Annotated in this window: 85 protein-coding genes and 2 pseudogenes; 41 read left to right on the forward strand and 46 right to left on the reverse strand. The window is 38.5% G+C overall.

Translation table 11 applies throughout. From position 1 onward, the window contains the following. Positions 1-203: 203 nt before the first annotated feature. Positions 204-1,103, forward strand: coding sequence for a LysR family transcriptional regulator (locus tag PVK63_RS05880; RefSeq protein ID WP_130087914.1), 900 nt, complete (start codon positions 204-206; stop codon positions 1,101-1,103). Between the two features lie 11 nt (positions 1,104-1,114). Then, positions 1,115-1,288, forward strand: a complete 174-nt coding sequence (locus PVK63_RS05885) for a hypothetical protein (protein WP_165371227.1) — start codon at positions 1,115-1,117, stop codon at positions 1,286-1,288. A gap of 25 nt (positions 1,289-1,313) precedes the next feature. Here PVK63_RS05885 and PVK63_RS05890 read toward each other — a convergent pair whose 3' ends face one another. After that, entirely contained in the window at positions 1,314-2,201 is an 888-nt protein-coding gene (locus PVK63_RS05890; RefSeq protein WP_130087913.1) for a helix-turn-helix transcriptional regulator, read from the reverse strand. Between the two features lie 205 nt (positions 2,202-2,406). Between PVK63_RS05890 and PVK63_RS05895 the strand changes: the two genes are divergently transcribed. The 6 genes from PVK63_RS05895 to PVK63_RS05920 all read left to right on the forward strand — a co-directional run bounded on the left by PVK63_RS05895 (position 2,407) and on the right by PVK63_RS05920 (position 12,456). Further along, positions 2,407-3,612, forward strand: coding sequence for a sugar efflux transporter (locus tag PVK63_RS05895; RefSeq protein ID WP_130087912.1), 1,206 nt, complete (start codon positions 2,407-2,409; stop codon positions 3,610-3,612). A 741-nt stretch (positions 3,613-4,353) separates the two neighbouring features. Beyond that, positions 4,354-5,415, forward strand: a complete 1,062-nt coding sequence (locus PVK63_RS05900; RefSeq protein WP_130087911.1) for a hypothetical protein — start codon at positions 4,354-4,356, stop codon at positions 5,413-5,415. A 15-nt stretch (positions 5,416-5,430) separates the two neighbouring features. Next, a complete protein-coding gene (locus PVK63_RS05905) occupies positions 5,431-6,228 on the forward strand; it encodes a hypothetical protein (protein WP_130087910.1) in 798 nt (265 codons plus the stop codon). Between the two features lie 667 nt (positions 6,229-6,895). Continuing rightward, positions 6,896-10,669: a hypothetical protein gene (locus tag PVK63_RS05910; RefSeq protein ID WP_130087909.1), complete on the forward strand. Its 3,774-nt coding sequence runs from the start codon at positions 6,896-6,898 to the stop codon at positions 10,667-10,669. A 51-nt stretch (positions 10,670-10,720) separates the two neighbouring features. Beyond that, a complete protein-coding gene (locus PVK63_RS05915; protein ID WP_242511089.1) occupies positions 10,721-11,266 on the forward strand; it encodes a hypothetical protein in 546 nt (181 codons plus the stop codon). Positions 11,267-11,418: 152 nt separating this feature from the next. Then, positions 11,419-12,456: a hypothetical protein gene (locus PVK63_RS05920; RefSeq protein ID WP_130087908.1), complete on the forward strand. Its 1,038-nt coding sequence runs from the start codon at positions 11,419-11,421 to the stop codon at positions 12,454-12,456. A gap of 195 nt (positions 12,457-12,651) precedes the next feature. Here PVK63_RS05920 and PVK63_RS05925 read toward each other — a convergent pair whose 3' ends face one another. Further along, positions 12,652-14,673, reverse strand: coding sequence for an alkyl/aryl-sulfatase (locus PVK63_RS05925; RefSeq protein WP_130087907.1), 2,022 nt, complete (start codon positions 14,671-14,673; stop codon positions 12,652-12,654). 116 nt (positions 14,674-14,789) lie between these two features. Between PVK63_RS05925 and PVK63_RS05930 the strand changes: the two genes are divergently transcribed. Beyond that, positions 14,790-15,683: a LysR family transcriptional regulator gene (locus tag PVK63_RS05930; RefSeq protein WP_130087906.1), complete on the forward strand. Its 894-nt coding sequence runs from the start codon at positions 14,790-14,792 to the stop codon at positions 15,681-15,683. Between the two features lie 46 nt (positions 15,684-15,729). On the opposite strand, the gene ugpC is transcribed toward PVK63_RS05930, so the two are convergent. The 4 genes from ugpC to PVK63_RS05950 form a co-directional block, all read right to left on the reverse strand. Next, on the reverse strand, positions 15,730-16,812 hold the full coding sequence (gene ugpC / locus PVK63_RS05935; RefSeq protein WP_130087905.1) for a sn-glycerol-3-phosphate ABC transporter ATP-binding protein UgpC: 1,083 nt from the start codon (positions 16,810-16,812) through the stop codon (positions 15,730-15,732). 60 nt (positions 16,813-16,872) lie between these two features. After that, a complete protein-coding gene (ugpE, locus tag PVK63_RS05940; protein ID WP_130087904.1) occupies positions 16,873-17,715 on the reverse strand; it encodes a sn-glycerol-3-phosphate ABC transporter permease UgpE in 843 nt (280 codons plus the stop codon). Between the two features lie 44 nt (positions 17,716-17,759). Continuing rightward, positions 17,760-18,641: an ABC transporter permease subunit gene (locus PVK63_RS05945; protein WP_130087903.1), complete on the reverse strand. Its 882-nt coding sequence runs from the start codon at positions 18,639-18,641 to the stop codon at positions 17,760-17,762. Positions 18,642-18,712: 71 nt separating this feature from the next. Further along, positions 18,713-20,005, reverse strand: coding sequence for an extracellular solute-binding protein (locus PVK63_RS05950; RefSeq protein WP_130045982.1), 1,293 nt, complete (start codon positions 20,003-20,005; stop codon positions 18,713-18,715). Between the two features lie 152 nt (positions 20,006-20,157). On the opposite strand from PVK63_RS05950, the gene PVK63_RS05955 reads away from it, so the two are divergent. Further along, complete coding sequence (locus PVK63_RS05955; RefSeq protein WP_130087902.1) at positions 20,158-20,721, forward strand: hypothetical protein; 564 nt, start codon at positions 20,158-20,160, stop codon at positions 20,719-20,721. Between the two features lie 192 nt (positions 20,722-20,913). Continuing rightward, the gene (locus PVK63_RS05960) at positions 20,914-21,009 is read left to right on the forward strand and encodes a DNA cytosine methyltransferase (protein ID WP_274440047.1); all 96 of its coding nucleotides are present in this window, start codon (positions 20,914-20,916) and stop codon (positions 21,007-21,009) included. Positions 21,010-21,065: 56 nt separating this feature from the next. Here PVK63_RS05960 and PVK63_RS05965 read toward each other — a convergent pair whose 3' ends face one another. The 3 genes from PVK63_RS05965 to PVK63_RS05975 all read right to left on the reverse strand — a co-directional run bounded on the left by PVK63_RS05965 (position 21,066) and on the right by PVK63_RS05975 (position 23,023). After that, positions 21,066-21,953, reverse strand: a complete 888-nt coding sequence (locus tag PVK63_RS05965) for a bacteriophage abortive infection AbiH family protein (protein ID WP_130087901.1) — start codon at positions 21,951-21,953, stop codon at positions 21,066-21,068. 88 nt (positions 21,954-22,041) lie between these two features. Then, on the reverse strand, positions 22,042-22,464 hold the full coding sequence (locus PVK63_RS05970) for a PD-(D/E)XK nuclease superfamily protein (RefSeq protein ID WP_130087900.1): 423 nt from the start codon (positions 22,462-22,464) through the stop codon (positions 22,042-22,044). 388 nt (positions 22,465-22,852) lie between these two features. Beyond that, positions 22,853-23,023: a hypothetical protein gene (locus PVK63_RS05975; protein WP_165371226.1), complete on the reverse strand. Its 171-nt coding sequence runs from the start codon at positions 23,021-23,023 to the stop codon at positions 22,853-22,855. 190 nt (positions 23,024-23,213) lie between these two features. Here PVK63_RS05975 and PVK63_RS05980 point away from each other — a divergent pair, with 190 nt between their 5' ends. Continuing rightward, on the forward strand, positions 23,214-24,143 hold the full coding sequence (locus PVK63_RS05980; RefSeq protein WP_130087899.1) for a WYL domain-containing protein: 930 nt from the start codon (positions 23,214-23,216) through the stop codon (positions 24,141-24,143). A 480-nt stretch (positions 24,144-24,623) separates the two neighbouring features. Here the strand turns inward: PVK63_RS05980 and PVK63_RS05985 are convergent, their stop codons facing one another. Next, on the reverse strand, positions 24,624-25,979 hold the full coding sequence (locus PVK63_RS05985; protein WP_130087898.1) for a Fic family protein: 1,356 nt from the start codon (positions 25,977-25,979) through the stop codon (positions 24,624-24,626). A 248-nt stretch (positions 25,980-26,227) separates the two neighbouring features. On the opposite strand from PVK63_RS05985, the gene PVK63_RS05990 reads away from it, so the two are divergent. After that, entirely contained in the window at positions 26,228-26,602 is a 375-nt protein-coding gene (locus PVK63_RS05990) for a hypothetical protein (RefSeq protein WP_130087897.1), read from the forward strand. A gap of 109 nt (positions 26,603-26,711) precedes the next feature. On the opposite strand, the gene PVK63_RS05995 is transcribed toward PVK63_RS05990, so the two are convergent. Together PVK63_RS05995 and PVK63_RS06000 are read right to left on the reverse strand one after the other, a co-directional pair. Next, positions 26,712-27,281, reverse strand: a complete 570-nt coding sequence (locus PVK63_RS05995; RefSeq protein ID WP_130087896.1) for a PIN domain-containing protein — start codon at positions 27,279-27,281, stop codon at positions 26,712-26,714. Continuing rightward, positions 27,281-27,733 carry a helix-turn-helix domain-containing protein gene (locus PVK63_RS06000; RefSeq protein ID WP_130087895.1) on the reverse strand — a complete coding sequence of 151 codons (453 nt, stop codon included), beginning with the start codon at positions 27,731-27,733 and terminating at the stop codon, positions 27,281-27,283. The genes PVK63_RS05995 and PVK63_RS06000 overlap by 1 nt, the downstream gene beginning before the upstream one ends. A gap of 248 nt (positions 27,734-27,981) precedes the next feature. On the opposite strand from PVK63_RS06000, the gene PVK63_RS06005 reads away from it, so the two are divergent. Continuing rightward, on the forward strand, positions 27,982-28,617 hold the full coding sequence (locus tag PVK63_RS06005) for a CatB-related O-acetyltransferase (RefSeq protein ID WP_005421783.1): 636 nt from the start codon (positions 27,982-27,984) through the stop codon (positions 28,615-28,617). Positions 28,618-28,742: 125 nt separating this feature from the next. On the opposite strand, the gene PVK63_RS06010 is transcribed toward PVK63_RS06005, so the two are convergent. Continuing rightward, entirely contained in the window at positions 28,743-29,276 is a 534-nt protein-coding gene (locus PVK63_RS06010; protein ID WP_130087894.1) for a peroxiredoxin-like family protein, read from the reverse strand. Positions 29,277-29,439: 163 nt separating this feature from the next. Here PVK63_RS06010 and PVK63_RS06015 point away from each other — a divergent pair, with 163 nt between their 5' ends. After that, positions 29,440-30,324 carry a LysR family transcriptional regulator gene (locus PVK63_RS06015; RefSeq protein ID WP_130087893.1) on the forward strand — a complete coding sequence of 295 codons (885 nt, stop codon included), beginning with the start codon at positions 29,440-29,442 and terminating at the stop codon, positions 30,322-30,324. Here the strand turns inward: PVK63_RS06015 and PVK63_RS06020 are convergent. Continuing rightward, positions 30,301-30,669: a DoxX family protein gene (locus tag PVK63_RS06020; protein ID WP_130087892.1), complete on the reverse strand. Its 369-nt coding sequence runs from the start codon at positions 30,667-30,669 to the stop codon at positions 30,301-30,303. The genes PVK63_RS06015 and PVK63_RS06020 overlap by 24 nt on opposite strands. A gap of 99 nt (positions 30,670-30,768) precedes the next feature. Here PVK63_RS06020 and PVK63_RS06025 point away from each other — a divergent pair, with 99 nt between their 5' ends. Beyond that, the gene (locus PVK63_RS06025) at positions 30,769-31,647 is read left to right on the forward strand and encodes a LysR family transcriptional regulator (RefSeq protein WP_130087891.1); all 879 of its coding nucleotides are present in this window, start codon (positions 30,769-30,771) and stop codon (positions 31,645-31,647) included. A gap of 155 nt (positions 31,648-31,802) precedes the next feature. On the opposite strand, the gene dsdA is transcribed toward PVK63_RS06025, so the two are convergent. Then, a complete protein-coding gene (gene dsdA / locus PVK63_RS06030) occupies positions 31,803-33,137 on the reverse strand; it encodes a D-serine ammonia-lyase (protein ID WP_130087890.1) in 1,335 nt (444 codons plus the stop codon). Between the two features lie 15 nt (positions 33,138-33,152). Further along, positions 33,153-34,490 (reverse strand): D-serine transporter DsdX, encoded by a 1,338-nt coding sequence (gene dsdX / locus PVK63_RS06035; protein ID WP_130087889.1) that lies wholly within the window; start codon positions 34,488-34,490, stop codon positions 33,153-33,155. Between the two features lie 222 nt (positions 34,491-34,712). On the opposite strand from dsdX, the gene dsdC reads away from it, so the two are divergent. Beyond that, positions 34,713-35,693 (forward strand): DNA-binding transcriptional regulator DsdC, encoded by a 981-nt coding sequence (gene dsdC / locus PVK63_RS06040; RefSeq protein ID WP_130087888.1) that lies wholly within the window; start codon positions 34,713-34,715, stop codon positions 35,691-35,693. A 110-nt stretch (positions 35,694-35,803) separates the two neighbouring features. Here dsdC and PVK63_RS06045 read toward each other — a convergent pair whose 3' ends face one another. After that, positions 35,804-36,715 carry a DMT family transporter gene (locus tag PVK63_RS06045; protein WP_165371225.1) on the reverse strand — a complete coding sequence of 304 codons (912 nt, stop codon included), beginning with the start codon at positions 36,713-36,715 and terminating at the stop codon, positions 35,804-35,806. 238 nt (positions 36,716-36,953) lie between these two features. On the opposite strand from PVK63_RS06045, the gene gloA reads away from it, so the two are divergent. The 4 genes from gloA (at position 36,954) to PVK63_RS06065 (ending at position 41,717) form a co-directional block, all read left to right on the forward strand. Further along, entirely contained in the window at positions 36,954-37,337 is a 384-nt protein-coding gene (gene gloA, locus PVK63_RS06050) for a lactoylglutathione lyase (RefSeq protein ID WP_130087886.1), read from the forward strand. Between the two features lie 29 nt (positions 37,338-37,366). Beyond that, positions 37,367-38,464 (forward strand): alkene reductase, encoded by a 1,098-nt coding sequence (locus PVK63_RS06055; protein WP_130087885.1) that lies wholly within the window; start codon positions 37,367-37,369, stop codon positions 38,462-38,464. A gap of 116 nt (positions 38,465-38,580) precedes the next feature. Continuing rightward, positions 38,581-39,432: a DMT family transporter gene (locus tag PVK63_RS06060; RefSeq protein ID WP_130087884.1), complete on the forward strand. Its 852-nt coding sequence runs from the start codon at positions 38,581-38,583 to the stop codon at positions 39,430-39,432. Positions 39,433-39,857: 425 nt separating this feature from the next. After that, complete coding sequence (locus tag PVK63_RS06065; RefSeq protein ID WP_274440037.1) at positions 39,858-41,717, forward strand: methyl-accepting chemotaxis protein; 1,860 nt, start codon at positions 39,858-39,860, stop codon at positions 41,715-41,717. Positions 41,718-41,878: 161 nt separating this feature from the next. On the opposite strand, the gene PVK63_RS06070 is transcribed toward PVK63_RS06065, so the two are convergent. Continuing rightward, entirely contained in the window at positions 41,879-42,829 is a 951-nt protein-coding gene (locus PVK63_RS06070; RefSeq protein WP_130087882.1) for a LysR family transcriptional regulator, read from the reverse strand. Positions 42,830-43,007: 178 nt separating this feature from the next. Here PVK63_RS06070 and PVK63_RS06075 point away from each other — a divergent pair, with 178 nt between their 5' ends. Then, the gene (locus PVK63_RS06075; protein WP_130087881.1) at positions 43,008-43,820 is read left to right on the forward strand and encodes an enoyl-CoA hydratase/isomerase family protein; all 813 of its coding nucleotides are present in this window, start codon (positions 43,008-43,010) and stop codon (positions 43,818-43,820) included. Positions 43,821-43,900: 80 nt separating this feature from the next. Continuing rightward, complete coding sequence (locus PVK63_RS06080; RefSeq protein ID WP_130047090.1) at positions 43,901-44,782, forward strand: radical SAM protein; 882 nt, start codon at positions 43,901-43,903, stop codon at positions 44,780-44,782. Positions 44,783-44,866: 84 nt separating this feature from the next. Here the strand turns inward: PVK63_RS06080 and PVK63_RS06085 are convergent, their stop codons facing one another. Further along, positions 44,867-45,169, reverse strand: coding sequence for a DUF3861 domain-containing protein (locus PVK63_RS06085; protein ID WP_130087880.1), 303 nt, complete (start codon positions 45,167-45,169; stop codon positions 44,867-44,869). A gap of 147 nt (positions 45,170-45,316) precedes the next feature. Here PVK63_RS06085 and PVK63_RS06090 point away from each other — a divergent pair, with 147 nt between their 5' ends. After that, positions 45,317-45,742 carry a MarR family winged helix-turn-helix transcriptional regulator gene (locus PVK63_RS06090; RefSeq protein WP_165371224.1) on the forward strand — a complete coding sequence of 142 codons (426 nt, stop codon included), beginning with the start codon at positions 45,317-45,319 and terminating at the stop codon, positions 45,740-45,742. A 91-nt stretch (positions 45,743-45,833) separates the two neighbouring features. Next, positions 45,834-47,000 (forward strand): alpha/beta hydrolase, encoded by a 1,167-nt coding sequence (locus PVK63_RS06095; protein ID WP_130087879.1) that lies wholly within the window; start codon positions 45,834-45,836, stop codon positions 46,998-47,000. A gap of 62 nt (positions 47,001-47,062) precedes the next feature. Here PVK63_RS06095 and PVK63_RS06100 read toward each other — a convergent pair whose 3' ends face one another. The 3 genes from PVK63_RS06100 to PVK63_RS06110 all read right to left on the reverse strand — a co-directional run bounded on the left by PVK63_RS06100 (position 47,063) and on the right by PVK63_RS06110 (position 50,189). After that, a complete protein-coding gene (locus PVK63_RS06100; RefSeq protein ID WP_130087878.1) occupies positions 47,063-48,580 on the reverse strand; it encodes a peptide MFS transporter in 1,518 nt (505 codons plus the stop codon). 343 nt (positions 48,581-48,923) lie between these two features. Then, positions 48,924-49,109 (reverse strand): hypothetical protein, encoded by a 186-nt coding sequence (locus PVK63_RS06105; protein ID WP_045103419.1) that lies wholly within the window; start codon positions 49,107-49,109, stop codon positions 48,924-48,926. Positions 49,110-49,292: 183 nt separating this feature from the next. Further along, the gene (locus PVK63_RS06110) at positions 49,293-50,189 is read right to left on the reverse strand and encodes a LysR family transcriptional regulator (protein ID WP_072055429.1); all 897 of its coding nucleotides are present in this window, start codon (positions 50,187-50,189) and stop codon (positions 49,293-49,295) included. A 194-nt stretch (positions 50,190-50,383) separates the two neighbouring features. Here PVK63_RS06110 and PVK63_RS06115 point away from each other — a divergent pair, with 194 nt between their 5' ends. Beyond that, a complete protein-coding gene (locus PVK63_RS06115) occupies positions 50,384-51,268 on the forward strand; it encodes an SMP-30/gluconolactonase/LRE family protein (RefSeq protein ID WP_072055430.1) in 885 nt (294 codons plus the stop codon). Positions 51,269-51,356: 88 nt separating this feature from the next. Here PVK63_RS06115 and PVK63_RS06120 read toward each other — a convergent pair whose 3' ends face one another. Continuing rightward, a complete protein-coding gene (locus PVK63_RS06120; RefSeq protein ID WP_130087877.1) occupies positions 51,357-52,355 on the reverse strand; it encodes an NADP-dependent oxidoreductase in 999 nt (332 codons plus the stop codon). A gap of 117 nt (positions 52,356-52,472) precedes the next feature. Between PVK63_RS06120 and PVK63_RS06125 the strand changes: the two genes are divergently transcribed. Together PVK63_RS06125 and PVK63_RS06130 are read left to right on the forward strand one after the other, a co-directional pair. Further along, positions 52,473-53,372, forward strand: coding sequence for a LysR family transcriptional regulator (locus tag PVK63_RS06125; RefSeq protein WP_130087876.1), 900 nt, complete (start codon positions 52,473-52,475; stop codon positions 53,370-53,372). Between the two features lie 173 nt (positions 53,373-53,545). Next, positions 53,546-53,758: a D-fructose-6-phosphate amidotransferase gene (locus PVK63_RS06130; protein ID WP_130087875.1), complete on the forward strand. Its 213-nt coding sequence runs from the start codon at positions 53,546-53,548 to the stop codon at positions 53,756-53,758. A gap of 101 nt (positions 53,759-53,859) precedes the next feature. Here the strand turns inward: PVK63_RS06130 and PVK63_RS06135 are convergent, their stop codons facing one another. The 14 genes and pseudogenes from PVK63_RS06135 to PVK63_RS06195 all read right to left on the reverse strand — a co-directional run bounded on the left by PVK63_RS06135 (position 53,860) and on the right by PVK63_RS06195 (position 68,070). Further along, positions 53,860-54,111: a hypothetical protein gene (locus tag PVK63_RS06135; protein ID WP_072055435.1), complete on the reverse strand. Its 252-nt coding sequence runs from the start codon at positions 54,109-54,111 to the stop codon at positions 53,860-53,862. A gap of 119 nt (positions 54,112-54,230) precedes the next feature. Further along, on the reverse strand, positions 54,231-54,677 hold the full coding sequence (gene soxR / locus PVK63_RS06140) for a redox-sensitive transcriptional activator SoxR (protein ID WP_130087874.1): 447 nt from the start codon (positions 54,675-54,677) through the stop codon (positions 54,231-54,233). A 131-nt stretch (positions 54,678-54,808) separates the two neighbouring features. Further along, positions 54,809-55,351: a porin family protein gene (locus tag PVK63_RS06145; RefSeq protein ID WP_130087873.1), complete on the reverse strand. Its 543-nt coding sequence runs from the start codon at positions 55,349-55,351 to the stop codon at positions 54,809-54,811. A gap of 82 nt (positions 55,352-55,433) precedes the next feature. Beyond that, the gene (locus tag PVK63_RS06150; RefSeq protein ID WP_130087872.1) at positions 55,434-55,850 is read right to left on the reverse strand and encodes a glycine zipper domain-containing protein; all 417 of its coding nucleotides are present in this window, start codon (positions 55,848-55,850) and stop codon (positions 55,434-55,436) included. A gap of 193 nt (positions 55,851-56,043) precedes the next feature. Beyond that, positions 56,044-57,105, reverse strand: a complete 1,062-nt coding sequence (gene rsgA, locus PVK63_RS06155; RefSeq protein ID WP_130047086.1) for a ribosome small subunit-dependent GTPase A — start codon at positions 57,103-57,105, stop codon at positions 56,044-56,046. A gap of 409 nt (positions 57,106-57,514) precedes the next feature. After that, positions 57,515-59,482, reverse strand: coding sequence for an alkyl/aryl-sulfatase (locus PVK63_RS06160; RefSeq protein ID WP_130087871.1), 1,968 nt, complete (start codon positions 59,480-59,482; stop codon positions 57,515-57,517). Between the two features lie 141 nt (positions 59,483-59,623). After that, positions 59,624-60,535, reverse strand: coding sequence for a LysR family transcriptional regulator (locus PVK63_RS06165; protein ID WP_130087870.1), 912 nt, complete (start codon positions 60,533-60,535; stop codon positions 59,624-59,626). Positions 60,536-60,616: 81 nt separating this feature from the next. Next, the gene (locus PVK63_RS06170) at positions 60,617-61,249 is read right to left on the reverse strand and encodes a 3'-5' exonuclease (RefSeq protein ID WP_423734713.1); all 633 of its coding nucleotides are present in this window, start codon (positions 61,247-61,249) and stop codon (positions 60,617-60,619) included. Between the two features lie 153 nt (positions 61,250-61,402). After that, entirely contained in the window at positions 61,403-63,016 is a 1,614-nt protein-coding gene (locus tag PVK63_RS06175; RefSeq protein ID WP_130045999.1) for an ABC-F family ATPase, read from the reverse strand. A 227-nt stretch (positions 63,017-63,243) separates the two neighbouring features. Continuing rightward, positions 63,244-63,783 carry a porin family protein gene (locus PVK63_RS06180; protein WP_130087868.1) on the reverse strand — a complete coding sequence of 180 codons (540 nt, stop codon included), beginning with the start codon at positions 63,781-63,783 and terminating at the stop codon, positions 63,244-63,246. A gap of 212 nt (positions 63,784-63,995) precedes the next feature. After that, positions 63,996-65,183, reverse strand: a complete 1,188-nt coding sequence (locus PVK63_RS06185) for a lytic polysaccharide monooxygenase (protein ID WP_274440040.1) — start codon at positions 65,181-65,183, stop codon at positions 63,996-63,998. Between the two features lie 217 nt (positions 65,184-65,400). After that, a pseudogene (locus tag PVK63_RS20025) lies at positions 65,401-65,532 on the reverse strand (rhodanese-related sulfurtransferase); the annotation flags it as partial. Between the two features lie 151 nt (positions 65,533-65,683). Continuing rightward, on the reverse strand, positions 65,684-67,135 hold the full coding sequence (locus tag PVK63_RS06190) for a catalase (protein WP_130047082.1): 1,452 nt from the start codon (positions 67,133-67,135) through the stop codon (positions 65,684-65,686). Positions 67,136-67,197: 62 nt separating this feature from the next. Next, on the reverse strand, positions 67,198-68,070 hold the full coding sequence (locus PVK63_RS06195) for a patatin-like phospholipase family protein (RefSeq protein WP_130087866.1): 873 nt from the start codon (positions 68,068-68,070) through the stop codon (positions 67,198-67,200). A 602-nt stretch (positions 68,071-68,672) separates the two neighbouring features. Here PVK63_RS06195 and gfa point away from each other — a divergent pair. Continuing rightward, entirely contained in the window at positions 68,673-69,236 is a 564-nt protein-coding gene (gfa, locus tag PVK63_RS06200; protein WP_130087865.1) for an S-(hydroxymethyl)glutathione synthase, read from the forward strand. An 85-nt stretch (positions 69,237-69,321) separates the two neighbouring features. Here gfa and msrB read toward each other — a convergent pair whose 3' ends face one another. After that, positions 69,322-70,461: a peptide-methionine (R)-S-oxide reductase MsrB gene (gene msrB / locus PVK63_RS06205; RefSeq protein ID WP_130087864.1), complete on the reverse strand. Its 1,140-nt coding sequence runs from the start codon at positions 70,459-70,461 to the stop codon at positions 69,322-69,324. A gap of 229 nt (positions 70,462-70,690) precedes the next feature. Between msrB and PVK63_RS06210 the strand changes: the two genes are divergently transcribed. Next, positions 70,691-71,797, forward strand: coding sequence for a M20/M25/M40 family metallo-hydrolase (locus PVK63_RS06210; RefSeq protein WP_130087863.1), 1,107 nt, complete (start codon positions 70,691-70,693; stop codon positions 71,795-71,797). 73 nt (positions 71,798-71,870) lie between these two features. Here the strand turns inward: PVK63_RS06210 and PVK63_RS06215 are convergent, their stop codons facing one another. Beyond that, positions 71,871-73,781, reverse strand: a complete 1,911-nt coding sequence (locus tag PVK63_RS06215) for an amidohydrolase (protein WP_130087862.1) — start codon at positions 73,779-73,781, stop codon at positions 71,871-71,873. Between the two features lie 141 nt (positions 73,782-73,922). On the opposite strand from PVK63_RS06215, the gene PVK63_RS06220 reads away from it, so the two are divergent. After that, a complete protein-coding gene (locus PVK63_RS06220) occupies positions 73,923-74,813 on the forward strand; it encodes a LysR family transcriptional regulator (RefSeq protein ID WP_130087861.1) in 891 nt (296 codons plus the stop codon). Between the two features lie 57 nt (positions 74,814-74,870). On the opposite strand, the gene PVK63_RS06225 is transcribed toward PVK63_RS06220, so the two are convergent. Continuing rightward, positions 74,871-75,662, reverse strand: coding sequence for a hypothetical protein (locus PVK63_RS06225; protein WP_130087860.1), 792 nt, complete (start codon positions 75,660-75,662; stop codon positions 74,871-74,873). Positions 75,663-75,884: 222 nt separating this feature from the next. On the opposite strand from PVK63_RS06225, the gene PVK63_RS06230 reads away from it, so the two are divergent. Both PVK63_RS06230 and gltS read left to right on the forward strand, forming a co-directional pair. Further along, entirely contained in the window at positions 75,885-76,055 is a 171-nt protein-coding gene (locus PVK63_RS06230; protein ID WP_165371223.1) for a hypothetical protein, read from the forward strand. A 146-nt stretch (positions 76,056-76,201) separates the two neighbouring features. Next, positions 76,202-77,428 (forward strand): sodium/glutamate symporter, encoded by a 1,227-nt coding sequence (gene gltS / locus PVK63_RS06235; protein WP_130087859.1) that lies wholly within the window; start codon positions 76,202-76,204, stop codon positions 77,426-77,428. 104 nt (positions 77,429-77,532) lie between these two features. On the opposite strand, the gene PVK63_RS06240 is transcribed toward gltS, so the two are convergent. From PVK63_RS06240 to PVK63_RS06250, 3 genes are all read right to left on the reverse strand, one after another. Beyond that, positions 77,533-78,840, reverse strand: coding sequence for an alpha/beta fold hydrolase (locus PVK63_RS06240; RefSeq protein WP_130087858.1), 1,308 nt, complete (start codon positions 78,838-78,840; stop codon positions 77,533-77,535). Between the two features lie 81 nt (positions 78,841-78,921). Beyond that, positions 78,922-79,269, reverse strand: a complete 348-nt coding sequence (locus tag PVK63_RS06245; RefSeq protein ID WP_130047075.1) for a RidA family protein — start codon at positions 79,267-79,269, stop codon at positions 78,922-78,924. Between the two features lie 354 nt (positions 79,270-79,623). Further along, complete coding sequence (locus PVK63_RS06250) at positions 79,624-81,609, reverse strand: replication initiator protein RctB domain-containing protein (protein ID WP_130047074.1); 1,986 nt, start codon at positions 81,607-81,609, stop codon at positions 79,624-79,626. A 1,081-nt stretch (positions 81,610-82,690) separates the two neighbouring features. Between PVK63_RS06250 and PVK63_RS06255 the strand changes: the two genes are divergently transcribed. Then, positions 82,691-83,914, forward strand: a complete 1,224-nt coding sequence (locus PVK63_RS06255; protein WP_130046015.1) for a ParA family protein — start codon at positions 82,691-82,693, stop codon at positions 83,912-83,914. Positions 83,915-83,917: 3 nt separating this feature from the next. Then, positions 83,918-84,892 (forward strand): ParB/RepB/Spo0J family partition protein, encoded by a 975-nt coding sequence (locus tag PVK63_RS06260; RefSeq protein ID WP_130087857.1) that lies wholly within the window; start codon positions 83,918-83,920, stop codon positions 84,890-84,892. Positions 84,893-84,997: 105 nt separating this feature from the next. Here PVK63_RS06260 and PVK63_RS06265 read toward each other — a convergent pair whose 3' ends face one another. Beyond that, positions 84,998-85,570: a nucleoside triphosphate pyrophosphohydrolase family protein gene (locus PVK63_RS06265; RefSeq protein ID WP_130047072.1), complete on the reverse strand. Its 573-nt coding sequence runs from the start codon at positions 85,568-85,570 to the stop codon at positions 84,998-85,000. Between the two features lie 133 nt (positions 85,571-85,703). On the opposite strand from PVK63_RS06265, the gene PVK63_RS06270 reads away from it, so the two are divergent. The 5 genes from PVK63_RS06270 to PVK63_RS06290 all read left to right on the forward strand — a co-directional run bounded on the left by PVK63_RS06270 (position 85,704) and on the right by PVK63_RS06290 (position 94,172). Further along, positions 85,704-87,830 carry a GNAT family N-acetyltransferase gene (locus PVK63_RS06270; RefSeq protein WP_242511088.1) on the forward strand — a complete coding sequence of 709 codons (2,127 nt, stop codon included), beginning with the start codon at positions 85,704-85,706 and terminating at the stop codon, positions 87,828-87,830. A 208-nt stretch (positions 87,831-88,038) separates the two neighbouring features. Next, positions 88,039-89,430, forward strand: coding sequence for an HlyD family type I secretion periplasmic adaptor subunit (locus PVK63_RS06275; protein ID WP_274440041.1), 1,392 nt, complete (start codon positions 88,039-88,041; stop codon positions 89,428-89,430). 27 nt (positions 89,431-89,457) lie between these two features. Then, the gene (locus PVK63_RS06280) at positions 89,458-90,126 is read left to right on the forward strand and encodes a transglutaminase-like cysteine peptidase (RefSeq protein WP_130060001.1); all 669 of its coding nucleotides are present in this window, start codon (positions 89,458-89,460) and stop codon (positions 90,124-90,126) included. A gap of 4 nt (positions 90,127-90,130) precedes the next feature. Continuing rightward, on the forward strand, positions 90,131-92,056 hold the full coding sequence (locus PVK63_RS06285; RefSeq protein WP_130087855.1) for a bifunctional diguanylate cyclase/phosphodiesterase: 1,926 nt from the start codon (positions 90,131-90,133) through the stop codon (positions 92,054-92,056). Between the two features lies 1 nt (position 92,057). Further along, the gene (locus PVK63_RS06290; RefSeq protein ID WP_130087854.1) at positions 92,058-94,172 is read left to right on the forward strand and encodes a type I secretion system permease/ATPase; all 2,115 of its coding nucleotides are present in this window, start codon (positions 92,058-92,060) and stop codon (positions 94,170-94,172) included. Between the two features lie 102 nt (positions 94,173-94,274). Here the strand turns inward: PVK63_RS06290 and PVK63_RS06295 are convergent, their stop codons facing one another. Further along, entirely contained in the window at positions 94,275-94,880 is a 606-nt protein-coding gene (locus PVK63_RS06295; RefSeq protein ID WP_130047067.1) for an OmpA family protein, read from the reverse strand. 2 nt (positions 94,881-94,882) lie between these two features. Further along, positions 94,883-96,190 (reverse strand): TolC family outer membrane protein, encoded by a 1,308-nt coding sequence (locus PVK63_RS06300; protein ID WP_274417882.1) that lies wholly within the window; start codon positions 96,188-96,190, stop codon positions 94,883-94,885. Between the two features lie 548 nt (positions 96,191-96,738). Here PVK63_RS06300 and PVK63_RS06305 point away from each other — a divergent pair. Further along, positions 96,739-98,400: pseudogene (locus PVK63_RS06305) on the forward strand (hypothetical protein); the annotation flags it as partial.

Raw genomic sequence — 98,400 nt, forward strand, 5'->3', positions numbered from 1 at the left:
ATGTAATTAGCGGCAAATGAGTTTTTATTTATTCACTAGCTATTTGGCTTGAGATGAATCATAGAATGTATCGAAGGGTGTGAGAACTGAGTAGTCATGACTAGCAAGTATGCGATTTTGGAATAATAGCCTTACGTAATTTGAACTAATCATGTGCTAATATGGCAAATCACTATGCGAATTGAGAATAATTGGAGTGTATTATGGATCAACTCAGCGCCATGCGTGCCTTTGTCCGTGTCGTGCAGATGGGCAGTTTTTCTGCTGCAGGCCGTGATATGAATACGACCCAAACCACGATAAGCAAAAAGGTAGCGGCACTTGAACAGCAAATAGGTGTGAAACTGCTAACCCGCAGCAGTCGAGATCATACTCTCACCCCAACAGGCACAGAATACTTTGAGCAGTGCGTGGCGATTTTAGGAGATCTAGATGAAGCAGAAGCAAGAGCTCGCGCAGAAATTGCTTCACCGCGTGGAACTATCCGAATTGCCGCTCCTGTCGCGTTTGGTCGCTTGGTGATTGCGCCACACATTGCTGAGTTTTTTACTCTATATCCGGAAATTAAAGTAGATTTGGTTCTGGGTGACAAACATGTGGATATGATTAGTGATGGGATCGATGTAGCAATTCGTGCTAGACCGTTGGAGGATTCATCTCTGGTGGCGAGACACTTGTTTAACAACCCAATGATGTTATTGGCCTCACCTCAATACCTAGCTCGATATGGGGAACCCAAAGAACCCGAGGAACTTAAAAAGCATAACTGCCTTGTGTTCTCAAATCTCAAATCCATTAATGTATGGCGTTTTATTAAGGAAGATAAAGAATTATCAGTAGCAGTTAACGGTAACTTTCAGAGTGATAATGGGGATGTATTATTAGAAGTCGCACTGGCCGGAATAGGTATTGTTCAGCTACCGAATTGGATGGTAAACACTCATATCAAGTCAGGGGCGCTAAAAGAAATCATGGGGAACTACTCAGGACAAACATTACCGTTTAATGCAATCTACCCACAAAATCGCTATGTACCACTCAAAGTTCGTTGCTTCGTTGATTTTATGAAAGAGAAGCTGTCCGATAGCAAAATGTATAAGTAACATCGCGACCTATGACGAATGTTCAAGCACAACTGGCTGCAATTATCGAACAGGACACTGTTGCGGCGGAACTTACTGTGGATGCGTCAGTATCAGATAAATGGGTTGATTTGGTTGAAAGATATATCGACATCGCCATTCGAGCCTTTATTGAGTTTATGTCTAACTACTTTTCTAGTGAATAACCGAGGCTCTATTTTTTATTTTATGCTAATTAAATCGACGTCGAAACTCACTCGGCGTCATCATTTTTAGCTCTTTAAACTGGCGATTAAAATTAGATATATTTTTAAATCCCGTTTTTTCTGCCACTAATGCGATAGGAAAGTTAGTACTCGCTAACAGCTCACACGCTTTACCAATACGATATTGCTTTAGATGGTCAGAAAAACTCATTCCATAATGCTTCTCAAACATTCGATAAGCCGAGCTCTCACTCATATGAAGTCGCTTACATAAATCAGAGATCTTAATTGCATCACCATAATACGTTTCTATATAACGAGTTGCTCGCTCAATTCGATGGTTTAATTCAGAATCATCGGAAAGCGGCTTAATTCGATAAGGCGTGGTTGATAGCTTTTTTGCTTTCGTATCATCAGAAAGACTGACTAATATCTCAATCACTTTTATCGCCTGCAAATGACGATCTAGCGTATTAGCGTGTTTTAATAATTCTGACATCTTGTGTGCGGTTTCTGGGCTAAACGATAGGCCATAAGCGGAATTATCTAATAACCGCTTGAGGTTTCTCGCTTCAGGGATCAGTGCCATTAAACGCTCAACCCAATGGTGAGCAAACCAAATAATTAAGGTGTGATGCTTGGACTGCTCTAATTTTACGCTTCGCCCTGCCACCATATGAGGCAAACCTGGACCATAAAGAAGCAGAGAATTATGGTGGATATCACCAATCGCATCTCCTGCAAAATAACTGCCTTGAAATGCCTCATCAGGGTCTAGATACAACACCAATTCATACTCAGAATGATAATGCCAAGAACACGCAAACTCATTATCTTCTACACGACAATGAAATTCTCTTACTATCCAATCAAAACTAGGTACATTTTGCACGTGTTCTTTAAATGGTTTCATTCTTGGCCTTAACGGTTAATACCACTCGAAATAAGTCACTCTCAGGCTAATCGTGTAAGCGTCACCTGTCAAAGAAAGATAACAAAATGACTGAATAGTATTAGAGGTAGCTCGAATAACATCACTCCCCCTCCCTATCATTGAGTAGACTACGCCTAAATAAAACGGTTCAACCACATTCTCTTTCGTACACTGGAGCTTCACTATGCCGCAAAACAAGAAGACATTTTTGTTTATTTTTATCGCCTTTATTACCGGACTTTGTAGTGCGTTTTTTTACCCGCTATCAAGCTTGTTTATTGTAGAGGAGTTGAGCGCATCACCAATGATGTTAAGTCTGTATATGACGCTCGCTGTCAGCAGTTCAGTGATCGTATCTCAATTTATTGCCAAACGCTCAGACACGCATTGGAACCGTAAAACCATTTTGATTGTTTCTTTAGCAAGTTACTTAATTTTGGTCGCCAGTTTTACCGTTATTCGTGATTATTGGTTAGCGATTACGATGGCAGTGGTGTTTGGTAGCGTCAGTGGCGCTTCTTTTGGTCAACTGTTTGCTCTAGGTCGAGAATATGGTGACAGACACGTCGCTAACAGCACCAGTTTTTTAGCCAAGATGCGTGCAGGCCTTGCCATTGCGTGGGTATTTGGTCCACCTGCGGCGTTCATGCTAAAAGCACAATTTGGCTTTAGTGCGGCGTTTGCAGTCTCTGCGATTACGGTCTCTATCGCGATACTCATCATCGCTAAATTCATCCCTGATAATGTCGTAACCAAAGAAGAGCGAACGGCAACCGTTGTTGAGCATAAACCGTTAGGACGTATGGTAATACTTTATTGCTTCATCATTGTGTGTGCGTTTTCTGCCAACAACTTGTACATCACCAGTATGCCTTTGTATCTTTCACAAGAGCTGCAAGTGGATGTGAGTTGGTTAGGCTTAATGTTTGGTATGGCGGCAGCTTGCGAGATCCCTGTGATGCTTGGAGCCGGTAAAATGGCTGATAAACTAGGCACAACCAGAGTAATGACGCTTGGCGTGATATCTGGTGCTATGTTCTTTCTTGTTATGCTATCAACCACCAGTTTTACAGGAATGCTAATTGCTCAAATTCTTAATGGTTTCTTCATTGGTGTATGTGCAACGCTTGGCATGGTCGCACTGCAAGATATGATGAAAGACCGATTAGGTACGGCTTCTACCCTGTTCTCAAACATGTTGAACATCAGTGTGTTGGTATCAAGCGTGATGGTGGGTGTGGTGGGTGAGTTATATAACTACTACAGCGCACTGTATTTATGCTTTGCTGGTGCTGTTATCGCTGCTGTGTTGTTGATTGTGTTTGAGATATTAGAGAAGAAGCAGAAGGTAGTGATTGAAGGCCAATGTGCGGTGGCTGGAGAGGTTTAGGGTTAATATTATTTAAGTGCAGGGGTTATAGCTGATTTGCTATTGCCCCAAACCTTGTTAGTATAATTATTCATCCAAATCCTGTTCATGGTTGTTTGGCATAATTGACGTTATTCGAAAGTGTTGTAGGTTTCGTTTTACGGGGTGCCCGACATTTCTGTTCTTCAATGGTAGGTCGAATGGTTACATTTTACTTTTCTCACCGTTATGCAACGCTGAGAGATCTATCTGATAGAGACAGGTGCTGAAGGCACTTTACCCTTGTTAGCAACAGGCTTGGGAGACCTTATAAATAGATAATGTTTATGGTTCAAAATGCCTTCAAGCTCCGAACGACCAGAGGTCATATAACAACAAACTAAAGAGAAATTTAACGGCGCTCGACGCAATGAAAAACACCTTACATTCCATGCTTTCATAGGTTTTATTGAAAATAATTTTAGTTATGCGTTTACTAGTATAAGAAAATTATAAAAAAGCGTATCAACCTCACTAGAACCATCAGGATTGCGACAATGACTCTCTATAGGGGGAGATGAAAAAGAACAAAATTCATACAGATAGTTACGCATAGTCGTGTTTACTATCAAAAAACCTCAACATTACCACCAGTAAATCTATTAATGCGCAACCTTTTAAGTCTTTATATATCATAAACTAAGCAAGTTTATATTAGATTTTCTTCAAAAGGTAACGCATATGCGTTACTATAGTTTAACTGTATGTGCCAAGGGTTGTGAGATGAAGAATCTAAAATTAAGTTGCGACGACTACTTAGAAGAATACTTCCAAGTAGGTCTCTTTGAGCTATCTAGAGAGATTCCACCAGTTCCTATGCAGTTCAAAAACAAGCTAAAAGTAACACTTGGAAAATTGGGAGGGTTAAGCTTCTATGTCGTATATACTTATGACGACATCATCTTTGCTCAAAGTAATCGTTATATGTTTGACAAACTGTTAAGCAGGCTTAACGAGTACCCAGTACTGTTTGTTGTAGATGAGTTGAAGCGCTCAACAATTCTCCAATTAACTGAGAAAAGAATTGCTCATATCATTCCTTTTGAACGCTCTTACATACCAGAGCTAATGCTTCACCAAGACAAGCCACCAAAAGATAACATCAAGCTATTCCCTTCTGAGAGGCTGGGAATCTTACCTACGAACATAGTAGCTAGATTTCTTGATGGCGTTATACCGCGCACATTTACCACTTCAGACATTCAGGTGGGTGTATCAAAAGCATCCATATCTAGAAGTATCAAGGAACTTCAAGATGTAGGACTCATTAAAGCAGAAAAAATCGGTCGCTCTTATCAGATGAAGTTCTTACATAGTAGGAAAAAAATCTGGGAAGCAAGAGAGTACCTTCTAGCCAAGCTAGCTTCTGACGTATACCAAGTACCAAAAAGCGTCATTGAAGGACCAACTGTACTTGCCGGAGAGTCAGCCCTATCTAGATACACATTGCTAAGCTCTCCCCAAGTCCCTTGCTACGCTGTTGTAATGGATAATGATGCTCGTAAAGACTTTGCGATAACTTCAAGCACAATCAACAAGGTTTCCAAGTACTTTATAAGAGAGCGAAGAACAGGTTGGGAAGAGTTTCAGGAAGAGGTAGAACTACAAGTATTCCCTTACATCCCAATGACGAAAGCAGTTCGAGATTGTGACGTAATCTCACCCATAGTGCTTTATCTAAGTGGCTATAAAGACAGAGAACCACGGATTAGAACTAGTTTTGAGGAGATCGATGAAATGATCTTCGAGAGTTTAGTTCAGCTAGATCAACAAGATTATGAATAAGGAGCATTAATAATAATGGACGCTAAATTAAAGCACTTTAGCGAGACCCTAAGTGTACACCAAGATAAGTACATTCTAATTGGTGGTAACGCTTGTGGACTCGTATTTGAAAGTAAAGGTCAAGAGTTTCGTCAAACACAGGATCTAGATATTGTTCTTGTTATTGAAGAGTTCACTGAAGATTTTGCTAAAGAGCTATGGGCTTACTTGAAAGCAGGAAACTATCAAGGTAAAAAATTCCACCAAAGCGGTACATCTGGAAATGTATATCGATTCGTAATTCCAGACGACTCTGAAACATTGAACACCTACCCTAAACAAATAGAACTCTTCTCTCGAAAGCCTGATGATGTCGATTTGTTTGAGAAAGAGCACCGCACACCAATCGAAACTGCTGAAGGAGTCTCTAACTTTTCAGCGATTCTTGTAGATGATGACTACTACTCATATTTGAGAGAATCGGTTATATCCATTGATACCGTTAATACTGTTCATCATATGTGTCTCATGATACTCAAAGCGAAAGCTTGGATCGGAAACAAAGAGTTGTTCGCCCAAGAAAAAATCAAAGAAGGTGATGTTTATAAACATCCTTTCGATATCTGTCGCTTACTCGCTCTATATGACGATGAAGAAGATGGCACACAAGAAGTACAAGGACGTATCTACGATGACTTAATGACTGTTGTGGAAATGTTCAAATCTCCGGATGAACAAAAATCACTCGAAGCCAACCGTGGTGGACAAGAATTACCAACAGCCTATTCTGATGCCGCAGATATGTTATCTCAAATATTCGCAGTGAAAGAATAGATCTCCCATTCAATAGCGGCTGTAATTTGATAGCCGCTATTCCCTAGTTATTCCAGTGTCGCTTCACTGTCGTAATACCTATCCTGATCTGCACCATCAACATTGGATATTAGGCTAAGCGAGTTTATCATACACAAAGTAATTCATTGATTGCTAAAATCCGACTTTTCAACAATCGATTTTGTCTAGAATCGCCCGTACCGATCACGGCAAACTTACCTTTGCCTCGAAATGATTTTACGCCCGCTTAAACTTATGCCTCCAAGTTATAATGTGGCCTACTTTTTCTATTACTTACCTATGATCTATCAGTTGGTGGTTATTCATAGACTTACTTATGTTGTGATTGGGGTAGGAAACATGCCCGCGTCGAACATAATGTTATTGATTAATTGCTTGATCATACGTATATCATTATGTAGAGAGTACCATATATAATGAGATTGTTTGTCTTACTAGTCTGACTCTTAAATTAAGAACATCATGACACTGCCTGAATCATTCCTACTTCTAGAAGAAAACTATCAGCCCTGTCGAAATTTAGCTTAGAATAGTTACTGATGTTCATGAAATTGGTAAAACGGTTCCTCATGTTGTAGATCAACTTAAGTTAAGTATTGTTCGGTAACAAAAATACTTCGAATAACTAAAATTAAGAATTGTATGTATGAATATAGATGATATGGATCTTTCCCAGTTAGATTTTTTGAATGCAGGTCAACAAATAATGAACCCAACTTTTGGTCAGTTTAGAGCAGAGCATAATATCGGTGAGTTAATTGACGGTTATGATTTTGAAGGTTCGCTTATCAAGTTAGCTGGGCTACTATACGAGCAAGAACTGCATAGTAATTTAATGACTACCGAAGCAATGATTCATCAATTGTTTCTCTCTCATAGTGGGCAGAAAACTTTGGAAGGAAGCGAGTTAAGTCGATTATTTAATGGTATTCATTCTACGTATATTGGATCATGGGAAGATCCTGCTGAAGATACAATGGTCGGGATAGCTAACTCGCTCAAAGGGTCATATATGTTCCTCAATGGACTTTGGGAGAGCTCCTGTTTCTATACTCAAATCTTTACCGACCTAATAGATGAGATGCCAAATTCAGAGCCTTTTTTGAGTATGAAAAACTCGGTAAGAGCGATTCTAACTTTGTCTAATGAGTCTATTAAAACAACAGATTTAAAGCGTTACCAAAAAGGGTGTGACAGCCCCAAATCAGAATGGGATTTTAATTCTTACATATCGACAAAACAACATAATATGGTCTGCTTTTCGTTAGATCTCTTAAGTCGATTGGGAGTCTCTGAGGATGACCTCAAACCATTTATAATTGACGATTCAGATATCATTGCACTCGCTAATGAAACTTTTGGCAACTCCTCACTAGAACGTAAGCCCATTTATAAGACAAAAGACAGTAAATATGTATTAGCTTTACCAACTGCTGTAAGTGTTGCAATTCGTCTGTTTGTAATAGAACAAGCCGATAAGTTTAGCTTTCTGAGGCATTTAGAGCATTCATTGCAATACAAGTACGTTACTTTTTTTTCTGAACACTCACGATTACTTGGAAAAATAAGTAATACGCCATTTTCACCGATAAAAACCTCAAGTGGAAGAATTGTTGGTGCAGAAGCACTAATTGGTATTGATCCCTATAGATATATCCACTTCATACTGTTTTTTGATGACTTTAATGCCTATCAGAACGGTGTTGTTAATAGTGCATCAGTTCCTGATATCGACTTAGAAAGAACTATTGCTGTAAGGATAGAAAAAGCACACAACTATTCTTCCAAAATGGATGGATTCGAGAGCGGTCTTACTATCCTTGTTGGCTGTGGTTGGGGCCGTTCAGTTATGTTATCAATTGAACGTCTTTCGGAACTTAATAATTGGAATTTAGAATTTGTATCAGCACCAGATTTGGATACTTTCAATCGAATTACTAGCATAAATCCACTTACTTTTTGGCGACTTATTGATGCCAAAAATAGAGCCCTTGAAGCAGGGGTCCATACACAAAATGTAAACGGCTTACTTAACTTATATGGATGGGCCAAAGGTAACGATTTTGATATTATCCCTCATTCGGCCTTAGATGAAGACATTGGTACTTCATCGTTGTTTATGATGATCACGCAAAATGCTTTGTTAGATGTTAGGTGGGAAGTACAAAATGAAGAAGATATACATAGAGTTTTAAACCCATATGGTGAAGTAGTTTCTGTAAGAAGGTTGACTGCGGGCAGTTATTTCAGAGAAGATCGCTTCAAGCCAATTTATGCGTCAGTAGATAACCTTGAAAACGGTCAGCTACTCGCCCTAATTGAAGGTAAGTTGTGTTCATGGTGGTGTACTCCTGTACATGCTGAAAATCATAATAAGGACCTTTTATATCGATTGTGGCATGGGATCTGTAATTGGATATGCAGGGCTGACTTAGCTCTATCTGAGTTGGGCCACTCTTCATCATACACTAAGGTTTGTTTTAGGGTTGAATTTGAAGATGTAGATGTTCCGACAGAGATTTCTCAAGTGCTTTTTCCTGAGGAACTAAACACTTTAATAGAGTCTTCTGTATCTATAGAAAATGGCTTATTGAACATAACCTGTAAGTTTTTAAAAAACTATTTTCTTGCATTTCATCGAGCTGATAACACAGCCGAAAGAAGAATCATAAAGTCATTGCTTACTGCATTTACAAGAAAGTCTATTGAAAGTAATGATAATGAGAAGTTAGTTGAGACGATTCTGAACCGTATTTTTGTAGATAATTACGGTAAAGAGGTTCACATGCTCACAGCTCAGTCCTTCCTTGACCACGTAAAAATGAGCTTACCTAAACCCCTAGCTTTAGACCGTTTCGATGATGCAACCATTAAAATAGGTCTCGCATGGATAGCAAATAGTCATACTGAACCATGCAATATCTATGGCAAATCTGAATGTACTCAATACTTGCAAAACTTAACTTTAAATCTTTGGAAGGAAATTAAATCCAATTTAGCATTTTTTAACAAGAAAGCACTCATTCTTTTCTTACTTGAAAACCATGCCGCTGTAGAAGCAGATATCGAGCATTGGCAACGGACTTTTAAAGCGATGTTAGGGCTTCATAGTGATAAAGATGATGTATATTCAGTAGCACTGGAGCGGATTTCATCAAATAATGCTGCACTTACAGGGTCTAGGATTATTATTGAAATGGCTATCTGTGAATCTTTAGATCATGGAGGAAAAGTTCCGAACAAGCTGGATGTCGCTAAGCTCATAACTTACGCGACGGCTATTTTCCAGTATGGCAACTTGTCCGATGCCATAATGTATGAGCTAGTAAAACCTCATTTAAGACTTTCCACATATGGTGATGTTCAGTTTGATCACACTTCATATGATACTGTGATAAACCCTTATAGTAAGTTGGTTCAGACTGTGATGATAGATCATGCATCTGAGAAATATGATGATCATTTCTCAGAACCAAAAGTTCATGAAAAAGTGGAGGGACTATTAGGACAAGAGTTTGAATATGCTTGGTATCAAGAATTTGGAATATCTATCGATGAAGCTAGAAAAATTCTAGATATATTTGAAAACATTGGGCTAGATAGAAATGAAGCAGTCTATGAACTAACATGTTCAGAATTATTTTACCAAGCAAGCGCGCATGGTATCTCCGACATAGCATTAAAAGCTTTTATGGACCGATTCACTCTACCTAGAAGACCGGGTTGGATGGATTTAACTTCAGGTTTTCGTGTTGGTGACATTTCTCCATGGAGATTTCGACGCAAGTTATCTCTAACGTCAAGACCATTAATAATACTTGAAGATAAAGTGATTGTTTCACCAAGCTTGATACGTAGAGGTGTTTTGTATTGCCTAGCTAATTCATATGATGCCTCGTTGGATGGTTCATTCTTCAATACACAAGTGATGAAGAAATGGGTTGGAGAGCAACGAAATAAATCAGGACATAGCTTCAATCAAGAAGCGGCTGATAAATTCAGCAATTTGGGCTGGAAAGTGGAAGCTGATGTAAAAATTAGCAAGATTCTTAATGAGAGAACTGATAAAGATTTCGGGGATGTTGATGTATTAGCATGGAACCCATCTAAAAAAGTTGTCTATCTTGTTGAATGTAAAGATTTAGAATTTGCCAAAACTCAAGGTGAAATAGCAAAACAAATATACGAATTTCGAGGTGTGAACAGATCAAATGGTAAACCTGATCGCTTAAGGAAACACATAGATCGCTTTCACATTTTGGACGAAAAGATTGATAAGTTAAAAGACTATTTGAAGCTCGAATCTATTGATGAATTGAGAGTCATGTTGCTGTTTAAGCAAACCGTACCTATTTCGTATTGCAACTCTGATAGTGAAGTACCTATTACAGTTAGCTTCTTTGAAGAACTAGTCGTTTAATTCGATATATAAAAAAGTATATTACGCTGAGAAAAAACTAAAGGATAATAAATGAGTGATCCCAACACCAATGATGTAAATGAAATTGTATCTCAAAAAAACAACGGTGGACCTTTAGTATATCTAGTCCCCCCGTATATTTTTGTTTGTACTTTAGGGGCTATCTGGCTACTTATCGACGGTTGGGTATCTGATTTTTCTAGTATTTCAAACTTATGGGATATCGACAAAGGGCATTCTTTGCCAAACATTGCTATTTCGTTACTTTTTACACAAGTTGGAGCTGTATTAGGAGGAACACTTCTAGCTATTGTGTCTTTTCACAGATACCAAGCAATAGAAAAAGTTTTTGATAGAGATCACCTTTGGGGCTTCATGTTTTCGCCTTTACTAGCTCTGATCATTGGAACTCTGGCATTTGCGATTATTCAAAGTGGCCTAGTGGTGTTATCTGGGGGACTTGATACTAAAGATCATAATACCGCTACTTTAGGCTATTTATCTATTGGTGGTATTGCGGGGTATAACTGGGATGTATTTATTAAGAAGCTAAAAGACTTGTCTAAAAATATAATTACAACGGAAAACCCAACTTAGTTGAAAGAAAACTATGTAGAACAAGGATAAAACCAAGGTCGTTTGAACGCACAGAGCAAGGCATATAAATCTATTTTATTTGGTCAATAGTTTGGTTTCAAAATATAGTGCAAAAATTCTTCGCCTTTCTTTTTTCTATTCTAGGGAGACATATGCTAAAAATATTCAACTACGATGGTACAGAAGAGATGGAAATTAGCGAAAACATCTCAGTTAATCATCTCAAAAAGAAATTAGTTGATGAGTGGAGTCCTTACTTCGATTGCTTCAAATGCGGTAGAAAATCGTATTGTAAGTATTCAGAAAATAGTGAGAATACAGACTATTTATATAACGAAGTTCAATGCGGTGTTGTTAGAAGCTTCATAGAAGAGTACATAGACATTTCTGCTATAGAATTTGAAACACTTTCTGATGCTTCGAAGAACGAGTTTCTTTCGGGGTTATATTACCTGTCAAAATTTGTATTTGATTCCGAGAATTACGTTGGTGCCTTTCAGCAGCGTGGTTTCATTAAAGAAATGTATACAAAGCAAGTAGCTAAGCGTTTATTAGGTTTGGCAACAGATATGCAAATTACGTTACAAAAATCTTGTGAATACCTGAAGCAAGTCGATTTTACCTGCACTCAAAGACTTATGTTACTGGTTGAAGGAGCATCAGAAAAAGAGTTTATAGAGCAGTATTCTAAACTAGAACTTGGTTTTATTGGTAACGTTTATGTCGAAAGTTATGATGGCAAAGACAATCGTGATAAAAAGAAGATTTTCCAAATGATCAATTACTTCAAAAGCAAAGGCTTTAAAGTTCTCATGCAGATCGATAAAGATGGAAAAGATATCCGTTTAACGCAACATGTTAAAAGCGGGTTATTCGATCACGAAGATTATTTTTCTTTTAGCGAAGACCTTGAAAATACCTATCCAAACAAGCTAATAGCAGAGTGCTTGGAAGAGTTTGGCAGCGACTCCAACTTAATTTTAGAAAGACTTTCAATTCCTAGAGAATCAGGGGTGACGCTATATAATCATTTGAAGGAAACAGCTGTATGGTTACCTCCTAAGCCACTGTTTGCTAAAAAGATGGCGAATTTAGTATCTGATCATGATTTAGTTAATCGTAGTGATTGTAATAATATGGAATTGGTACAGTTTTTAAAGTTTATTGCTGCACACTCTTTAAAAATATAACAGACATAGACCTTCAAGATACACTTCTTAACCTGACAGAAAAGTTTTGAATCAAGAGGGCTAACTCATTTCTGTCCAAAAACGATTTAACGTATACTACGTTTCATTGAGCTCCCCCACTCCACCAAACTAAAAATGCCAGTCAACTTAACTGGCATTTCATTACCCACAATAAGGAGGTTTTTTCATTACATGTTATTTGTTTGGCATTGGTAGAATTTCAAACATGCCATCAAACTTATCGAGTGAACCAGCCAGTTGCTCTAGCAGCGATGCATCGCCTTTCACACCCGCTTGACCAGATTTAAATAGTGCCTCTAAGGTTGTCTCACCAAGAACGACTTTTGTGAAATCTGCTTTGTTGATAATTAATTCAAAATCCACTTTTGGTAGCTTATCGACTTCAATGTTAGCCATATTCGCATTAGACACTTCACCATAGTAACGCTCTCCAAGATCTGGGTGGTAAACACCGAAGTTGAAGTCAAGACCTGCGGCTTCCGCTTTTGGTGCGTTCAAACTCACAGCTATAAAGTCTAAGAACATGCCCGTTGGAGTGTTCGCTATTACGTCAGATGAAGCCAGCTTGATTGACTCTTGGATCTCACCAGTACGCAGTTCAACCGCTCCTTGCAAATAGCTGTTACGCCACGCCATGGTTTCAGACTGGTAACCTTGCTGTTCAAAGCTGTCTGCGAGTGCAAAACGGTAATCAATGTTATTCGGATTACATTGTACTAGGTCGTTAAACAGTTGAGACGACTCTTGATATTCACCAGCATTAAAGTGAGCCATACCCGCTTTATATAGTACTTCTGCACCTGCGGCATTCACATACACACAAGATTGATCTTTGGTTTGTAATGGGTTGGTATTCACAGGGTTCATATCGTGGTAGCCAAGGTACAAGTTGACCACTGCACGAGCATTGTGGCTGTATGAACCGTGGTAACCGTTGGTGTGCCAAGTATCGATTTGAGACTGTGGAACGATCTCCTCAATTTGGCGGCCCACATCGTGAATAGTCACACCGTGATTGGCTAAGCGCATCGACTGGTTATGAATAAAACCATAGTTGTCACGCTGTAGCGTCATGTATTCAGAAATTTCGTTTACGTCAGTGTCTGCATCATTCCATACTGGTGCTGAGTGTGCTGCATGAATATTACCTACTAAGCCATTGTCAACAAAACGCATTTTTAATTCAGTTAGGTATTTAGTCCACACCAATGAATCACGAACTTTTGCACCACGGAAAGTATAAATGTTGTGCATACCGTCGTAAGTAAGCTCAGCGGTATTCAATGAGCGATACTCTGGTACATACAGCACAATCTCAGCAGGCGCTTCAGCCCCCGGCATGTTGATTGCGTGGAAATCGAGCCCATCAATGTTGATGACTTTTTCGCGCTCTTGGATCTCAATCGTCGGTGCGACTAAAGTCACTTCGCCACGTGATGCGCCAAGGCCAAGTGCGTTATCTACAATGCCTTTGGTGTTGGTATCAAGGGTTGTACCGTATTGGTAGTTTGCACGGCGACCCATTGCGGTGCCTGCGATTACGTTCTCATCAGCCAGTTCTTTGATAAAATCTTTTGGTGCGTAGATTTCAGCATCTTTCGCAAAATCACCTGATTCATAAACACCACGTGAACCGCCAAAATGGTCGGCGTGCATGTGTGAGTAAATCATACCCGTAATTTTGTGCTCACCATTAATCGCAGGTAAGTGCTGTTTTGCGAATTCCCACGAAGCAGCTGCGGCTTGACGAGACAGAAGTGGATCGTGAATCACATAGCCATTATCTGTGCGGTAGATCGTCATGTTTGATAAGTCAGCGCCGCGAATTTGATATACCCCATCCGTCACTTCGTACAGACCACCGGCAGCATAATTTAACATTCCTTGGCGCCAAATTGATGGGTTTACTGAAGGTGGTAAATCTTCCACAGACATATCCGCCATGTATTCAAAACGGTTTTTAAGCTCGCCTGCTTCATGCGTACCAAACTCAGCAATAAGACCATGAGTAGTGCGTTTAAACGCAGACGTGTCTTCCCAAGGAAGCGTTTTTGCCACTGCGGTATTGGCATTTTCGGTGAACTTAGATGCCGCTTTTCCCTCGTACGTATCAATAGATGCATAATCATTGGCTGCTGCGCCAAATGAAACCATAACAGAGAGTGAAAGAACTGAAAGAGTAAAACGAGTTTTCATAAGTAGCCTCTTTGGGAATTCGTATTGGTATGGTGCTAATTTAGCGTATTGACACATAGCAATACATGCATGAAACTGTATTTAACACATCACAAAATATTATGTTTGAGGAAGGGATGGTTTCAAATATAGATCTAAACTTATTAAAAGTATTTGTTGTGGTTTATCGCCACCAGTCGATTACCTTAGCCGCGGAAGAGATGGGATTAACTCAGCCGGGTGTAAGTGGTTTACTTAAGCGTTTACAACAGCAGGTGGGAAGTCAGCTATTTATTCGATCAGGCCGAGGGATTATTCCAACGCAGCATGCTCAAGACTTAATTCGTCATGTTGAGCCTGCATTAGCTCAAATCAACAACGCATTAGAAGGGTTAGAGGGGTTTTCAACCCAGTACCCACGCAAGTTCGTTATATACACCTCAGAACCTGTGATGTTAATGCTGTTACCTAAATTAGAAGCCGACAATAGCTTGGGTAATGTCACTATTGAATTGCAGCCAACCCACTCTAATGAAGAAGCACTGATCCAAGCGCTCAATCAACATCAAGCCGATCTTGCTATCGAAGTATCTAACTATTCAACACACTCGTTTTTTACCGAGCCACTGTTTGAAGATAAGATCCGACTGATTGCACGAAAAGGACACCCTAGAATAGAAGGCAGTGTTACTCGTGAGCAGTTTTATGCTGAGAAACACATTACTTGGAAATTACGCCGTGAAGATACTTACATGGCAGATTATTTTACCGAGGAACGACTCAGTGAACGACAAGTAGCCGCAGAATGTACTTCTCTAGTGTCGCTTATGTCGATGGCCGCGGCGAGTGATTGCATTGCAATGGTGACCGAAAGTATCGCAACCGCATTTGCCGATAAGCTGGATATACAGGTGTTAGATTGCCCATTTACGTCCAAGCCGGTTCACTATCGCTTACTCACCCATAATCGAGAGCGACAAAGCCCGGCAAATATCTGGTTGCGAGAAAAAATAAAGTCCTATTTTTGTTAAGCTCACTCTACCATCAGCTAAAGTGAGCTAATCTGAAACGAATGATCTAGCTTGCTTGCGCTAACACATTGGTATCAGCCAATAAGCGCTTCCCCGCCTCATCAAACAAATGCAAGTGCTGCTTTGCAACGTTAAGCGTCAGAGATTCTTGAGTGGCAAATTCTAACTCTGGCGTTAACGCAGTAAATGTTTTGCCACCCACCAAGCCATGCACTAATTGGTTCGGGCCTAATGGTTCAACCGCTTGCACACTTAATGGAAAACTTAACCCTGTATTTACTGGCTCTAATAAGGCGTGTTCAGGTCTAATTCCAAGCTGTATTGTCTGAGCAGGTAAATGTGCGTATTCAGCCAGAAAGACACTTTGCTGATCAAACTTAATCACCCCATTCACAATCTCGGCTTGATGAAAGTTCATCGCAGGGCTACCAATAAAACTCGCCACAAAGGTGCTTGCTGGTTGATGGTACACCTCTGATGGTGTGCCAATTTGCTCAATCTCGCCTTGGTTTAGCACAATAATGCGATCCGCCAAGGTCATCGCCTCCACTTGATCATGAGTCACATACACACTGGTTACGCCTAGCTCTCGTTGCAGCTTTTTAATTTCTAAACGCATATGGGCACGCAGTGAAGCATCTAGATTAGATAACGGCTCATCAAACAAGAACAACTGCGGATCACGCACAATCGCACGTCCCATAGCAACACGTTGACGCTGCCCACCCGATAACTTTGCAGGCTTTCTGTCGAGATAATCTGCGATCTTGAGGGTTTCTGCCACTTTTTCAATTTTTTCAGCAATAGTTTGCTTATCGACACCACGGTTTTTTAGCCCATAAGCCAAGTTGTCATACACCGTCATGTGTGGGTATAGCGCGTAGTTTTGAAACACCATTGCAATATCACGGCTGGCTGGTTTTTCAGTATCAATTCGGCGATGATTTAACTCAATTTCACCACCAGTGATCGACTCTAACCCTGCGATAGAGCGCAAGATGGATGACTTACCACAGCCCGATGGGCCAACCAATACAATGAACTCGCCTTGTTTAATATCAACAGAAACGCCCTTTACCGCTTGGTGGCCATTATCGTAGGTTTTTACTAAATTTTTAAGTGCTAACATCGTTCTATCTCTTCACAAATTGGGTATTGGCAATGCGGTTTCATCACCGCATCTGCACGGTTATTTCTCGGTTTCAACAAGGCCTTTCACAAACCAACGCTGAAAAATAATAACCACTAAAATCGGTGGCAACATGGCGAAGATAACCAGAGCAAAGGCTTGGTCGTAACGCGGTTGACTGCTTTGGCTTATGTCACTCAATAACTGCTTCACGCCCATGACGATGGTGTTGTAACTTTCATCGGTGGTCATCATGATTGGCCATAAATATTGGTTCCAACCCACCACAAACATGATGATGAAAATCGCGGCGATCATAGTTTTTGATAACGGCAATAAAATATCGATAAAAAAGCGAATTGGGCCTGTGTTATCAAGTTGCGCCGCCTCCACCAATTCATTGGGAATGGTTCTAAAAAATTGACGAAAGAAAAACGTCGCCGTCGCCGAAGCGATTAAAGGTAAAATGAGCCCAGAAAAACTGTTCAACATCCCTAAATTCGCAACCACTTCATAAGAAGGAATGATACGAACTTCTAATGGCAACAATAGCGTGATAAATATCAGCCAAAACCACAGTGAAGCAAAAGGCATACGAAAATAGACCAAGGCATAAGCGGCCATCATCGAAATAATGATCTTGCCAATGGCAAAGCCAAGTCCCATCACCATTGAGTTAATGATCATTGATTTTGCATTCACATCCGTACTAAAACCGACGCTCTTGTCCCAGACCTCACCGTAAACTTCAAGAAAATTACCGCCCGGCCACCACTGCAATCCATCACTAATAATGGTGTTTGGGTTGTGGGTAGAGCTGGCGAAAATTAGCCAAATAGGGATGATCATAAAAAGCGCCCCTGCTATTAGGATCACATGATCGAACCATTGATTTTGTTTCATAATAAAATTCTCATCATTGCTGTGTACCAATACATCTCTTTAAATTAATAGTGCACACGCTTTTCAATAAACTTAAATTGCACCCAAGTCAGCATTAAGACTAAAACCAGTAACACCACCGATTGCGCCGCACTGCCTCCAATGTCTGTTCCGATAAAGCCATCACGATAAATCTTATAAACCAATGAGGTCGTTCCCCCACCCGGACCGCCCGATGTTAAGGTATCGATAACCCCGAAGGTTTCAAAAAAGGCATAGGTTAAGTTGATGACTAATAAGAAAAAGCCTGTAGGAGCAAGCAGTGGAAAAGTAATAGTCCAGAAGCGACGGCGATCACTCTCGCAATCCAACATTGCCGCCTCGTTCACCGCAAATGAAATAGACTGTAGCCCTGCAAGAAAGTAGATAAAGTTAACCGAGACTTGCTTCCACACCGAGACCAAAACCAAGGTTAGCGTCGCATCAAAAGGACTGGTGTATAAGCTAAAATCCCAACCAAGACTGGCAAAAATATCGGTAAAAACACCAATATGAGGATTGAAAATAAAGCCGCCCATAATACCAGCCACCGCAGGAGCAACTGCATACACCCAAGTGAGCGTGATTTTATAAGCACTCTTACCATGCAAAATATTATTGGCTTTCACCGCCAGTAAAAGCGCGATGGCTAATGATAAAAATGACACAACAATGGCAAAGCCAACCGTAAAAAAGATCGATCTTAAATACTCTGCCGAGCTAAAAATAATGCTGTAATTCTCTAAACCGACAAAGGTTGATGATAATCCCCAAGGGTCTTCTAGCATAAAGGAGAGATAAACGGCTTCTGCTGCGGGATAGAAAAAGAACACTGCAATAATGGCGATTTGGGGCACTAAAAGCGCATAAGGCAACGCCGAGTGGGTAAATTGTTGTCGTTGTTCCACTGTTATAACCTACTACATTAAAAAGAAAAAAATCACTGTGACTAACCGAAATCAACCACAGTGAATCCTTGTTATTGCACCGAACGTGCGAAACGGTTTAACATTACTTTGCTTTCTTTATCGATATTGGCGAGTGCTTTTTCTACCGTAATTCGGTCTGCAAATACGTTATCAAACTCTCTATGCATTACCTCTTGGATTTGTGAGTAAAAACCTAAACGGTAACCACGCGTCCACTCGCCACCCGGTAAGCTCAACTGCTTTACGCCCACTTCTGCATCGGGTTGTTCTTGATAGTAGCCAGATTGTTTTGTCATGTCGTAAGCCGCTTTGGTAACCGTCACATAACCGGTCGATTTATGCCAAAACATTTGTGTCTCAGGACTTGTTAAGAAATTAAAGAAAGCAGCAACGGCTTGCTCTTCTTCTTTTGGCTTACCATCAATCGCAAATAACGCAGCGCCACCAATAAAGGTACGGCCTGCCTCTTTATTGACTGATTTCCAATATGGTAGATAGGTTGTACCTAACTCAAAATCAACACGGTTACGTAACCCACCAAACGAGCCTGATGAGCCTAACCACATTGCTACTTTTTGTTGCTCAAACGGCTGTTGGTTTGCATCCCAATCTGAGCCGTAATACTTGTAGTACCCTTTATCTGACCACTCTTTTAGCTTGTTAAAGTGCATTGCCATGTCTGGCGTATTAATCATGATGTTGGTCGCTGGCGCATCAAAACCATTGTTTTTATTAGCAACGGGAAGGTTATGGCGAGACTTGAAGTTTTCGAACATGATCCAAGGCGTTAAAGATTGTGAGAAAGTAGCGTAGCCTTGTGCTTTTAATTTTTTCGCGACTTGTTCTAGCTCTTCATAGGTTTTAGGCGCTTCTACCCCTGCTTTTGCAAGAATGTCTTTATTGTAATAAAGCACAGGCGTTGAGCTGTTGAATGGCATGCCAACCATTTTTCCATTGCTGTCTGCGTAGAAGTTACGAACCCCTGCAATGTAGTCTTTGTTATTAAATGAATAGCCAGATTGAACCAGAATATCTTCGACAGGTTTTGCAACCCCAGGAGCATTGATGATGGTTGCGGCACCCACATCGGCCACTTGCAGAATGTTCGGCGCTTGGTCGGCACGATAAGCGGCAATGCCTGCGGTAAGTGTCTCTACGTATGAGCCTTTAAACACTGGGGTAATTTTGTATTCATCTTGTGACGCATTAAAATCACGAGCAATAGTATTGACTGTTTCGCCTAGCTGACCACTCATTGCATGCCACCACGTTATGTTGGTTTCTGCCATGGCTGTCGTTGAAAGTAACGACGCTAGAACACCTGTTATCAATTGCTTTTTCATCTTATTCCCTAATGATTTAGTATGAGTAACCGTTAATGTGATGCTCATAGTAGGGATTGAAGATGACAGTTATGCTTCAGTTTTATTGTGTTCTTGTGATGATTTTGGGGTAATCTTGTTTAGTGATCTCTATTTTTGGAATACAGAACCTAGTGAATAAAATAATAGAAACAATAGGCCACCCTTTGTTCATACCGCTTATGGTTTGTGGTTGGTTTTTCTTAGAAACCACCAACACAACTTTTTACGGTTATTACCTCATGCTTGCCGTGGGCATTTTTGGTTATGCACTTGGTTGGCTAGTATTAACGCATTACAATGATATTCAGAAATTAAATCACAACAGTAAAATACGCCAACGTCCGTTCTATATTTTTAAATACCGCTCTATCTATATGGTGCTTTGCATTGGCCTTGTTGGGGCGATTAATATGCATGCCTTAATTGGACCCACTTTTATTATCAACACCCCTGTCACTGAAAAAACACACCGTAGTGGTCGAAGCGAATATTACTCCATTACAGTACAACCCGTTAATTACCCTCGATTAGAACTACGAGTTAAAGAGAAATTTTGGCAGGAAGTATCGATTGGTCAAAAGGTTGCATTAACCGCACAAAAAAATGTACTAGGATTATCCGTAGTCGATAAGTATGAGCATATTGCAGAAGGATCAAATGTTGGCGATAAATACACGATGAAAACGACTCTTTAAACAAAGGGGCAAACGTCACATGGAGCTACCCTTATTCTATTGGGGTAAAACTCTGCTTTTGATTTTGAACTTGATTTGGCTTTTGATGTTTAGCCCCGATAGTGACCCGAATAAATAAGACACAGCGAAGCGTTATTGGGGTTTGAAAAGCCTGAATTTGATCGAGATGAGAATGACATCGACTTTAGAATTGTGTGTGCTGATACCGCTGCTTATAAACAATTCGGCAACTCTGTTGTAGTTCCAGTTTTTAGAGCTGTCGCGGATTTATTAGATACGTATTTATAAGTAAACAGCACTAATAAAAGGCTTACATTGGTGTAAGCCTTTTATTATTCATATTCTTATGCAGTACATTCTAAATGTGGATAATGTTGAACAAGATCATCATAAGTCCCACAAAATAATCTACTTGTGGGAATACCTATACTATTCAATATTTCAGCATGATTGATACTCTCTTCTTCATTAAATGAGTAGCACTGCCAATGTACATTTGGTAACTCATTCACAATGCGTTGGAAGTATGGGATGTCTATTTTATTAAGAGAATGACCAATAATAGTAATCATCGAAATATCTCCATTGTTCTTTATCCAAGGAGAAAGCCGATCTTCTATAATCTCATTAACTGGTTTTTGAAGAGCTGTTAATACGCTACGGCCATTATTAATAGCTTCTGTATAGTAAGAATCCTCATCAGCGGTTGCATTAAACACTGTCTTTGTATGACCAAAAATCAAAGGTGTTCGTTGCTCTAAACTTCCGTGAATATGATAAACTTTCCTTTCGGATACTTTGTAAGCCACCTGTAATGTAGATGTGTAATTAAAATTGATAAACCGCGATTCATCTGGAAATGTCATTTGCAGTACTGCATTATCTATATTTATTCCCTTGATCCATTCACGAAAACAACGAGTAATATTATCTACGATTTCATGACTGAATTCGTCAACAGCATCCTCTAATCCATAAAGTTGTTGTGTTGGAAATGAATCTCCTGAAAAATCCATAAAATCATTTTCATCTATTAATATAGATTCATCAAATTGGCCAAGCACGCTTTCAAAATCACTCCACAGCTCCTCTTCTTGCAACCCATCTGAGAAATAATGTTCAATTTGATCTAGATAATCACTATTTTCTTTATAAAACTCTCTGTAGCCCGTAGGTAATTTATGCCACAGATCAAAACCATTTCCGATAATAAACAATTGATTTGACATCATTTATACTCTTATAAACTTTGCAATAGGTAAAGCGTTCATCCACAGAATAGCCCCCTCCTTTAACAGAGTAGAGGCGGCTATTTACAATTTAAGCTGCTGCAGGCCTAAGTTCATTTGCTAAATAATCACTTAAACCGTGAACTGTTAACGCCCTGAGTTTAGGAGCAATGTGACGCTTTTCATTTAAGAAATCGAGAGCACGGTGATCTCGAAGTAGCTCTTGGCCTCCGCAAACAACCAAGTAAGCATCATGATCGGTTCTCTCTGCATCAAATGCCGTATAACCAAGCTTTTCCATTGCTGTACCTACTGACTCTTGGAACTTAGCAACTACTTGAATAGTACTATTAGGCATATGCACGATAAAATGAGCATAGTCATTTTTACCGGCAAAAATGCTCGGATATCTAACATTAGATTGATAGGTCATAGAGGCTCCACTGTCATTCTCAGTAAAACCATAATTAATAAGGGTATTTGAGATATCTCTCAATAGGTCTTTTCTGCACATCGTTTTTTCCTTTCTAACACTGCGCTATATAGGGGAGTCTTACTTAAGACTCCCGATAATTATTTATTCTTATGCGCCAGGCAAAGAGCGTAAGTGCTGACAGACGTACTCAAGGCGGCCATTACGACGACGCACATAAGCACATACTTGCACTACTTTTTGATGAATACTCATAGAGCTTCCTCTCAAAAAAACATGAAAGAGGGAATTCAATGATTGAGATGAACACGTTAGAAAGGTATGATTGCAGAACAAACCAGAGCAATCTGCCTTTCTTACAGGGCTTGAAACCTCTTGTGTTGGGCCTTATAAGTTTGCCGCGCCAACGGTACTTATAATTCACCTCACAGTAAAAATGGGCTTTTAGTACTTTACTGAAAGCCCATTTTTATTTTTCTTTTCGTACGCCTTTAAATGCCGTCCCGTCTTGTTTTACATCCATGAACTGACCTGTATTGGTATCGCGCTTAACCCAATGACCCGAAGGTGTTTGAGTTTGTGAGCGTTCACGAACCATTCCATGACGGCGGTTATCGCCTGCCTTTCCATTTGTAGCCATAATAGATACCTCTTACTCAATATATATAATTAAGAAAAACCTTAATCAACGAAAACATACTATCTAAGTATCAACAACAGATCAAGGCATGAACACAAAATAATAGCAAACATATACGTAGCAAAGATAAAAAGTATACGTGCCTTAGTGGTTTTATGCTATAATTTATCCATGATATGAGGGGGATATAATGAATAAAATAAGTTTTTTACAATTACAAAATGAGGACAGTTCTTTAGCAGAAAGAATGGCTTATATTGATTTTAAACTAAGATTTACAGGATTTATCAATCGTTCAGATTTGAATGATATGTTTGGTTTAGCTGAAGCAGCTGCTTCAAAGATGATGAAAAAATATACCGAAATTAGACCAAACAATATGGAATATAATCGTAGTTTAAGGGCTAACGCAATTACAGTAGACACTTTCGAACCATTAATTATTGTTGATGCAGAAACAGCCCTTGGAATGCTTGCAAACGGATTTAATAAACACAAATTAATTGATAAACCTATGCTTTCCTACTCCCGAGTCGGAAATATACCAAACAAATTAAGTGTTGATTCAGTTTCAAAAATCACTAGATCTATATCATGTGGTTATGCAATACACACTGATTATCACTCAAGGAGTAGTAATAAAAAAGAGCAAAGAACTCTATTTCCACTAGCTATAGTCTTCGATGGAAAGCATTGGATTTTTAGAGCTTATAACGAAAATGATGGGCGATTTAAAAACTTTAGTTTTACGAATGCATTAAATGTTATAGAAGATAGTAGTTTAATTAGAGATTCTTTTAAGGAACTAGCACAAGATAAAGAATGGAACACCCAAGTTCCTCTTTTGTTGATTCCTCACAAAAACCTGACAAAACAACAGCAACAAGACATCAAGTTAGATTTTGGCATTAAAGATGAAAGTAAGATAATTTTAACAGAAAGAGCTGCTTTACTTTGGATTTTAAAAAACCAATGGTTCATCGATGATCGAACAGATAGTGAAATTTTAAAAGATACTGAATTGAACAAATGTAAGTTCTATAAATTTAAACTAACGAACAAAGATATGGTTGATGTAATGACTGAAAATTTACAACCAGCAATAGATAATATGAAATAAAAGAGAACCATTTCGAATTCATTAAGAGCTTAGATGAAAGAGTAGGACAAGGACAAGAACAGGAATGCGAACGACCAAAAGCCACACTTACCGTAACAACCAAACCCAACAAACGTGACCGCAATAAGCACGTTGTTTGTGCTTTTTGCGCCTGCCGCTGCCCCGCTTTGCACGCGCTCTTTTGTGCAATGCGGATAAAGCTTTTGATCACCAGCTTGTCTGGTGGCCTATGAGCAATTTACACATAACATTGCGGTTGTTCCCCATGCTTGGGCTAGGGGTTGGAAATAAAGCTCTTGGTTGTGTGCTATAAAAGTGAGTGTCGGTTTGCATTGCCATTTATGACGCTACGTTATGGCCTGTTGAACGACGTTTAACTGCTCTTGGCCATGACGTGTTTAGCGTGGAAAATGGCAATAAGTAAACCAGAACGAACTAGAATGGTTTGCACACAGGCCTTATTGCTTTTGATGTTATTCACTATCCATGCAATTGACGCCACTTTTCTAACTGAGACGGCCTTAGACCGTATCGTGCCAATACTCCCTCATGAATTCGTCTTAATTCCTCTAATGCAAGGGCGATAATATTTTGCTTATCCGTTTCTTCTTCATTGCTAATAAGCGATTCAATGATATCAAGGGGCTGAGATTCAGGCGTCAGTATGACTTGTTTAACAATCTCTTTTATCTTTGCTCGATATTGCAATCGTTGTTGATCTGGCTTTACTAGCTCTTGTTTTACGGCTAGGTATTCTTTTGTTGAGCGCTCGTACGCCCATAAATACAGATCACGCAGCAGCTCGATTCTATTCATTTCATACACACCAAGCACCGCTTTACTGTAGGCTTCTTCTGGTACATCTAAGAACGTAAGAGGACATAAATTAGCTTTAAGCAACGGAATATTTGCAGCCAAACGAGAAGTCCGTTTATTAATGTCAGCAAAGGGCTGCAAGTAAGGTAAATGCACCATGATAAAAAATGATTGCTCAAATGGGTCAATGATTTGATTAGCTTTATTAAGAATAGACTCCAGTTGAATAGAGAGCACCTCTTCGGATGACATAGGCTTATAAACACTACCCCCGATTTCAACAACATGACTACGCACTCGGCCTTCATCAAACGGGTTGGCTAATAAGTTTTCTGAAAGCGCACTGTGCAAATTCAATATGGTAAAACGATTGAACTCAACAGAATCGACATTATCAATTAGCAATTCAATCGCTGATTTATGATTTAAAATCATCTGTGTCTCGATGATGTCTTTTCCTTGTGCAAACTGGCCATGCTCAATTAACTCAACAGTGTCTAATCGACTATAGGTATTGCCTTCAAGGTGGCTTGATGCCCAAGATAAATCAATTAATAAACGGTTGTAGATGTCTCTTCCATACGTGCCCGCGGGTTGCGTTGCATAGATGGTTTTACCCATGCGATGTAACTGACGGCGAATAGGCTCAGAAAGGTAATATGTTTTATTTGGGATATAGTCATCTAAAAAATCACGTGAATAACCAACAGGATCACGCTCAAAAATAGGCTTACTTAGATAATTAAGAATGTCATGACTGTCAGGTGAAAGTGGGATCGATTTAGGAAAGCTATCGTGCTCGTTATGGCTTGAATTAACTGTCTCTTCTCTAACAATGCACGCAATGTATTTACGAGAACGACCCTCACCAATGGCTTCTACTTGTTTGTCTTCAATAAGTTTGTTAAGCCAGCGCTGAAGTGTTCGACGAATTAAGTCTGGATGATCAATAATAATGTCTGAGATAGACACAGGGTGACATTGTTGCTCGATATAACGCTGGATTTCAAACCTATTCATGACAGATACCCTTTTAATTGTGACACTTTTCTGGATAAAGGTGTCACAATTATGGCGTATTTATCCTTTAGTGACAACAAGAGTGTCACAGTAAAGTATCGGCATCTTTGGATTAACGCCCTAAAAGCTCACCTACTTATCTTTGAGTCTGTAGAAAATTAGTTTCGGGGCAATAACCTAATTTAAGATAGTATTTTGCCCCAAAATACGCATAATCTTGCTATACAACACTCAAAGAGAAATTACCTATGACTAATTTTCAATACTACTTTCACGAACTGCCTTGTTTTAACTGTAAAAAAACCAAAGTGAATACTGACCTTGGTTGGTTAACAGCAACAATGAAAGACGATGTTCAAGCACAACTGGCTGCAATTATCGAACAAGGCAACGTTGAAGCTGATCTTTCAGTAAACGTAACTTGTACTAAAGCTGAAGCTCGTGATTACTTATTGCTGAATTTCTACGGTTACTCTGAAGAAGAGCTAGAAGGTCAAATTGAAGCTGACGATGAGAAAGAAGTTGCAGATGAAATCGCAGAGTTGCTAAAAGATGGTAGCGAGGTAGCGGTATTTGAGCACGAAATCGCTCTACAAAGCTGTATGGATTGTGACGTTGAATAAGCGTGAATAAAGATCAACATACAAATTCTAGGCATTAGCAGAGTTAAATTTGCTAATGCCTTTTTTGTTTTGTCATTTTTAATTAAATCCAAACAACGATAATTTAAAACTACAGCATTAACTTAAAGCTTTTTAACTTTGAAACAAAACTTGGAAGCCTCTGTTTTTGCAAACAAATTAAAAACTCATCTTGGGTCATTGGTGGTTTTTTCAATGAGCTTCTTTGCTGTTGAGCAGCTTTAACACACGCACTATTATCTAATTCGAACATATCACACAGAAACTCATCAGGATGTATTGCAGATAATCCCAAAGGCTCAAGCTCCTTTGAAGGAAAATCCTTTAGATTAAAAGTAATAATATACTCTGCTTGCCCTTTAATTGCAGCAGCAACAACATGCCTATCATCTACATCCGGCAAAGCAAGTCCATCAATTAAAGGTTCATATCCCTCAACCAAACAATCAGGAACATTTGCATTCATTAGTGTTTTAATTCTTTCAAGACTAGCAGGGTTAACATCAGGATTATTTATAAGTAGATTACGAATCCATTCATCATGTATCTGATCTGTCCACCGTGCTCTAAATAAACCAGTATTGGCTAAATACATTAGGTAACTACGAAGAGGAGCAGGATACATAACACACGCATCTAGTATTACTGTATATGATGACATTAATACCCCATATTCAGTTCTTGATCTAATGCTGATAGTTCCGCAAGTGAAGCAAGCCTACGCTCTTCTAAACGATCCTTATATTCCATAATATCGGCAAACGCGACTTTTCTACGATTACCTGTACGACTAAACGGAATTTCTTGCGAATCAAGAAGCTTAATAAATGTAGGGCGAGACATATTTAACATATCAGCCCCTTCTTGCGTGGTAAGTTCTGCATGAATAGGTGTAATGCTAACAGAGTTACCTTGCCCTAATTGAGTTAGTACCTCTATCATCATATTTAATACGCTCGCAGGTATTGTGACTTCATGAGATTTACCTAATTTATCAACAACGTTGATCCTTTGAGCTTCCCCATTGGTTTCAATTACGGCTGATAACTCCTGACTACCAAGCTTAGCCAATGCTATTTCTTCTGCACTTGGCAACTTTATCGCTGCATTCATGTTTATTCTCTCTTATATTCATGTGTACAAATTGTACAATTGTTACAGTATCCGAAATATTCGAAAGAAAGTCAATATTCGAAATATTCGAAACAACACAAGTAAATGTGAAAATATGTTATTATCCACTCAAACTGTAAGGACAATAATAATGAAGCTTATCCCCCTACTGAAACAGCCTAGAATCCACTGACTTATTTTAAATTAATGCCAACCCCATTATTTTTATATAAGTTAAAAGGTTTATTATGCAAGAAAAGCACTGGTCAAAGTTTCAGTTACTTCATGAAGTCGTAACCAACAAAAACATTCACATTAAAGGCACCCATAGCTATTACAGCGATTGCTGGGATAACGGCTTTGAAGACTCTGTTGTTCGGTATTTACACGGAGATAAAATCAGCCGTCAATGGGAGCCAAGATGGGAAATCGATAAGCTTCATATTGGTGATTACGTCTGTATCGCCGCTGAAGTTATTATCTTAATGGGCGGAAACCATAACCACAGAACAGATTGGTTTTGTTTATACCCATTTATGGACTTTATCGACGACTCTTATGCGAGCAAAGGGGACACTCACATTCATGATGGCGCTTGGTTAGGCATGAGATCAATGATCATGCCCGGCGTAACGATTGGAGAAGGAGCCGTTATTGCCGCAAATAGTGTCGTCACCAAAGATGTTGAGCCATATAGCGTGGTTGCAGGCTCTCCAGCAAAACATGTGAAATATCGCTTTGAGCCTTCCGTGATAGAAGAGCTATTGTCTTTTAAAGTTTACGATTGGCCTACTGATAAGTTCAATGCGCTCAAACCGCATTTATGCAGCCCTGATTTTGAGCAACTAAAGCAAGCAATCGCTTCATATGACGAGCTTAATTAGAGCGTCACAGTTAGTGAATATCATCAAGTAATTCTCCCCAAATAGTTCAAACGGTTCAAAAAAGGTTAATTGATTGGGTTCAATTAACCTTTTTTATTTATAAACCTATTACTTGCCGTCTGCGCTTAATTATACATACCACGGATAGGGTAATTGTTTTCTGGATTGCGGATAAACTCAAGACCAGAGAGTAATACATTCAAATCAGGACGAACAAAAGGTCCATTTGAAATATCAATGACTTGTACCTGCCCTTTTTCATTAATAACAAAAAGACCCGGCTCAGCAAATAAATGGTCGGTTTCTTGCTCAGAACGAGGCTCTGAAATATACAGCCCCAACGTTTGCATTTGCTCTACACTCAAGCCATAAGCAATCGGAAAACTCACTGATAATTGTGTTATATGAGTCGTTAATTGGGCTTCACTGTCAGCTGATACCGCAGCAATATCTACTCCCAGTTCAAGAAAACGGCTTTTTAGTGTTTCTAGCTCATTTAAGTAACGAGTACACAACGGACAATGCTTACCACGATAAACCACCACCAATTTCCAATCAGCCCCATTTAGTGGTTCCGAAAGGTTAATAAGATTGTTGTCTAACGTAGGTAATTGGATTGCAGGAAATACATCACCAGCGATAAATTTATGTGTTGTCATGGTTCGCTCCTTGAGCACGATTCTCTTTTAGAATAGTTACTCACAATTAATGTAAATAGATAGGCGTTTATTGCTTGAAAGAGAGTATAGGCACAAACAAATCTGACTAGAACCATGCTAAAATGACTACCAAGTATGCGTTTTTGGAATAATTGAGAGAGCTATGGATCAGTTAAGTGCAATGAGAGCCTTTGTTCGAGTCGTCGAAACAGGCAGCTTTTCAGCTACAGGTAAAGAGATGAATACCTCTCAAACCACCATAAGCAAAAAAGTCGCGGCGCTTGAAAATCAAATAGGCGTAAAACTGTTAACTCGAAGCAGCAGAGATCATTCGTTAACTCCTGCCGGAAGTGATTATTATCAAACCTGCGTTAATATTCTAAGTGAACTTGATGAAGCTGAAGCTAAAGTTCGCTCTAAAACAACACAACCTCAAGGAACTATCCGAGTAGCAGCACCCGTAGCCTTTGGTCGCTTTCTTCTGGCTCCTATCGTTGCTGAATTTTTCCAACATTATCCTGATATTAAGATCGACCTCCTTCTCAGTGACAAACATGTTAATTTGATCAGTGAAGGCGTTGATGTCGCGATTAGGGCAAAAAATCTCGAGGACTCTTCTTTTGTTGCTCGTCATCTTTTTGATAACCCTATGCACTTATTCGCCTCTCCGGATTATTTAAATCAACATGGTGAACCTAAACAACCCAACGACCTGACCAATCATAATTGTTTGATTTATTCTGGATTAAAAGAAGCGCATTTCTGGCATTTTAATCATAAAAATAAAGCGTATTCTGTACCCGTAAAGGGGAACTTTCAGAGTGATAATGGTGACGTATTATTAGATGTCGCCTTAACTGGTGTGGGCATTGTTTTCTTACCTATTTGGATGGCTAAAGAACAGGTAACATCAGGCCGTTTACGTCATATAATGACTGCGTATTCAGGCCAGAATTTACCGATCAACGCCATCTACCCACAACGTCGTTATACGCCGTTAAAAGTCCGTTGTTTTGTTGATTTTTTAAAACAAAAGCTGTCTCTCTAACAAAGGGAACGCAATAATAAGAGACAACACTAACGTCACCATTGATGGAACCGCGTCTTTCCAAGTATCAAATCTAAAATGAAAGAACATCGCCCCAATGGAAGTTAGCGTAATCAAACTAGCACCCATCGCACTTAGTACTGGGGTTGCTGTAAACATTCCCACTAACATCACAACAGCACCTGTGGCTTCAATAACACCCACAGCGAACATTGCCGCACGGTTAAGGCCATAACGATGAAAGAAAGCAAGTTGAGGTTCAAATATCGCCTTTACCCAACCAAACATTTTGACTGAGCTAGCAAACAAGAAAAACGCGATTAATAACCCTTGGATAAATAACATGATGTAACTCCTCTATAAACAATAGAGCCATTAAAGCATTCCAATTGAGATAGAAGAATACTAGAATTAGGTTTATTACTATTCCAAATAGGAATGACTATGGATAAATTTGATTGTTTAAGCGTCTTTACTCGTGTTGCTAGATTAGGCACATTTACTGCTGCTGCGAACGAACTCAATACAACGCAAAGTGCGGTCAGTAAAAAGATTGCATGGCTTGAAAAACAAGTAGGCATTACATTATTTCACCGTCATGCTCGTGCGATCAGCCTAACAACAGGTGGTAAACAATATTTACGTTTAGCGCTGAAACTTATTGACGAAATGAACCTTGTTGAGTCTCAATTACGACAGGAACAAACCTCCATATCTGGCACTTTAAAGCTGTCTGTTCCTAGTGCTTTTAGTGTTCAAAAGCTCTCTGAGCCACTCAATGAATTCCTAAATTTACACCCAGAGCTTTCTGTTGATGTGTCGGTATCGGATAAGTTTGTTGATTTGGTTGAGAGCGACATAGACATTGCTATTCGAGCTGCTTACCTCAAAGACTCAGGGCTAAAAGCAAGATGGATAATGGATAATGAACTTGCCTATTTTGCTTCTCCTGACTATTTAGAAAAACATTCTCCTATCGTAATTGCAGACGATTTAGCACAACACCAGTGCTTAACTTATTCGTTATCGACACCATCGAACCTATGGCGCTTCAATGATGGGAAAGAGACAAAAGTTAAGATAAAAGAACAAGTACGAAGTGATAGCCCAGAGATGCTGGTTCAAATGGCAAAGCTAGGACAAGGCGTAGCGGCAATGCCAAAATGGATGGTAGAACACGAATTAAAATCGGGCTCACTAACGCAGATATTAGAACAATATAAAACGGTAAAGTTACCTATGTATATGGTCTATAAAGATAGTGAGCACCAACCCCAACGCATTCGTGCGTTTATTGATTTTATTTCAAATTACTTTTCTTAGGGGTAAAATATAGGGCGATTGACTAAATACAAAAAGGCGAACCATCCGGATCGCCTTTGAATATAAATGGTTACAGCACGAGGTACTTAACCGAGTAAACTACACAATAAAATACCAAATTGATTCCTGTTCAATGGCCATCATGTAGATACTCGTTATTTAATACCAGACTTCTCCAAGTAAGAGTTCATTTCCAACTCTGGTACCATGCCACCGCCAGTCGCCCAAACTAAGTGCGTCGCATTTTTCATTTTCGCATCATCAAACTTCATACGATCTTGGTACTGTTGGTCTTTCGATACGACAATAGCCCCCATCATACCTGCTAATGCTGATGGCTCTAGCTTAATGCCTTCTTGTTGATTCAACAGACCCAATTGCAAATACATTGCTTCATCTGTCATCGTGTAATAGCCATCGAGCAAGCGCTCCATTGCTCTACCCACAAAGCCTGATGCTCGGCCTACCGCTAATCCATCTGCAGCTGTAATGTTATCAATACCAATGTCTTGCACTGAGATTTCATCATGCAGACCAGTATGAACGCCAAGTAACATACATGGTGAATGCGTCGGCTCGGCAAAAATACAGTGAACGTTATCACCAAATGCCATCTTCAAACCGAATGCGACACCACCAGGGCCACCGCCAACACCGCACGGTAAGTAAACAAACAGCGGATGTTCATCATTCACCAAGATGTTTTTCTCTTCAAATTGTTTCTTTAAACGTTCACCTGCAACCGAGTAACCAAGGAATAACGTTTGAGAATTTTCATCATCGATAAAGAAGCACATCGGATCTTTCTCTGCTTCTTTACGTCCTTGCTCTACTGCTACACCATAATCTTGCTCATATTCCACAACATTAACGCCATGAGAACGCAATGTATTTTTCTTCCATTCACGCGCATCAGCGGACATATGCACTGATACTGAGAAGCCCAGTTTTGCGCTCATAATACCAATAGACATGCCTAGGTTTCCTGTCGATCCTACCGCAATGCTGTATTGACTAAAGAACTGTTTAAAGTCGTCACTCATCAACTTGCTATAATCATCTGACTCGTTTAGTAAACCTGCTTCTATCGCAAGTTTTTCAGCATGAGTTAACACTTCATAAATGCCCCCTCTCGCTTTAATAGATCCTGAAATCGGCAAGTGGCTATCTTTTTTCAACATTAGTCGACCTAAAATTGGTGTTGAAAATTGCTGCTCTAAACTCTCTTTCATTTTTTCAATCTCGAATACTTCTGATTCGATAATCCCTTTCATCGCAGCCGTTTCAGGAAAAGCTTCGACCAAATACGGGGCAAAACGACTCAAACGCTGACTTGCATCTTCAATATTTTTCTCACCAAGACCAACATAAGGCAACGCTTCTTCTAGACTCGTTATATTTGGGTTAAACCAACTGATTTCTTCTAGTGCAATCAGTTTATTTACTAATGGAAAATCAGTTTTTAGTTTTTGTATATTTAATGTAGTCATTTTTAATTACCTTGTTTAAACCATGTACGACAAGAGAAATGTGCCTGCTAGCGCAACGAATGAAGCAATGAAGGTTGCCGTTGTATAATACTTAAACGTTTCACTCATCGAAGCGCCGCAATATTGCTTCACTAACCAAAAAAGAGAATCCGTTACGATGGTGCAACCAATGGCACCAGAGCCGATTGCTAATGTAATAATTTCAGGGCTAACATCTGGATAAAGTGGCATCAGAGGGGCAACAATAGCTGTCGCGCCCATCATAGCAACCGTTGCAGAGCCCACCGCAGCATGTAAAATAATAGCGACCAGCCATGCTAATAAAATTGGATGCATATCTAAGTTAGATAACAGTTGAGCCAATACATCCGCTAAACCACTTGCTTTTAAAACACCGTTAAATGCACCGCCAGCACCGATAATCAGTAGGATATTAGCGATAGATGCAAATGCGCCTTCTGTTTTTTCAAGCAGGGTTGCCATTCCCATATTTTGCTTAATACCCAGCATGTAGTACGCAACAAATGCAGCAATAAACATCGCTGTAATTGGATTACCAATAAATTCTAACGTCGTATACAGCGCACTATCGTGATCCATATTGAGCTCAGCGGTTGTCTTTAATAACATTAAGCCAATTGGTAGTAGTACCGTAAATAACGTTGCAGCCAGTGACGGTAGATCTTCTTCATTTTTCACTTCAAGGGAAGTAAATTCATGTGGCACCGATTTAAACGGTAAGCGCGAACCAATTACTTTAAGGAAAAGTGGGCCACCCACTAGCGATGCCGTTAGGCCAATCAGTAAACCATAAAAAATAACTGAACCAATATCTGCACCTAATTCATTAGTTACAAAAAGTGCGGCAGGGTGTGGTGGTACGATACAGTGCACAGCCATCAAAGCAGTACACAGAGGAATAGCTAAATTAAGTAATGATGTATTTGTTTTCTTCGCAATAGAAAAAGCCAGCGGGATAAGCAGTACAACACCCACTTCGACAAAAAGGGTAATACCGCAAACCAAACCAATCAAAACCATAATCACTTCTGGTGATAACCAACGGATTTTTTGCAGTGTTAAACCAATACGTTCAGCGGCACCAGAAACTTCCATCATTTTTCCTAGGATCGTACCAAGACCTATCACTGCGGCAAGAAAGCCAAGCGTACCGCCGATGCCCCCTTCAATAGCACTAACCATTTCCAAAGGTTTCATGCCCATCATACCGCCAACGTAGAAGCTCGCCATCAGCAACGCTAAAAATGGATGTAATTTAAATTTCACGATCGAAAATACGATCAGTAGGATACTAGTAAGTAACGTCGTTATAACCCAGATTTGTGATTCCATGTTCAAACCTAATATTGTTGTTTTAATTGCGTTAATTAAACGAGGAATCTCCTCGGCTGACAAACGATCAATACTCACCTTCACATGAGCTAGATTAAAACAAGTACGTGATCCCAACGTGATAATTTAAATTTAACAGCTTATGATTAATTAAATTTCATCCAAAGAATCTATAATACCAAGTTCTACTACTCTACAATCTCACTAGTAAGAACAAAAATAATGTATACAAAAGATAATATTTTCACTCGTAACAAGCGAATCAATAGCTTTCAACTATCAAAATTACATACTTTTGAAGTTGCAGCTCGTCACTCTTCTTTCTCATTAGCGGCTGATGAATTATCAATAACACCAAGTGCCGTCTCTCATAGAATCAACAAACTTGAATTAGATCTTGGGATAGAGTTATTTCATCGAACACATAGAAAAATCACATTAACTGAGGAAGGTGAACGAATTTTTCACTCATTAACACGTAGTTTGAATGAAATTAATCAAGAAATATTAGATGTGAAAAGTGGCGATATATCTGGAAGTTTAACCATTTATTCACGCCCTTCATTTGCACAATGCTGGCTAGTACCTAGACTGTACGAATTTAACCAACGCTACCCATTCATTGAGTTAAAATTACTCACAGGCAATGAAAATATTAACTTCCAAGGATACGGAATTGATGCCGCCATTTATTTTGATGAAAGAAAACCAGATAACCTCTGGAGCCAAGAAATAATGGCCGAAACCAATATTCCCGTCTGCACTAAACAATATGTCAAACAACATGATTTATTCAATAAACCTGAAAACCTCGTCAATACAACATTATTGCATGACAACCAAGCATGGGATTACAACTCACACCATGACGAGTGGGAAGTATGGGCAAAAGCAAATCAACTGCCATCTATTGATCATATTTCAAGTATTGCTTTTGATAGATCTGACTTAGCGGTTATCGCTGCAATGAACCATGCAGGAATCGCAATGGGACGCTATAACTTGATCAAAAAAAGATTAGATTCAGGTGAGTTAGTCGCACCATTTCCAAATACAGAAGTAACATGCCAACAAAAATACTATTTAGTTACGCCAAATAAAAAACACTCTCGAAAATTAGCACTATTTATTGATTGGTTAATAGAGGGGATAAGCATCAATACGCCAAAAATGAATATATCAACAAAAAACCTAACAAATTAATTCATATTTGGCATAAACATAGCAATAACACTCTGTATTACGCCATATATGAATAAAAAGATTATTTTAAGGATAAAAAATTCATATTTGACCGGTGTAAATAGCCCCATTTAGTTAAGTGAACTATTTTTCTTAGGAATAGAGACTGATTGTTTCCCGAATACGTTAATTAGCGCACCAGTCACAATCAAACCACCACCGATATAAGTCCACATTGATGGGATCTCATTAAATATCCAAACGCCTAATAGCGCAGAAAAGACAATTTGAACATAAGAGTAAGCAGACGCTTTACCCGCCGCTTGGGTTTGCATGGCTTTGGTCAGTCCATATTGTCCAATTTGCGTGAAGATGCCGATTAAAATCAGGATCATGGTAAGGAACAGACTTGGCCATACAAAGTCATTCCAAATCAGTACGCTTGAGATAGGTAACGCCACTAATGGGAAATAAAATATGATCACTGAGCTGTCTTCTGTTTGGCTGAGTTTTCTTACTATCACATAGGCAATCGAACTTCCTAATGCACCACACAACGCAACAAGGATACTAAAAACAGGCAGTTCACTTGTACTGCCACTGTTCATGCTTGGTTGAACCATAACAAATAAGCCTACAAGACAAAACGCAATGCATATCATGGTTGATTTTTGAATGTGCTCTTTAAGAAACAGAACGCCGAGCAATGCGGTAAAGATAGGATGGACGTATTGTAATATGGTTGCTTCAGCCAAAGGTAAAGTCGTCACTGCGTAGTAAACACACATAAGCGCTGCTGTGCCTACTGCTCCACGGGCAAGAAGTAAGGGCTTATTGTTTCCCCATATCGAAATGCCTTTTCGTTTCACATCGGCATAGCTAATGATCAAAGACACCAACGCCCTTGCTGCCACAATTTCAAATACTGGAATGCCGTAATTGCTCACATATTTTACGCATGCTGACATGAGCGCAAATCCAAGCGCAGAAAGAAACATAAATCTAACCCCTGTCGGGATCAGTGAAAAAGAGAAAGTAGGCATAACAACATCAACCAAGTTTAGAGGGTAATGAATGATAGCCTAATTTACTCGCAGCACCCAAAGCTCTTATATTAATCACATCGACATTCAGGCTCTATTCCAAATATCTGCTCTTCCCACAGTAGATCATTACACTTTGTTATTAAAATTATAACTAATCATAATTTCATGAAATCTTATTTTTTGTATATCTTACTCCCACACAAAATAACAACCGTTAGTTAGGCAAGGGGAAGCAATGAAGTTTCTACACACTATGATCCGCGTTACCGATTTAGATAAATCTATTGAGTTTTATACTAAAGTGTTGGGCATGAAAGAGCTTGAACGCACTGAGAATATGGATTATCGCTATACTTTGGTTTTTGTTGGTTATGAGCAAGGCGGTACTACTATCGAGCTAACTTATAACTGGGATACCAACGAATATGATATGGGTAATGCGTTTGGTCATTTAGCTCTAGGTGTAGAAGATATTTACGTTGCTTGCGATACAATTAAACGCTTAGGCGGCAAGGTAACAAGAGAAGCCGGTCCAGTAAAAGGTGGAACTACCCATATCGCTTTTATTACTGACCCTGATGGCTACCAAATTGAGTTAATCCAATTAGACAATCAATAACCTTAGCATAAGAAAAAAGAGGATTTACCATGACAAATGCACTATTTCAACCAATGCAGCTAGGTAACCTTACGCTTAAAAACCGTATTGTTATGCCCCCAATGACTCGCTCTCGTGCTACCCAGCCTGGTAATTTGGCAAACGATATGATGGCGCAATATTACGCACAACGCGCAAGTGCGGGGCTTATCATTGCTGAGGGTACTCAAATTTCAGAGATGGGCCAAGGTTATGCATGGACTCCGGGTATCTACTCTCAAGAACAAATAGCAGGTTGGAAAAAAGTCACTGATGCCGTGCACGCAAAAGGTGGTGCTATTTTTGCTCAACTTTGGCACGTTGGCCGTGTTACTCACCCTGATAATATTGGTGGGCAACAGCCTATTTCATCGTCTGCACTAAAAGCAGAAAACGTAAAAGTGTTTATTGATAATGGCACTGACGCACCGGGCTTTGTAGATGTAGTTGAGCCTCGTGAAATGACAAAACAAGACATTACTGATGTTGTTGCAGAGTATCGTCAAGCGGCACTAAATGCAGTAGAAGCCGGTTTTGATGGCATTGAGCTTCATGCTGCAAATGGCTATTTAATTAACCAATTTATTGATTCTGAAGCCAATAATCGTACCGATGAATATGGTGGTTCTATCGAAAATCGTCTGCGCTTTTTAGGCGAAGTGGTTGAGGCAATGACTGACGCTATTGGTCATGACCGTGTCGGCGTTCGTCTTGCTCCGTTTACCTCATTAAATGGTACGGTTGATAAGACGCCAACAGAAACCTACACCGCTGCCGCTGTGCTATTAAATAAACTCAATGTGGTTTATATGCATATTGCTGAAGTCGATTGGGATGATGCTCCTGAGACACCAGCAGAATTCAAAGAAGCGATTCGTGACGCATTCAAAGGCACTATTATTTATGCTGGTCGTTACAATACCGAGAAAGCCGAGCACGCATTAACTAGCGGTTTAGCAAATATGGTCAGCTTTGGGCGTCCATTTATTTCTAACCCTGATTTACCGACTCGTATTAAACACGGTTATCCTCTAGCGCAACATGACCCAAATACGTTATTTGGCGGTGCAGAGCAAGGCTTAACAGATTATCCTGAGTATCAAGCGTAATAGCCTTAATATTGAAACACCAAAAATAAATGATATAACCCTGCTTATTTAAGTGGGGTTATTTTTTATATCACGTACTATTGCCTTTCTTCTTTTTATATTCAGAGTATACGTCTATGCGTGGAGTCCTTTATCTGGTTATCGCTACCATTCTTGCCGCTATTGGTTGGGGTGCATCAAAAATGGTCGTCATGACGATTCCTGGCGATATTTTTATTGGCACACGATTTTTGCTCGCAAGTTTGGTGCTTCTTCCTTTTTGTTATAAACAACTTCGCAACTTAACCATCAAACAAGGCGTTGCGCTTACTGGCGTTGGTTTAGTGCTATCGCTTGCTCTGCAAGTCTGGGTGTATGCTGTTGCTATCACTTCGTCATTAGCAGAGGGCGCATTTATTATGAGTTTAGCCATGCTAATTGCCCCTCTGATTGCCTGGATTTTATTTCGTCAAAAACCCAATAAAGCCTTTTGGCTAGCCTTGCCTATTTCTATTTTTGGTATGATGTTATTAACCCTAGGAAATGGTTGGAAAATGGAGCCAAGCCAACTTGGGTTTATGCTCTCTTCTCTTTTATTGTCATTACACTTTGTATTAAACAAGCGTGTTATTGGTTCTATCACACCGTTATTATCTATTTGTGTTCAAATGTTTGTTGTGGGAATTAGCGGCTGTTTATATGCATCATTCAATTCACATGCGCCATTTGAACTCACAGAGCATGCTATTTTTTGGTTTTTAATCTCAACCATTGTGGCAACGGCCATTCGTTATCTCGCCCAAACCCTTGGGCAATTTTCGGTAGAGATAGAAACCGCCTCTCTGATTATGATCTTAGAGCCTATCTGGACATTACTGATCAGTGTTACCTTACTGAATGAAATGTTAGAAACACAAAAAATGTTCGGTGGTGGTGCCATTATTTTATCTCTGTTGCTTTATATCAAACTGTCACGAAGGCTCAGGTAGGTGATTCATTGATAACTTATCGATGAATTGACCAGCAGCGATATGCGGTGGTACTGCCACAAGCGTGCATCATTAAAGAACCAAACCCTGAAGATAAACGCAGTCACAGTACCGATAATAATGAGTGCAGTTGAAATAATAATATATCGTACCCTTTAATAAGTCCGTTAATAATATCAATTAATCCATATTCTTGTTAGCTACATAATACTCTCTAAATACACCTTTTAGCGTCAAAAAATGGTGTATTTATCAATTTTTTGTCGTATTGATTTTGTGATTTCGATCTCAAATATATAATTATCCCATTCTATATCAATTTAGTTTCTTTGTTCATAAAAAGCAGGTATGCTCCGCGCGCTAAAAATCGAACTAACCAATACGGTTTTTAAGTAGTTATATTTAATTTGGAATAAACATAAATCATGATAAAAAAAATTGTTGCTCTATTCTTTGTTATTATTAGCATTTTGCTTGCTTTTACTTTAGTTATTTCTAAACCATTTTTGGATGACTTTAAAAAAGATAATATGGATCACGCCAATGTATTAGCGTTGAATGTGATCACAGCCAGTTACAATACCGTCACAGAGGGGTTAATTAATGGTTTAAAATCATTATCTTACTCTGTATACACAGATCCAAACAAAGGGTTTGATGAGGAACGTATTCTACAAGATTTAAAAAATATTGTTGCCACCAATTCTGCTTATAAAGACATCATCATCACAACTCTTGATGGTCGTGCATTTGCTGCATCAAGTAATGGATGGAACAAAGGATTCAACGCTCGCACAAGTCAAAGAGAATGGTTTACGGCTATCATTGATGACAAAAAAAGAGCTCATATTGCTCAGCCTTATAAATCCAATACGAATGAATATGATTTCACCGTTAGTGCACCTATTTTATTGGATGGCGAAGTCGTTGGTGTTTTAGCTATTGTTGCAAACCTAAACGTATTAATGCCAAAAAATGGAGTTGAATTTAGTATTACCACGCAAGATGGTTATGTGGTTGCTATTGATGAAAGCTCACAAGATTGGTTAGGAAAAAACCTATTTGACGTAAGACCAACCTACAAAGACGTAACAACTGAGCCAACGTTACTGGTTTCTCCAGCAGGCAGTACTTACAGCTTATTTAAAACGCAGCTGAACCACGGTTTAGTCGGATACATTTTTACCAACCAAGGTAAAACCGTTGATAACGCCGACATGATCCGTAATGCCTTAATTATCGTATTGATTGCACTTGGGACCGTTTTAACTGCTGCTCAATTTATTGTGGTTCGTCGTGAATTGTCACAAATTGATACGGTTGTGAATAGCATTAAACAGATGGCAGATGGTAACTTCCAAGCAATCAACATTCCAAAAACGGGCAATGAAATTGATTTAATTTCAGCGTCATTACACCAATTACAACAGCGTATTTGGAACGTTATGACCTCTACAACAGACATTATGGCCCAATTGTCTGCACACCAACAAAGTATTACATCAAGCACAGCCAATAATATTAAGTGCTCTGAATCTGAGCTGAATCATATTGATTTAGTTTCTATTGAGATCAATGACATGGCTACAACAGCTAATGAAATTGCAACCAATGCTCAGTCAGCAGAAGAGAATACAAGTGCGACATTAATGCTTTCATCAAGCAGCTTAGCAACGCTACAGCAATCATCAACGATTGTGGATCAAGTAACGGGCTCGGTACAAGAATCGGCATCTATCTTTGGTGAGTTGAAAACATTATCTGACAACATCAGCTCGGTTGTAGATGTGATTGGTAATATTTCAGATCAAACCAACTTACTGGCATTAAATGCGGCAATTGAAGCGGCACGAGCTGGTGAACAAGGACGCGGCTTCTCTGTGGTTGCAGATGAAGTTCGAGCACTTGCGGTAAAAACTCAAGATTCCACAGCAGATATCCAACGCATTATTGTGACGCTTCAAGCGGGTGTAACAAAAGCAACGAATGCGATGGGTACCAACTTACAGTTGACCGATAAATTATCGGTGATTTCACAAGATATTGAACAAGCGTTCACGGATATCTCTGCAAAAGTCTCTTTACTTTCTGATATCAATTCCTTTGTTGCAACGTCATCAGAGGCACAGTTTGTGGTGAACCAAAGAGTGACTCAAAATATTGACGAAATAAAGAAAATGGTAAGTGATAATGTATCTGGTGTGCAAAATACCATTGATGCTAACCGTGAAATGGCTTTATTAGTTAATAACTTAAATGAAGAAATCCGTTTCTTTAAAATATAAATAAAACAAATAGAGTAAATAACATATACCGCTCCGATGGTTATTCGAGAGCGGTATTTTATCCCTCAGGCAACTTTATGATGGATAAGTGATAAAAAATTTAATAACAAAGCGTTACTCTACTTCCCTTTCTCATTACTCTTAAAGCTCTGCATAAACGTTTATTTCTTACTAGAATACATAACCTCAAAGTTCGGTATATTTTTCTCCCAAACCGGGGAATCCTCTCCAATAATTGATTTTAAAACATCGATAAATAACTTAGTTTTGATAGGCGCATCTCGGTGTGGGTACACAGCATAAAAAGTGCCAAAATCTTCAAGGTTCAAATGCGTCATTATTGGGATAAGCTTGCCTTCAATAATTTCGTTTTCAATCATTTGGGCTGTGACTACAGCAAGCGTATTACCTGCTACCGCGCTTTTTACCACCATTTCAACATCATTTACTTTATACGCGACATTCAAATGGAATTGCTGTTCAACCTTGTTTTCATCAAGGTAAGTAAATTTATCAATAAATAAACCGGGAGCCGCATAAATCGTCGCGGGTAGAGATTCTAATTTTTCAATCGTCTCTATTTTCCCATGCTGTTGAATGAAATCAGGCGATGCGACAATTAACAAACGACTTCGGGCAATCTTACGAGAGATCAAACTGGAGTTCTTTGGTCTACCAATACGAAAACCAATATCAAAGCCTTCCTGCACAATATCAACCACTCTGTCTTCTAATCTTAGCTCGCATTTCACATCAGGATATTGCTTCTGAAAAACAGAGATCGCATCTTGAACGTACTGACGACCAAACATCATTGAACTGGTAATTCGTAATATCCCTCTTGGCTCTGAATGGTAGTTCTGCGCTAAACGGTGGGTATTATTCAATAAGTCACGTAACAGTTTTGCTTGGCTCACCATTTCATTACCTGCTGCTGTTAATGATAACGAGCGCGTGGTGCGGTTAAGTAAGCGAACCCCTAACTCTTCTTCTAAGCGACTGATCTGCTTTGATATGACAGAGCGATCTAGATTCTTTTGCTCGGCAACATTAGTAAAAGAGCCAAGTTCAGTGACTTCTAACAATAAAAGTAAGCGATTAGAAAAATCCATTTGAGCCTCACGATAATAAATAAAAACACCATTGGTGCAATATTAGCATCAATCTTATGCCATTAACGGTATTTTTCTCACCTAATGGATTGCTTATAGTTATCTCACTGACGGAGAGGATGACCTTTCAACGTAACCATATTTAACTAGCCAATAGGCGATTTAGAGGAAGTACATTATGAAAACATTATCAATCACTAATCAAAATGGTATCGCAACAGTTGCTATCAACAACCCACCAGTGAATGTATTAACCATTAATCTAATCAACGAAATTAATGAATATGTACTTTCTTTAAAAGATGACCGAGAAACTAAAGTAGTGGTGTTTAAATCACTGCATGAAACCTTCTTTTTAGCGCATCTTGATCTGAACGTGATTAATGGCACGCAAGGCGGTCAAGCAGCGTCTATTGAGTTCAACCATATGATCATGAACATCAAGGCGATGAAACAAGTGTCTGTTGCTTTGGTTGATGGCGTGGCTCGTGGGGGCGGTAATGAGTTTGTTATGGCGTGTGACCTTGCTTACGGCACTGAGAATGCAGCGTTTGCTCAACCAGAAGTTCACGTAAATATCCCTACTGGCGGCCAAGGTGCGGTTCAGTTTGCAAGAAGAATGGGTAAAAACAAAGCATTACAAGCTCTTCTATTAGGTAACGATTTCACAGCACAACAAGCTGAGAACTTAAATATCATTACTCAATTTGTACCTAAAGCAGAAATGGATAACTTTTTAGCGATGACTTTAGGTGTGATTAGCACATTAGAAGTGCGTGATATTGTGATGTACAAAGAGATCATTGCAACATCAATTAAAGATGAAGACGCGGGCGCAGAGCTAGAGTTACGTTACTTTTTAGAGCGTGCTAAAGAGCAAAAAACAGCCGCTATTATCTCTGCATTTTTAAAACATGGCGGACAAACAGAGCGTGAAGCAAAAGATATCCAAGGTATTTTTGTTGATACGGCGGCTGAACTGTCTAAATAAAATTAAATCACTCCATTATTAGCCGTCGTATTGGCGGCTAATTATCGTTGAAAACTAACATAATACTGCGAAGGTAACTCATGAGATACGAAGGTGATATTTATCGTCCGCCGCCAGAGGCTGACGCTTATATTTTGCAATGTACGATTGGTTGTTCTTACAATAAATGTACCTATTGCTCAATGTACAAAGATGTTCGTTATAGAGTTCGTCCTATTGAGGACTTAAAAGAAGATATCCGTATGGCGAAAGCGGCATTCGGAAATAAAGTCGAAAAAGTATTCTTAAGTGATGGTGATGCGATTTCATTACCAACAGAGATGCTGTTAGAGATTTTATCTGAACTTTATTCGGCTTTTCCAAAGTTGACACATGTAAGTACCTACGCAGGGCCACAAAGCACGCTTGATAAAACATTAGATGAATTCAAACAACTGAAAAAAGCTGGGTTAAGCATGACTTACCTTGGCGTTGAATCGGGCTCTGATGAGGTTTTAAAAGCGGTTCGTAAAGGGGTTAACTCGGCAGAAATGCTCGCAGCAGGTCAAAATATTGTAGAAGCTGGCATTAAACTGGTTGCTATGGTGATGATTGGTCTTGGCGGTAGCCCTGAACTATCTAAACGTCATGCGTTAGAAACCGCGCAATTAATTAACCAAATGAACCCGTATTTATTGGGTTTATTAACCACGGTTCCAATGGAAGGAACGGCACTGTTTAGACAAGTCACTAAGGGCGATTTTAAACTGCTCGACCCTTATGAGGTACTTGAGGAGATCAAACAGCTATTAGAAACCTTAACCAATGATGAGCTATTGATTGATAGTACGCATGGCTCAAACTTATTACCAATAAAAGGTAAATTAAGTGAGGTGAAAGCAGACACGATCTCGCACATTAATCACCATTTATCTAAAAAAGATAATAACTTAATTGGTAAAGCTTATGTTGGTCGGTTTTAGCTGACATATAAAAAGGGCGGTATTCGCCCTTTTTATCAATTGAAAATAAGCACATGTTGCAGCTACATTATTTACTGTTAAGCACTATTTCGATTTCACTTTACTCTTCAAATTCTGCATAAAGTTTTTAAAATGCGGCATAAAGTCAGCAAACAATTCATGTTTACGGTTTGCCATCATCACTGGGCCTAATAAACGCAATGCTACGCCTACCTTTGTTGCAGTCTCAGGCTCTAAACCACTCTTTTTCTTTAGATTATCAACAATATTAAATACATCTTCACGATCTTGAAATTCAAACACTAATGATTGAGCTGTTTCTTGCTCTGGTGTTATCTCTTCAATGGTCACTCGGTAACACTTATCTTTTCTAATTTTAGGGATCATAGTTCTGCCTTCTAATAATCTTAATTGTGTCGTAAATAACAACAAACCGATTTGAACTTCCTCTTGAAAGAGCTCTCAATTAAGTTGATAATATCAACTATATATTTTTAGTTGACAATATCAACCACTTTTAATGGCGAGATTTTAATGTCACAAAGAAAATCGTTAGATAGTTTGTTCACCTTAGTACATACGTTAAAACGTAATTTGCATGATCAAATTGAAGAATTACATCTTGGGATCACCCCTATGCATGTGCGAGTTATCAAGATCATTAACCACAAACCACACTGCACAGCCGTTGATATTGCTAACTATTTAAACCGAGATAAGGCTCAAGTCACACGCCTTTTAAGCAGTTTACTCACGCAAGAGCTCATCATAAAAGAGCCAAACCCTGAAGATAAACGCAGCCAATGCCTTCGTATCACTGAAAGCGGAAAAGAGATAATGAAAAAAATCTCAGCCATTGATAACACAATGTTTGAAAAAATGTCGATGGACCTTTCAGAAGCAGAAATTGCTGAATTTAAGCGTGTTGCAGAGAAAATGGCTAACAATCTTAATAGCTAATCGCCTCAAATAAATCAAAACGAATAAAGACATTAAATTATCGAGCGCAGAATATGCTTAATCGTCACTTTTTATCATTTAAGGAATCGTCGTGCGTAAACTCATTATGTATTTAACTTCGCTCTGCTTGCCACTGCTTATTCTCGGGTGCTCTGCTTTCTCTAAGAATCCTAAACCTTTGCATTTATCTGAACAGTATTACAATTATCTACAGCCTTCATTTGATCAGTACTTAGTGGAAACCAAAGATTGGCTCTCTCTACATCGTGCTTTTATCTCTGATGATCATGAAAAAGAGTTAGCAATGAACATGCCCTTTGAGCGTGGTGATAAAAATTCAAAAAAAGCGATCTTACTGGTACACGGATTAGGCGATTCTCCGTACAGCTTTAGTGATCTTGCTACGACATTCTCAGAGCAAGGGTTTTATGTGCAGATTCTTTTACTTCCGGGGCATGGAAGTAAACCAGAAGATATGCATTTAACTACCTATCAAGATTGGCAAAACATTGTTGACCACTACACTAATCTACTGAAAAATGACTATCAAGAAGTGTGGCTAAGTGGGTTTTCAACTGGCGCTAATTTAACAGCAATTCATACATTAAATAATGAAGGCATTAATGGTCTTGTTTTTATTTCACCCGGTTTTGAATCACTAAACCCTACATTAGAAAAACTAAGTTCAATCGTTTCTGTATTTTGGGATGGAATATCGAAAAAAGAAAACAACTTTGCACGATACAGCTCAATATCCATGCACGGTATGGCTCAATACTCGAATAGTGCCGTCGCATTTAGAAAAACAATCACGAATAAAAAAATCACAGTGCCCACTTTAATTGTGATTAGTGAAGCCGACAGCATTATAAATTCACAAGCGACCACGGAATTTTTCGCAGATAAATTTGTAAACCCTAACAACCACCTAATTTGGTACGGCGAGCAACAAAGCTTGCAAATAAAACAAAGAACTCAAGCATACCCTATGAAATTAGACGATTTACACATCAGTACAGCATCACATATGAGCCCATTATTTTCGCCTAACAATAGCTATTATGGGAAAGAAGCAGAAAAGCTTATCTGCACTAATAGTTTAGATGAAGAACAAACCCAATCCTGTAAACAAGGTAAAAATGTATGGTTCTCCGCATGGGGTTATCAAGAAGAAGGAAAGGCTTACGCACGACTTACGTGGAACCCATACTTTGATAATTTAGAATACGAGATAAATAGACTAGTGCAAAAAAATTAAAAAGGGCGATAATCGCCCTTTTTTAATTATAAATATCTAGCTCGTTTACTTAGTGAACTACATTAACTTTGTACTTCAGGTTTCATTAATACTTCCGCTTTTTCTTCGGCTTCTAACGCTTCACCACGAGCGATTAATCTTTGAATCACTTTAGATAACCCTAACGTCAGAACTGCCATAAATGCCGCCACTTGCGCTAACATATAAAAGTAACTGGTATATACCGTCTCAACTACTTCTGGTGTAAATACGATATCTTTAGGCAACGCGATTTTAGTTGCTATTACCGCCGCTAAAATACCACTTAATGAAATTGCCACAGCACGCAAACCAATCGAGAATGCAGCAAGGTAACGTGGCACCATTTCAAAAATAAACCCAGCGCCTAGTGCTCCAACGATAAGCTCTGCGCCTGATTGGAAAAAGTGAACAAATAAAATCCAATCCGCTGAAATTTTACCATTTTCACCCATCGTACCTGCCGAGAACCCCAATAAACCAAACGCAATTGTTGTGAGCATAAATGCCCCTGCAATTTTGGTTGGGATGGTTGGTGAGTAGCCTTTACGATCTAACCATGCGTAAAGTTGGATCATTGGTCCACCAAGCACAAAACACCATAGCGGGTTGAACGCCATGTTCGACTCAGGGTGAATTGGAATAAAGCCAAGTAAGGTATCATCCATTAAATTAATGGCGTACATGTTCATCGAGGTAAACATTTGACCATAAAAGAAATAGAACACGATTAAGATACAAACGGTGATCAGCACTGCCACCATTTTATATTGGAATGCGCGCGTTGCTTTTGTTATCTCATAAATAAAATAACCAATAGCGCCAAAACCTAAGGTATAAAGAATGTATTTTCCTGTATCAAGATTCGAGAAAATCCAAAAGATTAGACCTAGCATAGCCGCAGAGCCAGCAAAAAACATTATCCACGTTTTCAGTGATAATGGCGCTTTATCGAGATCATTACCCACACTCACTAGCTCTTTACGATACTTATAAAACATCAATAAATTCAGTGCCATTAAAATAGCTGATACGAAGAAAACACCTTGATATGCTAGATAAGTGATTAAAAAAGGAAAAAGGTATTTAGCAGAAAAAGAACCAAGGTTATTAATTGAATAGTTAACCGTAAGACCTTGCTGGAAAGCCTCGCGGTTCGTCTCTGAATAAGAGTTACCAAACAATACTGTTGGACAAGTTGCCGATAAACCTCGAGCAAAGCCAATTAAAGCGATGGCTAAAATACTCATTGGAATATTCAATTGACTTGCTCCCACCCCTAGCAGTAAAAAACCCGCTAAATAGGTTGCATAACCAATATAAACCGCACGAAACGCACCAATAAATTTATCTGCTAAAAAACCACCAACCGCTGAAAATACAGGCCCAACTGCACCAAACGCTCCCATCATCATGATAGTGTCGGCTTCACTGTAATTAAGATCATTAAGGAAGAATTTAGTTAAGAGAACAAAGGCACCATAAAAGGCAGCACCCCATAAAAATTGTCTAAGAATGAGAATTTTAGCTATCGTGGGAAATCGCGCATTATTGTCTTGCATACTACTACTCCAGAATCATAATGACATTATTAACACCTACTTTTTGTAAGTGTATTTTGGTCTTTATATCATCTGCTCACTTCACCATTTGATACGTAAGTCTCAAACTTAAGTGTCAATTGATTCTCTTTTGTAGAATGAGAACTCGCTCTTGATTCTATTTATTTATAACTAATCATAGTATTAATTAAAGGTATTCTAATTAAATTTGCTTAATTTAATGGTTTTATTAACTAATAATAAAATACCATTTAGATTTTTATATTCAAACTTTTATCAAAAAAAAGGACAACCATTAAATGTATGATTGTCCTTTACGTTTACAACATTGTATTTCTTGTTTTTACTCAACAGGCAGTAATTCAATAGAATCCTGATTAAGAGATTGCCTGAAGAAGTCAGGCATGGATTCCATCGTAAATACAACCGCATCTTCAAAAATGGTTGTGGAACCGCTAAGTGTCCAATAAGAACTTCCTTTATGAGTGTTCACTTTCACCTTAAAACGCGTTGGAGTGGTCGTAACCATTTTTCTATTCCTTAAATAACATACCAGATCATGCTACCACTTCCATTTTATGAAACCAGACTTTTGCCTTATAAATAGTAAGGTTTTTATCACTTGCAACTAAGGTGAAACCTAATAGACACAGGTTACTACTACTTTATTTAACAACAGTGCATAAAAGGCCATTATTTAAAATTCAAATCCTTATATCGTATATAAATGATTAGATTCTAACCATTGAGTTACAACCTGATTAAAGGTAACCAATTTTTTAGGCGTAACTCGTCTTTGTGCATATACCATACTGAACTTATGAGCCTTAACTGACCATTCAGGAAAAACCTGAATAAGCTCATTACTTTCAAGAAGCTCTTCAACTAAGTAATAAGGTAGGCTTGCAATACCTACTCCTTGCAAAACTAATTCTAATATTGAACTGTAGGTATTTGAGCTAAGAGTACCTGTAACTTCAACATTATACTTCTGCTTACCTTTAATTAACTCTAACTGATTCCAACGTTCATTCTGGCTATTAAGAATAAAATCACATCGATGTATGTCTTCAATTACATTCTGCTCATAATTTTTAACGTAACTGGCACTAGAAACCAATACATTTCGAATAAACCCTAGATCTTTGGCTACAACATCATTGGGTAATTCATCATAAGCCCTAAAAGCCACATCAAAATCCCCCGATTCAATTTTCTTTTTCATAGGACCAAAATCAAGAACTAAATTTATTTTAGGGTAAAGCTCTCTAAAAGAAGGAATGATATGACGACATAACGCTCGTCCAAACTCTATTGGTGCCGTAACTTTCAAATCACCACTCACTTCTTGCGTAAGATCCTTGATGCGCATTTCAGCTTCAATGGCCAACAACTGAATTTGTTTCGCCTTAGTATACAACTCTTCTCCAACCTCGGTAAGGCTAATGGAACGAGTCGTTCTATGAAAAAGTTTTGTATTCAATGTTTCTTCAAGACGTTGAACATGGCGAGAAACCAAACCTTTAGACACATCAAGAATCTCTGCAGCTTTAGTGAAACTGCTCTCTTCAGCGACAACAAGAAAGGTTTGTAAATATGTCAAATTCACCAATTAACCCCATTTAGTAAACAATGAGTTCATTTTCCATTGTTTTTCTGCCAATAGCAATCCATTAAGATAAAAAAATAAACAATGTGTAGAACGTAATAAAAACTTTAATTATTACTGTATTAAACGCAGTGCTTAATAAAATTAAGGCAAAAAATTTATTCACCACCGATATAATTTAAGAGATAAATCAGATGAAAAAGACTTTATTTATAGCAATACTAACCACTTTATCCATGAACGCTTCGGCTCACTCTGTTGTACAGAAAAACCCAACCCTCGTTGGTGATACGTTTGGTTTTGTCGAAGGCCCAGTATGGGATGTGGATCATCAGCGTTTTTTATTTAGTGATATTCCAAACCATACAACCTACTCGTACGATTCTAACGGAGAACTGAGCGTCTTTGATAAAAACTCGGGTTATGCAAACGGTCTTGCTATTGATTCTAAAGGCAATCTATGGGCTGCTCGCCATGATAGAAAATTATCTTATAGACAAGATAATGGCGAGAAAGTCATTGTTGCTACATCATTCAAAGGAAAACCATTAAATAGTCCAAATGATTTAACAATCAAAAGTGATGACAGTATTTGGTTTACCGATCCTCCGTTTGGTATTCAAGGATATGGCCCACAAAAAGCAAAAGAAGATCAACCAGTAAGAGGTATTTACCGCTACTCAAATGGAGATCTTAAGCTAGTATCAGGAGAAATAACATTACCAAATGGTATTGCTTTTTCTCCTGATGAATCTCTTTTATACGTTGCCGACACTGTCGATGGTTGGGTATATCGTTTTGATGTAAAAGGAGAAAAAATCACAAATAAAACTCGCTTTGCTATCGTTAAAGCACCTTCAAACTCTGAAATAATGGCCGATGGTATTGCCGTTGACCAGAAAGGTAATGTGTATGTGGCAGGGCCTGGTGGTGTTGGAGTATTTAATAAAGAAGGTAAACAACTGGATTATATTGCGGTCGATGCAGGTCACATAAGTAACGTTGCTATTGGTGGTAAAAATAAAGATCAATTAATGGTAACGGCATACAATAAAGTTTTATTGTTCAAGCTAAAATAATCCTCTACTGCACTAGCTCATTAGTGAATCCAGAATCCGAGAGCATAATCACTCTCGGATTTTTTATTCAAACAAGATAACGGTTGTCTTACAGCTTAACGAGCAACTTGCCTTTATTTTCACCGGTAAAGAACATATTCAAACCAGACATTGCGCTTTCTAAACCATCCAATTGGTGAGTTCGGTATTTCACTTTTCCTTGCATCACATATGGAGTTAACTTTTCTAATAACGCAGGAACATTGCCTAGATGATCTGGCATAGCGAAGCCTTGGATCATCACGCGTTTCTTAATCAGGTTAATCCAGTTTGGTCCTAGTGCCGGCTCTGCTGCTGTATAATCCGCTATCATGCCGCATACAACGATTCGCCCGTGCGTGTTCATACGATTAAAAATATGGTGTTGAATTGGGCCACCTGTATTTTCAAAAAACACATCTACACCCTCTGGCGTAAGTTCTGCCAATTTAGCTTCTAAGTCGTCTGTTTTGTAGTTGATAGCACCATCAAAACCCAATTCATTCACTATCCAATCGGCTTTTTCATCACTGCCTACGACACCAATGACTCGTAAACCATCTGCTTTGGCTAATTGACCCACAATTGAACCAACAGAGCCTGCAGCACCAGTAACAACAAGAGTTTCACCTGCTTGTGGTTTCGCAATATTAAACAAGCCTTGTGTTGCGGTTAAACCCGGAAGTGCGAACACGGCCAGTGCCATCTCAGCACTTACACCTGCTTGAACTTTATTGATACCTTGTCCATTGGTTACTGAATATTCCGTCCAGCCCATCATGCCCATGACGGAATCACCAATAACAAAATCAGGATGGTTTGATTCAACGACTTCACCAAAACCGCTTGAGCGCATCACTTGACCTAACTCGACACGCGGAATGTAGCTATTGGTGTCAGGGCTCATCCATCCCATCATGGCTGGATCTAAAGACATATAAGTTTGCTTAATCAGAATTTGTCCTGGGCCAGCCGCTGGGATCTCTTTTTTTACCACTTCAAACAGCTGTGGGCCGATTGGGTTTCCATCTGGGCGTTGGCTCAATTGAATTTCAGTATACTGACTCATAACATTTCCTTTTTGTTGTTAGTATTCGTGCGAGTGATTACAGTATTACTTATGTTTTTCATTAGATATAGAGGGTAATATAGGAAGGTCTATTGTTAAAAAGGCAATAATAAAGTTATGGATCAATTACGGGCGTTAAAATACTTCACCGCTACGGTAGAGGCGGGAAACTTCTCTTCAGCAGCCAAAAAGTTTGGTGTTCCTGCATCTTCTGTCTCGCGTCGCATTGCCGATCTAGAGGCGTCTCTCGGTGCTCAATTATTGAAGCGAACGACTCGAACCGTCTCTCTCACAGAGGTTGGCTTGCAGTACTACAACCAAGTCACGACACTAATTCAGCAATTAGACCAATGTGACAAAGCAGTAAAAGATTACCAAACCACCCCAACAGGCACGCTTAAAATCAGCTCCATGGTGGGTTTTGGTGAGCGTATTCTTGCCCCAATATTGGATGAATTTACCCTTCGATATCCAGATATTGTTTTAGATGTAGAGTTGAACGATCAACTCTCCAAATTGGATAGAGACGATGTAGATATTGCAATTCGTGGGGGCTATGCGCCAGATGAGCGTGTGGTTGCGATTCATCTTATGGATAATCAATTTATTCCTGCTGCCTCTTCTGCTTATCTTGAGCATTACGGTTACCCTAAGAGTACAAAAGAGTTACCTAACCACAGAGGCTTGTTCTTCAAAACACCGCATGGCCCAACGCCTTGGTTAAGTGAAATAAATGGAGAATGGCAAGATGTCTCTGCACCAAGTTTACTTACAACAAATAATGGCCAATGGCTGGCAGAGAAAGCGATAAAGGGCGCAGGAATAATCATGATGCCACGCTGGGTGTTGCAGCCTTATTTTGAGCGTAATGATCTCATTGAATTGCATTTTAATGAGCCATTAAGCATTACTCGAAATCAAGATCTTGGTGTTTATATGCTGTATCAAAAATTGGCTTACTCAACCCCAAAAGTAAAAGCGGCGGTTGATTTTATTGCGGCCAGAATTAAAAAATAAAAAACCATACTTTATTAGATAAAAAAGTAAAGAAGTTGCCTTGGTTTTTCTTTAATTATCAAATAGTAAATCTTACTTTCCACACCTAGAAACTAAACTTTGATGTAGCTCAAAAAACAACCTAGGAATTAGGCGTAAGTTGGATCGACATTACATTTTTTGAGGGAATAAAAATGACGATACCAACCGTTTACCGTAGAGATATTCTCGGTTTAGTTTTACTCATTTCCATTGTTTTGAGCACTCTTTATATTCTTTTGGATGTGCTGGCTTTGTTTGCCTACCTAAACCATGAGAAAGAAATCGCATCGACCTTCTTTCATCAATCCTTTTATTTTCTGGTATTTTTCATCCCACCCTATTTTATCGCTAAGTACATCAAATAAATGGATGTAACATTTACTTTTTTCATTTGCATGATACTTATCTCTATTGTTTCTAATTACTTTTAAATCTAATTAGAAACAATAGCTCTAATACAATTGAATTAATGCGTGGTACGGCTTGGGCCATTACGCACTAAATCTTGTCCTGTTTGGAATACTTCTTCTGTTACCCAACGAGACAGTAGTAATTGATGCTTATCATCCAGTACTGCAACAAAGCGACGACCATCTTTATTGTTTGTTGCCATTGCAATGCCTGCAACGTTTGTTAAACCAAAACCACCATTTTCAACAGAGATTAAAAACGTTTCTAGATCTTCTAGGTTTGTGATCATGCTTGCTTCTTGGTTCATATTGGTATTCTCTTCTAAACTCAATCGATAATCACAGAATGGTACGGTTTTTATCTTATCAAGGCAATAATTGCTCTTGTGTATATTGGCTCTTTCTATCTCTAATGCCCTACTTTTCTTTATTTCGATAATATCCGCTGCGCTCCACTGCCTTCTTCGTGCAAAATGTCATCAGGATTCAATAACTGACACTTTTCCATACTTAAACACCCACAGCCAATACAACCGGTAAGGTTCTCTTTTAAAGATTGTATTTGATGTAACTTAGCATCGAGATCTTTTTGCCACTTACTGGCAACTTTCTCCCAATCCTGGATTGTGGCTGTTTTTCTCATCGGTAAGTCTTCAAGCTCTTTAGCTATTTCTTCTAACGTAAAACCGACAAGTTGAGCAACCTGAATAAGCGCAATTCGACGAAGCATTGAGGGGTGATAACGACGTTGATTGCCAGAAGTTCGAATAGACGCTATTAATTCTTTTGTTTCATAAAAACGCAAAGCAGAATGTGCGACTCCACTTCGCTCAGACAATAACCCAATGGTTAGTAGTGTTTTTTCATTCAGCATTTGTCACTCCCTGACTCTGTATAAAGATTAAGTTAACTTTACCTTTATACATGCTGTTACAGATAAAAAAACAGCCCTTACTAAAAAGTAAGAGCTGCTTCTAATCAAAGGCTTGTCGGTTCAATACTAAATTAGAAACGGTAACCGACTGTCAGAGATAACTGATCTACATCTTGATTATCTACATTAAAAAAATCATAACGAAGATCTGTATATAATCCCATATCAAAATTAGCACGAGCGCCCATACCACCCATTAATGACATTTCTTTGTAAGAGTAATTATCACTTCCAAACGACTCTTTTGCATTTACTCTTGCTAAACCCACTGCGCCATACGGCTTTATCGACCATCCTTCAAGCTGGAAAGTATAACCAATATCTGAATCTACTTTTAATGCGCTGCTATTTAAATCAACACCATATTTACTACCATTATTATTCTGATATGAAGCATTAAGGCCAAAGATTTGGTTAATGTCATAACCATATTCCAGCTTAATTCCATCCCCATAGTCTAAACTATGGTTATTAAAAATCATGTCAGTATTTGAATAACCACCACCAACACGGTGACCACTAAACTCATTATCATCAAAAATAGACGCTGAGACTGATGGCGTTAACGCTAAAGTAAATAGACTAGCTAGTAAAAATTTTGGAGTGTTGTTCATAATAAATCTCGCTTAATTGGTCATCGAATCCATTCAATAAATTGGTTTAAATTAATTATTTTAAAATTGGATAAGATAAAAATTAGCTTTCTTCATTATCTTGCTTGTTCTGTTCTTCTAGATCCGCCAACTGTTGCTCTAACTCGCGGATTTTAATTTCGGCTTCAAGTTCTGCTAAACGTTTTTCAGTATCACTGCGGTTATCTTGTGAATGTCCATCCGCTAAAACTTGAACATCTTCACTGTTTCGAGAGTCTTCTAAATCTTTCATTGAGCCTGCAGCACCACCAGTTACGCCGCCAACTGCAGCTCCTTTTACGGCTAACCTTGCATCACCGGTTACGGCGCCTAAGGTTGCACCAACTAGTGCTCCACCAACCGCACCTCGGTTTCTTGCTGCATTTTCGTTGTCAGCATCCATCGCTGGTGACGCACATCCTGTGACAACAAAGGTAGAGGCAATGAGTACTGCTTTTACTTTATTGTTTAGGAATAACATAAATGACTCTCTCTGTTTTGTGGGGACAGGTGAATAATAAGAGAGATTGAGATGATTGAGAATTGAACGTTAGTTATAGCGCTAATAACCACTGTTTATCACGATATGGTTAATTAAAGGCAAAATACGTACAAAAAAACCGCCAATCAAAGACGGGCGGTTTATTCATGTATTTGTTATTTACAATACCGTATTAATAGGCTGCTGACTCATAACCTTTTTTACGAGAACGAGCATCAGCAATAGCGCCATGCACCATTTTTCCAAACGCTTTATCTTTTGCACGCTGCTCAGCTAAACTTGCACCATTAATTGCTTGTTCACGCATCAATTTTTGATAACTGACTAAGCGACGTTCTTCAAGAACACCTGATTCAACCGCTTTTAGCACTGCGCAACCTGGTTCAGAGGTATGAGTACAATCACCAAAGCGACAGTTATAAGCAAGATCAGTTATCTCACTAAAGGTTGCACTTACGCCTTGTTCGCAATCACTTAACTGAAGCTCACGCATTCCAGGAGTATCCATTAATAGACCACCTTGCGGCATTAGCTTAAGCGCTCGATACGTTGTTGTATGACGGCCTTTACTGTCATCTTCACGTATATCGCCAGTCTCTTGAGCTTCAAAGCCAAGTAAACCATTTACCAATGTTGATTTACCAACACCAGATGAACCAAGGAAAGCGATAGTCTGTCCATTTTTACAGTAGCTATGTAGAGCAACTAAATCATTCGAATCAAGTGCATTTACACTGTAAACACTCATCATTCGATTCAGTTTTTGAACTTGATCTTGCTTGTCATCTGCATCATCACATAAGTCTGCTTTAGTTAGTACCACAACTGGCTCTACTTCGGCTTCTTTTGCTATAGCAAGGTAACGTTCGATACGACTTAGATTAAAGTCATTATTTAACGAACACACGATCATGACGCTATCTACGTTTGCTGCGATTAATTGCGTTGCAACTTTTGATCCCGGCGCTTTACGATCAAACAGAGATTGTCTATCTAGTACGCGTTGAATTCGTAGATTTTCATCAAACAATACCCAATCACCGACACAAACACGATCATCCCCTGATGGTGGTAATAAGCTTGCTTGGCCTTGCTCACTCAAAACAATAATACTGCTTCGATGCTGCTCAATAACTCGACCTGTCTGCAGATCTGTTAAGTCATCTAGAGTCAGTTGCTGTTGAAAATAAGGACGCCAGCCTAGTTGTGATAGTGTGAGAATTTGCTCACTCATTTGTTGCTCCATACATATGGTAGATTGTTTACCATTGATAACCGTTAACACATCAATGGTAAACACTCTTAAACTGTAAATTAACGCTGTTTTAAGTGGCTTTTTAACGAAACGAATAGTAGCACCATACATTTAAAAAAGAGCAATAATACTTTTTCTATTAATGCTTATTTTCATCATTTTAAGACCTTGGTAGCAATTATTTGACTTAACGTCTATTTACCTCAGTGCGTTTACTATCGAATTCTCAACGCCATAAAATATGGTCCTATCCCTCGCTGATGTAAAACAAGTTAACCTTGTCATTACGATAAAAATAATTAATGAACCATATGGTCATATATAACAAAAAGCCCCATTGAATCCCTTCATTCAATGGGGCTTGGTACATCGTTATTTCATCGTCTAATTATGGGGTAACTACACCAAACCATAGGTTAAACTGATCAAATATCGACATTAGTTGCTGGAACTGAGCTTGATCTGAAACACTAAATTCACCTGCTTGCATTTCATCTTTCAATGTCGCTTTCTTCGTCATCATGTTCTCAAATGCTTGACGCGACAGAGTGATATTTAAGTCTGCATTATCAAATTGAGTTCCTGAGTACGATTTTAATACTGAATTACTTAAATCCATTGAGTATTTACCGTCACCTTTCACATTGATATTCACTTTCATATTCATGCCTTTCGCAACATCAGGTTTTACTGTTACTCCTAGGTATTTCATGAATTGGTTAAATGGCATATTTACAGCAATCGCTGCGGTATTTGGTGTTGCTACCGGTTTAATGCCATTACGTAGCTCTTTAGCACCACCTAAATAATAGTTTCTCCAAGGGCCTGATTCAGATTGATAGCCAAGTTGCTCCATTGCATCAGCTTCTAAATAACGCGCATCCATATTTTTAGGATTAGAGAAAGTGACATTATTAAGCAGTGTCACAGCCCAACGATACTCACCTTTTTTAATCGCAGCTTCTGCAAGTTCAACCACTTTTTTCTCGCCGCCCATCGCTTCAACGTATTTGGTGCCTTCTTCTGTTGGTGTTAATGGGTTTAGGTTTGCAGGGTTACCATCCCACCATGCGCCAAAGTAGTAATCATAGGTTGCACGAGCATTGTGTGAAACCGTGCCGTAATAGCCGCGGTTGTACCACTCCTTGCCTAATGAATCCGGCAGTTTAATGGTCGCTGAGATCTCGTTAGGCGTATAACCTTTATTTGCTAAACGTAACGTTTGATCGTGTACATACTTATACATATCACGAGTTTTCGCTAGCTGGCCTTTGATGTTCTCTTGGCCCCATGTTGGCCAATGGTGAGAAGCGATCATCGTATCAGCCTTATCTCCATAAGTGTGTAGAGCTTGATCAACATAAGTCGCCCATGAAGAAGCATCACGAGTTTTTGCACCACGTAAGGTCGAGATATTGTGAATAGTATGAGTCATCACCTCTGCAGCCATCATGGTTTTATATTGAGGGAAATAAAACATAAACTCAGAAGGTGCTTCTGACTCTTGAGCCATCATGACTTCTAAATCTACACCATCAATTGTCATTTCTTGGCCAGTGTGATTTGCAATTTCTGTTGGCTTCACAATACCTGGCGAGCCAGATGAGGTCGTTTTACCTAAACCACCATCAACCATGCCTTTGTTATTGGCATCAAGAAGGTTGCCATACATATAAGATGAGCGTCGAGACATGGTTGTGCCTGCCATTAAGTTCTCTGCAATTGAATGCGTAAAGAAGCCCTCTGGGGCAGCGATAGTTACATTACCATTATCGATGTCTTTTTGCGTTGTCACACCTAAGATCCCACCAAAGTGGTCAACATGAGAGTGTGTGAAAATAACCCCAGTCACTGGTACATCTTCAACTTTCTCTTTTAACAGCTTAAGACCAGCGGCGGCCGTTTCTGGTGAAATAAGAGGATCTATTACTATCCAGCCATCGTCACCACGAATAAATGACATTACGGATAAATCAAACCCTCGAACTTGATATACCCCGTCTTTAACTTTAAATAACCCATTGATATTATTTAATTTAGCTTGACGAAGAAGCGATGGGTTAATGGTTTCTACACCGTTATCCTGATTAATGAAATCAAACTTTGAAAAATCCCAAATCACGTTACCTTGCTTATCTTTAATGGTTTTTTCTGGCCAAGTAGCAATAAAACCGCGAGAAACATTTTCGAAATCGGTTTTATTATCAAAATCTAAATAGTGTTTAAGTTGATCGTTTTTTTGAACGGTAAATTCAGTGGCTTCTTTTGGTAAGTTAGTTGTAGGTGCAGCAAATGCAATTGCTGGTGCCAATGTGGTAATTATCGCAAGTGATACTATAGATTTTTTAAATAACATAATTCATCTCTCTATAAGTGCGAACAACTCATCTTGTTCGTCGATAGAGAAATAATAGGGCGAGCCAGTTAAACGATCGATAGCGTCACTTTTAAAAGTGGATTTAGTTTTATTTAATCCATAGATTTCTTGAATTTAGTTTTATAGTTCTAAACACGTCAAATCTTGAGCTACCTGTTCAAAAACAGATTTAAGCCATTGGTGCCCAGTATCTGATTGCTGTGAGTGATGCCATGTCATATAAACAGGAAAAGGATGCGATGCAAAAGGCAATGAAAGGATGGTTAAAGGGGTAATTTGAGACAGCATCTTGGCGTGCCATACACTGGTGACACACAACCAATCCGTTTGAGAAGCCATAATTATAGAGTTACAGACTGAGTCAGTAGTATAGGCTTCTTTCCGCCTTGGCAGCTTTTCTTTTACTAAAGACTCCATAATGTATTTATTCATTCTTTTGGTTTGCCACAGTAAGTGCTGCTCTGCAAAGAATTGCTCGTGAGTAATACTGTCTTTAATTCTTGGATGATCTTTTCTGCATACCACAACTAACTGCTGTTCGAACAGTAATTGGTTGTGATAACCATGATCTTCCAATGGCACTGTCGCAAGAATTATATCAACCTTACGCATTCTCAAATCTGTTTGTCTATCCTGCTCATTTAAGTGTTCAATATCCGCTTTAAATTTTACATTTGGCGCATATTGATCTCGATAAGAGATTAGCGGGGGGACGACCATTAAATCTAAATCTTTATGGCTCGATATACGAAAGGTTCGCTTGCTGGTTTTTGGATCAAATGCTTGACGAGATTTCGCGCCATTTAATAGTCGAGTAAGTGGCTCTTGAATCTCAGCGTGTAGCTCTGTCGCAAAGTTCGTCGGTGCTATCCCTCTTCCTTGACGTACAAATAATGGATCTTGATATTGCTCACGTAAGCGATTTAAGGTGTGGCTTACTGCAGGTGCAGTGATCCCTAAAGTTTCAGCTGCTTCATTGACACTGAGTGTGTTCATCACGACATCAAAAGTTTTGAGTAAATTTAAATCCATTATTTTTACCACTCAGTTAATTGCGTTCTATTTATTTTTCCATTGTAGGCCGTTCGTTTTTAAAATAGAACGTTAATCTTTCTACTGAACGTGCTTTTTTAAGAAATTAACAACCGAACCTTTCGGCGTTTTTCCTATTTTCATCATTAAATCAAAGCTTGGATTAACAATGCCATGATCACGCTCTAATGCTTCTAGCTGTACTAGCCATAGTGAGGCGGTCACCTCGGCATCGGCTAACGCTCGGTGAAATACACCATCATTATCGATTTTATGATACGCGACTAAGTCACCCAGTTTATGCGATGAAACCTCTTGAGTTAATCGTCTTGATACCAGTAATGAACAAGCAAAATCACCTTCATAACCACGCTGAATCAACTCTAATTCGGCATCTAAAAAACGTTTATCAAATGAGGCATTGTGTGCGACTAAATTACAGCCTTGAATAAAATCAGCAAACTCACCCATTACTACATCACAACTAGCAGCATCGACTAACATTCGATTTGAAATACCGGTGTAATTTTCGATGAATGAACTCACTCTAAATCCCGGGTTCATCAAACCTTGAAAACGATCAACCACCACGCCGTTTTCTAATTTAACTGCACCTATTTCTATTGCACGATCACCTTGGTTTGGTGATAAGCCTGTGGTTTCGAAATCGAGTACAACGACGGTATTTGCTGGGGCGGTTTTGTTAGCGCTAATTACTGACACAAATGATTTCCAAATAATAAATAAGAAGTGAAAGAGAGATTAATCGTAATGGAACAAAAGCATATAGACTTCGATCAAAAAACGCGAGCTGATATCCAGTCTCGCGTTTTTATCTATACTTAATTCTACCGAGTTAAAATACGCTTATTTAGCAATATTAACCTGTAGCATTTTAACTTGGTGGTCTAAATACTCGTCATAAGTACCTTGGAAACTCACTAGTTTTTTCTCATTAATATCAATAATATGAGTTGCTAGTGATGATACGAACTCACGGTCGTGACTTACGAAAATTAAAGTACCTGTGTACACTTTTAATGCTTCGTTAAGTGCTTCAATCGCTTCCATATCCATGTGGTTGGTTGGTTCATCCATAACAAGTACGTTGATGTCTTGCATCATTAACTTGCCAAACAATAGACGGTTTTTCTCACCACCTGAGCAGCTTTTCGCTTTTTTATTTGCGTCGTCAGCAGTAAACAGTAAACGACCCAAAATACCACGAACCATCAAGTCATCGTGCTTAACAGTACGCCACTGAGAAATCCAATCAAAGATGCTTAAATCGTTATCAAAATCAGCCGTGCTGTCTTGTGGGCAGTAACCAAAAGACGCATTTTCAGACCATTTAACAATACCTTCGTTTTGTTGTAAGTCTTGAACTAAGCAACGTAGGAAAGTTGTTTTACCTACACCATTCTCACCAATAACAGCTAAGCGAGTGCCCGCTTCTAGTAATAAATTACCGCCTTCAAACAGAACTTCACCATCAAAGCCGTGGCCTAGGTTTTCAAGCTCTAGTGCTTGACGGTGCAGTTTTTTACCTTCACCAAAGTTAATTGATGGGCTCATACGACTTGATGATTTCACTTCATCTAGCGTGATTTTGTCCATTTTCTTTGCACGAGAACTTGCTTGTTTCGCTTTCGATGCGTTAGCACCAAAACGGTTTACGAAGTCTTGTAATTCACTGATCTCTGCTTCTTTTTTCGCGTTACCCGCTAATAGTTGTTCACGGATCAAGCTTGATGCTTCTAAGAAGTACTCGTAGTTACCTGGGTAAATACGTAATTCACCGTAGTCGATATCAGCCATGTGCGTACATACAGAGTTTAAGAAGTGTCTGTCGTGCGAGATAATGATCATGGTACATTTACGCTTGTTTAGCTCTTCTGCTAACCAGTTAATCGTATGAATGTCCAAGTTGTTGGTTGGTTCATCAAGTAACAAGATATCTGGGTTTGCAAACAGTGCCTGTGCTAATAACACACGCAGTTTCCAGCCCGGAGCCACTTGTTGCATTAAACCAAAATGAAGCGCTTCATCAATACCAGCTTGAATTAAGATATCACCCGCGCGGCTCTCTGCACTGTAACCGTCCATTTCAGCAAATTCACTTTCAAGCTCGGCGACTTTCATGCCATCTTCTTCACTCATTTCTGGCAATGAATAGATGCGGTCACGTTCTTGTTTGATTTCCCATAGTTTTTTGTCTCCCATGATCACAACATCAATTACGTTATATTGCTCAAACGCAAACTGATCTTGGCTTAATACACCTAATTTCTGTCCCGGCGTCATTGATACGTTGCCAGAACTAGGAGTTAATGCACCACTAAGAATCTTCATAAACGTTGATTTTCCGCAGCCGTTCGCACCGATCAAACCATAACGGTTACCGTTGCCAAATTTTGCTGAAATGTTTTCAAATAAAGGCTCTGCGCCAAATTGCATTGTGATGTTGTTTGATTGTATCAACGAAATAATTCCTAGGGTTTACTGACAAGTCATGATTTGGCTATAGAGAGCCACAAGATGAAGGACGAAAGTATGATGAATGAGAAAATCTAGGCGCGGATTATACAGAGATCTTGATCACAATGTCGAGGAATATGATGTTTTAATACACAATAAAAAAGTTCAGGAAAGATCCAGAGCTTTAATAATGAATAAGATAACTTAAATAGCTGATGAATCAGGCTTGATTAAAACTTATAACCAACAGTAAAAGAGAACTGATCAGCAAAAATATTATCTCCACTCTCTTTTAAGTTAATGAAATCTAATCTTAAATCAGTATAGAAATGGTGATTAAACGTAGCTCTTGTACCAATACCAACAAAGATAGTTGAGTCATCCCATTTCCAAGCATCTAGTCCAAAAGCACTGGCTTCTTCTTTAAACTTTGCAAAACCCAAGACACCATAAGGCTTTATTGACGCATTTTGCATATGAAAGGTATAACCAATATCGGTATCAAACTTAAAGGTTGATGTATCAATGTCAAAAGGGAAATCTGTGCCGCTGCCTTTATTTAAAGAAACGTTGATACCAATAATATCATTTATGTCATAACCATAAGCCAAAGTAAGACCACTGGTTGAATATTTTCCATCAAAAGCTATATCATCAATACTTGTGGAATTAAAGCCTAATCCAACTCGATGACCTTCTAAAACATTAGCATAAAGGGCTGTAGAAGATAAAAGTGAAGCTGCTAGAAGGGATTTTAGTGCTAGTTTCATAATTACTCTCATTTTAAATAATAATAATGATTTCATCCATGAATTCGTGTTCTTAGTCGTTGAGTAAATAGTATGAAATTGAAGATATTAAGGCTAAGCAGTTCTGATTATTTCATTTATAAGCATTGCTTATCACAAAAAGCCCTAAATTAGATTTAGGGCTTAAACATTAGAAATACCACTTTAAGTTGGGATCCATTTATTGTCTTCTATTAACGCCAAACACCCCATTCTCCCGTCGTTCCCGGTTCTTCCCCTTTTGTCCACCACTGTGCTGTCCATTCTTGACCCTTATAGCTAACAACATCTCCAGTGTTATAGATTAAACCAGTTTGCCATGCGTTTGATGGCTCAACTGGCGGCTCTACTGGTGGTGTTGTATCGGCTTTAATTAAAGAAAGTTGGTAACTTAAATCAGCGCTTGGTGCAAACACTCGGTTAGCGTAAATATTACTAGTGTCATACATATAATGATTCATTTCTTGGTGCCAAATACCAATAAACCATTCTTTATTTTTCAATTGGTTAAATTGTCCTGCCAGTTCCGCTGACCATGTCGCCGTATTGTTCACTGTAATGGCTAAACTGATGTCTGTTGTTTCTGCACCTGTCGCATCAAACGTTCTGAATCGAACCGTATCGCCTGATTCTACTGGCCCAAATCCTTGGTTAATGTAATAACCTAAGTCAGAATATGATGGTGGTGGGTCGACTGGATCTGTCGGTCCTGGAGGTGTCGTTCCCGTTCCGTCAAATGAAATATCACTGCAGTTATAAAAGCCTTCACCAGCGGCATCTTCACGCTGCCAGCGAGTATAAAGAACGGCCGAATCGGCTCTATCCGCAGGAAGAGTAATATTAATACGGTATTTCTTATCTTCGCCTACAGGCACATTGCCAGCGGTATCAATTAGATCTAAGTCACCCCACGTTAATGGAACGGTTGGATCGTAATTAGAATTAGATAAATAGAATTGCCAGTAAGAAGGGTTATGAGGTGCAGTGGCATTAAAGATAAGTTCAATCTGGTTATTCTCATCTAAGGTAACCGCCGTTTTTTGCCAATGAGAAGAACCTACGTTTAGACCTGCTTTTGAATTATCGCCTGCTGAACATAAGTTACCATCACGAACAATGGCTTGAACATGTGCCATGTCTTTATAGTTTGGCACATTGGCAGCAACCTCATTACGTTGAACAAAAGGAAACGCACCTGATTCATCATACGCTGCTTGACATGCCTGATTTGGAATGGTGTTATCCCAAAATCCACCATCTAAATAACAGGTGTTTTGCCTTGCACTCGGGTACTCAACCCAACCATGAGCTTGCGCTCCCATTGATGATAGTGCACCAATAAAAGCGATGCTGAGCGAACTGATTTTTATTTTATTTGTCATGATTTCATCCTTGTTTATAAACAATAAAAGCGAGACGTTAACGCCTCACTTTTGTTTATAAAACTAGCAAGAATTCATGAATTGGCGATAAGAACAGGGATAAATCGATGCTTTATTTACGCATTTGTTATCTACTTTGCATCTCAGTATGAGCAGAATGAAAGCGCATTATATTCTTTCGAGCCAGTTCATTCTTTATGGTTCACATCTGCATAAAGTGCGGTTTACTTCTTTTATTGGCCAACTGCACTTGCTTTTCACGCTCACGAAAACGAGACTTTTGCTCATCACTGTGTTGATCAACACATTTAGGACAACTCACGCCTTTCTCAAACGCATCAGACTCCTTTTGTGGTTTTTCTAACCATTTATATAAATATAATAGAAAACAATAATAATATTACCGGTGAAACCACTGGTATTTACAATGTAAACAGACATAAAAAAAGCGCTGAATATAATACTCAGCGCTTTGATTGATTGTTACTTAATACAATAAATTACGAGTTAAATTCACTCACATCAATATCAAGTAATTTACCGATGCCTTCACCATAAGCAGGATCGGCTTTATAACAATGTCTTAGGTGACGAAGTTGAATTTCTTTTGGTACACCGTTTAAGTTACGCGCAGTGTTATCAAACAGGATCGCTTGTTTCTCAGCGGTCATTAGACGGAATAGATCACCCGGTTGTGAGAAGTAATCTTCATCTTCACGGTGATCCCAATGTGCTGCTGCGCCATCTAAGTTTAGTGGTGGCTCAGAAAAATCTGGCTGCTCTGCCCATTGGCCTTCGTTGTTTGGTTCATAGCCTAATGTGCTACCAAAGTTGCCATCAACACGCATTGCACCATCACGGTGGTAACTATGAACAGGACAACGAGGTGCGTTCACTGGGATGTGTTGGTGGTTTACACCTAAACGGTAACGTTGTGCATCACCATACGCAAACAAACGACCTTGCAGCATTTTATCAGGAGAGAAGCTGATACCCGGTACTACATTTGCAGGGTTAAATGCCGATTGCTCTACTTCTGCGAAGAAGTTTTGTGGGTTACGGTTTAGCTCAAATTCACCCACTTCAATTAATGGGTAATCTTTATGTGGCCATACTTTGGTTAAATCGAATGGGTTGTAAGAAACCGTCGCCGCTTCTGCTTCTGGCATGATCTGAACTTTCAATGTCCATTTAGGGAAATCTTGGTTATCAATGCTTTCTAACAAATCACGTTGATGACTTTCACGATCATTACCAATCACTGCACCCGCTTCAGCATCTGACAAGTTTTTAATGCCTTGCTGAGATACAAAGTGGAATTTCACCCAGTAACGCTCGTTATCACTATTGATAAAGCTAAACGTGTGGCTACCAAAACCATGCATATGACGGTAAGTAGCAGGAATACCACGATCACTCATCACGATAGTTACTTGGTGAAGCGCTTCAGGTAATGATGTCCAGAAATCCCAGTTATTTTTCGCGCTTCGCATATTTGTGCGAGGATCACGTTTAACCGCGTGGTTTAAATCAGGGAATTTTAGAGGATCACGTAAGAAGAATACAGGTGTGTTGTTACCCACTAAATCCCAGTTACCTTCTTCTGTGTAGAATTTTAGCGCAAAACCACGGATATCACGCTCTGCATCAGCAGCACCACGCTCACCAGCTACGGTAGTAAAACGTGCAAATAGCTCAGTTTGTTTACCAATTTCAGAGAACAATTTTGCTTTTGTGTACTTTGTTATGTCATGAGTAACCGTAAATGTACCGTAAGCACCAGACCCTTTTGCGTGCATGCGACGCTCAGGAATAACTTCACGATCAAAATGCGCCAGTTTTTCTAGAAACCACACATCTTGCAATAATTGAGGACCACGTTTACCCGCAGTTTGAACATTTTGGTTATGTGCAACAGGACAACCTGCCGCTGTGGTTAGCTTTTTAGTCATGTTTATTAATCCTTTAGTGCAATGGTTAAGCGATAAAATGTAAATAAAAACTGTTAAAAGTATTAAACGCAAAAATGACAGTTTTCAGTATTTAAACCAAAGGTTCCATCACGGCTAGATAAATGATTTAAGCCAGATGATTCCCCCATTTTGTAACCTTCAATGAGTGTAGTCGATTTCATCGTAAGTCGTTTTACTGCAAAGTCTTCTGGTGGTGCTATCACTCGAATCGTCGTTCCTTCAGGCGGATTACGAATAAATTCCAATGACTGATTATAGTTTTCAGCACGAACAAGCATGGCTTGCGCTATTTGCGGATAACGAGCTAATAATTTAGTCATTAACCAAGGCGATCGTGCTGGTTTCATCTCATAACTTAAAGGATGAGATAAGATCACGGTAATATCTCTCGCCCCTCGACGGTATGCTTCTTTTACTGGTATTGAATCAGCTACTCCACCATCGGTATAACAACCACCAGAAAAGCAAGGTGTTGATTTATAAGCGATAGGTAAAGCAGTTGTTGCTTCAAGAACATTATTTAAATTGCTTTCTTTTACTTGATAATAGTCAGCGTTACCACTATCAATATTAGTTACTGCCGCATACATAGGAATAGAAGAGAATAAACGTTCTGAATTTAAGGGATGTCTTCTGTTCGACTCCTCAATTAACCATTTAACATCAACAAGATCACCGCCGCGAGCAAATCGTGTGGGATTAAAAAAGCGCTTGTGGGTTGCAAGTTTCGTAATGACATCAAAGCTACGTTGAGGTGCATAAGAAAGATACCCTATTAGATTCGATGCTCCGGCAGAGACTCCAATGGCGAAATCATAAGGCATAAATTCTTTCTTCATAAAAGTGTCTAAAACACCGCTAGCAAAAATGCCACGCATTGCTCCACCTTCTACGACTAATGCACTCTTGACCATACTCTCTATTTAACCCCTAAAATACTGTGGGGATAGAATAAACACTTTAGAGAATAAGAGATAATCGCTTGTAGTTATAGCTGTGATTCGTAAAACCTATCAAAAATTAGATTTACATCATGAACTCGATTTATAACTTACCTTTCAGCAAAGAATAGATTGAACCTTTAAATTAAAAGGTTTAATAAACATAAAATTATAGTATTTATTCTAAATGAAATAACTTTCTTCCTATTCACCTTCATTTAATGAAATGCATTTCACTGCAAGATCTATTTTTTATTCTCCTTTCCTTTCCTGTTCTCTCAGCATAAAAACTACACATTTACTATTTTTATCATTAAATATTAATAAGTTACCAAATAATTCAACCTAATTTACGATTACATAAAACACAATTAAGCGCTAAATTAAAACAGGATTATTACAATACAGTAATAATCATTTACTGTTTTTAGTATTGTTTGAAGAGCAAGAAAGGCGAAAAATGCCTCCCATCGTTTGAGCAATCAAATCATCAAACTAATTAAGAGATCTCCATGGCTACAAGCTGTTTGAATAAACAAATAACAAAAATATTAAAATTAATTAAGAGAAATAAAATGACTATTACAAAACTACACCCAGCTATTGATAACGGCTTCGCAGCTACTAATGAAAACTTCCAAGGCGGAACATTACACTGTCAATGTAAAGAAAATAAAGTAGCCGTTAAGCTAACAGCTCAAACTGCACATAACCACGCATGTGGCTGTTCTAAATGCTGGAAACCAGAAGGCGCGATCTTCTCTCAAGTAGCAGTAATTTCACGTGATAACGTTGAAGTCATTGCGAACGCAGATAAATTAGTAGTTATCGATGAAACGGCAACAATCAAACGTCACGCTTGTAAAGAGTGTGGTACTCACATGTACGGCCGTATCGATAACCAAGATCACCCATTCTTTGGTTTAGATTTCGTTCACACTGAATTGTCTGAAGATGCCGGTTTCTCTGCACCACAATTTGCTGCATTTGTTTCATCCATTATCGAAACAGGCACAGATCCTAAAGACATGGATGCTATCCGTGCTCGTTTTGTTGAACTAGGTCTTCCAACTTACGATTGCCTATCTCCAGCGTTAATGGATGCAATTGCAACTCACATCGCAGCGCAAAATAAATAAGTTTATTCCTATTTATAATTGATAAATAAAAAATCCGGATCACCCACTGAATGATCCGGATTTTTATTACTATTTTATGTATTTATTAAGACTCAAATAATGAAAGATATTCACCATAACCTTCTTTCTCTAAATCTGCTTTTGGAACAAAACGCATTGCTGCTGAGTTCATACAGTAACGTAATCCTGTAGGCTTAGGTCCATCACTAAATACATGACCTAGATGAGAGTCGGCAAATTTACTGCGGATCTCGGTACGTTTACTGAATAATGAAAAATCATCTTCTTCAGTTATGTATGCTTTATTGATTGGTTTGGTAAAACTTGGCCAACCCGTGCCTGATTTATATTTGTCTGTTGATGAGAATAACGGCTCACCACTGACGATATCAACATAAATCCCCTCAGCTTTATTATCCCAATACGCATTATCAAATGGACGTTCTGTCCCTTCTTTTTGTGTTACGTAATATTGTTGTTCAGTCAGCATCTTCTTAATTTCTGATTCTGATGGTTTACTGTATTGCTTTACATTTTGAGCCATTTTTTGCTCATCAATGTACTGACGTAATGTTTTCGGCTTTTCTTCTCTGTCTTCACCAAATACCGAATCTAAATATTTATCACGACCTGAACCATTACGGTAATACTTATAACGAATTGGATTACGTTTGTAATAATCTTGATGGTAATCTTCTGCTGGCCAAAACTTTTTAAACTCAATTAACTCTGTAGCTAAAGGCTTTGGATAAATTTTCGCAGCATCAACCGCATTCATAAACTCTTGAGCAATAACTTGCTGATCTTCATTATGAAAAAAGATAGCAGGACGATATTGTGGACCTCTATCAACAAATGAACCTTTACTATCCGTTGGGTCCATATGCCTAAATAGCTGATCAAGCACCTGCTCATAACTTACGATCTTTGGATCAAACGTCACTTGAATCACTTCAATGTGGCCTGACTTTCCTGATGACACTTGTTTATAGGTTGGATTTTCAAGATCTCCCCCTGAATAGCCTGAAACGACATCCACCACTCCATCTAATTTTTCTAAATCAGATTCAGTGCACCAAAAGCATCCTCCTGCGAGAGTGGCAACTTCGTACTCTCCTTTCATTGGCTGAGTCATGTCTTCAGCGGTAGAAAAGAAACTTGTTATAACAGCAAAAAATGAAGCGAACAGTAGAGCAACTGTTGTGATTTTTAATCGTGATTTCATGGTAACCTCTTTATGGTTTCTTATTAATATAGTTATCAGAGTGATATGAATCTAGAAAGTTGCAAAATGTTATCAACTATTAATTATGTGTTATAACTTTTAATTATTAAGATATAACGCATGGCTATGCTAGATAAGTCGGACGATTTATTGATTCAGTGCATCTTTTTCTGCACTTTCTTTAGTTAGAGTGATCTTATTATTCCCTATCAATGAAAGAAGAGAAGTCATGACTCAAGTAAATCAAGAACGTTTAGTAAATCACTTCCTAGATATTATTCAGATCGACAGCGAATCAAAAAATGAAAAAGCGATTGCAGAAGCATTAGCAGAGCAGTTGGGAGAACTAGGCTTTACGGTATCTAAGCTACCAGTACCTGAACATGTATCAAATGGCTTTAATATTTACGCAAAATTAGAAGGCTCATTAGAGGGCAGCATTGTATTTAGCTCTCACATGGACACAGTTACTCCGGGTAACGGTATTGAGCCAATCATTGAAGATGGTGTGATCCGCTCTAAAGGTAACACAATCCTTGGCGGTGATGATAAATCCGGTATTGCTGCTGTAATGGAAGCGGTACGTGTGATTAAAGAAAACAATCAAGCACACAAAACACTAGAGCTTGCATTTACGGTTTATGAAGAAGGCGGTTTACACGGTTCTAAAAACTTTGATATGAGCTATATTCAATCTAACCACGCTATCGTACTCGATTCAGGTGGCCCTATTGGCACTATCATCACTTCAGCTCCTGGCCAACAAAACCTAAAAGTAACCATCAAAGGTCGTCCAGCGCACGCAGGTTTAGCACCAGAAGAAGGCATCAATGCCCTAACGGTTGCTGCAGATGCCATTACTAATATGACACTGTCTCGCATTGACGAAGAAACAACAGCTAACATTGGTGTGGTTCGTGGTGGTCAAGCAACCAACATCGTTATGCCAGAGCTATACATCGAAGGTGAGGCTCGTTCTCTTGATGATGTTAAGCTAGCTAAACAAGTTGATCATATGGAATCAACCTTTAAAGCGGCGGCTGATAAACACGGTGCTGAAATCGAGATTATCTCAACGCGTGCTTATAATGCTTACAAAATTTCAGACGACAATGCACACGTAGCGAGTATTAAAGATGCGTTTGAAAGCATTAACATTAGCCCATTCACTAAATCTACGGGTGGTGGCTCTGATGCAAACGTATTTAATGAAAAAGGCTTAACAACGGTTAATCTTTCTACAGGTATGTCTAAAGTACACACCACTGAAGAGTTTATTAAAGTCTCTGACATGGTTGATATTACGCGCTTTGTTGCGGCGTATTTAACTCGTTAATCTGAATTCGTTTTAATTCAAAATAAATAAAAAGAGCCACTCTAATTAAGGTGGCTCTTTTCTATATATGATTTTATTTCCCAGTCATTATTTGTTGGAACAACAAGCTGGTTTCACAAATATCATGATCATGCGAATGCCCTTCGTGCTGGTTCAAATAATTCATTACTGCTTGGCTTTTCGCCGTTAGTTTCATTCCAATTTTGCCACTATCAATCATTTTTGGCACGCCTCGATATACTGTGGCGGTAATATTAATATCATCAATTGCTTCCGGTTTTACGCTGTAAGGGCTCTCATCCAATACAGCAAAATCAGCAAATTTGCCTACCTCAATCGATCCTACCGTCTCTTCTAGTCTGGCAGTATAAGCAGCGTTAATAGTGATTGCTTTCATCGCTTCATCAACCGTAATGCGCTCTTGCGGGCCTTGAACCGTTTCACCTGATAAACCAATACGATTCACGGCAGCCCACACTAAACTTAATGGTTGAGCTGGTGCCATAGGTGCATCTGAATGCAAAGATAACATGCCACCCGCATCAATAAATGAGCGTCCTCTTGACATCACTTCCGCTCGCTCTTTACCTACTCCTTGCTCACCATATAATTCAGCTAAGATATGCGTGTAATATGGATTAACACTGAAGTTAGCTCCCGCTTCGACCGCCCTTGGTATATCATCTTTATCTGTAATACCTAAATGATGAAAACCCGTTCTATGATCGCTACGCGGCACCTCCGAATTTAATGTTTCAACAATATCAACAGCGGTTTCAAATCCAACATCACCATTCGCGTGTATGACAACCGTATAACCATCTTTCCAATAGGGGCGCATGCTGTCTTCAAGCTCTTGTGGGGTTTGTAACCACTCACCTTCATGTCCATCAATATAACCCTCTTTTAAATGCATCAATTGGCTATACATCGCACCATCTGTAAATAACTTAACGTATTTTGGTAACCAACGGACTTGTTCATTCTCACTGTAAGTTTGAGTTTGAGTCTCTGCAATTACTTTGCCTTTTTCTGCGTCATATCCTCCCATGGCATAAGTAAAGTTACCCGCAGGGATCAACCAATAATCCAAAGCAAGTGTATCTTCCATTAGAATATCAATCATTTGATCATACATTTCAGGAGTCACTACCACACCGGGATCAATAGCTGTTGTGATCCCTCCCGCCTGAACATAATCACGAGTACGCTCCATTCCTGTGGCAAATAAACCACTTTCCACCATAAACTCTAAAACGTCATTCAAGATTACTTTGGCACCATTTTCATAGGCATGCCCTTTATCCCAATCTAATTGCGCGTAACCTTGCCCTTCTCCCGTCCATGAGGCTTCACTCCAGCCAAACATTTCCATTGCTGCATCATTAAAATACAACTCGTGAAAACTGCGATGCCAAACAATTATTGGGCGAGTATTAGAGATCGCATTCAATTTCTCTTTGCTCATCTCACTGCCATGAAAGTAATTATGATAACCCCATGTCAATAAAGGAGTTTCTTTATCTTTCATTTCAGATTCGATTTCTGTTAAGCGAGCGAAATAAGCATCATTACCTTGTATCCCTTCTACATTTCCCCATGGAAAATTCCAATCTGCAGGTGTAATAAATTCAGAACCCAATAAAATAGCACTGAGCCATAAATGAATGTGTGGTTCAACAAAACCGGGGGTGATTACTTTATCTTCAAATTGAGCATCAATCGTAAAGCTTGGGTGCGATTGATACTTTGCAATCAATGTTTCTTTTTTCCCTAAATCAACAATTTTACCCTCTTGAACCACCACAGAATTTGCACCTATTGGCGTCTTGTCTGACATAGTAATTAATTCATTTGAAGAATAGAGAATTATCGGATTTTGACTAACAGCAGAAGCATCATAAGTCGGTGTTTTCATTTGTGTGCAGCCGACCAGAGCAGAGATCGCAATGGCAATAGAAGAAATTTTAAATAATCGATTCATAATTTTTGCCTTTCATAATAAATTTCAACTTGTGAGCCACGGCATACTTCAGCGTGATGCTCTGTAATAAAGCCATATTACTTATGAATCGACGTTCTAAATAATGCATTATGATGGGAGATACCCAACATTGGAGTGACTATGTTTTCTTATGAACACTTAACCTCATTTTGCGCTACGGTTGAAGAGGGAAGCTATAGCCAAGCAGCTCGAAAACTAGGCAAAGATCGCACAACGATTAGAGAACAAATCAAAGCATTAGAAGATAGCTATGCAATTGAATTATTTGATATTCAAGGAAAAAAAGCCATTGCTTCACCGGCAGGACTTGCTATCTATAAGCAAGCAAAATTGTTGGTTAAAAACAGTGAAAAACTCAATTTACGTATGATGAATAATTACCAACAACCGATCACTCAGTTGGATATATTTCACGATATTATTGTGCCGAATTCTTTAATTTTATTAGTGGAAGAATTTATAACCAATGCATTCCCTCATATTAAAATTCATTGGCTTCACCGTAACAGAGATCAGGCGTTGGCATCTCTGGTTGAAGGTAAGCATCAGTTAGCTATCATGCAAAATAAACCATCGAATGAAACACAATTCCCAATTGGTTTTTTGAATTTAGGTACACATAGTTTCTCAGCTTACTGCAACCCCACGCATCCTATAACTCAGTTATCAAACTTATCGTTGTATGATTTGCAGCTAGAAAAACAGTATATTAGTGAAAATCATTACAACACCATGCCTGAAATTTTTGCAGTCTCCACCGATTTACGTTTGGTCAGCAACAATGATGTTCTACTTAAGCTTGTTAGACATGATGGCTGGGCATTAATGAGTAAAGGGTTAGCTCAACCTTATATTGATAACAAGGAGTTGATTGAAATTAAGATCAAAGAACTATCGAATGATCTTCAAATTGGCATTTCTTTTTTTTACCCTCTTACGCTTGAGCTAAATGACGAAATACAGCAGTTAACGACATTTTTACGTCAATACGCTCAACAGTATTTAAATTAAAAAAGCGCCCTTATTTCTTGTTAAATAAGGGCGCTTTATCAACAGGTCTCTAGATCACTAAAAGAACCATTTCACACCAATTTCCGCTTTAAGCTCTGAATCCCCTTTTATTTCGAATCCATTTGGCAAAACAACATCGGCACTGCCGTATTCTAATTTTGTCATCAACCATTGAGTTCGATTCGATTTTATTGGGGCATTGAACATGATATTAAACGAGCTTGATTCCATCTCCACCACATCGCCCGTTGCTTTAAAGTATTCCGGCCATAGTTGTAAAAAGGCACCGCTATCACCAACAGGTTGAGTCACAAACATATTAATCATATACCCATCGGCAGATTCACCAAACACGTCACCCACGGTATAAGCAAGGTTTGGAAACACCATTACCCCTGCTGTGTAAGCGGGGTTAATCAAAGCGATGGCTCCTAATGAAAGCAACGTTGTGTCTTTTAACCCTTCTCCTTTTGTGGTTCCAGCATTGCCATTTTGATGAATGAGATCGGCTGAGAAACCAACCCGTGGCATTAATGGATTATCCATCGCATGAACTTGAAAATATTGTGCTCGGCCCCGTTGGTAATCAAATCCAAATTGATCTTTTCCTTCTTGTTTGGCTTTATCGTTACCAAAAACACCTTCTACAAAACCCGCAAATTGTGTGTCTTCACTCCATGCTCCAGTAAACATCGATGACACCCTAACATCAGCATCAGATGTGACAAACATAGCCGCTTGGGTATAAACACGAGTTAAATCGGATGGGTCAATCACTTCATTCTCTTCAGCCAACACAAAATTTGGAAACATCATCAATACGGAAATACTAGCCACTATTTTTTTCATGCAATCACCCGCCGTTACTTATTCAATATCAGTAACTATAAGTCCAATAAATCAAACTAAAAAAGGCATTATGAGGGGAGAATTCAATCATATGAAACGATAGTAAATGATAAAAATAAGATGTTTGGTTTAATCCATCATGATGCATTAGCAAATAAACCATAATTAAACTATGGTTATTTCAGCGGTCATTATCATTGTTTTTCAATAAGGTGGTGCAGCATGAACATATCAACTAATGGCATTATCTATGCCGTCGCATTTATTCTTATTTTGGTTGTTGGTTTTCGAGTCAATACGATCAAACAACAATTAATCCAAATAAATGAATACGTTCCTACTCAGTCAGAAACCATTCATATCTACGACTACTTACTCTTTAATCAACGTTAATATATTCATCCATGAAGTGATTATTGCGATTAAAAGCTCAAGATAAAAATTAGAAACAGTTCACGGAATTACTTTAGAGAAGAAAAGCCGTTAGCAAACCCAGTTATGATAAATCTTTCTAATATTTTCATAGTAAAGGATTATTTATGAACTTCGTTGACGGTGTATTACACATCGAATCATTTTTAGCGATAACACTTGGGATCATCGTTCTTTTCTTAGGCCGTCGATTAACACAGATGAGTTACTGGTTAAAAGAATTTAGTATTCCAGAACCCGTTTCTGGCGGCATTCTTGTTTCGGTTCTTTTCGCCATTCTTCATTACGCAACACAAATTGATGTCTCTTTTGATTTAGCTACTCGTGATCTTTTACTGGTTTATTTCTTTACCACTATTGGTATTAATGCCAGCCTAAAAGATCTGTTTAAAGGGGGTAAGCCTCTCATCATTTTATTAACCATCACCATTGGGTACATGTTCATTCAAAACCTCACAGGGATAGGGTTTGCTTTGTTGCTTGATCAGCCCGCTGTTTTTGGTTTGTTAAGTGGATCAGTCTCTTTAATTGGTGGGCATGGAACGGCTATCGCATGGGCGCCAAAAATTGGAGAGCAGTTCGATTTAAATACCGTTATGGAGATAGGCATTGCAAGTGCCACCTTTGGGTTAATTCTTGCCAGTTTAATGGGTGGGCCAATTGCAAAATATTTAATTAATAAACACAATTTAAAAGCGACTGAAGGCGAAAAGGTTGATGTTGGAACTCAGCAAGATTCTAAACAAACTCACATTACTTCTTATGATTTCTTAGATGCTATGCTCGCGATTCACATCTGTATTATCTTAGGAGCTATCTTAAATGAAGTGGTTTCTGGGCTTGGGTTGGATCTTCCTTTATTTGTGAGTTGCTTATTTGCCGGTATTTTAATTTCTAATTTAATACCAACCTCTTACCCTCGATTAACAGGCACTCGTTGGCCTGCTCGTAAACCTGCGGTTGCTCTGATAGCAGATATGGCATTAGGGGCATTTTTATCGATGTCTTTAATGAGTATGCAATTATGGGCGTTAGTCGACTTAGCTGGTCCTATCTTTATTATTTTGGCTGCTCAGTTCTTTATTGCAATATGTATTGCCATTTTTGTTGTCTTCCCTCTTATGGGAAAAACGTACGATGCTGCGGTCGTGTGTGCAGGGTTTGGAGGTATATCACTAGGATCGACCCCAACAGCGATGGCAAATATGTCAGCAGTGGCGCAGAAGTATGGTAATTCACATCAAGCTTTTATTATCGTGCCTTTAGTTTGTGCCTTTTTTATCGATCTCGCTAACGCGCTGATTATCCCTTATTTTATTAAAATAATCGGGTAGCCGCATATCTAGAAAGCGCTTCACTGAAAAATAGATCTCAAAAACAGAAGCATGATCAAGAGGCCAAATCCTTCTTGATCATGCTTCTGGATCAACAAATAATCTTATTGAATTGCTTTAATATCTTCAGTCATTGATATTAGGGTTGATAAGATCTTCTCCCCATCCACTCGTAAACCATTATGCTCATACTCACTGGTCATCCATGCTCTAGAGTTAGGAATAGATGTTAGCGTTTCACGAGAGAAATCAAACTCAACAAACATATCATTGACATACGTTGCTGCCGCCACGGGAACCGTATTCTTTGCTAATTGTTCAGTATTGTATAAATTTGGCCAATCAGACTTTTCCGCCAAAAGCTCTGCAGCAGCTTTTAATGGCTTTAAGGTTTCAAGCTGGTCAAAGAACCATGGATAGACCATTTCACCGGTAAAACGCAGTGGAGCGCCTTTCTGGTGGTTAAATTGAGGATAACTCCCTCTTACTCGATGTGCTGACCACTTTGAAGCATTATGTTGACAATAAATCGACTCATGTAAAATCGCATACAGTGGATTAGTTAAATGCGCTTGTTGTGAAAGTACATAATTTAAAAAACCATAACCTAGCTCTTGTTGGCCATTTACATCGACAAAAGCCGTTTCTAATTGGAAATAGAGCTCTTCTGCTCCTCCCGCCATACCAAAACAGATCCCCATTTGTTGAAATTGCTCAACGGTGAAGATCTGGCCATTAGGCAAAGTAACCGAGTGATCTAGTAAGCTGTTCGCAATGCGATCACACAGCTCTTGCGCTCGTGGGAATCGAGCAAAGAATTCATTATTTTTATCTAGTGTTCGCTTGTATGTCGCATGGTAAACATCATCTATATTGCGTGAGATAGAAGGAATTCCACCAGTAATATACGAAGCCAGTAAGCTTTCCGGGAACAATGATAAGTAAGTAAGTGAACAGAACCCACCAAAACTCTGGCCAATGATGGCCCATTTATCAACGCTAAAATGCTTTCTAATCGCTTCAGCATCACGAACAATATTATCTGCTCGAAAGTGGCTTAAATATTCTGCTTGTTTTATCGGATCTAAGTGTTGGATCGTTTGAGTTGTGATCGGAGAGCTTAATCCTGTACCACGCTGATCCAATAAGATCACACGATATTGATCTAAGGCACGCTTTAACCAACCAGAATTACTGAGTGGACGAGCAGCAGGGAAACCAGGCCCACCTTGAAAATAAACTAAATATGGAAGATCCTGATCGCTGTTTTCTACTTTTACTAATTCTCGAACATAAACGGAAACATGATCAGGGGTAGATGTGTAATCATCGTAATTAAGTGGCAAAGTAAAATGATGAGATTGATACTTTACACCATCAAGATAAAAAGCGGGTTCAGAATGATTGAGCATGACACTTCCTTATATCAAAGTTACCTAACAAACCAGAGATAATATTGCTAAGTAAGTTATTATTTTAGTTATCTATTTTTATTATTTTTCAGCCGCTACTACTGATATTTCAACAAGCAGTGCTTCACGAGCCATACTTGCTTCAACACATGCGCGTGCAGGAGCGTGACCTTCCGGTACCCATGCATCCCAAACCGCATTCATTTCAGCAAAGTCTTTCATATCTTTAATGTAGATCGTGGCTGATAACATGTGCTCACGAGAGCTGCCTGCTTGATCTAGTAGTAGATCTACTTTATCAAGCATGGTTTGCGTTTGCTCTGCTATGCCTTTGGTTGCATCAGCACAAACTTGACCACACAGATAAACCGTTCCGTTATGCTTAACGATACGACTCATGCGCTGTTTTGTTTCTTGACGTTCAATCATGCTTACCTACTTCTAAAATATTAAGGTGGAATTTAGAGTATTAGGGTAATAAAAAATGAAAGAAAATACGAGGACTCTTCGCGTTAAAGCCTTATTTCATAATGGAAGAATGATCATGGCCCCATAAGATACGGGGAATGTGATGAGGATTTATTGATAGATAAAAAAACGGCGAGCACTAGGCTCGCCAATACGATTATTGAAACCAATAAAAGTAAGATGTGTAACAATATGAGCCAATCTTTCGATTGGTAAAGGACAAAGGTTGTCTATTCGTTAGAGATAATAACCTTCAGCCACATTCATTTGTCATCACTATGTCAGAGTAAAGCTATAACGTTGTCAATGATTTAATTACCCTGCCATTTCATCTAAAGCACGCAATACATCTTGATCATAGTTCTGTAGAAAAACCAATTTACAGATCTTTCTTCGAACAGCAAGTCCAGCGATCAGGTTTTCAATAGATAAGTGTTTACCTTGATCTTGGCTATTATAAAACTCGATCGTTTTACTCAATGTTTCATAAGGTAGAACTTCACCAGCAACTTGTAAATAATCTAGCTTTTCAAGCAGTTCTTTACATTCTTCAGAGATAGACGAAGAACTGTGTCCTGTCATTGCTGATAATGCAGTAATACTTCTCTCTAAAGCCTGTTCTGAGGTGTATTTCGTTAATGTAATTGTTAATTCATCCGCATTAATTTCTGCTGAATGTTTACGAAGCTTAACTCTTCGTCCTAAACGACCAGATTTATTTGGGCTATTTCGTTTAATTGGGGCAAATTCACCATCTATAATTGTGGAAAGCTGATCAAGCTCTTGCTTAGGCATGATCTCATTACGTAATGGGTTAGGCATTGTTGGAGCCATGTTACGTTTGCCCGCATTTGTGGTTCGTGCACGAGAATAACGGATCACTTCTTCTGGATCACAACGAATATCAACTTGATAATCAGGCAATTTTTCATTGTTATCTAGCATAGAGATCGTCAAATGATACCCCCATAAATTAACAATAAATAATTCATCCGTTACTTTATCTTTCGCTAATTTCTTTAGTTCACGAATCAGATCTAGAGAAAAACGTCTCCAATCGACGTTACGAGCGAGTTTTTGATTTATTTCGCTTAGGAGTAGGTTATCTGTCATTCGGCGCGCTAGACGGCTTCTGAAGAAGCTATAGAGCTGAAATACCAAGGTGTGTTGCTTTAAAATCTCAGGTGGAAACAAAAAGAAGTAATCTTTGGTCAGTAATTCATCATAAAACGAAGGTTCCCATACCAAGATATACAAATTAGGCTTGATCTTAATTTCACCATCTTTGCCTTCTTTTGGTGCTTCATCAGACGCTGTAATGGTTCTTGCTAGGAAACGAAAGCGATCACTTTTAAATCCTTTAGGCATATTTTCACTTAACCAACGTCCAGTTAATTCATGTAACTGAAAGTCAGTAAATTCAATACGATCAATACTTTCACGAATAGAATCACGGGCTGGTCCGGAGTCTTTTTTACCACGTAAAGTTAAAATATCCGTAATATAAATTGGGGTTTTATTTCCCATGGTTTTAGTTTGGATATGGTAGTCATCTTGGTTATGATCGTGGTATTGAACGGTCAACGTAAACAAAGCGAACAGTGTCATAAGATCATCCACTGTCATTATGTTTTTTGATGATCTAGTTTCAATGATCGCTTTGGTTCCAGAGATCGCAACCATTGCTTTTTGATAATTTTTACGCGTACGTGGTGGCGCTAAAGCTTGATCTATAATACCTGCCCAATTTGTTGGTGATACGACAAATTGATCGGCTTCATCACGCATACTTGGTGGAATGCTTAATCCATGCTCTGTTAAAAATTGGCGATTAACTTGTGTTTGAGCTAGAGCTTTTGAACGTTTTTGTTTTTCTTGTTCATGACTTTGTTCAGATTTTAAGCTTGTAATTCCTAAAGTAGAAATTAAATGAGATGGATTGATAAATTTATGAAGCATGGTTTTTCCAGCAAGCCCTTGTTCAAATCGAACAGGGGATTGTTCGAATAAACCAATACTTACTGCTGTTCTTAATCGTTGTTGAATAGCCGCTCTGGTTAAATGTCCATCTGTTGCTTCAATGATTTCAGTTGTGGAAACTAAACCGTCAGGTGAAGAAAAACCTTTTAATGAAATTAGATTCATTAATTCTAAGATACTTTTTGTGACACCTTTAAAATGTTGGTATTGGGCGATCCAATCAACTAGATTTGTTGGTATTTCAAATAAGTGCCCCCCCTTGTGATCTCTAGGAAGAGGGATATAGATCTTTTTGTTATCTGTAGTTTTTATATGATTCATTTTCAACTGACATTCATTGTATTTTAATCATTCTTTCGCATAGATTAAATGAATTGGATCTTTAAAGAAAGAAAAAAATTATTATTCTTTTAAACTGATCTTTATGATTATTACTGATCTATATGATTATATTGATCTATGATCTGGTCAGTAATTTGCTCGCAAGCTATTGTTTATAAACAAGTAAAAAAATACAAACTTGAAAGCATGATCAAGACTTTAATGAAAGCATGATCAATATATGAATGGATCAATGATCATTAAAAGATAAAAGCATGATCATAGTGTTTCTGAATCAATGATCATCTATTTTACTGAAGAATGATCATGAACTAATCACAAGTTATCCACAGTTATAGCGGTTATAAGCTGATTTTGCCTTTAAAAAAGAAGATAAATTATTTTTTGATCTTGAATTAGATCTAAATGAGCTGTTATTTGGTTTTTTTATTAAATTACCTTTTGTAAATATCCATTTTTTTAATTGCAGTTGGTTTATTTTAGATCCAGAAGAATGATCAAGTTGCTTTATTTGTTTGATCTACTTTTATTTCGATGTATCGATCTTCTATGAAGCCTTATTGAATATACATTCTCTGTAAGTTAAGTGTCCCATTTCATGCTTCCGTCATCTTGAAGTTCTTGATCATGCTTCTTATTATAGGTTTTCAATTTACAGTCTATATTACCGTTATTATTGCTATTTTTACCCTTGATCATGCTTCAATTTGTATATTTTGTATTGAACCATGTGTTAATTATTGAGCGCATTTTTCTTATTTTATTTTTGCTTTTTTTTATTGAAAGTACATAAGCCGTAATTTAGCTATTGAATATCACGCTTCCGTAAAATTTACACTGTAAATTATCAACTGGTGACGTTGTAACACTTTTTCTAATTGATTTATTCTTGGTAATTATCGCTATAAATTGGTATTTAAATTTAACATAAATGACAGCTTTGTTAGTTATTTTTTCTTTTTAATGAATATCACATAATTAAATATATGTTCAGCAATTTGTTGATATAAACCTTTATTGCTGTACAATTCTTTTTATAGTTACATTACTGGCGAATATTATGAATAGAGAAAAAACCATTGCCAATTTGGCTGCATTGGCCGAGCAGACGCAACAAGTTCAGTCTGATCGTATTGAATTGGTTCTTGAAGAAAGAAATAACGAACATTTCCCTCCAATGTCTAAAGCTATGATGGAAACTCGTTCTGGGTTAACAAGAAGAAAATTGGATGAAGCAATTACTCGATTAGAATCTGAGGGACACCAATTTACTAAAAATAATGCTAACCATTATTCTATCTCATTAACAGAAGCGCATATGTTGATGGATGCAGCTGGAATGCCTGCGTTTCATGAACAGAAAAAAAATGCAGGTAATAAGCCTTGGGTTGTAAATGTTCAAAACCAAAAAGGTGGTACTGGTAAGTCAATGAGTGCAGTACATCTTGCTGCTTGTTTGGCGCTAAATTTGGAAAAGCGTTACCGTATTTGTTTAATCGATTTGGATCCTCAAGGGTCACTACGTCTTTTCTTAAACCCTCAAATTAGCGTTTCAGAGCAAGATACCATCTATTCAGCTGTTGATATTATGCTGGATAATGTCCCTGAAAATGAAGTTATTGATGGTCAGTTTATGGCTAAAAATGTACTTCTAAATACACAATATCCGAATTTGAAGACTATTTCTGCTTTCCCTGAAGATGCGATGTTTAATGCAGAAGCGTGGCAAGATCTATCAACAAATGGTTCATTAGATATTGTTAAGTTATTAAAAGAAAAGGTTATAGACCCAATTGCAGATCAATTTGATGTGATCATGATTGACACTGGTCCACATGTTGACCCATTAGTTTGGAATGCAATGTATGCATCGAATTCACTGTTAATTCCATGTGCAGCAAAGCGTTTAGACTGGGCATCGACAGTTAACTTTTTCCAGCATCTACCAACTGTATATGAAATGTTCCCTGAAGATTGGCATGGACTAGAATTTGTTCGCCTGATGCCAACGATGTTTGAAGATGATAATAAAAAACAAGTTTCGGTACTAACTGAAATGAATTATTTATTGGCGGATCAAGTGATGATGGCGACGATTCCAAGAAGTCGTGCATTTGAAATTTGTGCAGATACTTACAGTACTGTTTTTGATTTAACCGCGGCTGACTTTGAAGGTGGTAAGAAAACGTTAGCTGTTGCTCAAGATGCAGTGAAGAAAAGTGCATTAGAGTTTGAGCGTGTTCTTCATAGTCACTGGAATTCGTTAAATAAAGGGGAGTACTAATCCATGGCAATTAAAACTTCTGATCTAAACGCAAAGCTGTTTGGAAAAACAAATAAACGCCGAGCAACAACACCAGTTGAAGCACAAAAAGCAGCAAAATCTCAAGCTCAAGTAATTGAACTTGCGGTTGCTGGTGAAGATATGGTTACATTTGAATTACGTAAAATTCCAGCAAAAGACGTGCGTGATTCTACGGTTGTTTTTGCTGAAAATGCCCGTGAACAATCATTTCTAACTGAGCATGCTTTATCAGATATTTTAACTACACTTCGTGACCGTGGTCAGCAATATCCAGCTGTGGGCCGTATTGTCGAAGGTGGAAAAATTGAAGTTCTTGACGGTAGTCGTCGTCGTATGTCATGTATTTTGGCAGAGCAGGACTTCTTAATTTATGTTGCTGAAGGCATTAATACTAAGCATGCTAAGTTTCTTTCTGATGTCGCCAATGCGCATAAACCGTTATCACTGTATGAGCGCGGTAAAGAGATGCATGCAATGCTTTCTCGAGGCGATGTTGCTGATCAAAAAGAGCTAGCAAAAGTATGTCAGTGTAGTGAAGCATTAGTGAGTGGGGCATTAAAAGCCGCAACATTACCGTTAGAGCTTCTTCAAGCGTACCCAAGTGTTAGCGAAATTGGTCGCCCTACCGTAGTTAAGCTTCATAAGCTCTATAATACGCTCTCTGAAGAAGATCAAAAAACCTTACTTGAGCAATGTGCTGGTGAACAAGGAGCGGTCTGGACGCGTTCTGCTGCGCTTGGCGTTAGTAGAATGACTAAAGAAGTGACAGAACTTATTGAGGTTTGGGTTGAAGACTTATTGCCAAAAAGAGAAGTGGCTAAGCCATTAAGCACTGAATTGGTAAAAGGTCGTGCATCATATAAGCGTAAAGGCTCTGCTTTAACACTTAACCTGAAAAAAGTTGATGACGCATTGATGGAAGACATCCTTGCCTATATCAGCCAAAAAGTATCTTAATAGGTTTTATTCGCTATTATATTCGCTATTAATTGTTTAATAAAAAACGCCGGATTTAGTTAACTAAGTCCGGCGTTTTTTTATATTTGAATCTTTAGCTTCAAATTACACTAACGGTGCAAGATCTGCTGGTCGGTAGTTTACTGACTTTAAAACCTTACCTTGCTTAATTACTTTGCTGTCTAGCTCTACATTTTTTGCACATTTGGCAATGATAAATCCGCCTTTTTCAGTCGACATCAATTCAATTCCTTGCTCTGCGTAGAATGCTTTTGTTGCCAGGTATTCATCTTCAGTTTTGCATACTTTACTCATGTTGCTTGAATGCACTTCATCCCAACAAGGTACAAAATCGATATTTAAGTTTTTTGCTACGTTTAATAGAAGATCAACCAAATATGAAATACTTAAATTATCTTCAAGATCCTTAGTTCCTAAATGTACAGCACGACCCATTAATACATAAACCGTATCGACAATCGCATCAGCTTGTTCAATCTTGCTGTCTGCTTCTGCTAATTCTGTCAGTTCTTCAATTGCTAGAGAGGTGTGCAGAAGATCATTTTTTTCATCTAATGATTCAGGTGCTTCTACTGCTAAGTCAAAGGTACTTCTAAATTGTTCGATGTCTTGATATAGCTTTTGGTAAATTGGTTGAGTAAGTTGACTTAAATGCATGGTCATTCCTAAATGATGAAGGCTTAAATATAGCAAGCATTATACCTTTTCTCGATTTGTATCGTCATACTTTCTTTTCTTAATAGATAGAAAATATTCATCTCATGCTACAATTTACGCATAATATCTTCTTATGTTAATGGACTTTTCTGCAATGCTTTCTGCGCTGTCATTTCTAAATACACTATCTTCTTATGCTGCGAATGGTTATATCCGTTATCCCATTTTGCTTGAAGGTTCAAAGCAATGGTGTGAGTCATTACTAGGTTCTTTTTTTATTCAGCAAAGTTCTCGATTTACCAAAATTGAATTGTACGGTGATTTGACTATTTCGACGTATGCGGCTTTTCCTATTAAGTCAGCGTTAAAGAAGTTAGGACAAGAAACCGATTGTTTGGTGATTGATATTTCCCATGAGTTTAATGCGAATGCGATTAACGCAGTTTGTGGAACCGTCATTGGTGGAGGACTAGTTTTTTTCATTCGTACTGACGATTCTTCGCTTCCTACTGTTGTTGAACAATGGTTTTCCCAATATATAGAGCAAATGGTAAGTTTAAAGGAAACAGAAACTAGTTATGAATTACCTTTAATTCCGCGCTTAAAAGATGAAGCGTTTAAATCTGATGCAGGTATTCACCGCTCATCAGATCAAGAAAGCGCAGTAAAAGCCATTCAAAAAGTGGTTACTGGCCATTCAAAACGACCGCTTGTTATGACTGCCGATCGTGGAAGAGGTAAGTCGTCAGCCATTGGTATTGCAATTGCAGAGTTAGCGATGGAGCGCTCTTTAATCATTGGTGTGACAGCACCACTACGAAACAGTATTGATGAAATATTTAAACATGCAGAGCGTGTTGCGTCTCTTAATGGTTTAAAAGTAGAGAGTCAAAAAAATCAGTTAATGATTAATGAGTCTCAGATCATTTATATTGCTCCAGATGAATTACTTAGAAACCCACAAGCTTTAGATTTATTGTGCGTAGATGAAGCCGCGGCAATTCCTGCTCCTATGCTACTTTCATTCGTAGACCAATATTCACGTATGGTTTTTTCTACTACGATTAATGGTTATGAAGGGACGGGACGTGGCTTTGAAGTTAAATTTAAAAAACAGCTTTACAAGAAAAGACCAAACACTCGTTCGCTTGAAATGAAACATCCAATTCGTTGGAGTAATAATGATCCACTAGAAGCGTGGCTTTCTTCTGTTTTTCTACTTAATCACGAGGAACAGTCAAGCTCTTTATTAATCGATATGCCAATGACCACTATTGATTATCGTTGTATATCGGTGTCTCAATTAGTGAACCAAGATGATCTTGCTCAATCTCTCTTTTCTCTTTTAGTATCGGCTCATTATCAAACCTCTCCAAATGATTGGATTTTATTATTAACCGATCCCACGTTGCGTTGTTGGATTGGAATAGAAAAGTCGACTAATAAGTTAGTTTGTTGCGCCTTGCTTTCTAAAGAGGGAGAGTTAGAGCTTGATATTATTAATGCAGCTCAACTTGGTAAGAGACGCCCAAAAGGTCATTTAGCAGCAATATCATTAACTCAAACATTATGTATTGATGAGCCAGCATTTCAATCGAGTATTCGTGTTATGCGTATTGCTGTCGACCCGAGTTATCAGCAGCGTGGTATTGGATCCAAATTTATTAATGCGATAGAAAATAATTACAAAGCCAAAGGGGTCGATTATCTTAGTACTAGTTTTGGCTCTACTGCGGAGTTAAACCATTTTTGGTATAGACTGAATTTTCATTTTGTACGTTTAGGAATATCGAAAGATAAAGCCAGTGGAACCCATTCCTTATTAGCTATAAAACCATTAAGCCACCGTGCACTTTCTTGGATATCTATAGGAAATGATTATTTTACTACTTCGTTTCCTGAACAATTAATGTCGACATTTTCAAGCCTTGATTATAACGACGTTCTTAGTCTTTTGAAGGGCGTATCATTTAAAGAGAAATTATCGCCTCTTATTAATAAAAGGCTGGAGACTTTTGCTTTAGGTGGGCTTGGGTATGAGTTGCTGCAATATGAGCTTCGTTATTTCATTTTAAGTCATCTATCTGCTCTTGCTCTTTTATCTGAGGCACAGAAGAAGCTTGCGGTAACTAAGATTCTTCAAGTAAAACAGTGGCCAGTAGTTATAGAAGAGTGCAACTTAATAGGAAAGAAAAACGCAGAGTTACAACTAAGAGAACTCGTTAAATCCTTGCTAACCAATTTACAGTGTAAATCGTAAACCCTCTATATCCCATTACTATGATTTACAGTGTAAATTGAAGATATCATCTCTACTCAATTTACAATGTAAATTCACAGCATCGAATATCTCATAATGCTTTAGACTTCAAAATATAATTAATAAACCTTAGTGACTTACGATGAAATACGATATTCTAATGTAATCGAAATGTTATTCATTGACGTTGTAATCTAGGGAATTGGAAATGAATGAGAAGGGATTAAACCGCCTTAATAAAGAAGAGCTTGAGTTCGTTGATGATAAAACAGCTGCGCTACTTCTTAATACCCCAACAAACGCTAAAGTTATCTTATGGATTATTGTTGTTTTCTTTTGCATCGCAGTTGCTTGGGCTTCTTGGGCAGAAATAGATAAGGTCACTGTTGGCCAAGGAAAAGTTATCCCATCATCTCAGTTGCAAGTAGTTCAAAACCTCGAAGGTGGGTTAGTCAAAGAGATGCTGGTTAAAGAAGGTGATCAAGTTACTAAGGGTCAACAGTTATTATTAATTGATGATACTCGTTTTCGTTCTGATTTTAGAGAAAGAAAAAAACAGCTGATTAACCTTACTGCAAGTGCGATGCAATTATCTGCATCAATGGACAGTATTTTAATTCAAGATGTGAACAGTAAAAAGCGTTGGAAAGACTCTGTCATTATCTCAACTGACAAATTAAAGTTTGATGACGCGTTTGCAAAAGAAAATCCAATTGTAGTCAGACGTCAAATTGCTGAATACAAAGCGGATATGAATAACTTAAAAAACCGTATTTATGTATTCGATCAACAAGTAAATCAAAAGCAACAAGATTTAGTCGAAATTAAAGCTCGAACGAGAAATTTGCAAGCAAGTTATGGGTTGGCAAAAAAAGAGTTAGATATTACTAAACCACTCGCTGATGAAGGGGTTGTTCCTCGTATTGAGTTATTGAAACTTCAAAGACAAGTGAACGATACCAAACGTGAGTTAACTTCTACGCAATTAAAAATTCCAGTTTTAACATCCGCGATTCAAGAGGCAGTATTAAATCGTATTGATGCAGCACTTAAGTTTCGTTCAGAGCAGCAAGAAAAATTAAATACGACTCAAGATAAATTGTCTGCATTAACTGAATCTCAAGTTGGGTTAAAAGATAAAGTGAATCGAACGGTTGTGTTGTCTCCTGTAACGGGAACGATTAAAAAAATATACATCAATACGGTGGGGGGAGTGATTCAGCCAGGTATGGATCTTATTGAAATAGTACCAACCGAAGATACACTTTTAATTGAAGCTAAAATTGCACCACAAGATATTGCTTTTTTAAGACCTGGATTACCGGCGATTGTAAAATTCAGTGTGTATGATTTTACTCGTTATGGGGGATTAAAGGGGACATTAGAACACATCAGTGCAGATACGATTCAAGATGAAGAAGGCAATAGCTTTTATTTAGTTCGTGTTAGAACATCACAAGAAGACTTAGCAAAGAAAACTCAGTTTTATATTATTCCTGGAATGACAACTACGGTTGATATTATTACAGGAAAACGAACAATTTTGGATTATTTAGTAAAACCAATAGTTCAAGTTAAAGGTTCAGCGCTAAAAGAGTAATGTGCAACATAGGGAGTGTACTAAATAGTGAAAACAAGATGGTTATTCATTATCCCTTTTGCCATATTTTCTCTAACTTCTATTGCTTTAACAAAACAAGATAATATTTGGATTAAAGCAGTAAAAAAAGAATATGGCGACAGGGCAGCAAGGCGAGTGAATGCATGGCGTGAACTCATTTCAGAATTAGATGGAAAAAAAGAAAAAGAGCAATTAGCTGAAGTTAATCAGTTTTTTAATCAATTGTATTTTGTTAATGATATTGATTTATGGGGAAAGGCTGATTATTGGGCAACGCCTCTTGAATTCTTAGGAAGTAACGCGGGTGATTGTGAAGATTTTACGATAGCAAAATATTTTTCGCTTTTAGAGTTAGGCGTACCAGATAAAAAATTGCGATTGATTTATCTTAAAGCATTGGAGCTTGATCAGTTTCACATGGTACTGGCTTATTATCCAACCCCCTCATCAGTACCATTGATTTTAGATAATATAGATAAAGAAATTAAACCAGCGACAGAACGAACCGATCTATTACCTATTTATAGTTTTAATGGTCAGCATCTATGGCTAATGAAAGGTAAAGGAAACGGACAGCAGGCAGGAGAATCATCTCGATTAAGTTTATGGAATGATTTAAGAGCAAGAAATGAAGGCCTGAGATTAAACCACCCAATTATAAATTATGATGAGTAGTGATATGACATTATATAAACAGCTAGTTTCATGGATGACAGTTGTCTTTTTACTATTGATGATCTCTGTCTTTGCAATAGAGTTTCGCAATACACAAACTTTTTTAGAAAATCAACAGCGTTCAGAGGTGAACAACTCCATAAATACAGTTGGCTTAGCTCTTGCTCCATACCTAGAAAATGAAGATAAAGTGGCTGCTGAGTCGGTAATTAATGCTCTATTTGATGGTAGTTATTATTCGGCGGTACGTTTAACTCTATTTAATACTGATGATGAAATCGTACGTGTTTACCCTATTACTATAGATAGCGTACCTAAATGGTTTTCAGACTTACACTTATTTAGAACCATTTCAGAAAGCCGTATTATCACGAGTGGTTGGTTACAATTAGCTGAAGTCGAGATTGTGACTCACCCTGGTTATGCGTATCAACAACTCTGGAATGCGTTAACGCAACTTGCGACGACCTTTCTTATCGTTATTGCCTTAGGGGTTATTATTATTTCTATTGTTGTAAGGCGAGCTTTATCACCTTTGCAATCTATCATCATTAAAATGAAACAAGTGGCTGAAAATAATTTTAGTGGTGAATTACAACAGCCGAAAACAAAAGATCTTGAAGCGGTTATTAATGGCATTAATTCAATGTCTGCCCAAATAGCACAAAGCTTTCAATCACAAGCAAAAGAAGCTGAAAAACTAAGAGACAAGGTTTACCTTGATCCTATCTCTGGATTAGGTAATCGTGCTTTTTTTATGGCTCAATTAAATACATGGTTAGCAGAATCAGCAAAGGGAGGGGTTGCCTTATTCAGAGTTAACTTTATTAATAAAGTCTATGAAGAAGAAGGCTATGAAGCGGGTGATGCTAAAGTTAAAGAGTTGTCTGATTTATTGAAAGTAACTTTGCCATCAACGAATGTAATTTTGACTCGTGTAAACGCTTGTGAATTTGGTTTTATCTTTCCAAGTATCGAAGAAGAAGAATTAAAAATAGCGGCAGATAACATTATTGCTTATACACAAGACATAAAGGGTGATCCAACCGCAACTGCACCTATTGATGCTGACTTAGGGGTTGTATTTAATGAATCAAGAAAGACAACGACAGATATATTATCTTTGGCGGATAACGCATTAACCCAAGCGCATTCGCATCCTGAGTTAGCTTACGGCTATATTGCAGATGAAAGCGCACATGAACTAATGGGTAAACAGCAATGGAAGCAGTTTGTGGATGAAGCGATTAATGAACATTTATTTGATTTTACATTGCAGTTAGCTACCACTCATCTTGGGGCTGTCTTTCATCAAGAAGTTTTTTCTGCTATCGAAAAAGACAATCAACGTTACTCGGCTAATCAATATCTCCTTGCATTAGATCAGCTTAACGAGACAACACCGTTTGACCAATTCGTTATTCGAACCATGATCGAACGAATTATTGCGGAAGAGATAACACAACCTGTTGCAATAAACTTAGCGAATAGAAGTATAGAGAATCCAAGTTTTGTTCGTTGGTTAACTAATACGTTAAGAAAAAATAAGTCGATTGCTTCTTTGTTACATTTTGAAATTCAAGAAACGTCTTTTATCGAAAATGAAGATCATACGGCGTTGTTATGTAATGTTATTCGCTCTTTTGGTGCCGAATTTGGTGTTGATAATTTTGGCCGAAATTTTGAATCACTTGAATATCTTAAAGTATTTAGACCTAAATATGTGAAGTTAGATTACTTATTTACTCATCAGTTAAATGATGAAAAACAACGTTACATTTTAGCGTCAATTTCAAGAACGGCACAAAATTTAGGAATTACAACAATCGCATCACGAGTTGAAAATAAAGAGCAATTAGAGTTGCTTTCAGAGCATAATGTGGATGTTTTCCAAGGCTTTTTTATCAATGAAAAAGTAAAAGGTAAATAGAATGAAAGATCCCTTATTGCATTCATTGTGTTATGTCGGTCGCTATTACGGCCAAGTTAACTCACCAGAAGCCTTGATTAATGGTTTACCTTTGCAAGACGGTAAGCTAACGCCTTTTCTCTTTTCTCGAGCAGCAGAGAGAGCGGGTTTAGTTGCGAAAGAGAATCAAGCAGAATTACTGAGAATACCTAAGCTTGTATTGCCTGCAGTACTTTTGCTTAAAGGAGGTGAGTCTTGTGTTTTGATTGGGTTTGATGCTGAAAACACTCAAGCTGAAATTATCTCTGCAAATTCAGACATGATGCCTATCTCTATTTCTACTGAAGAATTAGAGTCTCAATATATTGGGCGTTATTTCTTACTAAAAAAGCAATTTAGATATGATGCTCGTTCACCGGAGATCTTAAAAAAACGCGAAGGACATTGGTTCTGGAGTACACTATTTGAGTCGAAACATATTTATCGAGATGTGTTTATAGCATCTATCCTGATTAATATATTTGCTATCGCAACACCTATGTTTACCCGTCTGGTATACGATAAAGTGGTGCCAAATTTGGCATTTGAATCACTATGGGTTTTAGCTTCTGGTATTTTTGTCGTTTTTGTTTTTGACTTCATATTAAAGTATGTACGAGGCTACTTTATTGATGTCGCCGGGAAAAAGTCCGATGTATTGATCTCTGCTAAGTTGTTTCAAAAAGTACTGGGGATCCGAATGGAGGCAAGACCTCCCTCTGTAGGAGCCTTTGCAAGGCATCTTCAAGAGTTTGAATCAATAAGGGAGTTTTTTACGTCCGCTACAATAGCGTCATTGATTGATTTACCTTTTGCGTTGCTCTTTTTATTCGTTATTTACTTAGTAGCAGGTCCAATTGTTTTGGTTCCTATTGTTGGTATTGTTTTATTACTTATTCATGCTGCAATCATACAAGGACCATTAAAGAAAACAATTGAAGAAGGCTCAAGACTGGCATCCCAGAAATACGCGAATTTAATTGAAAGTTTAGTAGGTCTAGAAACATTAAAGCTATTTAATGCACAAAGTCAGTTTCAGTATCGATGGGAAGAAGCCGTCACTCATATTTCTAATTGGAGTATCAAAAGTCGTCGTATTACAGATTCAATTCAAAATATGGCTGGCTTTGTACAACAAGCAGTAAATATAGGGATGATTATCGTTGGTGTTTATCTTATTGCTAATGGTGATTTAACGATGGGTGCTTTAATTGCTTCAACAATGTTGAGTGGTAAGGCAATAGGACCATTAGTGCAAATATCTTTGCTATCAACAAGATACAACCAAGCTAAATCTTCAATGACTATCATCGAAGAGTTAATGGCTATGCCAGATGAGCAAGAAGAAGATAAGCGTTATATCCACCGACCTGTTTTACAAGGGAAGATTGAACTTGATAAAGTAAGTTTTAATTATCCAGAATCACAGGTAGCTGCAGTTCGAGATATAAGCCTTACGATTAATCCGGGAGAGAAAGTTGCTATTATCGGAAGAATAGGCTCAGGAAAAACAACATTAGAACGTCTCATAATGGGCCTGTATCAAGCGACAGCAGGTTCTGTTCGAATAGATGATACAGATATCTCCCAACTTCACCATGTGGACGTGAGACGTAATATAGGCTGTGTACCGCAAGATATTACTCTGTTTTATGGCTCCATTAGGGATAATATTACGTTGGGCCGTGAGCTGTCCGATGATGCTGAAATGATGGATGCAGCCAACCGTGCTGGAGTTACGGCATTTACTCAACAAGATCCAGCAGGTTTAGAGCGCCAGGTGGGTGAAGGTGGTTTATTATTATCTGGTGGCCAGCGTCAATCCGTTGCGATAGCTCGAGCGTTAATAGGCCGCCCTCCAGTACTATTAATGGATGAGCCGACGAGCAGTATGGATAATCGCTCAGAAATGCTGTTTAAAAACCAGTTGTCACATTTAAAGCCGTCTGAAACTTTGATTCTGATAACACATAAAACATCAATGCTAGATATTGTTGATCGTATTATTGTTATGGAGAAGGGGCATATTATTGCTGATGGGCCTAAAAATCAGGTTCTAAATGAATTGAAAACAGGCAAAGTAAAAGCCGCAAACTAGCTATTCTTTATCTCCTAATGAAAAGGCAGCCATTTCACTGGCTGCCTTTTTTATGCAATGATTTGTTTAAAGATGTATTCAAATTTTACTATGGGAGTAATGCTATTTTTTCTTACGAGTGAATATGTTCCATTCGTTAATTACATCCCCTTTAAATCCAACAACGCTAGCAACAACTCGGCGATTTAGAGCGTGGCTTACTGCTGAATCTCCTTTTGCTGTTAATTGTGTATCACCAAAACCGACAGTTTCAATTCTATCTGGGTCTACACCGTATTCGATTAATGCGATACGTACAGCAGAAGCGCGTAATTTTGATAAGTGGATATTATATTCGGCGTTTCCTTGTTGACTCGCAAAGCCCTGCAGTTGAATTGAGGTATCAGGATATTCACCGAGAAACTCAGCCATGGTTCGGATCTCTGTTTTAAAGATTGGAGAGATCTCTGAAGAGTCATTCGCAAACAGGATCTTAAGATCTTTTTTATCAGAGTGTTCTACATATTCAGCACAACCATCGTTATCTATTTCCGCACCACGCGGTGTTCCCGGGCAAATATCTCGAGCATTAATAACACCATCATAATCATCATCTTTAAGATCTGCGATTTGATCTGATTTTGGTGTTTCCATGTAATCTTTATCACCTGATACGCAGGCTGTTAAGAAAAGGCTTGCAATAAGTACAGGGTAAATTGAAGTTTTCATGCTTATTTGTCCTCTTCTTCAGATTGTTTAGAGTCCCATTCTTTTGGTGTATCTATGAGTAATGAAGGTAGAAGCGTTCCTGTTGCATGCAACACTCTGTATTTAGCGAATTGTTCTGCGTAGTGAGCATCTAAATAAGACTTACGCGCTTCAAATAATTCGTTCTCTGTGTTTAATAGATCAAGTAACGTTCGCTTACCGATTCGGTATTGCTTCTCATACGCTATGACAGTATCTGAGGCTGCATCAACGTGATCGGCTAAAAATTCTTTTTGTTGTAACGTAAGATCAAGCGCACTCCATGAAAGACGGAATCCTTCTTCTACATTACGATAAGCACTATCTCTAAGATCTTTTGCCATATTTAGTTGGTAAGCACTTTTATCAGACTGAGCACTATCGCTTCCGCCATTATATAAGTTATAGCGCATACGTATCATGGCAGAGAACTCATCACTATTACCCTCTATACCGCCAGCATCATCTCGCCATGTTTGAGCCGCTTCAAAAGAGAATGTTGGATAATTAGTGCTCTTAGATTGAGCGTATTGATATTTTGCCGCTTTAATATCAGATTGAGCAGTCAAGATCACTGGGTGATATTCAAAAGCACGTTCGATACCTTCTTGCTGACTTAAAGGCAGCGTATTAGCATCTGCTCTTGGGTAGATTAGAGCTTGAGGTGGTGAACCTACAATTTGAGTAAACACTGTGTGTGTATCAAATAGGTTATTTTGAGCGGCAAGTAAATTACCATGAGCTCGAGCGATACGAGCTTCTACTTGAGATACATCGGCTGTTGAGCCGATACCTGATGCAGCTCTTTTTTTAATGTCTTTATATATCTTTTTATGGATAGCTAAATTGCTTTCTGAAAGTGCTAAGATTTCAGTGGCTTTTACTGCATCTAAATAGACTTGTGATACATCAAGTGCTTTATTTTCAGCTAGAGACATAAGTTGTAAACGCGCAGATTCTGATTCAGCTTCTGTCCGGTCCATGTCATTAATGGTATTAGAACCATCCCAAATTAATTGGGTTAAGGATAGGGTCGCATCTTTACGTGTGAGATCAGTATCGTTCCCATCCGCAGGGTTGATCTGTTCATAACCGATGCCTGCATCTAAATCAATCGACGGTAGGTAATTACCTGACACACTCTCACTATCAGCAACAAAACTTAAATATGAGTTATATGCTTTTTTTACTTCTGGGTTTGTTGTTAGCGTTTGAGATATGGCTTGCTCTAAGGTTTGAGCCTGAGTCGATACGCTCAAAACAAGCAAGCTACTGTAAGTTGCCAGTTTCATCCATTTCAAAGTTGTTCTCCTTGTTATCGTACTCTTATAAACCACAAATTAAGACGATATGTAATTGTATAAACAATTTAACGATAACGAAATGTCATGGGTTTGTTTTGTTGTTGTTTATTTGCTGGAAATGCTACGTTATTAAAATATAAAAAGCAAAAATTAACCTATTGAAATATGGTAAATAATACTCTGTCATAAGTTAAATAAAAAAAAATTGACGAGCTTTGAAAAATGAAAATAAAAAAGCAAATATATACCGTCTCATAAATGAGAATAATTTAAGTTTATTTTTATAAAAAAAATTTTTTGTTGTTTTTTGTCGATAACATTTACAAATTTTATGGAATGAGTATCACATTTGTGATGCGGTACATAAAAATGAGAATAAATCAGTAATAGGACCACTTTGTTACGCCATTTTCAGGTTTTTTGCTGCTTTCATGTTGTGGTGATATTGTTATTGATATGATAAATTTACTGCAATATGTTACTAGTTGTTAGTTGAAAGATAATTAGTGTGAATAAATGGATTTGGGGATTTTGTCATGGCTGAAAATACATCAATAAACGCAGAGCAGATAATTGTTATTGATAAAAATGGTAACTTAAAGCTAATTGCTCCAGGTGAAAAGGTGCTACCCGGGGAAATTATTGTTGAAGGTTCTTCTGGTAGCCTAGTGGTTAACAGTGTTGATTTACCAGAAGAAAGCGATGACATTGATGCAATACTAAGTGCAATTGTTTATGGCCAAGATCCTAGCCTTATCGCAGATGCTCCCGCAGCCGGTGAAGGTAACGGTTCAAGTTTGACTACATCAACAGAGATTGAACGTATTGGAAAAAGTACTATTGCTGAAACAAGTTTTGATACTTCTTCATTAGAGTCTGTTGGGCTATCGAAAACACAAAGTTTAACATTATTAGAACAATATAAGGCATATAGAGAGACTGGAGAGTTTCAAATTCCAGATCCAAGTAATGGCTTAGTTAAAACCGCGCCGACTTTATCTATTCAAGAAGTTGATGAAAATGGCGTGATTAATGAAGAACGTGCAGAAAACGGTATTCAAGTAGAAGTAACTCTACCAATAGGCACCGAAGAAGGTGACAAAGTTGAGTTACATGATGGTGACGGGAAGGTGGTTGGCGAGCATCTAATTACTGAAGATGATATTACAAATGGCAAGGTAGAAATCACTGTACCAACTCCGACCCCAGATGGAAGCTATGAATACGTAGCTGATATTACTGATCCAAGTGGTGATAAAGGCCCAAGGTCTACTGAAGTAGAGTTTGAGCTGGATACGACGGCGCCTGGTGATGGCGAAGGTGACAACGGTAGTGATGTTGCACCAAAGGTTCTTATCGATTCCGGCGAAGATGACATCATCAATGCCGATGAAAAAGACGTGGGTGTTACGGCAACGATCACGCTACCAGAAGGTACGAACATTGCAGAAGACAGTGTGGTTGTAACCTTTTCAGATGGCACAACAGACACCATTAAACTGTCAGAGACTACCGTCACCGACGGTAAGTTCAGCGTAGCGATCCCAGCGGCAGCGATAGTGGATGGTCAAACAACAGAAGTGAGTGCGATCATTGTTGATGTCGCTGGCAATGAGTCAGCGACGGGCAGCGATACGGCAGACGTGGATTTGGTTGCACCAGGTGATGGCGAAGGCGATAACGGCAGTGATGTTGCACCAACGGTTCTTATCGATTCTGGCGAAGATGACATCATCAATGCCGATGAAAAAGACGCAGGAGTTACGGCAACGTTCACGCTACCAGAAGGTACGAACATTGCAGAAGACAGTGTGGTTGTAACCTTTTCAGATGGCACAATAGACACCATTAAACTGTCAGAGATTACCGTCACCGACGGTAAGTTCAGCGTAGCGATCCCAGCGGCAGCGATAGTGGACGGTCAAACAACAGAAGTGAGTGCGATCGTTGTTGATGGGGCAGGCAATAAGTCGGCTACAGGCAGCGATACGGCAGGCGTTGATTTGGTTGCACCAGGTGATGGCGAAGGTGACAACGGCGGTGATGTTGCACCAACGGTCGTGATTGACTCAGGCGGTGATGACACCATTAACGCTGATGAAAAAGACGCGGGTGTTACGGCAACAATTACGCTGCCAGAAGGTACGAACATTGCAGAAGACAGTGTGGTTGTAACCTTCTCAGATGGCACAACAGAG

It is taken from the genome of Aliivibrio sp. S2TY2 (assembly GCF_028765525.1).
In the GTDB taxonomy this organism is placed as follows: domain Bacteria; phylum Pseudomonadota; class Gammaproteobacteria; order Enterobacterales; family Vibrionaceae; genus Aliivibrio; species Aliivibrio finisterrensis_A.

Excerpts from the sequence above, each read along its gene's own strand:
- PVK63_RS05880 (WP_130087914.1), top strand. The coding sequence starts at position 204 with ATGGATCAACTCAGCGCCATGCGTGCCTTTGTCCGTGTCGTGCAGATG.
- PVK63_RS05885 (WP_165371227.1), top strand. The coding sequence starts at position 1,115 with ATGACGAATGTTCAAGCACAACTGGCTGCAATTATCGAACAGGACACT.
- PVK63_RS05890 (WP_130087913.1), bottom strand. The coding sequence starts at position 2,201 with ATGAAACCATTTAAAGAACACGTGCAAAATGTACCTAGTTTTGATTGG.
- PVK63_RS05895 (WP_130087912.1), top strand. The coding sequence starts at position 2,407 with ATGCCGCAAAACAAGAAGACATTTTTGTTTATTTTTATCGCCTTTATT.
- PVK63_RS05900 (WP_130087911.1), top strand. The coding sequence starts at position 4,354 with ATGAAGAATCTAAAATTAAGTTGCGACGACTACTTAGAAGAATACTTC.
- PVK63_RS05905 (WP_130087910.1), top strand. The coding sequence starts at position 5,431 with ATGGACGCTAAATTAAAGCACTTTAGCGAGACCCTAAGTGTACACCAA.
- PVK63_RS05910 (WP_130087909.1), top strand. The coding sequence starts at position 6,896 with ATGAATATAGATGATATGGATCTTTCCCAGTTAGATTTTTTGAATGCA.
- PVK63_RS05915 (WP_242511089.1), top strand. The coding sequence starts at position 10,721 with ATGAGTGATCCCAACACCAATGATGTAAATGAAATTGTATCTCAAAAA.
- PVK63_RS05920 (WP_130087908.1), top strand. The coding sequence starts at position 11,419 with ATGCTAAAAATATTCAACTACGATGGTACAGAAGAGATGGAAATTAGC.
- PVK63_RS05925 (WP_130087907.1), bottom strand. The coding sequence starts at position 14,673 with ATGAAAACTCGTTTTACTCTTTCAGTTCTTTCACTCTCTGTTATGGTT.
- PVK63_RS05930 (WP_130087906.1), top strand. The coding sequence starts at position 14,790 with ATGGTTTCAAATATAGATCTAAACTTATTAAAAGTATTTGTTGTGGTT.
- ugpC (WP_130087905.1), bottom strand. The coding sequence starts at position 16,812 with ATGTTAGCACTTAAAAATTTAGTAAAAACCTACGATAATGGCCACCAA.
- ugpE (WP_130087904.1), bottom strand. The coding sequence starts at position 17,715 with ATGAAACAAAATCAATGGTTCGATCATGTGATCCTAATAGCAGGGGCG.
- PVK63_RS05950 (WP_130045982.1), bottom strand. The coding sequence starts at position 20,005 with ATGAAAAAGCAATTGATAACAGGTGTTCTAGCGTCGTTACTTTCAACG.
- PVK63_RS05965 (WP_130087901.1), bottom strand. The coding sequence starts at position 21,953 with ATGATGTCAAATCAATTGTTTATTATCGGAAATGGTTTTGATCTGTGG.
- PVK63_RS05970 (WP_130087900.1), bottom strand. The coding sequence starts at position 22,464 with ATGTGCAGAAAAGACCTATTGAGAGATATCTCAAATACCCTTATTAAT.
- PVK63_RS05975 (WP_165371226.1), bottom strand. The coding sequence starts at position 23,023 with ATGGCTACAAATGGAAAGGCAGGCGATAACCGCCGTCATGGAATGGTT.
- PVK63_RS05980 (WP_130087899.1), top strand. The coding sequence starts at position 23,214 with ATGAATAAAATAAGTTTTTTACAATTACAAAATGAGGACAGTTCTTTA.
- PVK63_RS05985 (WP_130087898.1), bottom strand. The coding sequence starts at position 25,979 with ATGAATAGGTTTGAAATCCAGCGTTATATCGAGCAACAATGTCACCCT.
- PVK63_RS05990 (WP_130087897.1), top strand. The coding sequence starts at position 26,228 with ATGACTAATTTTCAATACTACTTTCACGAACTGCCTTGTTTTAACTGT.
- PVK63_RS05995 (WP_130087896.1), bottom strand. The coding sequence starts at position 27,281 with ATGTCATCATATACAGTAATACTAGATGCGTGTGTTATGTATCCTGCT.
- PVK63_RS06000 (WP_130087895.1), bottom strand. The coding sequence starts at position 27,733 with ATGAATGCAGCGATAAAGTTGCCAAGTGCAGAAGAAATAGCATTGGCT.
- PVK63_RS06005 (WP_005421783.1), top strand. The coding sequence starts at position 27,982 with ATGCAAGAAAAGCACTGGTCAAAGTTTCAGTTACTTCATGAAGTCGTA.
- PVK63_RS06010 (WP_130087894.1), bottom strand. The coding sequence starts at position 29,276 with ATGACAACACATAAATTTATCGCTGGTGATGTATTTCCTGCAATCCAA.
- PVK63_RS06015 (WP_130087893.1), top strand. The coding sequence starts at position 29,440 with ATGGATCAGTTAAGTGCAATGAGAGCCTTTGTTCGAGTCGTCGAAACA.
- PVK63_RS06020 (WP_130087892.1), bottom strand. The coding sequence starts at position 30,669 with ATGTTATTTATCCAAGGGTTATTAATCGCGTTTTTCTTGTTTGCTAGC.
- PVK63_RS06025 (WP_130087891.1), top strand. The coding sequence starts at position 30,769 with ATGGATAAATTTGATTGTTTAAGCGTCTTTACTCGTGTTGCTAGATTA.
- dsdA (WP_130087890.1), bottom strand. The coding sequence starts at position 33,137 with ATGACTACATTAAATATACAAAAACTAAAAACTGATTTTCCATTAGTA.
- dsdX (WP_130087889.1), bottom strand. The coding sequence starts at position 34,490 with ATGGAATCACAAATCTGGGTTATAACGACGTTACTTACTAGTATCCTA.
- dsdC (WP_130087888.1), top strand. The coding sequence starts at position 34,713 with ATGTATACAAAAGATAATATTTTCACTCGTAACAAGCGAATCAATAGC.
- PVK63_RS06045 (WP_165371225.1), bottom strand. The coding sequence starts at position 36,715 with ATGCCTACTTTCTCTTTTTCACTGATCCCGACAGGGGTTAGATTTATG.
- gloA (WP_130087886.1), top strand. The coding sequence starts at position 36,954 with ATGAAGTTTCTACACACTATGATCCGCGTTACCGATTTAGATAAATCT.
- PVK63_RS06055 (WP_130087885.1), top strand. The coding sequence starts at position 37,367 with ATGACAAATGCACTATTTCAACCAATGCAGCTAGGTAACCTTACGCTT.
- PVK63_RS06060 (WP_130087884.1), top strand. The coding sequence starts at position 38,581 with ATGCGTGGAGTCCTTTATCTGGTTATCGCTACCATTCTTGCCGCTATT.
- PVK63_RS06065 (WP_274440037.1), top strand. The coding sequence starts at position 39,858 with ATGATAAAAAAAATTGTTGCTCTATTCTTTGTTATTATTAGCATTTTG.
- PVK63_RS06070 (WP_130087882.1), bottom strand. The coding sequence starts at position 42,829 with ATGGATTTTTCTAATCGCTTACTTTTATTGTTAGAAGTCACTGAACTT.
- PVK63_RS06075 (WP_130087881.1), top strand. The coding sequence starts at position 43,008 with ATGAAAACATTATCAATCACTAATCAAAATGGTATCGCAACAGTTGCT.
- PVK63_RS06080 (WP_130047090.1), top strand. The coding sequence starts at position 43,901 with ATGAGATACGAAGGTGATATTTATCGTCCGCCGCCAGAGGCTGACGCT.
- PVK63_RS06085 (WP_130087880.1), bottom strand. The coding sequence starts at position 45,169 with ATGATCCCTAAAATTAGAAAAGATAAGTGTTACCGAGTGACCATTGAA.
- PVK63_RS06090 (WP_165371224.1), top strand. The coding sequence starts at position 45,317 with ATGTCACAAAGAAAATCGTTAGATAGTTTGTTCACCTTAGTACATACG.
- PVK63_RS06100 (WP_130087878.1), bottom strand. The coding sequence starts at position 48,580 with ATGCAAGACAATAATGCGCGATTTCCCACGATAGCTAAAATTCTCATT.
- PVK63_RS06105 (WP_045103419.1), bottom strand. The coding sequence starts at position 49,109 with ATGGTTACGACCACTCCAACGCGTTTTAAGGTGAAAGTGAACACTCAT.
- PVK63_RS06115 (WP_072055430.1), top strand. The coding sequence starts at position 50,384 with ATGAAAAAGACTTTATTTATAGCAATACTAACCACTTTATCCATGAAC.
- PVK63_RS06120 (WP_130087877.1), bottom strand. The coding sequence starts at position 52,355 with ATGAGTCAGTATACTGAAATTCAATTGAGCCAACGCCCAGATGGAAAC.
- PVK63_RS06125 (WP_130087876.1), top strand. The coding sequence starts at position 52,473 with ATGGATCAATTACGGGCGTTAAAATACTTCACCGCTACGGTAGAGGCG.
- PVK63_RS06130 (WP_130087875.1), top strand. The coding sequence starts at position 53,546 with ATGACGATACCAACCGTTTACCGTAGAGATATTCTCGGTTTAGTTTTA.
- PVK63_RS06135 (WP_072055435.1), bottom strand. The coding sequence starts at position 54,111 with ATGAACCAAGAAGCAAGCATGATCACAAACCTAGAAGATCTAGAAACG.
- soxR (WP_130087874.1), bottom strand. The coding sequence starts at position 54,677 with ATGCTGAATGAAAAAACACTACTAACCATTGGGTTATTGTCTGAGCGA.
- PVK63_RS06145 (WP_130087873.1), bottom strand. The coding sequence starts at position 55,351 with ATGAACAACACTCCAAAATTTTTACTAGCTAGTCTATTTACTTTAGCG.
- PVK63_RS06150 (WP_130087872.1), bottom strand. The coding sequence starts at position 55,850 with ATGTTATTCCTAAACAATAAAGTAAAAGCAGTACTCATTGCCTCTACC.
- rsgA (WP_130047086.1), bottom strand. The coding sequence starts at position 57,105 with ATGAGTGAGCAAATTCTCACACTATCACAACTAGGCTGGCGTCCTTAT.
- PVK63_RS06160 (WP_130087871.1), bottom strand. The coding sequence starts at position 59,482 with ATGTTATTTAAAAAATCTATAGTATCACTTGCGATAATTACCACATTG.
- PVK63_RS06165 (WP_130087870.1), bottom strand. The coding sequence starts at position 60,535 with ATGGATTTAAATTTACTCAAAACTTTTGATGTCGTGATGAACACACTC.
- PVK63_RS06180 (WP_130087868.1), bottom strand. The coding sequence starts at position 63,783 with ATGAAACTAGCACTAAAATCCCTTCTAGCAGCTTCACTTTTATCTTCT.
- PVK63_RS06185 (WP_274440040.1), bottom strand. The coding sequence starts at position 65,183 with ATGACAAATAAAATAAAAATCAGTTCGCTCAGCATCGCTTTTATTGGT.
- PVK63_RS06190 (WP_130047082.1), bottom strand. The coding sequence starts at position 67,135 with ATGACTAAAAAGCTAACCACAGCGGCAGGTTGTCCTGTTGCACATAAC.
- PVK63_RS06195 (WP_130087866.1), bottom strand. The coding sequence starts at position 68,070 with ATGGTCAAGAGTGCATTAGTCGTAGAAGGTGGAGCAATGCGTGGCATT.
- gfa (WP_130087865.1), top strand. The coding sequence starts at position 68,673 with ATGACTATTACAAAACTACACCCAGCTATTGATAACGGCTTCGCAGCT.
- msrB (WP_130087864.1), bottom strand. The coding sequence starts at position 70,461 with ATGAAATCACGATTAAAAATCACAACAGTTGCTCTACTGTTCGCTTCA.
- PVK63_RS06210 (WP_130087863.1), top strand. The coding sequence starts at position 70,691 with ATGACTCAAGTAAATCAAGAACGTTTAGTAAATCACTTCCTAGATATT.
- PVK63_RS06215 (WP_130087862.1), bottom strand. The coding sequence starts at position 73,781 with ATGAATCGATTATTTAAAATTTCTTCTATTGCCATTGCGATCTCTGCT.
- PVK63_RS06220 (WP_130087861.1), top strand. The coding sequence starts at position 73,923 with ATGTTTTCTTATGAACACTTAACCTCATTTTGCGCTACGGTTGAAGAG.
- PVK63_RS06225 (WP_130087860.1), bottom strand. The coding sequence starts at position 75,662 with ATGAAAAAAATAGTGGCTAGTATTTCCGTATTGATGATGTTTCCAAAT.
- PVK63_RS06230 (WP_165371223.1), top strand. The coding sequence starts at position 75,885 with ATGAACATATCAACTAATGGCATTATCTATGCCGTCGCATTTATTCTT.
- gltS (WP_130087859.1), top strand. The coding sequence starts at position 76,202 with ATGAACTTCGTTGACGGTGTATTACACATCGAATCATTTTTAGCGATA.
- PVK63_RS06240 (WP_130087858.1), bottom strand. The coding sequence starts at position 78,840 with ATGCTCAATCATTCTGAACCCGCTTTTTATCTTGATGGTGTAAAGTAT.
- PVK63_RS06245 (WP_130047075.1), bottom strand. The coding sequence starts at position 79,269 with ATGATTGAACGTCAAGAAACAAAACAGCGCATGAGTCGTATCGTTAAG.
- PVK63_RS06250 (WP_130047074.1), bottom strand. The coding sequence starts at position 81,609 with ATGAATCATATAAAAACTACAGATAACAAAAAGATCTATATCCCTCTT.
- PVK63_RS06255 (WP_130046015.1), top strand. The coding sequence starts at position 82,691 with ATGAATAGAGAAAAAACCATTGCCAATTTGGCTGCATTGGCCGAGCAG.
- PVK63_RS06260 (WP_130087857.1), top strand. The coding sequence starts at position 83,918 with ATGGCAATTAAAACTTCTGATCTAAACGCAAAGCTGTTTGGAAAAACA.
- PVK63_RS06265 (WP_130047072.1), bottom strand. The coding sequence starts at position 85,570 with ATGCATTTAAGTCAACTTACTCAACCAATTTACCAAAAGCTATATCAA.
- PVK63_RS06270 (WP_242511088.1), top strand. The coding sequence starts at position 85,704 with ATGTTAATGGACTTTTCTGCAATGCTTTCTGCGCTGTCATTTCTAAAT.
- PVK63_RS06275 (WP_274440041.1), top strand. The coding sequence starts at position 88,039 with ATGAATGAGAAGGGATTAAACCGCCTTAATAAAGAAGAGCTTGAGTTC.
- PVK63_RS06285 (WP_130087855.1), top strand. The coding sequence starts at position 90,131 with ATGACATTATATAAACAGCTAGTTTCATGGATGACAGTTGTCTTTTTA.
- PVK63_RS06290 (WP_130087854.1), top strand. The coding sequence starts at position 92,058 with ATGAAAGATCCCTTATTGCATTCATTGTGTTATGTCGGTCGCTATTAC.
- PVK63_RS06295 (WP_130047067.1), bottom strand. The coding sequence starts at position 94,880 with ATGAAAACTTCAATTTACCCTGTACTTATTGCAAGCCTTTTCTTAACA.
- PVK63_RS06300 (WP_274417882.1), bottom strand. The coding sequence starts at position 96,190 with ATGAAACTGGCAACTTACAGTAGCTTGCTTGTTTTGAGCGTATCGACT.